We start from the raw sequence: 113,930 nt of genomic DNA on the forward strand, positions 1-113,930 counted from the left end.
TCGGGCGCACGCCATACGGTCGCGTCGCGCGCCCTACGACGTCGTCGTCCGCGCCGCCTTCAGCAGCGAGTCCCAGTCCGGCAGCTTCACCACACCCCGCCCCACCGAGGCCCCCAGTTCCGCCTCCGCCCGCTCGATCGCCCGCCATCCGGTCCACTCGACCGGCCGCAGCCCCGCCGCGCGCAGTAGCGCGAGCGGATCGTCCGGCACCGCTCGGTGTGCGAGGACGGGTGCGTCCTCGAGCAGCGAGGTCACCGTCTCCTTGGCGCACGGCCGGTTCGTTCCGATCACCCCGGTCGGCCCTCGCTTGATCCACCCCGCCACATACTCGCCCGGCGCCACCGCTCCCGAGCGCAGTACCCGTCCGGCCAGGTGCGGCACCGTGCCGCTGTCCTCGTCGAACGGCAGCCCTTCCAGCGGCACCCCGCGGTACCCCACCGAACGGAGCACCAACTGGGCCTCGACGTCCTCGTACTGCCCGGTCCCGGTCACCCCGCCGTGCCCGTCCGGCGCGGTCCGCTCGAAGCGCACGGCACCCACGCGGCCTTCGTGGGCGAGGAACTCGACCGGCCGCAGGAAGAACCGCGGCCGAATCCGCCGGGAGGCTCCCTGCGGTGGCCGTGCGGCCCAGTCCCGCAGGACGTCCACGTTGCGCCGCTGTGCGGCGGGCAGCCCCGACGGATCGAGATACGCCGGGTCCAGCGCCAGCTCCCGCTCGTCCACGAACACGTCCGTGCCCGGGAGCGCGCCCAGCTCTCGCAGCTCCTTGGTGGTGAAGCGGGCCTGCGAGGGGCCGCGCCGGCCCACCATGTGGATCTCGGTCACCCGGCTGTCCGCAAGCGCGGAGAGGGCCTCCTGGGGCATGTCGGTGGGGCTCAGCTCGGCCGCGCCGCGGGCCAGCATCCGGGTCACGTCCACGGCGACGTTCCCGACGCCGATCACCACGGCGGCCCGCACGTCCCGGACGAAGCCGTCGGCCACGTTGTCGGGGTGCGCGCTGTACCAGGAGACGAACTCCGTCGCCGACCAGCTGCCGGGCAGGTCCTCGCCCGGGATGCCGAGCCGGCGGTCGGTGGCGGCGCCCACGCAGTAGACCACCGCGTGGTACAGCTCCAGGAGCCGGTCCGGGGCCAGTCCGCCGGCTCCCACCGCGACTCCGCCCAGGAACCGCACCCGTTCGTGTTCCAGGACGGTGCGGAGGTTGTTCTGCAGGGACTTGATCTTCTCGTGGTCCGGGGCGACGCCGTAGCGCACGAGGCCGTACGGGCACGGCAGTCGGTCGAACACGTCGACGCGGACCGCCGGGTCCTGTTGGACGAGACCCTGCGCGGTGTAGACCCCACTGGGGCCCGAGCCGACCACGGCTACCTGCAGCACTGCGGAACTCCTTGCTCGAGGAGATCGCGGATGCTTCCAGCATTGCACCGTGGGAGGTGGTGGGGGAGCGTCCGAGTGGGTGAGGCTGCGCGGAGCCGCACATTTTTCCGCGCCCCGCCCGCGCGCCCCGCCCGCGCGCCCCGCCCGCGCGCCCCTCATCCACGCGGACGGGTCGAAAGCACGCCCCTCCCTCCCTGCGCAAGCGCTGAGAACCCACGCCCCACCCTTACGCCCCGACGCGAGAAACGGCCGAAACCCGCACCACGCCCACCCGTCGGCGACCGGGATCTACACCATGTCGCGCATCCGGTTGATCTCCGCCGTCTGCTGGGCGATCACATCGTCCGCCATTTCCTCGATCCGGATGTTGTTGCCCTGGGCCTTCACGTCCGCCGCCATGGTGAGCGCGCCCTCGTGGTGGGTGATCATCAGCTTCAGGAACAGTTGGTCGAAGGCCTTCCCCTTCGCCGCGCGTAGTTGCTTCAGTTGCGCCTCCGTCGCCATTCCGGGCATTCCGGAGGTCCCGGCGTGATCGTGGTCCGAGGGCTTGTCGTTTTCAGCCTCCTTGCCACCGCTGGTCTTCAGCCAGCCCTTCATCGTGGCGATCTCGGGTCCCTGCGCCGCGGCGATCCGTTCGGCGAGCCGTTTCACCCCGCTCGCCTCCGCCCGCTGCGGAACGAGTTCGGTCATCTCCAGGGCCTGGGTGTGGTGGGCGATCATCATGCGCGCGTAGGCGACATCCGCCGTGTTCGGCGAGTCGTCGTCCTTGCGCTGCTTCGCGGCCTCCTCCGCGGAGAGCGTCTCGGCCGCCTCGCCCGGCTTGCCGGGGGCGATCACCGAGGGTCCCGCCGCCCGCGCGGAACCGATCTCACCATCAGATCCGGAGTCGCATCCCACCAGCGATAACAGGCCGGCGGTCAGCGACGCCGCGACCGCAACTTTCATTACGAGTGCGTTGCCGCCTTTTGATCTGTACATGGAACAGACGATACTGCGGAGATCCATGCACCGTTCAAGTACGAACGGCGACAAGGGAGGATGCAGTGACCCTGTTAAGCACCAGCCGAACCCGGCGCAGACGTCTGGGAGTTGCGACGGCCGCGGCCGGACTTCTGGCCGCGCTGCTCACGGCCGGCCCCGCGGTGGCGACCCCCGACCCGGGAGACTCGCCGGCCGCACCCGACCGCGTCTCGAAGAGCGAGGCGGCCGACATCAAGGCGGCCATCGACAGCGGTGAGATACCCGGCAAGGACGAGATCGTCCACTCCGCCAACATCGAGCACCTGGCCAACGTCCCCAAGGACGCGCTCCCCGGCACCAACTCGGACCTGGCGTTCCAGGGCAAGTTCGCCTTCGCCGGCAACTACGACGGCTTCCGCATCTTCGACATCAGTAACCCGAAGAAGCCGAAGACCGTCGCGCAGGTGCTGTGCCCCGGATCGCAGAACGACATCTCCGTCTCCGGCGACCTGCTCTTCCTGTCCACGGACTCCTCGCGCAGCGACAACTCCTGTGCCAGCACCACCCAGCCGGCCACGGAGAAGTCCTCGTGGGAGGGCATGAAGATCTTCGACATCAGCGACATGAAGAACCCGAAGTACGTCGCCGCCGTCGAGACGGCCTGCGGCTCGCACACCAACACCCTGGTGCCGGAGCGCAAGAACGTCTACATCTACGTGTCCTCGTACTCGCCGAGCGCGTCGTTCCCGGACTGCCAGCCCCCGCACGACGGTATCTCGGTCATCAAGGTGCCCCGCAAGGCACCCGAGAAGGCCAAGATCGTGAACTTCCCGGTGCTCTTCCCCGGTGAGGGTCCCGACGGCGGCGGCAACCCCGGTTCGCCCACCAACCCGGGTGTCTCCAAGACCACCGGCTGCCACGACATCACCGTGCTCCCGGAGAAGGAGCTGGCGGCGGGCGCCTGCATGGGCGACGGCATCCTGTTCTCCATCAAGGACCCGGAGAACCCGAAGGTCATCGACCAGGTCCAGGACAACGTCAACTTCGCGTTCTGGCACTCGGCGACCTTCAACCAGAAGGCCAACAAGGTCATCTTCACCGACGAGTTGGGCGGCGGCGGCGCGGCCACCTGCAACGCGGCGATCGGCCCCAACCGCGGCGCCGACGGCATCTACGACATCGTTGGCAAGGGCGACAAGCGCAAGCTGGTCTTCCGCAGCTACTACAAGATCCCGCGGCACCAGGCGGACACCGAGAACTGCGTCGCCCACAACGGCTCGCTGATCCCGGTCAAGGGCAAGGACCTCATGGTCCAGGCCTGGTACCAGGGCGGCATCTCCGTCTGGGACTTCACCAACTCCGCCAAGCCGAAGGAGGTCGCGTACTTCGAGCGCGGTCCCCTCAGCACCGACGCGCTCACGGGCGGCGGTTCCTGGTCGGCGTACTACTACAACGGCTACATCTACTCGAACGACATGGTCAAGGGCTTTGACGTCCTGAAGATCAGCGACCGGCTGACGGACCCGGCGAAGAAGGTCCGTCTGAAGGAGCTGAACGTCCAGACGCAGCCGGACTACTTCGACTGAGCCGTCGGGCCGTTCGTGCCACCCGTCTGTCCGCGCGCGGGAACCGTCTGCCCGCGCGCGGGAACGGCCGAATCCAGTGCCCCGGGCGCCGATTCCAGTGCCCCGGGCGCCGGTTCCAGTGCTCCGGGCGCCGGTCTCTGGCCCCCGGGTACCGGTTCTTGGCCACCGGGTACCGGTTCCTGGCCACCGGGTACCGGTCCCCGCGCCGGAACCGGCGGCTTCTGCGCCGGCACGGGAACCGCCGGCTTCTGCTCCCGAACCCCCGGCGGGCCGGGGGCAGTCGTCGCTCGGCTCTCCGTGGCGAAGAAGCGCGACAGGTCAGCGATGCACGCCGCTCCGCCGGGCCCTTCGGTGCCCGGCGGGGTCCCCTGTGCACCGTCGAGCCGGTAGCGCCGGAACAGTTCACCGCGCAGCGTCGACAGCGGCATGGGCACTCCCGGCACCAGGGCCGCGTACACGGCGCCCATCAGCAGGGCACGCAACATGGGATAGTCGGTGTCGGCGTCCGCCGACCCGTACCGGGCGACGGTGTCCCGCAGCAGTTCGGCCAGCCGCTGCTGCTCGGGGCACCGCACGAGACCCTCGCCTTGCAGTATTCCCGCCATGTGGGTGCGCATCAGCACCGGATGATCCCGAGTCAGGCCCAGGATCGCGTCGATGGCCCGCGCCATCCGCTCCCGGCCGTCCTCCGTGCCCGGCTCGCGCTCCAGTGCCTCCTCCAGCGTGCGGTGCATCAGCCGGTGCACCGCGGACTGCACCAACTGCCGCTTGCCGGGGAAGTAGTAGGAGACCAGCCCGCGGGCCGAACCCGCGCGGTCCGCTATGTCTCCGAGCGTCGTGGCCTCGTAGCCGCGCTCGCTCACCAACTCGACCGCGGCCTGCAGCAGCCGTTCCCGCGATCGTCGGCGCAACTCTTCATTGACCGAGGCGCTGCGCGGGGACATGCTGTAACTCCTGCGTTGACTGGCTGCCAGCCAACTATACTCAGCACGTCCGGGCCCGCCCCTGTGGGTCGGCTTTGGGCTGCCGTCCGCTCCGGGCGACGCGGGGGATCGCCCGGAGCGGCGTGCGGCCCGAGTTGACACGCCGTCGCGACCAGGGGTTTCTGGTCGATGACTCGACGTCGGGTTGCGACCGGGATGCCAGGGTTCTCACCCGCTGTCAGCAGGCTGTGAATCGCATTCGGACGGTGGGCGGCGCCTTCAGGCCACCATCGCCAGGACCGGTCGCAGGCCGTCGGGCCGCTCGGCCGCCGGCAGATGATCCACGAAGTGCACCCCGCAGCCCAGCGCCGCCGCCCCGCCGTCCGCCTCCCGGCTGTCGCCGACCATCAGCACGTCCTGCGGGGCCACCCCGAGACCGGCGCAGGCGATCTCGAAGAGCCGCGGGTCCGGCTTCTGGACGCCGTGCTCGTACGACAGGACGTACGCGCTCACATACGGGTCCAGGCCGTGCTCACGGAAGACGGGCCGCAGGTCCCAGCCGATGTTGCTCACCACACCGATCGCCACCCCGCGATCCCGCAGGCCGTCGAGCACCTCGGCCGCGTCGGGGTAGGGCTGCCAGGCCGCGGGAGTCTTGTGACGGGCGTACAGGGTGTCGTGCAGCGCCGGATCGGGCAGGGCCACCTGCCGCGAGAGCCCCGTGTACGCGGCCCGGTGCGACTCGGCGCTCTCGTCCCGGATCCGCCACAGCGCGGCCAGGTCCTCGGGCAGCGGACGGGACGGGAAGGCACCGCCCGGGAGCGCCCCGGCCGTCTCCAACTCCTGTGCCGACCTGATCAACTCGTCTTCCGCCAGCTCGACGTCCGCCTCGTTGAGCGCGGCTCGCAGCCAGGACTCGGTGGACTCGACGCGGAAGAGGGTTCCGGAGAAATCGAAGAGTACGCCTTTGATCGCCATGGGCAGATCCTTCGGCGTTCCGGCTCCCCGGGTCAAGGAGGCGCTCAGGCAGGACCGTTGGCCGGGCCGGCGGGACCCGCGGAACCAGGCCCGGCGGTGCCTGGTCCGGCGCCTGGCCCCGCGGCGGAACCGCCGAACGGTCCGGGCGAGCGTCGGCCGAGTTCCGTGCCCCATTTCCTGTACGAAAGCACAGCCAGCACCACCACGAGTCCCCCGAGCAGCCAGCCGCCCACGACGTCCGAAAGCCAGTGGACGCCCAGCCACACCCTGGTCAGTCCGACACCGACCACGGAGACGACGGCCAGCACGAGACCCGCGCGCCAGAGCGTTCGCCGGGCGAACGGGCGCAGCACCCACAGCAGAAGGCCGCTGACGACCGCCGCCGTCATCGCGTGGCCCGACGGGAAGGCCGCGTAGTGGGCGGAGTCCACCGGGTCGGGCCAGACCGGCCGGGCCCGGTCGACCGCGGCCTTGAGGCCCTGTTGCAGCAAGGTGCCCAGGGCCACGGTGACCACCACCCACAGTGCCTGCCACCACAGGGCGTGGCGCCACACCATCCAGACGACGGTGACCGCGCCCAACGCACGCATGGTGACGGGGTCCCACACCCAGTCCGTGAGGATGCGACTGGTCCGGGTGAGGCCGTACTCCTCGACGGCCCAGCGGTGGGTGGTGCGCGCGATGTCGCCGTCCAGGGTCATGAGTGGTGCCCAGGAGGCGACGACCAGGACCAGGAGGAGGGTGGAGAGCGCGGCCAGGGCGAGCGCTGCGCGGAGGGCCTTTCGCGCCGCGTGACGGTCGGAGGAGGTCGTCGGCGGGGAGTGCATGAAGTGATCCTCGCCGACACCCGGGGCCTGATGCCAACATCGCAGGCGGCGGACCGGATCACTCCGGCCAGGTCACGCGGTCCGGATCGCTCGGGTGGGGTCACGCGGTCCGGATCGCTCCGGCCGGCTCACGCGATCCGGAGCGATCCCGCCGGGGCACTCGGCCGGGATCGTTCCGGCCGGGGCACTCAGGCCGGACCTGTGCGGGGTCTGGGCCGGGACCGGGCGGGGCGGACGCCCCGGGTCCGGTGCCCGGGGCGATCCGAAGGACTCCGCCTGTCGGGGCACTAGCCCAGCGCGCGCAGCGCCGGTACGAACGTCACGAGCAGCGGTACGACCGGTACCAGCGCCGCGGCCGCGGTCAACCGCAGCTTGCGCGCCGCCGTGAGCCGGTCCGGCGGCGTCAGCAGCCGGTTCACCCGCTGTGGCACATGGGTCTGCGGGGTCGGACAGGGCCCGAACACCCCGCGGTCCTCGTTGAGTTCCACCAGCGCCAGGGCGATGGTCAGCCGGCCGAAGCGGCGCGAGGCGACGTCGTCGGCGGCGAGTTCGACCAGCCGGTGCATCTCGTCGCGGAACGCGGCGAACACCGGCACCTGCGGAAAGCCGCCCGCCAACGCCGCCGAGCAGTGCAACAGCCAGTCGTGCCGGGCCTGTGCGTGTCCCTTCTCGTGGGCCAGCACGGCGTCCAACTGCTTGCCCTTGAGCCGGCGCAACGCGGCGGTGGTGACGACCAGTTGGGGCGCCTTGCCGGCGGCTCCGGGCAGCCACCAGGCGTCGGGACGGTCGCTTTCCAGAACCACCAGCCGGTTGCGACGGCGCTCCTCGCCGGGCAACAGCGGGGCGCGGACGAGCAGGTCGGCGCGGCTGCGCTTGCGGCGGGCGCGGGCCCGGACGATCTCACGCGTCAGCATGGCCGCGGTCCACAGGCCGCCGCAGGCCAGCGCCACGGCGGTCGTCGCCGCCCAGGGCCCGGACGCGCCCAGGGCGTAGGCGTCCACCACGGAGTTCGGCGCCGGGGCGAAGACCTGGCCGCGCACGGCCTGCCAGGCGGCGGAGGCACTGAGGGTCATCGACAGCGCACAGCACAGCAGGACGGCCGCCACGACACACTGCCACGCCCACAGCGCGACCACCGGTTCCCGGTCCAACCAGTCGGCCCGGGCGAGTAACCGCGGGGCGACGACGGCGACCAGGGCGCCGAGCAGCAACAGTGCCGCGGGGACCATCATGGGCGCAGCCTATGAGCGGGGGGCCGTTGAGGGTATGGCCACACGCGGCAAGTGACGTAGACCACGGTTTCGTACAGCCGGGCCGGCGTGCGGTCTCACACCGCGAGCAGCATCGCGAGCATCCCGATGCCCATCGACAGCCGGCACGCCCGTGCCACTTCGGGCCGGTCCGCCCAGCCGCCCTCGATTCCGCTGCCCTCGATTCCGCTGCCCTGGGTTCCGCCGCTCTGGGTTCCGCTGCTGTTCGTTCCTCTCCGGTGCGGCCCGCCGACCGGTCCGGCCACGGCCGTCTCCAGCGGCAGCAGCCGGACACCGGACCAGATGACGTATCCGGCGAAGTAGAGCAGGAGCGCTCCGGTGAGCAGCGGGCTCCCGGGGGACACCGGCGGCGTCCCGGACGCCGTGGCGTGCGCGGCGTGCGCCGTGGCCGGAGCCGCTGCCATCGCCCACGCCATGTAGACCATGGCGAGGGCGCCGATCAGATGATGCAGATGGTGCGCTCCAGTACGCGCCGCCCACAGCGCCCGCACGCCGGCCCCGCCGAACACCACCACGCACCCGAGCCACGCCCAACGCGGCGGCGTCACCACCACGGCCGGGAGCGCCATCGCGGCCATCCCGAACCCCATGAGCGCCTCACCGCCCGCGCTCCGTCGCTGTTCCTCCACGCGGCTGCGCATCCGCAGCAGACAGTACGCCCCGGTCGCCGCGCACAGCGCCACGAGCAACCAGCCCGCCGCAGCCGATCCGTGCACCGAGCACCTCCCCGGTCGGCCGGTGTCGGACATCCGGGGAGGAGATGCCCATGAACGGTGACACACATGCGGGCGCAAGGATGCGCGCGGGCGCGCAGGGGGCGCGGGTGCCGGGAGTGCGGCCCGCGGGTGCCGGGAACGCGGCCCGACGCGTCGGGCCGACGCGGCCGCCCCCGGCTGTCGCCCCGAGCCGACGGCTCAGGCAGATGTTTCACGAGTAAAATACATGCTAACGTTCACGCCATGCCCTCGCTTCCCCTCGCCGGAGTTCTGCGTGTCGGCCGTCCCTCCGACATCTGGTTCAAGCCCGCGCTGAGCGTCGTCGTGGCGGTCGCCGTCCCGAATCTGACGCTGCTGGCGCTCGGGCGGCTGGATCTGGCGCTGTACACCATGGCCGGATCGCTGTGCGCGCTGTACGGCCACCACCTCCCGTACGCCGCCCGCGCCCGCACCCTGACCGGAGTCGTGCTCGGCATGCTCGGTGGCCTGGCGGTGGGCCTGGTGACCGCCTCGCTGACGTCCTCCGGTGTGGTGCTGGTGACGGTCGGGGCACTGCTGGCCGCCGTCCAGAAGACGCTCTGCGACGTCGCCAGGACCGGGCCGCCCGCCCATGTGATCTTCAGCTTCGTCAGCTCGGCCGCGCTGTTCATGCCCCAGACGCTCGACCAGGTCCCCGGGCACCTCGCGCTGGCCGCGGTCGCGGGGGCCTGGGGGTGGGCCGTGGCCATGGCACCCGGCCTGCTCCGCCCGCACGGCCCGGAGCGCCGGGCGACCGCACGGGCGCTGAACGCCACCGCCGCGTACGCCGAGGCGGCCTCGGCAGCCGCGCGGGCCGAAGCGGAACCGGATGCCCGTCACCGGGCCCGCGTCGCCGCGGCCGCCGCCATCCACGCCGCCTGGCAGTCGCTGCACGCCGCCGGCGTCCGCTCCGCGCCTCGGCGGGCTCTCGAACGGCTCGTCGTCCGGGCCGAGACGGCCTTCGCCGCGCAGGACGCCACGGACTCCGGACAACTGCGCGCCTGGGCCCGCGCCGTGCTCGGCACCGGGCCGGTCCCGCACCCCGGCGATCTCGCTGACGATCCGCCCACCCGGGGTGCCCGGGAGGCCGTGGACGAATACGGATCGCCGGTCGCACGGGATGCCGGGATGTCGGTCGCAAGGCGTGCCGGGGTGTCCGTCGCGCTCCGTGTCCCGGTGGCGGTCGTGCTCCGCGCCCGACGCCTCGTACGGCAGACGCTCACGCCCCTGCTTCCCGTCGCCCTGCGCACGGCGCTCGGTTGTGCGCTCGCCGGGTATGCCTCGCTGGGGCTCGGTGTCGGCCGTCCGTACTGGGCGTTGGTGACCGCGGCCTCCCTCTACCAGGCGAACCTCACCCTCACCTGGAGCCGGGGCGTGCAGCGCATGGTCGGCAACCTCGTCGGGGTGCTGTTCTTCGCCGCAGTCGCCCCGCTCGCCCATCTCGGGCCGGTCGCCATGGTGCTGTGCTGCCTCGTCCTCAACTTCGCCACCGAGGCGCTGATCGCCCGCAACTACTGGCTCGGCAGTATCTGTGTGACCCCGATGGCGCTGCTGATCACCGAGTTCCCGGGGTTCCAGCAGCCCGGCGAGCTGATGACCGATCGGGTCGTGGACACCCTCGTCGGCGTGTCCGTCGGGTTCGTGGCGGCGATCGCCGTCACCAACCGCCGGGCCGGCGACCGGGTCGAGCAGGCGCTCGCGGCCACCGAGCGTGCCCAAGCGGACGCCGTACGCCTCGTGGCCCGGGAAGGGGCCGACGCACGGGTGGACCCGGGCGCCCTGGAGTCCGCCCGCCAGGCCCTGGCCGCCACGCTCGTCGAACTGCGCGTCACCGTCGACGCGGCGGCGGGGGAGTGGTGGCAGCGCGCCCTGCCGCACGAGCGGGTGGTCCGCGCCGAGCGCGACGGACACCGTACGCTCGCGGCGACGGTACGACGACAGGAATCGCACTCCTTGGAGGGCGCGCAAGCATGACGGCAGCGAACGGGCGGGCGGCGACGGGGGATTCGAGGGCCGACCGGCCTGCGACCGGGGGCACGCCGCCCGGGGCCACTGCGACTGAGGCGCCTATGACCGGGGCCCCGGCCGGGGCCCCCACGGTGGCTGGAGCGACTTCCGGAGCACGGGGAGGGCCGGGCGGCGGCGACACTGTGGCCGTCGTCGTACGGCAGTGGAAGGCCGTGCACCCCGGCATCGACACCGCGCCCATGGAGATCATCGGGCGCGTCAACCGCTGTGCCGCGCTGTTGCAGCAGGCCGAGGACGCGCCGCTGCGCCGGGCCGGGCTCACCCGGCCCGAGTTCGACGTCCTGGCCACCCTGCGCCGCACCGGCCACGAACTGACCCCCGGTGAACTCGCCCGGGAGACCTTCTCCTCCGGCGCGGCCGTCACCAAGCGCCTCAAGCAGCTGACCGAGCGGGAACTGGTCGAGCGCCGGGCCGACACGCGGGACCGCCGCGTCGCCCATGTACGGCTGACCGACGCGGGCCGCGACCTCGTCGACGCGATTCTTCCGGAGCAACTCTCCTACGAGACGGACGTGCTGTCCGGTCTGGACGGCGACCGGCAAAGCGAACTGGGCCTTCTGCTGGGCGAGTTGCTGGGGCAGTTGGAGGGACGGCTGCGGCTTCCGCGCGCATGAGGTGACGGCCGATCAACTCGGCGTAAACGACTCGGGCCGAAACTCCGCGTCTCCAGGGGAACTTGACGTTCAAGACAGCGAGGCGAACAGCGGGCACGCCCGGCGCTGCGTGCCCGCGGGTCACGCCGCGGAAGCCTTGCCCGTCATCCCTCGTGTTCCGCCAAGTAGACGCCGAAGACCGCGCCCTGTGGATCGCGCAGCACCGAGATCCGCGGGCCGTCCGGGACCGACGTCGGCTCGACGAGGATCCACGCGCCCGCGCCGGAGGCGATACGGGCGATCGCGTCGACGTCCTCGACGGCGAAGTACGGCAGCCAGTGCGGCAGGGTGCCGAGCGGGAAGCGGTCGCCCATCTCCATCATTCCGCCGAAGTCGGCGCCGTCCACGCCCCACTGGGTGTACTGCGGCGAGGCGTTGACGCTCCAGCCGAAGACCTGTTGGTAGAACGCCGTGGCCTGTTGTGTGTCGCGCGTCAGCAGTTCCACCCAGCCGAGCGCACCCGGTGCGTTGAGCAGGTCCGCGCCGCCGAAGGCCCGTGCCTGCCAGAGCTGGAAGCCCGCGCCGCCGGGGTCCGCGGCCATCGCGAAACGCCCCAGGTCGAAGACGTCCGTGGGCTCCAGCACGATGCTGCCACCGGCCTTCCGCACGGCCTCACAGGTGGCTTCCGCGTCCGCCGCGGCGAACGTCACGTGCCAGGCGACCGGCATGGCCTCGTCCTCCATCAGCGGGGTGAGCCCGGCCACCGCTGCGTCACCGAGGCGGGCCAGGGTGTAACCGCCCGCCTCCTGCCGTGGATCCGTTTCCGGCCGCCAGCCGAAGAGTTCGGTGTAGAAGCGTTTGGCGGCCTCGATGTCGTTCGTGCCCAACTCGGTCCAGCAGGGGCCACCGGGCACCGGCTTGTCGAACTTCATGGCGATCCTCACGACAGGGTGCTCACCCTTGAACGCTAAGCCCGGGAACGGCTCCCGGCCACCGCTGCGGGGGCGTACCCTCGCCGTATACCGCACCGCATGGCGGCTCCTCCGCGTCTCCCCCTCGCACGTCCCGTATCTCTTCATGGCCGCGCGCCCCGCGGCGGTCCGGAGGTCTGCCATGCCGAAAGTGCGTCCCTTCCACCGCGACGACCGCGACCAGCTCACCGATCTGGTCAACGACCACGTCTGCGCCGTGGTCCCCGGGGTCTCGGTCTCCGTGAACACCGTGCTCAGCCAACTGGCCCGGCAGCCCGACGAGTTCATCACCGATCCATGGGTCGCCGACCGGGTCACCCTCGTCGCCGAGCAGCGCCGGTACGTCGTGGCCGCCGCACATCTGCTGCGCTACCGCGCGGACGCCGAGGTCGGCGGTGACTTCCGCGACGCGGGCGAGATCAACTGGTTCGTCTGCCGTCCGCCCGCGTCCTACTGGCCGGACTCCGAACCGGCCGCCGACCTGCTGATGGTCGCGTGCCTGGCACAGCTCGCCCGCTGGAACGTCCGCGTCCGTCTCGCCGACGGGGCGCTCCCCGCGCCGGGCGTGTACGGGGTGCCCCGGCCGTGGCCGCACATCCGGGCCGCTTACGAACGCGCCGGCTTCCGGCACACCGGCCCGACGGAGGTGCTGCTGATCGCGCGGGTGGCCGACCTGCCGGCACCCGCGCGGCCACCGGGCGTCACCGTCGACCGCACCCTCGGCGAATGCGGCACCCGCCTGACCGCCCACTCCGGCGGCCGGCCCCTGGGCTTCGTCGAACTGGACACCTCTCCGGGACGCCCGGAACGCCGGCCCGGGGCAGCAGGTCTGGCCGACATCGGCAACCTCCACGTCGAGCCGGGCACGGACGGCTCCGCCGCCCTGCTCCTGGCCGAGGCCGCCCGCTGGCTACGGCTGTCCGGGGTCGACCGGGTCCTCGCGTACGAGACCGCGCCGGAGGACGTCGAACGCCTGACGGCGGCGGGCTTCGAGGAACTGACACGGACGGACCGGGGCTGGGTGCACGAGGCGGTGTGACGGCGCCGCTTCCGCCCCCCAGGACGGCAAGCGGCACACCCGGCAAGGCAGCCAAGCGGCCGAACGAACGGCCTCACGGCCGGTCACGCAGGCAAGCGGCCGAACTGACCTCACGGCCGGTCACGCGGCCAGGCAGCCGAACGAACGGCCTGACGCCCGGCAAGGCAGCCAAGCGGCCGAACGAACGGCCTCACGGCCGGTCACGCAGGCAAGCGGCCGAACTGACCTCACGGCCGGTCACGCGGCCAGGCAGCCGAACGAACGGCCTGACGCCCGGCAAGGCAGCCAAGCGGCCGAACGAACGGCCTCACGCCGGCCAGGCGGCCAGGTGGCCTGCGAGCGGCCTCACGCCGGTCACGCGGCCAGGCGGCCGGCGAACGGCCTCACGGCCGGTAGCGCAGGGGATGGTCCGCCGGTACCTCCACCATCACGATCTCCGTGCCGTCCGGATCCTCCAGCCACATCTCGATCAGCCCCCACGGCTCCCGCACCGGGGGTCGCCGCACCGCCACCCCGGCCGCCTCCAGTTCCGCGTACGCCGCCGTGACGTCCGCGACCTGCATCCACAGCTTCAGCGCGGGCGACGGCGGGGTCGTGGAGCGCCCGGCGACCTCCAGGAAACCGCCGCCGAGGAAGTAGACCGTCCCGCGTTCGGGGCCCGTGCCGAATTCCCGGTAGACGGGCAGTCCCAGCCGTCGGCCGTAGAAGTCGCGGGATCGTTCCGGGTCCGTGGGACGCAGCAGGGTCCTGCTGCTCAGTACGTGCACCATGCACCCGGAGCCTAGTGGGCGATAGCCTCTGCGGTGCTCAGCCGTGCCCCAGATCGACGTGCCCGGATGGACGTGCCCCAGATCGAAAGAGACCGCGCCATGGACACCGCAGCCACCGGAGTGACCTACCGTGATGCCACCGACGCCGACGTGGCCGCTCTGGTCGCGTTGATCGAGTCGGCCTACCGGGGGGACACCAGCCGCGTCGGCTGGACCACCGAGGCCGACATCCTCCAGGGGCAGCGGACCGACCCCGAGGGCGTGCTCGAGGTCATCAAGGCGCCGGAGTCCCGGCTGCTGACCGTGGAGAAGGACGGCACGGTCGTCGCCTGCTGTCAGCTCGAACACCGCGGCACCCACGCCTACTTCGGCATGTTCGCGGTGAGCCCGGCGCTCCAGGGCGCGGGCCTGGGCAAGGTGATCATCGCGGAGGCGGAACGCCGAGCCCGCGAGGAGTGGGGCGTGACGGAGATGCACATGACCGTGATCTCCGTCCGCGACGACCTGATCGCCTGGTACGAGCGGCGCGGCTACCGTCGTACGGGAGAGATGACGCCCTTCCCGTACGGCGACGAGCGCTTCGGTATCCCCCAGCGCGACGACCTGCAGTTCGAGCTGCTGACCAAGACGCTCACCGAGACGGAGCCGGCTAGGCCGTGAAGCGCCCCGTCCGCTTGATCTCCGGGTAGTCGGTGGTCGCCCCGTCCAGTTCCAGGGCACGCACCAGCCGCAGATGGTCCTGGGTGTTCACCACCCAGCCGATGATCCGCAGATCCGCCTTGCGGGCGTGCTCGACGATCTCCAGGGTCAGCCGGCGGATGTTGAGCACCAGCGTGCCGGCGCCGACCGCGGTGGCGCGTTCCACCACGTCGGTGCCGTAGCGGCTGGCCACCAGCGCGGTGCGCACACCGGGGACGAGGCGGGCGATCTCGGCGATCGCCTCGTCGTGGAAGGAGAGCACCTCGACCCGACCCAGCAGATCGCGGCGGTGCATGACCTCGGCGAGCGCCCGGGCCGCCGCCACGTCCTTGATCTCGGCCTGCAGTGGCGCGGTGACGGCGTCCAGGACCTCCTCGAAGACGGGGATCCGCTCGCCGTGCCCCGCGTCCAGCGTGCGCAGCTCGGCGAGGGTCTTCTCGGCGATGGGACCCCTGCCGTCGGTCGTACGGTCCACGTCGGCGTCGTGCATGACGACGAGGGCGCCGTCCTTGCTCAGGTGCAGATCGAGTTCGATGACGTCCAGCCCCGCCTTCTGGGCGGCGACGAAGGAACGAAGAGTGTTCTCGGGCTCGATGCCCATGACTCCGCGGTGACCGATGGTGACGAAGTTCAAGGCTGACTCGCTTCCGTCGACGGCGGCTCGGTCCGCGAGGGAGATCCGCCCTGCTCGATCGCGGCCAGGGGGAGGACGGGCTTCCACGCGGCAGGGCGCAGCCTAATCGCCCGCGTCCCTGATGCACCCTTTCGTACACGGGGGACACGGGGGCCCGGGGGAGCAGTGCCGTGGGGGAACAGGGGAGCGGGCCGTTCCGCCGACCGATCCGCTCACCCCTGGGTGGGCGAGTCTCTCCGAGGTTGACGGGTCCCCGGCCCTGCTGCGCCTTGGCAGATATTGTCGCTGAAACGGTGTACGACAGGAAAAATAGCGGTAACAGGGCGGGTTGGGCAGGACGACTTTCGGAGTGGCCCACTTGTCCTGGAGATCGCCTCATGCATACGGTGTCCTTACGCGAGGTTCTCCCGTGGAGGATGGGTCATGACGGAAATTCTTGTGCAGGTGGGCGCGGAGGGTCAGGTTCCTTCGCCGGTCAGGGTGGTGGAGCACCCGGCATGGCCCGTGCTCAAGAACGCCGTGGAGCAGATCCGGCCGTGGCAGTCCAAGGACGGCTCCATCGACTTCGAGTCGGAGGGTGCCCCGGACCCTGCCGACGCCGAGCTCGCGGTACGCACCGTCATCGACTCCGTCGAGCGGCTCGCCCCGCTGCTGCCGCACGACGCGGCCTACCACAAGGCGCTGGTAGCGGACCTCGGCCGCTGGGCCGACGACGGCTTCAAGGTGCCCGACTTCCTGGACTCGCTGCTGGCGTTCCAGCCCGCCGCGAACCGCCGGGACGGCCTCCAGCACCTGGTCGTCTTCCCGATGTACACACAGAACGGCAACCCCGACCGCAACCTCGAGGCGGTCGTCGTCCGCATGGTGTGGCCGGCCTGGCTGGCCGAGCTGGAGCGCACCCGCTACGACAACCCGCTGTTCTGCGGCATCACCTTCGAGGACTTCACCTCCGGCTACGACACCAACTCGGCCGTCCTCTTCCCGGAGACCATCGCCGTGCGCGAGGCCCCCGAGCGGTTCAGCTGGGGCGGCATCTTCTGCGACCGCGAGGCGGCCCGCTTCCGCCGGGTCACCGAGGCCGCGGTGGACATCCTCGGTCTGGAACTGCCCGACGACATCCGCGCGATGGTCGGCGACCAGAACCGGTGCCAGCAGGCGTTCGTGCTCTGGGACATGGTCCACGACCGCACCCACAGCCACGGCGACCTGCCCTTCGACCCGTTCATGATCAAGCAGCGCCAGCCGTTCTGGATGTACGGCCTGGAGGAGCTGCGCTGCGACCTCACCGCCTTCAAGGAGGCCGTGAAGCTGGAGGCCGACGGCTTCCCGCAGGGCCGCGACGTGCAGTACGCCATCCTTTTCGACCGGATGTTCCGCTTCCCCGTCACCGGCGAACGGGTCCGCAACTACGACGGCCTCGGCGGCCAGCTGCTGTTCGCCTACCTCCACCGGCACGACGTGGTGCGCTGGACCGACAACACGCTGCACATCGACTGGCAGCGCGCCCCGCAGATCACCAACCAGCTCTGCGCCGAGATCGAGAAGCTCTACCGGGACGGCATCGACCGCCCCAAGCTGGTCCACTGGTTCAAGGCCTACGAGCTGGTCTCGGCCTACCTGGCCCCGCATCCGGGCTCCTGCTGGGCCAAGGGCCCGGACGCCCTCGACCTCTCCCTGCCGCCACGAAAACTCGTCGATGAGGTGCTTCCGGACGAGTTTCCGCTCAGCATGTTCTATGAGGCGCTCGCGAAGAAACTGAAGGGTGTGATCGCCTCCACCAAGGGGATCACCGCGCAGAGCGCCGAGCGGGCAGCCGCGTGAGCGCCCGCCGCCTCCAGGGGCGAACGAGCAATGAGCGGGAGGCGAGGACAATGGCCAACGGCAACGGGGCACTCAACGGTGCGGTGATCGCGGTGGCGGGGGCCGGCGGCCCCGCGGGCAGGGCGACACTGCTGAGGCTCGCCGAGGCGGGCGCTACCGTCGTCGGGGCGGACAACGACCCCGAGCGGCTCTCGGAGGCCGTGGACGCGGCCCGCTACGCACACGGCGGCGCCACCGTCGTGGGGGACACGGTGGACCTGCTCGACCTGAAGTCCACCCGCGACTGGGCCACCCATGTCGAGAAGGACTTCGGACGCGTCGACGGGCTCGTGCACCTCGTGGGGGGCTGGCGCGGCAGCGAGACCTTCACCAGGACGAGCCTGGACGACTGGGACCTCCTCGAGCTGCTGCTCGTCCGCACCGTGCAGCACACCTCCCTCGCCTTCCACGAGGCGCTGCAGCGCAGCGAACGCGGCCGCTACGTCCTGATCAGCGCGGCCGGCGCCAGCAAGCCCACCGCGGGCAACGCCGCCTATGCCGCCGCCAAGGCCGCCGCCGAGGCCTGGACCCTCGCCATGGCCGACTTCTTCCGCAAGGCCGGGGGAGCCGAGGGGCCCTCCTCGGCGGCTGCCATCCTGGTCGTGAAGGCGCTGGTGCACGACGCGATGCGCGCGGAGCGCCCCAACGCGAAGTTCGCGGGCTTCACCGACGTCAAGGAGCTGGCCGAGGCCATCGCCGAGGTGTGGGAGCGGCCCGCCGCCGAAGTGAACGGACAACGTCTGTGGCTGACCGAGAAGCCGTGAACCCGCCGAAGACCGACGCCCGGCGCCACCACGACCCGGAGATCCGGGGCTTCGCCAGCGACAACTACGCGGGGGCCCATCCGGAGGTGCTCGCCGCGCTGGCCGTCGCCAACGGCGGGCACCAGGTCGCGTACGGCGAGGACGACTACACGGAGAACCTCCAGCGGATCGTTCGCAGCCACTTCGGCGCCACCGCCGAGGCGTTCCCGGTCTTCAACGGCACCGGCGCCAACGTCGTCGCGCTGCAGGCGCTCACCGACCGCTGGGGCGCGGTGATCTGCGCCGAGAGCGCGCACATCAACGTGGACGAGTGCGGGGCGCCCGAACGCGTCGGAGGCCTGAAACTGCTCACCGTGCCCACGCCGGACGGCAAGCTCACCCCCGAGCTGATCGACCGCCAGGCCTACGGCTGGGACGACGAGCACCGCGCGATGCCGCAGGTCGTCTCGATCACGCAGAACACCGAACTCGGCACCGTCTACACGCCCGACGAGATCCGCGCCATCTGCGACCACGCCCACGCGCACGGCATGAAGGTGCATCTGGACGGCGCCCGGATAGCCAACGCGGCCGCCTCTCTCGACGTCCCGATGCGGACCTTCACCAACGCGGTCGGCGTCGACGTCCTCTCCCTGGGCGGCACCAAGAACGGCGCCCTGTTCGGCGAGGCGGTCGTGGTCATCAACCAGGACGCCGTCAGACACATGAAGCACCTGCGCAAGCTGTCGATGCAGCTCGCCTCCAAGATGCGCTTCGTGTCGGTGCAGTTGGAGGCCTTGCTGGCCAAGGACCTGTGGTTGCGCAACGCCCGCCACGCCAACGAGATGGCCCAGCGCCTCGCCGAAGGGGTCCGCTCGGTGCACGGCGTGGAGATCCTCCACCCCGTGCAGGCCAACGCCGTCTTCGCCCGTCTCCCGCACGACGTGAGCGAACGCCTGCAGAAGCGCCACCGCTTCTACTTCTGGGACGAGGCGGCCGGCGACGTCCGCTGGATGTGCTCCTTCGACACCACCGAGGACGACGTGGACGGTTTCCTGGCGGCACTCAAGGAGGAGATGGCACGCTAGCGCTGATCGCATAGGTATACGGCGGGTCGAAAATGCATTGACTTTCGATTGGCCGTATACCTATGTTTCTACGGGTATGCAGCTGACCCAGGAAAACCCTGACCTGTCCGCCTACTTGGCCGCTGACGAGGCGATCGATCACCATCACCCGCTGGTTCGGGAAGTAGCTGGAAGGCTCGCGAGCGGGGTGACGGACTCGTATGAATATGCGCGCGCGGCATTCGAGTTCGTGCGCGACACCATTCCGCACTCTCGGGACTCCGGCGACCCGCGCGTCACGTGGCGCGCCTCCGACGTCCTGGAACAGGGCACCGGCATCTGCTACGCCAAGGCCCACGCGCTGGCCGCGCTCCTGCGCGCGGAGGACATCCCGACCGCGCTCTGCTACCAGAAGTTCGAGGTGGTGCACGGCCTGGTCGCGGTGCGGTTCAACGGCGCCTGGCACCGGCAGGACCCCCGGGGCAACAAGCCCGGTGTGGACGCCCAGTTCTCCCTCGATGGTGAACGGCTGGCCTTCGCGCCGGATCCGAAGTCCAATGAGTTGGACTATCCAGTGCTGTATGCTGAACCTCACCCGGTCGTTCTCAGCGCGCTCAAGGCCGCCCCCGACCGGTCGTACCTCTGGCAGACGCTCCCCACCGCACTCTGAGGCACCACCGCACTCCGAGGCAGAAGACGAGGCGGACGATGACCCTCACGCTCACCGTGTCCGACGACGTGCGGGCCCTCGCGCCCGGGTTCACCCATGTCACCGTCGAGGCGCACGGCCTCGTCAACGGGCCCGGCGGCGAGGGGACTTCGGCGCTGCTGGACGAGGCGGTACGCCGTCTCGCGGAACGCCTCGACGGCCGCCCGCCGCACGAGGACCCGCACATGGCGGCCTGGCGCGACGTCTACTCGGCCTTCGGGGCCAAGCCCTCCCGGACCCGCAACTCGGCCGAGGCACTGGCCAGGCGAGCCCTGACGGACGCCGGACTGCCCCGGATCAACCTGCTGGTCGACCTGTACAACGCGATCAGCGTCGCCCATCTGATCCCGGTCGGCGGCGAGGATCTGAACCGCATCCAGGGCGGGATGCGGCTGGTGCGGGCCACCGGCGACGAGGACTTCGTGACCGTCGCCGCCGGCGAGGAGGTCGTGGAACACCCCGACACGGGCGAGGTCGTCTGGTGTGACGATCTGGGCGTGACATGCCGCCGCTGGAACTGGCGCCAGGGCCCGCGCACCCGGCTCACCGAGGAGTCGACGTCGGCGGTCTTCCTGCTGGAGAGCCTGCCTCCGATGCCGGAGGGTGACGTGGCGGCGGCGGCCGCCGAACTCGTCGGACTGCTGGAGAAGTTCAGCCCCGGGGCGCGGATCACCGTCCACGCGCCCCGGTCCGTCTGACGGCGTAGGCACCTGTGGAGCGGCCCCGGGGGCGGGTCCGAGGGGTCAGTGCGCCTCGGACGCACGCACCTCTTCCGGAGTGGGTGCCGTGCCACCGAGATGGGCGGGCATCCACCAGGTGTCGTCCGGGCCCTTGGGACGCACGGGGTAGGCGCGCTGCGCCGCTTCGAGGAGTTCCTGCACCCGCTCGCGCAGCCGCCGTGTGATCGCCCCCGCGTACTGGTCGCGCGGGGCATCGATCGCCTCGCCGACCCGGATGGTGATCGGGGTGTGGCTGCGCTTGAAGTTGCGCGGATGGCCCTTGGTCCACAGCCGCTGCGTGCCCCACACCGCCATGGGCACGATCGGCACCCCGGCTTCCTGGGCCAGCCGCGCCGCACCCGACTTGAAACTCTTCAGGGTGAACGACTGGGAGATGGTCGCCTCGGGGAAGACCCCCACGATCTCGCCGCATCTCAGCGACTCCAGGGCGTGCTGGTACGCCGCCTCGCCCTGCTTGCGGTCCACGGGAATGTGCTTCATCCCGCGCATCAACGGGCCGGAGATCCGGTGCCGGAACACCGACTCCTTCGCCATGAAACGCACCAGGCGCTTCTGCGGGAGCGCGGCCAGCCCGTTGAAGACGAAGTCCAGGTAGCTCACGTGATTGCTCACCAGCACCGCACCACCCGAGCGCGGAATGTTCTCCGAGCCCTTGCAGTCGATCTTCAGGTCCCAGGCTTTGAACAAGGTCAGGGCGAGACCGACGACGGGACGGTAGACAAGCTCAGCCATGGACGGGGTTGGCCCTTCTCTCTGCCTGGGAAGGGGTCTCCCGGCGGTAAGTTACGCAGTCGTAGGTTTACGGCTTGCGCAGATCGTGCCCCAAGAACGGACGAGTCGCCAGTCCTGGTGCCCGTGCAGCGCGAGATACTCGTCACGTTGCGGATCCATCATCCCGGGTTTCATCCCGGTCGGCCAGGAGCCGGGCGCTGCCGGTCATGAGCACCGCGCTCGCCACTACAGTCGTCAAGGCCGCCCCGAACGCGGCCCTCTGCCCATCGATGTCCATGAATCAAGCATTCCGCAATGGGCAGGATGGAACGGGCACCCAGGGGTCGAGTCGGGAATCTCCGCGGCGTCGTTAACGCTTGAGCGGGTGAAAATCCCCCGCTCGGGCGAAGCCGAGTGGGGCCGGAGCAGGAGGTGTGTGTGCGCGGGCGGGACGGCGGAGTGCGGCTCGGCGCGGCCGAATTGGGCGAGGGGCTCGGCGAGCGGGCCACACTGCTGCAGTTCTCCAGCGCCTTCTGCGCCCCCTGTCGGGCGACGCGCAGGGTCCTCACGGAAGTGACCGGAATGGTTCCCGGAGTCGTGCACGTGGAACTCGACGCCGAGGCCCATCTGGACCTCGTCCGCCGGCTCGACATCCTCAGGACACCGACGGTGCTGGTCCTCGACGCGGACGGCCGCGTCGTACGACGCGCTACGGGCCAGCCGCGCAAGGCCGATGTGATAGCCGTTCTGGGGGATTTGGTATGAGCAGGTGTCAGACGACGTCCACGGCAGGTGCCGTCGCGACGGCCACGCCCGACCTCGGCACCCGGCAACTCGCCTCCCCCGGCCTCTTCCGCTCCGTCTTCCGGCAGCACGCCGCCGGAGTCGCCGTGATCACCGCCCAGGGGTCCGTCCCGGTGGGCTTCACCGCCACCTCCCTCAGCTCGGTCTCCGCCGAGCCCCCGATGGTCTCCTTCGGCATCGGCACCGGCGCCTCCAGCTGGCCGGTGATCTCCGAGGCCGGCCACGTCGGCGTCCACATACTCGGTGAGCACCAGCAGGAGCTGGCGGCCACCTTCGCGCGCAGCGGCGCCGACCGCTTCGGTGCGCCCACGCGCTGGTTCCAGGGCCCCGAGGGCGTCCCCGTGCTCGACGGCGTCCTCGCCTGGCTGGTCTGCCGGGTCGTGGCCCGGGTTCCGGCCGGGGACCACCGGATCGTGCTGGCCGAGGTCGTGCGCGGTGAGCTGTCCGGCACCGGCCGGCCCCTCCTTTACCACCAGGGACGCTTCAACGCCCTGCGCGACTGAGCGCGCCGGCCGGTTACACAGCGTTGCCAACGTCACAGTTCAAAGCGCTTGCTCAGCGGGCATCTAGCGGGTGTACTGGCGAGTAATATTTCGTTCGGAGCGCGGGCGGTCCCGACGGGGATCGGTGGCCAGGGGCGCCTATGCTGCCTGCAACAGGCAGCTTGAGAAATGACGATTGCAGTAGGAGAGCCGGCGTGAGCTTGAGGATCGTTGTCACTGTTAAGTACGTGCCCGACGCCACTGGCGACCGGCACTTCGCCGATGACCTGACCGTCGACCGGGACGACGTGGACGGTCTGCTCTCGGAGCTCGACGAGTACGCCGTCGAGCAGGCCCTGCAGATCGCCGAGGAGGCCGACGACGCGGAGATCACCGTGCTCACCGTCGGTCCCGAGGACGCCAAGGACGCGCTCCGCAAGGCCCTTTCCATGGGCGCCGACAAGGCGGTCCACGTCGAGGACGACGACCTGCACGGCACCGACGCCATCGGCACCTCGCTGGTGCTCGCCAAGGCGATCGAGAAGGCCGGCTACGACCTGGTGATCTCCGGCATGGCCTCCACCGACGGCACCATGGGCGTCGTGCCCGCGCTGCTCGCCGAGCGCCTCGGTGTTCCGCAGGTCACGCTGCTGTCCGAGGTCTCCGTCGAGGACGGCGTGGTGAAGGGCCGCCGCGACGGCGACACCGCCTCGGAGCAGCTGGAGGCCTCCCTGCCGGCGGTCGTGTCCGTCACCGACCAGTCCGGCGAGGCGCGTTACCCGTCCTTCAAGGGCATCATGGCCGCCAAGAAGAAGCCGGTTGAGTCCTGGGACCTGTCCGACCTGGACCTCGAGGCCGAGGAGGTCGGTCTGGAGGGCGCCTACACGACCGTCGACGCGGCCGCCGAGCGCCCGGCGCGCACGGCGGGCACGATCGTCAAGGACGAGGGCGAGGGCGGCAAGCAGCTCGCCGAGTTCCTCGCGGGCCAGAAGTTCATCTGAGGCCCGACTCGCGGGCCGGACATCCGCTGACACGCGGCCGACGGCCCGGCTCGCTCACCGCCCCGCACACTTCGCAAGCAGGAGAGAAGAAGTCCCATGGCTGAAGTTCTCGTCTACGTCGACCACGTGGACGGCGCCGTCCGCAAGCCCACCCTGGAGCTGCTGACCCTGGCCCGCCGCATCGGCGAGCCGGTCGCCGTCGCCCTCGGCGCGGGCGCGGAGAACACCGCCGCCGCGCTCGCCGAGCACGGTGCCGTGAAGGTCCTCACGCACGATGCGTCCGAGTACGCCGACTACCTGGTCGTACCGAAGGTGGACGCGCTGCAGGCCGCCTACGAGGCCGTTTCGCCGTCCGCCGTGCTCGTCCCCTCGTCCGCGGAGGGCAAGGAGATCGCGGCCCGGCTCGCGGTCCGGATCGGCTCCGGCATCATCACCGACGCCGTCGACCTGGAGGCCGGTGACGAGGGCCCGGTGGCCACGCAGTCGGTGTTCGCCGCGTCCTTCACCACCAAGTCCCGCATCACCAAGGGCACTCCGGTCATCACGGTCAAGCCCAACAGCGCCGCCGTGGAGGCCGCCCCGGCCGACGGCGCGGTAGAGGCCCTGAACGTGACCTTCTCCGAGAAGGCCACCGGCACCAAGGTCACGGGCCGTACGCCGCGTGAGTCGACGGGCCGTCCGGAGCTGACGGAGGCCGCGATCGTGGTCTCCGGCGGCCGGGGCGTCAACGGCGCCGAGAACTTCGCGATCATCGAGGCGCTCGCCGACAGCCTGGGTGCGGCCGTGGGGGCCTCGCGCGCCGCGGTGGACGCGGGCTGGTACCCGCACACCAACCAGGTCGGCCAGACCGGCAAGTCCGTCTCCCCGCAGCTGTACATCGCCTCCGGTATCTCCGGCGCCATCCAGCACCGGGCCGGTATGCAGACCTCGAAGACGATCGTGGCGATCAACAAGGACGCCGAGGCCCCGATCTTCGACCTGGTCGACTACGGCGTCGTCGGCGACCTGTTCGACGTCGTCCCCCAGCTGACCGAAGAGGTCAAGGCCCGCAAGGGCTGAACCGCACCGCTCCGGTGAGTCGAGCCGGATGGGCGAGGCCCCTGTGACCGTCGCGGTCACAGGGGCCTCACTCGTCGACCGGTACGTTCACCCCAGGGTCAGCGTCGCCTGCACCGGCAGATGGTCACTGGGGAACTGCCCGTCCCTCGAAAAGGTGTCGATCCATGCCCGGTGCGCCTTCACCCCCGGCGTCGCCAGGATCCAGTCGATCCGCTTGCCGTCCGGCACCAGCGGCTTGTAGCCGTGGAAGGTGCCGAACAGTTCGCCCCGCTCCTCAGCCGCGTCCCACACATCCACCAGCCCCAGGTCCAGCATCTCGTCGTACACCGAGTTCCTGTGCGCCGGGACGTTGAAGTCGCCGGTCACCACCACCGGTAAAGAGCGGTCGAACTCCGCCATCCGCTCGCCGATCAGCCTCACGGACCGCTTGCGCGCGTACTGACTCACGTTGTCCAGATGGGTGTTGAGGACGTAGAACTCCTGTCCCTCGACCTGCAGATCGCGGAAGTGGACCCAGGTCACCATGCGCAGCCAGTCGGCGCCCCAGGTATTGGAGGCGATCGTGTACGGCGTGTCCGAGAGCCAGAAGTGGTCGAACTCGATGGGGGCCATCCGCCGTGTGTCGTAGATGACCGCCATGAACTCGTCCTTGCTGCCACCGCCGCGTCCGGTGCCGATCCAGTCGTAGTGCGGTCCGAGGTCGGCCTCGATGTCGCGCAGTTGCTGGTACAGGACCTCCTGAGCACCGATGACGTGAGGCTGCGCCGCGCGCAGCAGTTCGCGCATCACCGGGCGGCGTACAGGCCAGCTGTGGGTGCCCGTGTCGCTCGCGAAACGCACGTTGAACGTCATCACATCGAGCCGGCCGCCGCGGCCACGGCTTCCCCGCTCGGCGATGGTGGCGGGCGCCGGGGCCTCGGTGGTCGCCGTGGACTCCTGCGCGCCGAAGAAGGGCACGGTGACCGCGGCTATGGCCGCGGTCTTCAGTCCTTGGCGGCGCGTCACTGCGGTGGGGTGGTGCGGCACACGTTCTCCTGTCTCTCTGGAGTCAGGATGGACGGTGAACACCGTGGTGCGGAAGAGCGACTCGAGACAGGAGTGAGGCACGAGCGTGACCGTGGCGTTACCGGAAGGGGGGTGTTGACCAGCGAGAAGACGGCCGGATAGCTTCACGATGCGGACTTACTATTCCGCAAACAGGAAAACGAAGGGTGTGGGATGGGCCGGCAGGAGAAGGTGACGACCAGCCTCGCGGACGGCGTGACCAGGGAAATCAGCGCCTCACTCGCCTCCGTCGACGCGGAGCTGGAGCGCTGCTACCCCGGCGACCCCGGCACCCGCCAGCCGGTGCACACCGTGTACGTACCCGGCGACGCCTTCGCCGCGAACACCCTCCAGTCCTGGGGTGATCAAGCTCTCACCGCACTCGACCGGCACGCCCCGGACGCCGCCGCGTTCGCCGCCGTACTCGGACTCGCCGACGGCCTCGCCGAACCGGTCCACGACCGGGTGCGCGCCAAGCTCGAGCGCGAACCGGTCGAGGATCTGCGGGTCGACTTCGAGGACGGCTACGGAGTGCGCCCCGACGCCGAGGAGGACCAGACCGCCGCGCGAGCGGCCAGGCTGATCGCGGAGGCGTACGCCGCCGGCACCGCGGCCCCGTACATGGGCATCCGGATGAAGTGCATGGAGGCGCCCGTACGCGACCGGGGCATCCGCACCCTCGACATCTTCCTCACCGGTCTGATGGCGGCCGGCGGACTGCCCGACGGGCTCGTCCTCACCCTGCCCAAGGTGACCTATCCGCAGCAGGTCACCGCACTGGTGCGGCTGCTGGAGGAGTTCGAGAAGGCGCACGGTCTGCCGGCCGGGCGGATCGGGTTCGAGATCCAGATCGAGACCAGCCAGGCCATCCTCGCCACCGACGGCACCGCCACCGTCGCCCGGATGATCCAGGCCGCCGAGGGCCGCGCCACCGGACTGCACTACGGCACGTTCGACTACAGCGCCTGTCTCGGCGTCTCCGCCGCCCACCAGGCTCCCGACCACCCGGCCGCCGACCACGCCAAGGCGATCATGCAGGTCGCGGCGGCGGGCACCGGCGTACGCCTCTCCGACGGCTCCACCAACGTCCTGCCGGTCGGTCCCACCGAACAGGTTCACGCCGCCTGGCGACTTCACCACGGCCTCGTCCGGCGCGCCCTGGCCCGCGCCTATTACCAGGGCTGGGACATGCACCCCGGCCACCTCCCGACCCGCTACGCCGCCGTGTTCGCCTTCTACCGCGAAGGCTTCGAACAGGCCGCGGCCCGCCTCGCCCGGTATGTGAGCCGGGCGGGCGGCGACGTACTGGACGAGCCCGCCACCGCCCGGGCACTCTCCGGCTATCTGCTGCGCGGCCTGGACTGCGGCGCCCTCGACGTCGCCGAGGTCGCCCGGCTGACCGGCCTGACCAGGAGGGACCTGGAGGACTTCGCGATGCCGCGCCGCCCGGCGGACCGGACGGACCGTACCGCCCCGGCGGACCGGACGGACCGTACCGCCCCGGCCACATAGCGGCTCCGTAGCGGCTTGCCGGCCGCGTTCGGACCTGCTGTAACTCCAGGACCTGCTGGGGTCGCAGGACCGGCTGGGCCCGCGGGACCTTCTTCACCTGCGGACCCTCCGGCGCGGAGTGCCCGTGCCAGCCATCGGTGACTTGGCTGAAATTGATCTATGTGCCGGACGTGAAGAGTGCTAACACGGCGGCAATGCTCAGTCCGCAGGCGGGAGTTCGCCCGAACCCCGGGTGATCAGCCGGGTGGGCAGTTCGATCCGCTCCGGGGTGTGCGGGGCGCCGTCCAGCTGACGGAACAGTCGCTCGGCGGCCGTACGGCCGAGCTGTGCCGCGTCCTGGGCGACCACCGTGACGCCGGGCTGGAGGAGGTCGGCGAGCTCGAAGTCGTCGAATCCGACGAGGGCGACCGGGCGGTGGTGTTCGGCGAGGACCCGGACCACGGTGACCGTCACCCGGTTGTTGCCCGCGAAGACCGCCGTGACCGGGGCGGGACCGGAGAGCATCGCCTCCGCGGCGAGCCGCACCCGCTCGGGGTCGGTGACGCCGAGTGACATCCAGGAGTCCTCCACCGGGATGCCCGCGTCCGCCATGGCGGTCCGGTAGCCGCGCAGCCTCTCGGCCGCGGTGTGGATGCGGGGCATGTCGCCGATGAAGCCGATCCGGCGGTGGCCGTGGGCGATGAGGTGGGCGACGCCGTCGCGGGCGCCGCCGAAGCTGTCCGACAGCACGACGTCGGCGTCGATCCTTCCGGCCGGGCGGTCCACGAAAACCGTGGCGACGCCCGCCTTTATCTCGGGTTCCAGATAGCGGTGGTCGTCCCCGGCCGGGATGACCACCAGCCCGTCCACCCGACGCGCGCACAGGGCCAGCACCAGCTCCTGCTCGCGGTCCGGGTCCTCGGCGCTGGAACCGTTGATCAGCAGCGCGCCATGCGCGCGGGCGATCTCCTCGACCGCACGGCTGAGCGGGCCGTAGAACGGGTCGGCGAGGTCCTCCAGGACGAGTCCGATACTGGCCGTGCGGCCCTTGCGCAGCACGCGGGCGCTGTCGTTGCGGCGGAAGCCCAGCGCCTCGATCGCCTCCTGCACCCGGCGTTCGGTGTCCGGGGTGACCCCCGGCTCGCCGTTGACTACGCGGGAGACCGTCTTGAGTCCGACACCCGCACGCGCGGCGACGTCCTTCATGGTCGGACGATTGCCGTAGCGCTTCTCGGTTCGGCGTGCGGTCTCGGCCACGATTTCCTGCCCCGTCCTGTCCTGTCGGCTGCCCTGTCGGCCGCGCGGTGTTTGGTCGGTCCTGAAGTGGTGTATTTCGAAGTGGCGTCGAGCATAGAGCCTGGACAACGTTGTCAGATGCAGGAGAAACTGTCCACGCAATCTCCGGCCCGGTACTCGCGGACGTGTGGCGCTGCCCGTTCGGGCGTTCCGACGGCCCGTACGAGCAGGTGGTGCCGCCCGTATGGGAGGGTGGCTGCCGCCCGCTGCCGCGGCCGGGGATCCGGGGGGCCGCCCTCTCGGAAAGACACGTACCGGGAGAAACTGACACAGATGCACACCGACCTCGTGGCCGCGCTCGACATCGGCGGCACCAAGATCGCCGGAGCGCTGGTGGACGGCGATGGCCGGATCCTGCTGCGCGCCCAACGGGCGACACCCGCGCAGGAGGACGGCGACACCGTGATGCGGGCCGTGGAGGAGGTGCTCGGTGAGCTGACCGTGTCGCCGCTGTGGGGCCGGGCCGGCGCCGTGGGAATCGGCAGCGCGGGTCCGGTGGACGCCTCGTCGGGCACCGTCAGCCCGGTCAACGTGCCCGGCTGGCGGGACTTCCCGCTCGTCGAGGGGGTCAGGGCGGCGACCGGAGGGCTGCCGGTGGAGCTGATCGGCGACGGGGTGGCCATCACCGCCGCCGAACACTGGCAGGGGGCCGCGCGGGGGCACGACAACGCGCTGTGCATGGTGGTGTCGACCGGGGTCGGTGGTGGGCTGGTCCTCGGCGGTCGGCTGCACGCCGGGCCCACCGGGAACGCCGGCCACATCGGCCACATCTGCGTGGAACTCGACGGCGACCCCTGCCCCTGCGGATCACGCGGCTGCGTCGAACGCATCGCCAGCGGGCCGAACATCGCGCGACGCGCGGTGGAACAGGGCTGGCTGCCCGGACCGGACGGCGACACGTCCGCCGCGGCGGTGGCCGCTGCGGCGCGGGACGGCGATCCGGTGGCGGTGGCGTCCTTCGCGCGCGCGGCGAAGGCCCTGGCGGCCGGGATAGCGGCGACGGCCACGCTCGTCGAGATCGACATCGCGGTGATCGGCGGGGGAGTGGCGAAGGCCGGGGACGTGCTGTTCGCTCCCCTTCGGGCGGCGCTGCGGGACTACGCGACCTTGTCGTTCGTGCGGCGGCTGAGCGTGGTGCCCGCGGTGATGGGCACGGACGCGGGGTTGGTCGGGGCCGCCGCGGCGGCGCTGGAGGGTGTGCGGGAAGCCGTACCACTGCCGGCGGAGGCATAGGGAGCGCACGAGCGCGGCGGGTGGGGTTTCGACCGCCCGCCGCCTGTGCCCGTCGGTCTGGCGCCTGTTCCCGTCGTCGGCTCGTCGGCTGTTGCCGTCGCCGTTGGCTCGTCGCCCGTTCCCGTCGGGCTCGGGGCGCCTTGTGTGCGGGCCGGTGGCGGGGTGGCCGGCCGACCATTCGTCACACGCCATCCCAAGCACGACCATGTGTCGATGTGACCTGAGTCACCAATTTCGGCGTGACTCTTCGGGCGCCGCGCAGTTGAACGAGGCATGAAGAAGCGAAGCATGCTTGCCCTTGCGTCCCTCGCCACCGGATTCGTCGTCGCGGCGGTGACCCCCTCGCACGCCGCCCATGGCGAAACCCTGCCGAAGGCGGACGCCAAGGACTCCCTCAGCGCCCTGGACCGCACCCTCGGCAGCGCCGAGAGCCTCCCCGACGTCCCCGACGCGGACGACGCCCTCGGACAGCGCGGCTGACCGGAGCGACCCTCTCCCCGGCGCCGGTGCCCCAGTGGCACCGGCGCCGTCGTGTCCGGGCCCGGCCCCCCGTAGGGCTCGGACGTCACAAGGCGACCTCATCAGGCGTGCGTTTCCATGGCACTGTGGAACGGGCAAGCCTCAGGGGGTCCAACAGCAGAGGGGGAACCGTGATCGTCTGGATCAACGGTGCGTTCGGTGCGGGGAAGACCACCACCGCACGGGAACTGATCGACCTGATCCCGAACAGCACGCTCTTCGACCCCGAGGTCATCGACGCCCAGCTGGCACACCTGCTGCCGGCCAAGCGCCTGGCCGAGGTGGGCGACTTCCAGGACCTGCCCATCTGGCGGCGGCTGGTCGTCGACACCGCGGCCGCACTGCTCGCGGAGCTCGGTGGGGTGGTGGTGGTCCCCATGACCCTGCTGCGCCAGGAGCACCGCGACGAGATCTTCGGCGGGCTCGCCGCCCGTCGCGTCCCCGTCCGGCACGTCCTCCTCGCCCCGGCCGAAACGATACTGCGCCAACGCATCGCCGACCGGCACATACCCGACGACCTCCCTGACGGGGAGATACGCATACGGCAGTGGTGCTACGACCAGATCGAGCCCTACCGGTCGGCGCTGGCCTCCTGGCTCACCGTCGACGCCCACCCGGTCGACACCGGCGCCCTCACCCCGTACGAGGCCGCCGAGCGCATCGCCGAGGCCGTCCGCACCGGTGAGGCGCCCGTCTGCGACATCGTGCAGACGCCCGAGCCCACCGCGGAGACCGTCGCCTCCGGAGTGCTCCTCTTCGACGAGCACGACCGCGTCCTGCTCGTCGACCCCACCTACAAGCCCGGCTGGGAGTTCCCGGGAGGCGTCGTGGAACCCGGTGAGGCCCCGGCGCGCGCCGGAATCCGCGAGGTGGCCGAGGAGACCGGACTCACCCTCGACGAGGTGCCGCGCCTCCTCGTCGTCGACTGGGAACCGCCCACCCCGCCCCGCTACGGGGGCCTGCGCTTCCTCTACGACGGCGGCCGACTGGACGCGGCCACGGCCGGGAGTCTGCTGCTGCCGGGGCCCGAGCTCCGCGGCTGGCGCTTCGTGTCCGAGGAGGAGGCCGCATCGCTGCTGCCCCCGGTCCGCTACGAACGTCTGCGCTGGGCCCTGCGCGCCCGCGAACGTGGTGCCGCACTCTATCTGGAGGCAGGCGTTCCGATCGGCTGAGGTCCCTGTTCGCGGATGTCCGCGTCCGTGGCGTCCGTGGGCGTCCGCGGCTGACCTCAGCCCCTCGCGTAGTTGCGCAGGAACAGGGCCTCCGCGAAGGCGAGTCGCTCCAGTTCCTGCGGTGACACGCTCTCGTTGACCGCGTGGATCTGCGCCTCGGGCTCACTCAGGCCGATCAGCAGGATCGCCGCCTGGGGGTAGAGGGAGGCGAGGGTGTTGCACAGCGGGATCGAGCCGCCCTGGCCCGCGTACTGCATCTGCTCGCCCGGGTACGCGACCGCCATCGCCTCGGCCATCGCCGTGTACGCCGGGCTGGTGGTGTCGGCGCGGAAGGCCTGGCCCTGACCGATGTGCTCGAAGCTCACCCGGGCACCCCACGGCGTGTGCGCCTCCAGATGCGCCTGGAGCAGCTTCGTCGCCTCCTGGGCGTCCGTCCCCGGCGGAACCCGCAGGCTGATCAGCGCCCGGGCGCTCGCCTGCACGGACGGGGTCGCGCCGACCACCGGCGGGCAGTCGATGCCGAGGACGGTGACGGCGGGCCGCGCCCAGATCCGGTCGGCGACCGTACCGGAGCCGATCAGCCGCACACCGTCGAGCACCTTGGCGTCCTGACGGAACCGTTCCTCGTCGTACTGCAGCCCGTCCCACGTCGTGTCGGCGGTGAGCCCGTCGACCGTCGTCGAACCGTCCTCCGCGCGCAGCGAGTCCAGTACGCGGATCAGCGCGGCGAGCGCGTCGGGTGCCGCCCCGCCGAACTGGCCGGAGTGCAGATTGCCCTCAAGGGTGTCCAGGCGGACCCGCAGCAAGGTCATACCGCGGAGCGCGGTGGTGACCGTCGGCACCCCAATCCGGAAGTTCCCCGCGTCACCGATGACGACGGCGTCCGCCGCGAGCAGTTCGGGATGCTCCTCCGCGTACCGCTCCAGACCACCCGTGCCCTGCTCCTCGGAACCCTCCACGATCACCTTGACGTTGACGGGCACCCCGCCGTTCGCCTTGAGCGCGCGCAACGCGAGCAGATGCAGCAGCACACCGCCCTTGCAGTCCGCGGCACCGCGCCCGTACCAGCGTCCGTCGCGCTCCGTCAGCAGGAACGGCGGTGTCACCCAGGCGGTTTCGTCCAGCGGCGGCTGCACGTCGTAGTGCGCGTACAGCAGGACGGTCCTGGCGCCCTCGGGCCCCGGCAGGAGCCCGTACACCGACTGCGTACCGTCCGGGGTGTCGAGCAACGCCACGTCCTCGAAGCCCTCGGCGCGCAGTGCGTCGGCCACCCAGTTCGCGGCTGACTCGCTCTCGCTCTTCGGGTACTGGTCGAAGTCCGCCACCGACTTGAAGGCCACCAGCTCGGTGAGCTCCGCCTTGGCCCGGGGCAGCAGCGAGGCGACCGTCTCGGCGACCGGATGCGACGACATGGGCAGGCACGCTCCTCGTGGGTCGGACGCCAGGTGGCCCGGCAGGGATGTCCGGTGCACCTCATGCGCCTGTGCGGTTGCGGGTGCTGTACGGACGCGGGTGATCGCACGTACGCTGCCGATCCTCCCACAACTGACCACGGCGAACGCCGCCGTAGGATGCGGGAGGAAGGTCCGGCAGGCGGCTTGATCGGGAGCAGCGAACCATCGTGAGCAGCGAGAACTCTTCGGGCGAGCGGGTCCAGCGGGTCTGGGACGTTGTCGTGGTCGGCGCGGGACCCGCGGGCGCCTCGGCGGCCTACGCGGCGGCGGTCGCGGGACGGAGCGTCCTGCTCGTCGAGAAGGCGGAGCTGCCCCGGTACAAGACCTGCGGCGGAGGCATCATCGGGCCCTCGCGTGACGCGCTGCCGCCCGGTTTCGAACTGCCCCTGCGGGACCGCGTGCACGCGGTCACCTTCTCGCTGGACGGCCGCTTCTCCCGCACCCGTCGCTCCAGGCAGATGCTGTTCGGGCTGATCAACCGGCCCGAGTTCGACCAGCAACTGGTCGAGCACGCGCAAAAGGCCGGCGCCGAGCTGCGCACGGGAGTCACGGTCTCGCGGGTCGAACAGCACGGGTCCGCCGTGCCGGACCGGCGCACGGTCGCCGTCGTACTGCAGGGCGGCGAGACGCTGCTGGCCCGGGCGGTCGTCGGCGCGGACGGCAGCGCCAGCCGCATAGGGGCACATGTCGGGGTGAAACTCGATCAGGTGGACCTCGGGCTGGAGGCGGAGATCCCGGTCCCGGAGACCGTCGCGGAGGACTGGGCGGGGCGGGTTCTCCTCGACTGGGGCCCGATGCCCGGGAGTTATGGCTGGGTGTTTCCCAAGGGGGACACCCTGACGGTCGGGGTGATCTCGGCGCGTGGCGAAGGCGCCGCGACCAAGCGGTACTTGGAGGACTTCATCGGCCGGCTCGGCCTCGCCGGCTTCGAACCGAGCATCTCGTCCGGGCACTTGACGCGCTGCCGCGCCGAGGACTCGCCGTTGTCGCGCGGGCGGGTGCTGGTGTGCGGGGACGCGGCCGGGCTGCTGGAGCCGTGGACCCGTGAGGGCATCTCGTTCGCGCTGCGCTCGGGGCGCCTCGCGGGGGAGTGGGCGGTACGGATCGCCGAGGCGCACGACGCCGTGGACACCCGTCGGCAGGCACTGAACTACGCTTTCGCGATCAAAGCGGGGCTGGGCGTCGAGATGAGCGTCGGCAAGCGGCTGCTCACGGTCTTCGAACGCCGTCCCGGCCTGTTCCACGCGGCCCTCACCGGCTTCCGGCCGGCCTGGAAGGCGTTCATGGACATCACCCGTGGCTCGACCTCGCTGGGCGAGATCGTCCGCACCCACCCCATCGCCCAGCGCGCCCTGACCGCGCTCGACCGCTGACGGCGCGGGGGCTCACCGGTTGACGGTGATCCGGAAGACGGGGTGCTTGTGTGCGGCCGCGAGCAGTTCCTCGTCGGTGGAGTCGGCGTTGACGTCCCCGAAGAAGCGGCCCACTTCCCAGCCCCACTTCTTGAGGTAGGTACGCAGGATCGCCGGCTTCTCGGCGTCGGGCAGCTCGACCGCCGTGAACTCCCGTGTCCTGCGCCCCACTTGGAGCCGTCCGCCGCCCGCGGCCCGCATGTTGCGCACCCAGTCGGAGTGGCCGCGGGCCGAGACGAGGTAGGGGCCGTCCTCGTACGGGAGCGGGTTCACGGGGACCCGGCGCCACTCGCCGCTCTTACGGCCGCGGACGGAGAGTTCCGCGTGGCCGAGGATGCTGACGCCGCGGCGGGCGAGCCAACCGACGAACCGGTTCATGCCTGCCTCGAAACCGCCGGGCTTGATGTAGTGCTGCTGAGCCATCGTGACCCCCTATGAGCTGACCTACATTTCGAGAGCACTGCTCTCGCTTGAGAGCAGTGTGCACGACATCGGTGCTCCGGAGCAAGAGCAGCGCTCTCTATTCGGTGCGCCGCTCTCTTCGCGGTGCGACGCTCTCTTTTGTGTGCACCGCTCCGGAATCGTGGCACACTCGCTCGCATGAACACGGCACGAGGAGCCCGGGCCCGCGCCCGTATCGAAGTGACCGCGGCCATCAAGGACGCGGCGCGCAGACAGCTGGCCGCCGAGGGCGCCGCGAAGCTGTCGCTGCGCGCCGTGGCCCGTGAACTGGGCATGGTCTCCTCCGCCGTGTACCGCTACTTCCCCAGCCGCGACGACCTGCTGACCGCGCTCATCGTCGACGCGTACGACTCGTTGGGGGAGGCCGCGGAAGCGGCACACGCCGAGGTGGCGGACGCGGAACACGCCCACCGCTGGGGTGTCGTGTGCGAGGCGGTGCGGACGTGGGCGCTGGCGCATCCGCACGAGTACGCGCTCATCTACGGAACGCCCGTCCCCGGCTACACCGCGCCGAAGAGCACCGTGCCGGCCGCGTCCCGGGTCGCCCTGCTCCTCATCGCCGTGGTCCGCGACGCCTACCACGGGCCGGGTGTGGCCCGTCCGACGCTCCCGGCCGAGCTGCAGGCCGAGGCCCGGCGGATGGCCGCCGACCTCGCCCCCGATCTGCCGCCCGAGACGGTCGCGGCGCTGGTCGCCGCGTGGGCTCAGCTGTTCGGGCTGGTGAGCTTCGAGGTGTTCGGGCATTTCAGGGGGGTGGTCGAGGACCGCGAGGCGTTCTTCCGCCACGCGGTGGGGAACCTGGCGCACGGCGTGGGGCTGGTGTACCCGAAGAGCGCGGGGCGCGGGACCGGCCGCTGACGTTCGAGTGCCGGGCTCGCGGTGCCGCGTGAGTACTACGCGGGGAGTACGCCCGATCGCCACACCCGGCGGACGTCCGCACCGCGACCCGGCCTCTAGCGTGGCTGTCATGAAGGAGCAGCGTGGGTGCGGCGAGCCGTCGGAGTGGTCACCGCACGGGCCGGGCTGGTGGCGGGACGGGCCGGGCTCCTGGCCGCACGGGCCGGGCTGGTGGCGGGACGGGCCGGGCTCCTCGCCGCACGGGCCGGGCTGGTGGCGAGGGGACGGCGGAGGGTGGCCCTGGCGGTCCACGGCCGTGATCACCGCTGTGGTGGTCATCGGGTCGGCCTTCGCCTCCCGGGAACAGAAGGGCGAGCGCGTACAGCTCGACGGACTCGGCGTCGCCCTGTTGCTCCTGGGCTGCGCCCTACTGCTCTGGCGGAAGCGGCACCCGGTCGTCGTGGTCTTCGGCACGGCCGGCACGGTGCTGGTCTACGTTGGGGCCGGATACGTGTACGGCCCCGTCTTCGTCACCGTCGCCGTCGGCTGCTTCAGCGCGGTACTGGCCGGGCACCGCCGGGCCGCCTGGAGCGCCCTCGGAATGCTGTGGGCGGGACATCTGCTCGTCGCGCACTGGCTCTACCACCGGCTGCCGCCGTCCGGGGACGACGCCGCGCCGTGGGCGCAGGAGATCGCCGTCGCCACGTGGATGGTGGCGCTCGTCTCCGTCTCGGAGCTGGCCCGGGTGCGCCGTGAGCAGTGGGCCCGGGACCGCGCCGCGCGGGCACAGGCCGCCCGGCGACGCGCCGACGAGGAACGACTGCGCATCGCCCGCGAACTCCACGACGTCCTCGCGCACAGCATCTCCGTGATCAATGTCCAGGCGGGCGTGGGCCTCGCCCTCCTCGACTCCGACCCGGAGCAGGCCCGTACCGCTCTCACCACCATCAAGGCGGCCAGCAAGGAAGCGCTCGGCGAGGTCCGCCAAGTGCTCGGCACGCTCCGCACGCCGGGCGACGCGCCGCGCGCGCCCGCGCCCGGACTCGACCGTCTGCCGGAGCTGGTGGCGCAGGCGGCGGACGCGGGACTCACCGTCGAGACATTGGGGGAGTGCCCCGAGCTCCCGCCGGGCGCGGATCTCGCCGCCTTCCGCATCGTCCAGGAGGCGCTGACCAACGTCATACGGCACTCCGGTGCGCGTCGTGCTCGCGTCCTGATCGACCGCGTGCCGGGCGCACTCCGGCTCCGTATCGACGACGACGGACCGGCGACCGGCGCGGACGCGGGCGGCAGCGGCAACGGTCTGGCGGGGATGCGGGAGCGGGCGGCCGCGCTGGGCGGCACCATCGAGGCGGGCCCACGTGAGGACGGGGGCTTCCGGGTGCTGGCCGAATTGCCGATCGAGGAGGAGCGGTGATCCGTGTAATGCTCGCCGACGACCAGTCGCTGGTGCGCGCCGGGTTCAGGGCCCTGCTCGACGCGCAGCCGGACATCGAGGTGGCGGGCGAGGCGGCCGACGGCGAGGAGGCGCTGCGCCGGGTGCGTCAGCTGCGGCCGGACGTGGTCCTCATGGACATCCGCATGCCACTGCTCGACGGCCTCGCAGCGACCCGCCGCATCACCGGCGACGCTGGGTTGCAGGACGTCAAGGTCGTCATGCTGACCACCTTCGAGCTCGACGAGTACGTCTTCGAGGCGATCCGTTCCGGCGCCTCCGGATTCCTCGTGAAGGACACCGAACCGGAGGAACTGCTGCGCGCGGTGCGGGCGGTGGTGCAGGGTGACGCCCTGCTCTCACCGGGGGTGACACGCCGGCTGATCGCCGAGTTCGCGGCCCGTTCCAAGGAACCCGCTGCGGCGGACGCTCTCGCCCGGCTCACCGAACGGGAACGGGAGGTGATGGCGCTGGTCGGCATCGGCCTGACCAACGAGGAGATCGCCCGCCGTCTGGTCGTCAGCCCGCTCACCGCCAAGACCCACGTCAGTCGCACCATGGTGAAGCTGGGCGCCCGCGACCGGGCCCAACTGGTCGTCCTGGCCTATGAGTCGGGGCTGGTACGGCCGGGCTGGCTGGGCTGACGGGCGGCTTGGGCCTCGCTGGGGCTGAGGGCTCGGTCGGGCGGGCGGCTCCCTTCGGCGGGCGGTTCGGCCGGGAGGAGGCTCGGGGCGGGATCAGTTCCAGGTGACCGCGGACTTCTCCCGCCACAGCGTGGCCAGCGACTCGTCCCCGGTGACGCTCGGGAACGGCCCGCGATTCCACAACGCCAGGTACAACCGCTCGGCGGAGCCCGTCAGCTCGCAGTCGGCGTCCGCCGTCGCGGCCCGCTCCGTCACGGGCGGTTCGGCAGACAGCCGCACCGTCCACACCACACCCGCGTCCTCCGCGCGTATCCGCAGGACGCGGGGCTCGTCGGTCCGCAGTCGGCTCTTCGCCCGGGCGTGGAAGCCGCTCAGCAGCTCGTCGATGCCATCGACCGCGAACTCCTCGGCGATCGCGGTCGGCGTGCCGCCGCGCGCGGACTCCGCGTCGATGCGGTGGATCGTGGTCTCGTGCGCCTGGCGCCGGGCCCAGAAGGCGAGCGGCGACGGCGCCGGCAGGAAACTCCAGCACTCCACGTCGGCCGGGGCGTGGGCGAGCGTGTCGACGAGTTGCCGGTGCCCGCCCCGGAACCAGTCCAGCAAGTCCGCGCCGTCCAGCTCGGTGAGCCCGCCGTCCGGGTGGAAGGAAGTGTGCCCCTCGGCGACGAACGCGGCGGCCCACCGGTGCACCATCGTCGTGTGCCGCAGCAGATCACGCACCCGCCACCCGGGGCAGGTGGGCACGGGAGCCCCAGTACCGCTGTCCTCGGCCGCCCCGGCCAGCAGCCGGCCCTCACTCTCGAGGGTCTTGATGTGGTCCGAAATCTCCATGGCAGGAGTCTGCCGGACAGAGTGTTTGTGCGAACAGGTCGGTTCTCACCTTGCCACCCGGGGGCCCACCGCAGACGCGGCTGTCCGGGGTGCCCGCTGCCCCGCGCAGTCACACCGTGACCACAAAAACCCCCACCTCCTCGAACCGCCGCACCACGTCCTCGTCCACCGCGGTGTCCGTGACCAGGGTGTCCACCGCGTCCGCGGCGCAGATACGGGCGAAGGCGCGCCGGCCCAGTTTGCTCGAGTCGGCCGCGACCACCACCCTTTCGGCGCGCTCGCACAGCAGACGGTTGATCGCGGCCTCCGCCTCGTCGTGCGCGGCGGCGCCCTGTGCCGGGTCGAAACCGACCACGCCCAGTACGGCCACGTCGATGGTGATCTGGGCGAGTACACCGTCCGCGAGCGGCCCGATGAGCTCGTACGACTGCGGCCGGGCGACCCCGCCGGTCACCACGATCTTGAACTGGGGGCGCACGGCCAGTTCGTTGGCGATGTTGAGCGCGTTCGTCACGATGGTCAACGCCGGTGCTCCAGTGGTGAGTTCGGGTCGCGTCGCGAGGGCCCGGGCCACCTCTGTGGTCGTGGTGCCGCCGGTCAGTCCGACCGCCTCACCCGGCGCGATCAGTGACGCCACGGCCTCGGCGATGCGCTGCTTCTCGGAGGCGCGGCGGGCCGTCTTGTAGCGCAGGGGGAGCTCGTAGGACACACCGTGCACCACCGCGCCGCCCCGGGTGCGCACCAGCATCTGCTGCTCGGCCAGCCGGTCGAAGTCGCGGCGGATCGTCGCGGCCGACACCGCCAGCTCCGCCGCCGCCTCCTCGACGTCCAGCCGACCCCGTTCGACGAGCATTTCCAGCAGCGTCTGCCAGCGGGCGTCGCGTGACATCCGCGATCTCCGTTCCTCGATCTTGCCGCGACCCTAGCGCACGCCCCGAGGCGTGGCGCTTCGTCGAAGAGTCCGCTTCCATGCTCGCTGTATGCTTGGTCCTGCTTGAAATACCGATTTATCTTGCACGAACAAGCATGCTCGGGGACGTTTGTGGGGAGAGTGCTCGCATGAGTCATGTCGAGGACGAGCTGACCAGTCAGCCGGAGTGCTGGACACGCGCCGCCGCATGGGCGCCGCGGCACGCCGCCGCGCTGCCGACTCCGGGGGAGCGGGTCGCGGTGGTGGGCTGCGGCACCTCCTACTTCATGGGGCAGGCGATAGCCGCCCTGCGCGAGGGAGCCGGGCACGGCGAGACGGACGCCTTCCCCGCCTCCGAATTCCCCCACGGCCGGCCGTACGACAGCGTCCTCGCCCTCAGCCGCTCCGGCACCACCACCGAGGTGCTGGAACTCCTCGGCCGGCTGCGCGGAACGGTACGGACGACCGCGATCACCGCGGATCCGGGGACGCCGGTGATGCGGGCCGCCGACGACGTCGTCGTCCTGGACTTCGCGGACGAACGGTCCGTTGTGCAGACCCGGTTCGCGACCACCGCGCTCACCCTGCTCCGGGCCCACCTCGGCTTGCACACCGACGCCGTCGTCGCCGACGCCCGCACCGCGCTGCGCACCCCGCTGCCCGACGCGCTCGTCGACTGCACCCAGTTCACGTTCCTGGGCCGCGGCTGGAGCGTCGGGCTGGCGAACGAGGCCGGACTGAAACTGCGCGAAGCCGCACTCGCCTGGTCCGAGGCCTACCCGGCGATGGAGTACCGGCACGGCCCCATCAGCGTCACGACGTCGGGCACCGCGACCTGGATGCTCGGAGAGGCACCCGATGGCCTTGCCCAACAGGTGCGCGGCACCGGCGCGTTGTGGGTACCGGGCGGCCTGGACCCGCTCGCCGAACTCGTCCGCGTCCACCGGCTCGCCGTCGCGGTCGCCGGCCGGCGCGGGCTGGACCCCGACCGGCCGCGCCATCTCACCCGCTCGGTGGTCCTCGCCCCGGCCGTCGACTGACGGCCGGGGAGGAGGAACCCTCAACGACCCGCCCTCGCCACTGGAGGACTTGTGCCCATCGCAGCAACCGGAGCCCTGGTCGCCGAAGCCGCCGAGGCGGGTGCGGCGGTCGCGGCCTTCAACGTCATCACGCTGGAGCACGTCGAGGCGGTCATCGCGGGCGCCGAATCCGTGGACGCCCCCGTCATCCTGCAGATCAGCGAGAACGCGGTGAAGTACCGCTACGGACGGCTGCTTCCGCTCGCCCGCGCCACCACCGCGGCCGCCGAACGGGCCTCCGTGCCCGTGGGATGCCACCTCGACCACGTCCAGAGCGACGAACTGCTGCGCCGGGCCGCGGACGCGGGATTCAGCTCCGTGATGTACGACGCGGCCCGGCTGCCGTATGCGGACAACGTTGCCGCCACCCGGGCAGCCGTCGCCTGGGCGCACCGCCAAGGGCTGTGGATCGAGGCCGAGTTGGGAGAGATCGGGGGCAAGTACGGCCGGCCCCCGTTGGACGCGCACGCGCCCGGTGCCCGGACCGACCCGGCCGAGGCGCGCGCCTTCGTCGCCGAGTCCGGCGTGGACGCCCTCGCGGTCGCGATCGGCAGCTCCCACGCGATGACCACCCGTACCGCCACCGTCGACCACGACCGGCTCGAGCGTCTGTCCGCCGTCCTCGACGTGCCCCTCGTGCTGCACGGCTCGTCAGGGCTGCCGGACGACGAACTGTCGGCGGCCGTCGCGGGCGGAATCTCCAAGGTCAACATCGGCACGGCCCTGAACATCGCGATGACCGGCGCGATACGGAAGTACCTGGACACCCATCCGAAGGCGGTCGACTCGCGCGCGTACCTCAGTGTGGGACGGGAGGCGATGGCGGAGGCGGTGGCGCGACTGATCAAGGTCGTGCGGGGCGGGGTGGGCTGAGCCTGCCGGGGCGGGCCGGGGCAGCCGGCCGTGTCCGTGCGGGGCCGGGGGTGGGCCGGCTGTGTCCGTGCGGGGCGGGGGCGGAGTGGGGCGGCTGAGCAGGACCCGCCGTACCCGAGGCTGCGGACGGCCCCGCTGGTAACTTCTCCCCATGCGCGACACGGAGATCCATCTGGGTGAGCCGCCCGTCGTCGCCAACATCGGGGTCGGGGTGCACGGCGTCGCGAGCCGCACCGATGTCTTCCGGCTGCCCGAACTCTGGCAGTTGCACCTCTACCAGTACGAGGCCGAGCTCACCGTGGACGGCACGGTGCACGCCCTGCGTCCCGGTCGGATCAGCCTCGTACCGCCGGGCACCACCGTCCACTACCGCTACCGGGGCCGATCCCAGCACCTCTACGCACATCTGCGCATCACCACCGCCGGACCCTCGCGCACCCTGCCCGTGGTCCAGGACGCCGGGCACGAACTCCCGTGGCTCACCGGTCAGTTCCTCCGGGCGATCGCCGCCGCGCCCGGAGCCCCGGAGCGCACCCGCGCGGAAATCTGGACGGTGCTGTGGCGGATCACGGACCTGGCGCCCGCGGTCGGCCGGCGGGGGCCGCATCCGGCCGTCACCAGCGCGATCGCGCACATCGAGGCACACCTCGCCGCGCCGCTCACCGTGCCCGGGGTGGCACGCGTCGCCGGCGTCTCGCACAACCACCTGACCAGGCTCTTCCGCCAGGAGACGGGGGGCACGGTGGTGGCCTGGATCCGCCGCCGCAGAATGGAGCGCGCCGGGCATCTGCTGCGCGCGTCGACGCTCTCCATCCCCGCGGTCGCCGCGTCGGTCGGCATCCCCGATCTCCAGGCCTTCAACAAGGCCTGCCGCCGTGAACTGGGCGCCTCACCGCGCGCCTTGCGAAGCACCTTCCCTGACGGCGTCCCGGCCGCCTCTGACGGCGTCCCGGCCGCCCCTGACGGCACCCGGGGCGTCAGGTCCTGACCGCCTTCAGAACCACGAACTTCGCGTCACTCGCGACGAGTTCACTGTTGCCGAAGAGCCGCCGCAGCTTCACGTGGTAGCCGAGATGCCGGTTGCCGATCACCCACAGCTCGCCGCCCCGTCGCAGCGCACGCCGCGCCCCGGTGAACATCCGCCAGGCCGTGGCGTCGGTCGTCGCCTGGTGCGAGTGGAACGGCGGGTTGTTGAGCACGAGGTCGACGCTGCCCGCCGGCATCCCGGTCAGTCCGTCGCCGACCCGGAACTCGGCCTTGCCCTCGATGTCGCCGGAGTTGGCCCGGTAGGTGGCCTCGGCCGACGCGACCGCCTGGTACGACTCGTCCGTGAACAGCACCTCGGCCCCTGGACTGGCCAGCGCCGCCGCCGTTCCGACGATTCCGTTACCGCACCCGAGATCGACGATCCGGGAGCCGTCCCGTCCGCCGGGCAGGTGCCGCAGGAAGAAGCGGGTGCCGATGTCGAGGCGGTCCGCACAGAAGACGCCCGCGTGATTGACCACCGTACGGCCCGACATGGGGCCGATACCGTCGGGGAGGGCGTAGCTGTACGGCCATGGGTCGGCGCCCGCCTCTCCTGCCTCGGGCGTGCAGAAGATCAGCCGGGCCTTCTGCTCGGCGAGTGAGGTCCGGGTCGGTCCGAGGATCCTCTCGAACAGCGTCAGCGTCGAGGTGTGGATCTCCTTGACCATCCCGGTGCCGACGATCACCGTTCCCTCGTGCACGGCGGGCGCCAGCCGGTGCAGTTGGTCCTCCAGGAGCGCCAGGCTCTTCGGCACCCTGACCAGCAGCGTGTCGACGCGCTGGGGCGGGGTGTCCCGGGTGGTGAGCAGCCGTACGGCGGCGGGGTCGACGCCGGCCCGCGCGAGGTTCGCGCGCGTCGCCTCACGGCCCAGGAACGAGTCGCTGATCTGCGTGGGCCGCCGGGCCGCCAGCGCCGTGACCAGCGCACCCCAGCGGTCGCCCAGCACCACGACCTCTCCCGCGGGCTCAGGTCCGATGTGCCGCAGCAGATAGGCGTCGGCGGCGTCCCAGGCACGCAGCCGGTCGCGCGGATCCTCGGGGAAACGGGTGAGTGCGTACTCGCCCCAAGCGGTCGTCAGAGGGTCGTTCATCGTGCGCCCAGGCTAACCGAGCGCCGCCCCAGCCTTGCCGGTCCGTCCGGCGGGCCAACCCCGGTCCCGGCCTGTCCTGGCCACGGCCTGTCCTGGCCACGGCCTGTCCTGGCCACGGCCTGTCCTGGCCACGGCCTGTCCTGGCCACGGCCTGTCCTGGCCACGGCCTGTCCTGGCCACGGCCTGTCCTGGCCACGGCCCGTCCTGGCCACGGCCCGTCCTGGCCACGGCCCGTCCTGGCCACGGCCTGTCCCGGCCACGGCCTGTCCCGGCCACGGCCCGTCCTGGCCACGGCCCGTCCTGGCCACGGCCCGTCCTGGCCACGGCCCGTCCTGGCCACGGCCCGTCCTGGCCACGGCCTGTCCTGGCCACGGCCTGTCCCGGCCACGGCCTGTCCTGGCCACGGCCTGTCCTGGCCACGGCCCGTCCTGGCCACGGCCTGTCCTGGCCACGGCCCGTCCCGGCCACAGCCCGTCCCGGCCCCGCCCCGGTCCGTCCGGCCGGCCGGTCACGGATGATGGATCCCATGGACGCCGAGCTGTTCCCGCGGAGCCGCGAGGAGATCGCGCCGGGCGCGGTCCATGTGCCGGACTGGCTGGACCCCGGACGGCAGCGGAGCCTCCTCGAAGCGTGCCGGTCCTGGGCGCGCCCGCCCGCCGGGCTGCGTACGGTGCGCACGCTCGGTGGCGGCACGATGACCGCCCGACAGGTCTGTCTCGGCCGGCACTGGGCTCCCTACGGGTACGCCCGTACGGCCACCGACGGTGACGGAGCGCCGGTGAAACCGTTCCCGGAGTGGCTCGGCGAGCTGGGGCGCGGTGCGGTGGCCGATGTCTGCGCCGGCGGAGGTGACGTCCTCGGGCCGGGTGTCACGTCGATTCCGACGTACGACGTCGCCCTGATCAACTTCTATGATGCGGAAGCCCGCATGGGCATGCACCGCGACAGCGACGAGAAGTCCGACGCCCCCGTGGTGTCGCTCAGCCTCGGTGACAGCTGTGTCTTCCGCTTCGGGAACACCGAGACGCGGACGCGCCCGTACACGGACGTGGAGCTGCGCAGCGGTGATCTGTTCGTGTTCGGCGGTGCTTCGCGGTTCGCGTACCACGGGGTGCCCCGGGTTCATCCGGGCACCGGGCCACCGGAGTTGGGGCTGACGGGGCGGCTCAACATCACATTGCGTGTGAGCGGTCTGTAGCGGGAGGAGCGGACCGATCATGGGAGACTCGCCCTCATGACCGGCAATGCGGACCCCCGGAGGGCGGGGGAAGGGACCACACGGGCACGGCTGGACCGCGGGCGCGGAGCGCTCGGCCCGGCCCTGGAACTCGTGCACACCGGACGCGCCCCGACCCGTGCCGTGCTCACCGCCGAACTGGGCGTCACCCGGGCCACGGCCGGGGCGGTGGCCGCGGAGCTGGAGGCGCTCGGGCTGATCCGGGTCGACGCCCGGCCGGGCATCGCCTCCGGTGCGCAGGGCCGGCCCTCGCACCGGCTCGCGGTGGCGGAGGACGGGCCGGTGGCCCTGGCCGCGCAGGTCCACGCCGACGGCTTCCGGGCCGCGCTGGTCGGGCTCGGCGGCCGGATCGTGGCGACCGCGCCGGGCTGCGAGACGGTCGACGCGGACCCGGCCAAGGTGCTCGGTTCCGTGGTCGAGGCAGGAGCGGAGCTGTTGCGCCAGACAGGGCGGCGGTGCGTCGGCGCCGGGCTCGCGGTGCCGTCCGCGGTCGCCGAACCGGACGGCCTGGCTCTCAACCCGCTCCACCTCGCCTGGCCCGCGGGTTCCCCGGTACGGCAGATCTTCGCCGAGCGGGTCCGCGAGGCTGGTCTCGAGGGGCCGGTGTTCGCCGGGAACGACGTCAACCTCGCCGCGCTCGCCGAACACCGGCACGGGGCCGGCCGCGGCTCCCGGGACCTGTTGTGCGTGGCCACCGGGCACCGGGGCGTCGGCGGTGCACTCGTGCTCGACGGGCGGCTGCACACGGGGAGTTCGGGGCTCGCCCTGGAGGTCGGCCACCTCACGGTCACCCCCGAGGGCCGCCCGTGCCACTGCGGCAGCCGGGGCTGCCTGGACGTCGAGGCGGATCCCCTCGCGTTCCTCACCGCGGCGGGCCGCGACCCGGGCCCGGAGATCTCCCTGCTCCAGCAGGCCAACGACCTGATCCGCGGTCACTACGCGGACCCGGACGTCCGCACGGCGGCCGAGACGCTGATCGACCGTCTCGGTCTCGGCCTGGCGGGTCTGGTCAACATCCTGAACCCGGACCGCATCATCCTCGGCGGACTCCACCGCACCCTGCTTGACGCCGACCCGGAACGCCTCCGGGCCGTCGTCGCGGACCGCAGCCTGTGGGGCCAGAGCGGCGGCGTGCCGATCCTCGCCTGCAGCCTCGACCACAACAGCCTGGTCGGCGCCGCCGAGTTGGCCTGGCAACCGGTCCTGGACGACCCGCTGGCCGCCCTGCTCTGAGGTCTGCCGGAGGGCGCCGGGCGTCGCGTACTCCCGCCGTGGTACGCGCACTGTCGCTTGCCGTACGACGACGCGGACCCCTCCCCGGAGCGAGTCTCGAAGCATCTCGACAACGCCATCCGAGCGCTTCGAAGGAGATGAGTCCGAGATGCAGACACTCGCGAACTGGGACGGCGGACCCGGACCGTGGATCCTGTTCCTCCCGCTGGTCTGGGCGGCCGTGGTGATCGGCGTCGTGACCCTGCTGCGCCGCACCGTGTGGCGCGGGCGCGGCGGGCCGTGGCGTGCCATGGACCACCGTCCGCGGGGCGACTCACCGATCGCCGTCCTCGGCCGCCGCTTCGCCTCCGGCGAGATCGACGAGGACGAGTACTGGCGAAGGCTGTCCGTCCTGGACGAGCAGTTCGGCCAGTTCGAACAGTTCGGCCCGTTCGGTCAGTCGGGTCGTACAGGGAAGGGGTGAGCCGTCTGACCACCATGACCCCGACCACCCCTCGCCCCGCCGCCGGCACGGGGCCTCCGGCTCCGGAACGTCGACGCTCACCCGGTCAGCGGACCGCCGCCGACCGGGCGGGGGCATGCCCGGGCCCGCGTCCGTCGGCGAGCTCCGCCGGGGCGAACGGCTCCGCCGACCGCGTACGGCCGGGCAGTTGGGCCAGGACGTGCGGTGGGCAGAGCGACATCGCCGGGGCCGACGCCGGCAGGGTGAACCACACCACCTTGCCGGTGTCACCCTGCGGACGCGCCCCCCAGCTCTCGCTCACCGCGGCGACGAGGGCGAGGCCCCGACCGCAGGTGGCGAAGGGGTCCGCGTCCTGCACCTCGGGAAGCCGGGGGTCGTGGTCGTGGACGGAGACCGTGAGCCGGCCCAGCAGCAGCTCGATCTCCACCGTGCACGTCTTGTCGGGCTGGGCGTGCCGGTGCACGTTGGTCAGCAGCTCGGTCACGCCGAGCGCGGCCCGGTCTATCAAGGGATCCAGATGCCAGTAGCGCAACTGCGCAGATACGATTCTGCGGACCTGACCGATCCGCGACGGCAGGGCTTGGAGCTCCACCGTGCAATGCCTGCTCGGCTGGCTGATCACGGCTGCGACTCCCCGAATTGGGTTCCGGAAGAAGACGAGAACGGCTGCGGCGGGAGGGCGGCGGTGCGAAGCCGACCCGCCGCCGACCGCTGCTGTGCTGCGGCTGCGTCCTACGGCCGCCTGTTGTCATGTCCGACGGTCCGCTGCGCAGCGTCATCGCCGGTGCACCGAGAGTGATGTGAGACCAGCGTGACGGAAGGGGTGAGGCTGTGCAACTCGCGTTTGGTCAGCCGCGTCGGCCGGCCGCCTTGCGGACCGCCTCGATGAACCGGCGCGCGGCCGGCGGCCCGGGCTGGCCGGGGGCGGGGTCGTTCTCACCGAGGGTCAGTGAGTAACGCGTGCCGTTGAGGTCCGCCAGCGCGCGGTCGTCCGAGAACCAGGGCTTCGACGCCCGTACCGCCTGCACCGGCGCGCTGTCGATCTCGCTGCCGTAACTGGTGAGCAACTGCACTCTGCCCTCGCTGATCCGGACCTGCCCGGCCCGGGTGAGCGAACGCAGCCTCTTGCCGATCCGCACGCCCTTGGCCGTGAACTCCGGCTCCGCCATGATGGCCCGCCCCCTCGTGCGTCCATGTCCGGTCGTGATCTCAGTGTGTACCCCCGTGCGGTGCAGTCTGCCTGGCCCCGGCGCGGAGCACCAGTGCGTGAGGCGGTCGCACCCAGGTCATCCGGTGCACTGACGCGAATGCGCCCCCGGACCGTGGTGCTCCGTGCGCCAGGCGTGCCTTTGAGCGCCTCAAAGAAGTGTTTATGCAGGTGAGAAGCGTGCGGAAGCTGTCTATGATCGGGGCGTCAGGCCGCGTCCCAACCGGCGACGGCACAGCGCGAAGAGGAGCCCGCCGTGAGCATCCCCCGAACGGCGCACACCGGCGCGAGGCCCGAGGGCGCCGACAGTACGGAAGGCACCGGTGGTACCGCTGGGACCGGCGGTACCGAGGGCGCCGGGGGTACCGGGAGTGGCGAAAGCGCCGAAATCGTCGAAGGCACCGAAAGCCCGGGGAGCGCAGGCGGAGCCGGGTTTACCGGGCACAGGAGCACCGGCAGCGGCACCGCCCCGGCCCGCGCCGGACGGACCCTCGACGTCGACCACAGCGACGCGGCATACCGGGACTGGCTGAAGGAAGCGGTCCGCAAGGTGCAGGCCGAGGCCGGCCGGTCGGCCGACACGCATCTGCTGCGCTTCCCGCTGCCCGAGGAATGGGACATCGACCTCTACCTCAAGGACGAGTCGACCCATCCCACCGGCAGCCTCAAGCACCGGCTGGCCCGCTCACTGTTCCTGTACGGGCTGTGCAACGGCTGGATCCGCCCCGGACGCCCGGTGATCGAGGCGTCCAGCGGCTCGACGGCCGTCTCCGAGGCGTACTTCGCGGGCCTGATCGGGGTGCCGTTCGTCGCCGTCATGCCCCGCACGACGAGCGCCGAGAAGTGCCGGCTCATCGAGTTCCACGGCGGCCGGTGCCACTTCGTCGACGACTCGCGCCGGATGTACGAGGAGGCGGCGGCCCTCGCGGAGCGGACCGGCGGCCACTACATGGACCAGTTCACCTACGCGGAACGAGCCACGGACTGGCGCGGCAACAACAACATCGCCGAGTCCATCTTCCGCCAGCTGCGGCTGGAGCGGTTCCCCGAGCCGGCGTGGATCGTGGCGACGGCCGGCACCGGGGGCACCTCGGCGACCCTCGCCCGCTATGTGCACTACATGCAGTACGACACCCGGATCTGTGTCGCCGACCCCGACAACTCATGTTTCTTCGAGGGCTGGACGACCGGGAGCCCGGACGTCGAATGCGAACGGGGTTCCCGTATCGAGGGCATCGGACGGCCCCGGATGGAACCCAGCTTCGTGACGGGGGCCATCGACCGGATGATGAAGGTTCCGGACGCGGCGAGCGTCGCCGCCGTACGGGCGCTGGAACGGGCCATCGGGCGCAGGGCCGGAGGTTCCACCGGGACGGGACTGTGGGGCGCGCTGAAGATCGTCGCGGAGATGCTTGCCGCGGGCCGGGCGGGCAGTGTGGTGACCCTGTTGTGCGACCCCGGGGAACGGTATCTGGACAAGTACTACTCGGATGCCTGGCTGGCCGGTCAGGGGCTGGACATCGAGCCCTGTGCGGCGGTCATCAATACGTTGCTCGAGACGGGGGTGTGGTCCGAATGAACCCCCGGTGCGGTGTGTGACATCCCGTCAAACTCCTGTGGCGGCCCGGGCGTTGTCGCTGTCCTCGAAATCGTCGCGGTCGTCGGGGGCCTCCGGTTCACCCACCACCAGCAGCCGACGCAGATGCTCGGAGCTCTGCGCGCGAGCCGCGGCGGGCAGGCCCGAGTCGGTGACCCAGGTGTCGACCTGCGCCAGCGTCGCGAACGAACTCAGGCCGACAGTGCCCCACTTGGTGTGGTCGGCGACGACCACCACGCGCCGCGCGGACTGCACCAGCCGCCGGTTGGTCTCCGCCTCCGCGAGGTTCGGCGTCGACAGCCCGGCCTCGACCGATATGCCGTGCACACCGAGGAAGAGCATGTCGAAGTGGAGCGCCCCGATCGCCTGGTCGGCCACAGGCCCCACCAGTGAGTCCGAGGGCGTGCGTACGCCACCGGTGAGTACGACGGTCGCCGCCCCCTGCCGCTGCCCCGAGGTGCGCTGCGCGGCGTGGAAGACATCGGCGACGCGCACGGAATTGGTCACCACGGTCAGGTCCGGCACCTCGAGCAGCTGGTGCGCCAGCGCGTATGTCGTCGTACCGCCCGACAGCGCGATCGCCGTGCCCGGGGAGACCAGCTCCGCGGCGGCCCGGGCGATGTCCTCCTTGGCGGTCAGCTCCAGACCCGACTTGGCCTCGAAGCCCGGCTCGTGCGTGCTCGCCTCTACGACCGGGACCGCGCCACCGTGCACCTTCTCGACCACGCCCTGGCGTGCCAGCGCGTCGAGGTCGCGGCGGACCGTCATGTCGGAGACGCCGAGCTTCCTGGTGAGCTCGTTCACCCGGACCCCGCCGCGGCGCCGGACCTCATCGAGGATCAGGGCGCGCCGCTGTTCGGCGAGGAGGTTCTGATTCTCACTCACGCCCGCTCCGGTCCCTTCGACTCGCCGACACATCCTCCGAACCTCCTCCGACGTGGAGGTTCTCCGGCGCCCGTGGCCGTGAGGACGTCCCATATTCGCATGCGAGACACCGGATCGCGCCACTGTCCGGGGCGGCCCCCTACCCAGCCGCAGCCGATGTCATGCGTCACTTCCGCCAGGATCGGGGAGATTCCGTGACGAAGGGTGCGCACCGGGTTCCGATCCGTGATCCTTGAACTTGTACATGACATGCCTGACTCGGGGGACGGCAGAGATGACAGAAGCGGCGCGGCCCGCCAGCACGGCACGGCCGGACTCCTCGCCCCAGGGCGCCGAGACGGCCCTGGAACTACTGGTCCACGGCGTCGGCGGGACGACACCGGAGAAGATGCTGGACGATCCGCGTACGGTCCGGATCACCGGTGACGAGACGGCGGCCGTCTTCCGACGCATCGACGACGCGGACGCGGAACGGCGACCGCGGGACTACCGCGGCAAACCGGTGCCGGAAGCCTACGTCTGGTGCAATCTCACCTCCGGCAACGGAGCCCGTGCGCTGTGGCTGCTGCTGCTCCCCTTCATGGTGGTCAACCTGGCGCACTGGATGCGCCCCGCCGGGCGCGGCCGACTGCGGACCATACGCCTGTACGGGCTGATCGTGCGGCTGACCGGGCTGACCCTGACCGTGCTGCTGGTGGCCGCCGCCTGCGAGGTCGCGCTCGACCTCGCCGCCTGGCAGTGCGCCGGTTCGTCCGGCTGTGCCACCGACCACTCATGGCTGGGGTTCCTCTCGCCGCACGTCACCCGCGACGGCTGGTGGACCCAGCCGGGGCGGCGGCTCGCCCTCGCCTCCGCGGTCCCCGCGGCGCTCGTCGTCCTGCTGTGGTACCTGGCACACCGCACCTGGAACGCCTACGAGTCACAGCCGCCGCTGCCGCGCCGCCCCGAGACCCCGGACGACGCCGACCGCACCGCGCTCGGGCGCCCGGGCTTCTGGTACGGGCGCAGACTGGTCGCCCGGCTGCGGGCCGCGCACACCGCCGCCGGTTTCCTCACGATCGCAGCGGTGGTCGGCACCCCGGCCGGCCGCTTCGACCGCGAGGAGGGCGGGCCGGCGATCCTCGACGTCCTCGGCGGTCTCATCGAGGCGGGGCTCGCGGTGGGCGCCGTGCTCGTCGTGTGGGTGGTGTGCTGCCGGGGCCGCAGCGAGCACCGTGTCGACGAGATCCTCGACCGGGACCTGATCCGCCGGCTCCCCGCGGCCTCGGTCGCCCTGTTCGCACTCACCGCCGTCTACGCGGGCTGGTCCCGCCCCGGCTGGCGGTCCGGGAACCGGCTGCCGGGCGACGCCGCCTTCGGCGGGATCGTCCTCGTGCAGGGTCTGCTGGTGATCGCGCTCGGCGTGGTCGCCCATCTCCTCTTCCGCTCCCGGCCCGAGTCCCGTACGGCGATGCGCGGCCTCGCCGGGCCCGCCGTCGCGATGCTGGCCTGCGCGCTGGGCGGGGTGATGTCCGGCGGGGTCGCACAGCGCGTCGCCGACTGGCTGGACGGCCGCTCCGGCTCGATCGCGGGCCCACCGGTCCTGCTCACCTGGCAGGCCTCGGTGATCCCGCCGCTGCTGGTCGTCCTGCTGATCCTGCTCGCCTGGCTGTCCTGGCGGACGTGGCGGCGGCGCCGGGCCGAGCTGGACCTGGTGGAAAGCGAGTACGGCCTCGACCGGCCGACCGCCCCCCGAGGCGGCGAGGGGGCGACGGGCGACGGCGACGGGCATGAGCCGGGCGGCGATGCGGCCCGGGTGCCGGGGGAGCCGGCCGAGGGGGAGGGGTGGATGCGCAGCGACCCGGACGGGGGTGAGCGGGAGCGCAGGGATGTGGCCCGCACCCGGCGGATCGCCGGGGCACGGGCGACCGCCAGGCTCACCGACGAGGCGCCGCTCGTCATCGGCATCGTGTCCGCCGTGACCCTGCTGCTCGGCGCGGGCGCCCTCATCGGTGCCCTCACCACCCGCCAGGTGCCGGCCGAGGCCGCGCGCGATTCCTACGACGTCGTCGAGGGCGCCGCCGAGGCCGCCCAGGCGCTCGGGTCCTGGCTGATCGGCCTCGGCTTCATCCTCTTCGTCACCTGGGGACGCCGCGCCTACAAGGACGCCTCCGCGCGCCGAACCATCGGCATCCTCTGGGACGTCGGCACCTTCTGGCCGCGCGCCGCACACCCCTTCGCGCCCCCCTGTTACGCCGAGCGCGCCGTTCCCGACCTGGCCTGGCGCATGGCCACCTGGACCCGAGCCACCGGCGGGCGGCTCGTCATCTCCGGGCACTCCCAGGGCAGTGTCCTCGCCGCCGCCGCGGCCTGGCAGCTGCGCCCGGAGGTGCGGCGGCGGGTCGCGCTGCTCACCTACGGCTCACCCCTGGAGCGGCTCTACGGACGCTGGTTCCCCGCGCACTTCGGGTCCGACTCGCTCAGCTGCCTGCACCGCGAGGTCGACTGCTGGCGCAACCTGTACCGCCTCACCGACCCCATCGGCGGTCCCGTCCGGCTCACCGGCGCATGCGGTCCGCAGGTCGACCGAGCCGCCCTGCGGGACCCGCTCGCCTACGGCCGCACCCCGAGCCACCCGCTCCCCGCACCGATCCTCGGCCACAGCGACTACCAGGCGGACCCCGCCTTCGCCGACGAACGGGAGCACCTGCTGACCAGACTGCGCCCGGAAGTGCCGGACCCGCGCCCCGAGCACACGCCACCGAAAGCCCCCGGCGACGCCAACACCCCCGGCCCAGTGCCCGACGCACCGGGTGCGGTGCCCGGCGCTCCTGGCCCGGTTCCCGGGGGCCCCGGTGCTCCCGGACCGGTTCCCGGCGCTCCCGGCCCAGTGCCCGACGCCCCCGGCCCAGTGCCCAACGCCCGTGCTTCTCAGGGCAGTTCGGGCAAGTCCTCGGCATAGAGCAGGGTGAGGTCGTCCGTGCTCGGTTCGGCGAGCTGGGCGACCCGGCCCGCGTGCCGCTCCACCATCGCCTCGAACGTCTGCCGCGCCGTGCGGCCGTTGCCGAACGCGGGGCCCTTCGGGATCGCGCCGAAGTACTTCAGCAGGGCCTGCGCCGCCCCCGGCGCCAGCCGGTACTCGTGCTCCTCGGCCTGCTGCTCCACGATCCGCAGCAGTTCCTCGGGCAGGTAGTCGCTGAAGGTGATGGTCCGTGAGAACCGGGAGGCCACACCCGGGTTGACCGACAGGAAACGCTCCATCTCCTCGGTGTAGCCCGCGACGATCACCACGACCGCCTCCCGGTGGTCCTCCATCAGCTTCACCAGCGTGTCGATCGCCTCCCGGCCGAAGTCACGCCCGGAGTCCTCCGGCGAGAGCGCGTACGCCTCGTCGATGAAGAGCACCCCGCCACGCGCCCGGTCGAACGCCTCCTGCGTTCGGATCGCCGTGGAACCGATGTGCTCGCCGACCAGGTCGACCCGGGACACCTCGACCAGGTGCCCCTTCTCCAGGACGCCGAGCGAGGCGAGGATCTCGCCGTAGAGCCGCGCCACCGTCGTCTTGCCGGTGCCCGGGGAACCCGTGAACACCAGGTGGCGCCGTACGGACGCCGCCTTGAGACCCGCCTGCTGCCGGCGCCGGCCCACCTCGATCATGTCGGTCAGTGCGCGCACCTCCCGCTTGACGCTGTCCAGGCCCACCAGCGCGTCCAGCTCACCGAGGACGGCCGTCGAGGCACGCGCGACCGGCTCCGGTTGCGGTTCGGGCACGGCCGTCCGCTCCGGCTCGGTGACGCGCTGGCCGGGGATCGCCCCCAGCAGTCCCGGTGACCCACTCGCCGTCGTCTGCGCGGCGGTCTCCCGCGCCGGAGCGCCCGCCGGACCGGAGGTGCGCAGCCCCGCGCTCTCGTCGCTGGTGCAGTCCTCCACGAGCGGCCCCGTGCCGCCGTCCCCGCCGCCGTCGGCGAACTCGTAACCCCCGCGCGCGCAGCGCTCCGTACGGCACTTGCGCATGGTCGTACGGCAGCCGTCGATGACATGGAAGCCGTAGCCCGCACTGCCCGTCACCCGGCAGCCGCTGAAGCTGCCGCGCCCGCCGGCGGAGACGTAGAAACCGGCCTCGGCCGGGGAGGTGACCGTGCACCGCTCGATGGTGGGGTCGGCGCCCTTGGTGACGATCACCCCGGTCTGGACGTCGTCGACCGTGCACCCGGAGAGTGTGCCGCCGCTGCCGTGGTCGCGGAACCAGGCGCCCGTCGCCGCGTCCCGGATCCGGCAGTCGTCGAGCTGCGCCGTGGCGCCGTCGCTCACCGACACGGCGGTGTTGCGCACCTGCGTGAGGTCGCTGTCGACGACATCTGCGCGGGAGCCGCGGTCCAGTACGAACAGCGCGTCCGGCACGTCGCGCACCCGGCAGGAGTCGAGGACCGCGGTGGCGCCGTCGCTCACCCACACCGCGGGGTAGTCACCCGTGCTCTCGTGGATCTCGCACTGGTTGGCGTCCACACGCGTGCCCGGGTCCCACACGGACAGGCCGTTGCGCCCGAACCGGCTCACCGTGGAACGCGTCAGGGTGAGCACCGAACGCGATCTGAGATCGACGGCGTTCTCCGGGATGTCGTGGATACGGCAGTCGGCGAGCGTGAGCACCGCGTCCGTGTCCAGTGTGACGCCGTCCGCCGTCGTACGGTGCACATCGCAGTCGGTGAGGTGTGCCGTGGCCCGGGTGGTGATCTGCACCCCGGAGCCCTTGACCTCGTACACCTCGCAACCGATCGCCTCCAGCGCGGAGTTGTCCCCGGTCGCGGACAAGCCCGAGCCGGAGGTGTGGTGCACCCGGCAGCGCTCGAGCCGGGGATGCGCGCCCCCGCGCACCGCCACGCCCGCCTGGCCCGCCGCGACGACCTCGCACTCCTCGAACACCCCGCCCCCGCCGTCGACCACGGCGATGCCGATACCGCCGGGGTTGTCGACGGTGCAGCGCCGCACGGTCGGCCGCGCGCCGCCGCGCACCTCGATCCCGGCGGCGGACCTGGTGACGATCCGGATGTCCGTCAGTTCCGGAGCGCCCTCTTCCACGAGCAGCGCGGGCGCCGCCGAGTCCTGACCCTCCACCAGAAGGTCCTGCACCACCGCCGAGGCCCGCACGGTGAGCGGCACGCCGTCGGCCGGCGCGATGCGTACGGAGCCGGGGGAGCCCTCGGGTCCGCGGAGGGTCACCGCCCGCTGAACTACGAGGTTCTCGCGGTACGTACCGGGGGCAACGGTGAGGACGTCTCCGTCGCCCGCCGCCTCCAGGGCCGCGGCCAGCGAGCCGTACTCACCCGTGCGGCGCCGCCACCGCGAGGTGCCGGTGTGTGTCACCTGGACCGTGCCCTGTGCCATGGCGCTGCTGTGCCCCCACCTCGTTGTACGCGGATCCTCGCGGCATGCGCGAAAGGTAGCCGAACAGTTCGGCTGGTCCACCGTAGCGTGCGCGGAGATGGGGAGTTGACCCGAGCCGACAGGCTGTTCAGCTGCCCGTGCCCGTCCTGCCCCAGTCGGGTCCGGCCTGCTCCCACGCGCGGTCCCAGCGGGCGTACCGCCTGCGTATCAGCCGCCATACGATCAACCGCCGACTCGCCTCGACCAGTCCGGCGGACGCCAGCATCACACCGAAACCGGCCAGCACGGCATGGGTCGTCGCCGTGGCACTGTCCAGCGGGCGGCTGACGATGCCGCCCTGATCGTCCGTCCATATCGTGAACCGGTCACCGGGCCGGGGGTCCTTCAGGGGGGCCAGCACCGTGCCGTGCCGTCGTATGCCGTCCGGGCCCGTCCAGTTGGCCGTCACCCTGCTCTGGGCGTCCCGGACGGAAGATGACTCGGGGTCGGGGTCCAGACCGACGCGGGTGTGCTGCTTCACCACCGTGGCCGTCGCCTCGTGGCGGACGCGGTGCTGCTCCCGTACCGACCGCTGCAGAGCGTCCTGGGCCAGGCTTCCGCAGAGTGCGCCGATCAGTGGCGCGGCGACCAGGATGAGCACGGCGGCGGCCAGCGCGACCCACGCCTCGACGAGGTCGGTCGTACGGCGCAGCGGGTTGTGCCGCCAGCGCCAGAGTCCGCCGATTGCCCGCACCCCTTGGAACCCCCTTCCCCGACCGTCATAACCCCGAACGGCACCGCCCACGCCCGGACCGGCGGAAGAGAGAGCCATATCACCCGCTCTCACGGGCCTCACCCGGACGTCTTACGCGATCTGAACGTGTGTGCCCTTGTTCCGGGTTCCCCGTCGGTGGGGACTATTCGAGGATCCTCAGCGGATCGCCGATCCGCAGGGTGCCGGTCGACTCGGGAATCAGGTTCTGGCCGAAGACGAGGCTGTTGCCGAAGCGCCGGAAGCGGCCCAGGGTGCGCAGCGGTTCCCGGCCGCGGTCGCCGGTGCCCTGGTCGGTGGTGGTGACGACGCAGCGCGCGCACGCCTTGGGCACCCGGAAGGCGATGTCGCCGATGGCGATCCGGGACCAGGAGTCCTCCGCCCAGGGCTCGGTGCCGGACACCACGACGTTGGGCCGGAAACGGTTCATGGGCAGCGGGCCCTCGTCGGCGTTGTCACCCCGGGCGATCAGGGTGTTGAGGGCGTCCAGCGAGGCGACGGTGGTGAGCAGCAGCGGATAGCCGTCGGCGAAGCTCACGGTCTCGTCCGGGCGGGCGTACTCGGGGTCGACCGCACGGCTCGTGGCCGGGTCGTGCATATGGACGAGATGGACGTCCTCGCCCAGGTACGCGCTGCACCAGGCGTGCGCGGCGGGGTCGGCGGCCAGGGCCATCACCTTGTCGCCGAAGATGTCCACCGTGACCGTGCCGGCCCGCTCGGGTTCCGGGCAGCGGATGTCCGCCGGTTCCCGGCCGGGCGCGGACAGCCGCACGCCGCCGCCGGGCAGCAGCTCGGCGGCGGCGCGCGCCAGACTCGGTTGCTGGCGCTGGGTGACGACCCTGCCGGAGGCGTCGATCAGTACCCAGCGCCGGTCTCCGGCCAGCCCCCAGGGCTCCACGACGGCCTCCCGGGGCGCCTGGCCCCGGAACGCCTTGACCGGATGGACGTGTATCGAGTGCAGTTCCGCGTTCCCCATGACGTCATCGTGCCAGGTGACAGCGGATTCCCGGGCGGATTATCGACCGGGTCGGCGGATCAGTAACCGCGGTACTGCTGGCCGTTGTACTGGTCCTGCTGGTACGGAGCCGGGGCGGGCCTCGGTGTGGCCGGGCGCATCGCCTCGTAACCCGTGGTGCCCAGCGGGCGCGGTTGCTGCGGCTGCGGTGTGCCCGGGTAGCCGCGCGGTCCCGCGGGCTGCTGCGGGATGTACGGCGCGGCCTGCTGCAGCGGGGCCGGCTGCTGGGCCTGCGGGTAGCCGTAGGACGGGGCCTGGTAGGACGGCCCGGCCGGCAGGGCGGGCAGCGCCGACGGCAACGCGGGCAGGTAGCTGCCCGGCGTGGACGGGCTGCTGCCCGAGTCGTAAGCGGCGGGCACCCGGATCGGAGCGATCTGGGGCGTTCCCCGCTCGGCTACGAGACGGTCGTAGATCGGGGTGTCCGAGAAGGACGAGGCGGAGTAGTAGCCGCCGCCATAGGTGGAGCGGGGGGGAGTCATGGCACATAAGTTAAGCCCACGATGTGCCGGTTGGGGAGTCCGATAAGAGGGTTGTTTTCCGTGTCGGCTCGGGTCTGGGTTCCCTAATCAGAGCGAACTTGGCAAAAAGGGGCGGCGGCGATGGTTCCTTTTGTATAAAGGCCGAGTTCCGAGGTGGTTACCGGCGAGTTGGGTGACGCCCTTGACGAACGCGGCCATGGGCGTGGCGCGCGCGAGGGAATAGGTTGACGGAGAACCACTGAGCGGACTGCCGCGACACGTCGGTCGGAGACACCCCAGGGGGCGGACATGACAATGTCTAAAGGTTCGAATGTTCAGGTGCCGACAGCCGGACTTCGCGTCGAATTGGGGTGGCGTTCCGGCCCGGGAGTGCCCGACGCCGATGCCTCGGCGCTCCTGCTGGTCTCCGGAAAGGTGCGGAGCGACGGGGATTTCATCTTCTACAACCAGCCCGAGCACTCCTCCGGGGCGGTGCGGCACGAGGGCAAGCGGAACTCCGGCGGCCAGGTGACCGACACGCTCTTCATCGACCTCCCGCGCGTGGAGCCCGCCATCGAGACGGTGGTGGTGGCCGCCTCCGCCGACGGCGGCTCCTTCGGGCAGGTGCCCGGTCTGCACGTCCGCGTGCTGAACGGAACCCAGGAGATCGCGCGTTTCGACAGCACGGACGCCACCGTCGAAACCGCTTTCGTGCTCGGAGAGTTCTACCGCCGCCAGGGCGCCTGGAAATTCCGGGCCGTCGGACAGGGGTACGGCAGCGGCCTGGAGGGGCTGGCGACGGACTACGGCATCACGGTCGACGAACCTCAGCACACGGCGCCGTCCGCGGCCGGCGGGGTGACCGCGCCCCCGTCCCCGCAGCCCTCCGCCCCCGTCGGCGCACCCCCTCCGCCGACGCCCACCCTCCCCGCGACGGCTCCGCCCCCCGTCTCCCCGCCCGTCACCGTTTCCCCGCCGACGCCGCCGCACACTCCGCCGCAGCCCGCGGCCCCCGTGCGCCTCACCAAAGTCACCCTCACCAAGGAAGCCCCCTCGGTCTCGCTGACCAAGCAGGGCGGCACCTCGGGAGCCATGCGCGTCAACCTCAACTGGCAGGTGCGCAAACAGTTCTCCGGCTGGGGCAGCAAGCGCGGCCGGGCCGTCGCCATGCACTCCGACCTCGACCTCGACCTGTGCGCGCTGTTCGAACTCTCCGACGGTCAGAAGGGTGTCGTACAGGCGCTCGGCAACGCCTTCGGTGCCCTGCACCAGCCCCCGTTCATCCATCTCGACGGTGACGACCGCACCGGGGCCGTGGACAGCGGGGAGAACCTCACGATCAACCTCGACCACCAGTGGGCCTTCCGGCGCATCCTCATCTTCGTGACCATCTACGAGGGCGCCCGCTCCTTCGCCGACCTGCACGCCACGGTGACCCTCCAGCCGCTGCACGGCGCACCGGTGGAGTTCTCCCTCGACGAGTGCACGGTCCCCTCCACCGTGTGCGCGCTGGCCCTCATCACCAACACCGGCAACGACCTCATCGTGCAGCGCGAGGCCCGCTATCTCGTCCCCGAACGAGGCGTCAGTCCGCAGCGCACCGTCGACTACGCCTACGGGTGGGGCATGAACTGGACACCCGGCCGGAAGTGACCCGGGCCGAAGGTGACCTCTGCTCCGTCCGGAGGTGCCCTCGGCCGGAGCCCGCCGGAGCCGACCGGCGTCTTTCAGCGCTGCTCGGGCGCGGCTTCCGGCGGTGCGCCGGGGCGTGCGTACGTACGCCCCTTCCACGCGGAACCGCGCCCCCGGTAGTGCTGCACCGCGGAGTCGACCGTCATGAGGAGGTAGAGGAGCGCGGTGAACGGCAACAGCGGGGCGAACCGTACGGGCTGGCGGTAGTAGCGCAGCATCGGCACGTACGTCGCCGTCATCACCAGCCAGGCGAGCCCTCCCGCCGCAGCCGTGACCGCGCTGCCCGCGACCGCACCGACGAGGAGCGCCACCGGTGGCACGAGATAGACGAGGGCCAGGCCCAGCACCGTGCCCGTCAACAGCAGGGGGTTGTGCCGCAGTTGTGCGTACGCGCTGCGGGAGACCATCCGCCACAGGTCGTGCAGCCGCGGGTACGGCCGCATGCTGTCGACCCGGTCGGCGAGCCCCAGCCAGAGGTGGCCACCGGTCCGCTTGACCGCCTTCGCCAGTGCCACGTCGTCGATGACGGCGTGCCGGATCACGTCCGGGACCCCGGCCCGCTCGGCGGCCCCGGTACGCAGCAGCACACAACCGCCCGCGGCGGCGGCCGTGCGCGAGCCCCGCACGGCGATCCACCGGAACGGGTACAACTGCGCGAAGAAGTACACGAAGGCCGGCACGACGAGCCGCTCCCACAGTGTCTCCACGCGCAGCCGCGCCATCTGCGACACCAGGTCGTAGCCCCCCGAGCGGGCGGCGGCCACCAACTCCCGCAGACTGTCCGGCCCGTGCGCGATGTCCGCGTCCGTCAGCAGCAGGTATTCGGGAGTACGCGCGCGTGCCAGGTCCATTCCCCGGCGCACCGCCCAGAGCTTGCCCGCCCAGCCCGCGGGCGGCTCCCCGGGGGAGGTGACGGTCAGCGGCAGCCCGCCGTGCCGTTCGGCCAGTGCACGGGCCACTTCCCCGGTGCCGTCCGAACTGCCGTCGTCGACAAGGAAGATCTCAGCCGGGCCCGGATAGTCCTGCGCAAGCAGCGACGGCAGACTCGCGGGCAGCACGGCGGCCTCGTCCCGGGCCGGTACGACGACACAGACGGACGGCCACACCTCCGGCTCCCGGCGCGGTGGCAACCGCAGATCCGTACGCCAGAAGAAGCCCTGACCCATCAGCAGCCACAGCCAGGCGGCCAGCGATCCGACGGCGGTCCACGCAACGGCGTTCACCTGCCGCAGTCTGCCCCACGGAGCCGGTCCGCCGAACCCGATCGGGTATGGTGCCCGGGTGAAGATCGCGCTCATGGACACCGGTATCGGACTGCTGGCGGCCGCCACCGCGGTCCGGAGACTGCGTCCCGACGCCGATCTCGTCCTCTCCTCCGACCCCGACGGAATGCCCTGGGGACCGCGTACCCCGGAGGACATCAGGGCCCGTTCCCTCGTCGTCGCCGAAGCCGCCGCCGCGCACCGTCCCGACGCCCTCATCGTCGCCTGCAACACCGCGACGGTGCACGCCCTGCCCGTCCTGCGCGAGCGTTTCGAACCGGAGCTGCCGGTCATCGGAACCGTCCCGGCGATCAAGCCGGCCGCCGCGGGCGGCGGACCCGTCGCCATCTGGGCCACCCCCGCCACCACCGGGAGCCCCTACCAGCGCGGCCTCATCCGCGACTTCGCCGACGGTGTGGCGGTCACCGAGGTGCCGTGTCCCGGACTCGCCGAGGCCGTCCAGTACGCCGACGAGGCGGCCATCACCCTCGCCGTCGCCGCCGCGGCCGAACTCACCGCGCCGGACGTACGGGCCGTCGTGCTGGGCTGCACCCATTACGAGCTCGTCGCCGAGCGCATCCGAACGGCCGTGCAGCAGCCCGGCCTGCCCCCGCTCGTCCTGCACGGCTCGGCCGGTGCGGTGGCCGCCCAGGCGCTGCGCCGGATCGGCGAGCAGCCCGCTCCGGACGCGCCCGCCGGGGGCACGCTCACCGTGATCCTCAGCGGACGCGAGGAGCAGCTTCCGACCGTGGCGCTCAGGTATGAGGAAGGCCGGCTGCTGCGGGCCGTCAGCCCCGCGCGCTGACGGTCCGTCGGACCCCCCGGCCCCCCGGGGGGCATCGGATGACACGTCCGTGCGTCGGGCCCTTGGCCGGAGTTCTTCGGCCCCGCGTTCCCAAGGGCCGTACGGAGCAGTAGCGCTCCGCGACTGCGTGCCCGCTTTCGGGAACCTGAGTACTCTCGATGGCATGAGGGACCACCCCTACGGCGACGACGACACATCGGACGCCCCGCATCCCGACATCTGGACAGGTCGCGCGACCAACCGCCTGCAGTGGCTGCTGGCCCTGGTGGGCGTCGCCTGCCTCGCCCTCGGCATCGAACTGGCGGTCGACCCCAGCTGGCCCTCGGGCGGGGCACCGCTCGTCATGGCCGTCGTCGGGTGCATCGCCGCCGGGCTCCTGGTGATGTTCGGAACGCTCGCGTTCGTGCACGTAGCGGTGAAGGTCGACAAGGAGTGCCTGGAGATCCGCTGCGGCCACATGGGTCTGCCGCGCCGCCGCATCCCCCTCTCCCACGTGGTGGGCGCAGACTTCGCGCCCACCGTCACCCCGCACCAGTGGGGCGGCTGGGGATACCGCTGGCGGCCGGGCAAGGGCACCGCCGTCGTCGTACGGCGCGGTGAGGCCCTGGTGCTGCAGCTGTGGGACGGGCACACCTTCACGATCACGGTGGACGACGCGGAGGCCGCGGTGCGCGTCATCCGCGACCGGCTGCGCCCGGGCGCCCCCAACGCCGCGCACTGATCACAGCCTCAAGGCGCCGGCCCCTTCGGTACGGGCCCCTCCGGCAACGAGCCCTCCGCCGCCGCGGCACCCTGCGTTCCCTCTACCGCCAGGGGCCGCGATGTGGCGATCCCGGCGAGCAGCCCCGCACCCGCCGTCACCGCGGTGAAGCTGAGCGCGTTGCCGACGGAGGCGATCGCCGCCAGCGCAGCCAGGGCCGCGCCCGCGCTGAGAGCGACCGGAGTCGGACGCGGGGTGCGCCACAGCGTGTAGAGCAGCCAGCAGAACACCGCCGCGAGCAGCACCACCCCCACGACACCCTGTTCCGCCGCCTGCTGGAGGGGCGCGGAGTGCGGTTTGCCGTCCGTGTCCGGGAACAGTGACTGCGCCACGGTGGGGCTGAGCTCCTCGAACCGCCCCGGCCCCACCCCCAGCGCCGGATCGTCCCGGACCAGCCGCAGCGCGTCCTGCCACAGCGGCACCTGCTCGGGCCCCAGCTGGGCCTCGAGGGAGTCCGACAGGCCGTCCGGCAGGACGTTCGCGGCGAGCGCCCACGGCACACCCGTCACCACGGCGGTGGCGAGCGCCAGCCCGGTCAGGCCGAGGCCACGCCGGTGCATCCGGGCCGCGGCGAGCGAGCACAGCAGGATCACGGTGCAGGCCGCGAAACCGGCGGTCGAACCGAGCAGCAGCGCGGCCGCCGCGATCCCGGCGGCCAGCAGACGCAGCGCGAACCGCAGCGCGGGCGCGTTCGCGCTCCAGGCCGCACAGCAGGCCGCCCCCGCCGATATCGCCAGCAGCGCGGCGGTGGCACCGGTCTGGCCCAGTGGCCAGCCGAACTCGGGAACCGGCGTGGTGTGCGGTGCGGCCGCCGCGAGACCGACCCCGGCCAGAGCCCCGACGAAAGGAGCGGCGACCGGCAGCAGTGCCCCCGATATCCGCCCCGACGCATAACCCGCGCCCACCGCCAGCACCGCGAGGAGCAGCCCCTCCGGTCGTCCGCCGCGTGCCCCGGCGACGATCAGCGCCCAGACCGCGCAGGCCCCGAGCACGATCGCGCCCGTCGCGTCCGACACATTGCGTCTCTCCGACTCCTCGGCCGGACCGGCCGCAGAAGCCATCCCCGTGGACCCCACCCGTCGCCCCCCGACCCGTGACGGACCCGGACCACCCTGGCCGGATCCGGCCGCACGGCAGCGGCTGGGGCACACCGTAACGTCTGATGCGCCGGTTTGTGGATGAGTTGCGCAGGAACCATGCGGTGGGGGCGGGTGCCGGCCCGGCGGCGGGAGAACGCCGGACGGGCCGTGGCCCGGGGCCGAACTGTCGGCCCCGAGGACACCCGCCGTACACTCCGTGGGTGACCGTCACCGCAACCACCGTGGACGAGCCGGAGCGGCTCGAACCCCAGTCGAAGACAGATTCCCGCTGGATACAGCGGGTCCGCAGACTTGTTCCGGCCGCCACCGCCGCCTCCGCGGGCGTACTGCTGTACGTGAGTTTTCCGCCACGCACCCTGTGGTGGCTGGCCCTGCCCGCCTTCGCGGTCTTCGGCTGGACCCTGCGGGGGCGGAGCTGGAAGGCGGGCCTGGGTCTCGGCTACCTCTTCGGCCTGGGCTTCCTGCTTCCGCTGCTCGTCTGGACCGGTGTCGAGGTCGGACCGGTGCCCTGGCTGGCGCTCGTGGTGATCGAGGCGGTCTTCGTGGCACTGGTCGGCGCGGGCGTCGCCGCGGTGTCCCGGCTGCCCGCCTGGCCCCTGTGGGCCGCCGCCCTGTGGACCGCGGGCGAGGCCGCACGCGCGCGTGCCCCGTTCGGCGGCTTCCCCTGGGGCAAGATCGCGTTCGGGCAGGCGGACGGGATCTTCCTGCCGCTCGCCGCGCTGGGCGGCACCCCGGTCCTCGGGTTCGCGGTGGTGCTGTGCGGTTTCGGGCTCTGCGAGGTGGGGCGCCTCGGCATCGAGCTGCGCCGCTCCCAGGCCGTACGACGCGGCGCCGCGGCGGCGGCCGTGCTCACGGTGACCGTGCCCGTCGTCGGGGCGTTCGCCGCGACGCCCCTGGTCAGCGACAAGGCCGAGGACGGCTACGCGACCGTGGCGGCGATCCAGGGCAATGTGCCCCGGGCGGGTCTGGACTTCAACGCACAGCGCCGGGCCGTCCTCGACTACCACGCGCGGGAGACCGAGCGGCTGGCGGCCGAGGTCAGGGCCGGCAAGGTGGCGAAGCCCGACTTCGTGCTGTGGCCGGAGAACTCCTCCGACATCGACCCCTTCACCAATCCCGACGCCCGCGCCGTGATCAACCGCGCGGCCCGCGCGATCGGCGCGCCGATCTCGGTGGGCGGTGTCGTGGGGAAGGACGGCAAGCTCTACAACGAGCAGATCCTGTGGGATCCCGAGAGCGGCCCCGGCCAGACCTACGACAAGCGCCAGATCCAGCCGTTCGGCGAGTTCCTCCCGCTGCGCTCGATGATCGGGGCCATCAACCCGGCCTGGACGGAGATGGCGCGCCAGGACTTCACCCGGGGCACCAAGCCGGGTGTGTTCAGCATGGACGGCGCCAAGGTCGGCCTCGCCACCTGCTACGAGGCCGCCTTCGACTGGGCCGTGCGGGACACCGTCACCGGCGGCGCCCAGATGATCTCCGTGCCCAGCAACAACGCGACCTTCGACCGCAGCGAGATGACCTACCAGCAGCTCGCCATGTCCCGCATCCGCGCCGTCGAACACAGCCGCACGGTCACCGTCCCGGTGACCAGCGGGGTCAGCGCCATGATCATGCCGGACGGCAGGATCACCCAGCGGACCGGCATGTTCGTCGCGGACTCCCTCGTCCAGAAGGTGCCCCTGCGCTCCTCGCAGACCCCCGCAACCCGTATGGGCACCCTGCCCGAGGCGGCGTTGGTGCTGCTCGCGGCCGCCGGCCTCGGCTGGGCGGTGTCATCGGCCGTACGGACGCGGCGCACGGCCGGCGAGTCCGCCTGACTCACCGCCGACTCACCGCTGACCCGACCGCCGACTCACCGCTCGCCTGGCCGACTCCGAGCGGTGACGCGGCCCGGTTCGGGTGATCTCCGCCCGCTTCCGCCGGGCGGACAGGTGAGGGCCGTTAGGGTCGGCGCATGGCTACTCCTGACTTCATCCGTACGATCCGGGCCACCGCGGGCCACCAGTTGCTCTGGCTCCCCGGAGTCACCGCCATCGTCTTCGACGACGAGGGCAGAGTGCTCCTCGGGCGCCGGTCCGACACCGGCAGGTGGTCCGTGATCGGCGGCATCCCGGAGCCTGGGGAGCAGCCCGCGGTCTGCGCCGTACGGGAGGTGTACGAGGAGACCGCCGTACGGTGCGTCGCCGAACGCGTCGTGCTCGTGCAGGCGCTGGCGCCGGTGACGTACGAGAACGGCGACGTGTGCCAGTACATGGACATCACCTTCCGCTGCCGGGCCGTCGGCGGTGAGGCCCGGGTCAACGACGACGAGTCCCTCGAAGTGGGTTGGTTCGAGGTCGACGCGCTGCCCGAACTGCACGAGTTCGGGCTGTTCCGGATCAAGCAGGCCCTGTCCGACGCGCCCGCCTGGTTCGAACCGGCGGGCTGACGCCGACCCACGCCGACCTGGGAGAAGTGCGAAGCCCGCTCCGGCCTAGGGCGGCCGGGGCGGGCGGAGACAAACTGGTGGCATTCCGAGGTGCTCCGACAACTGGTGGCATTCCGAGGTGGCTCCACATCGGCGGCCGGGTCGCTCCGCTGCCGGCCTCGGCGGCGGCCGTGCCGGTCACGTTCCTGGTCACTCGGGCGATCATGGTGTCCAGGGAGCGGCAGGTGGCCGAGTCGCGGGGGTGAGCGGGCCCCTCGTCGGCGCCCGGGATCGTTAGCGGTGCGGTGGACGGGAAACCCGTAGGAACCCGAGTCCCGTAGTAGGGACCCGAGTCCCGTAGTACGGAGTTCCTCATGAGTCACGACCAGCAGCGCGGGCGGCGCGACGGGGCGGGGGCGGTCGCTCTCGACCAAGGGGTGACCACGGTGTTCACCTGGCAGGTCGAGCCGGGCAGGGAAGAGGACTTCCAGCGCTGGGCGCAGAGCGGGGTGGACCTCGCCGCGGACTTCCCCGGGCACCAGGGCGTGACCTGGCTGCGCCCGCAGGGCCGCGGCGGGGTGTACCACGGCGTGCTGCGCTTCGAGAGCCCGGAACGGATGCAGGAGTGGCTGGAACACCCCGAACGGATTGAGTGGATCGAGCGGGCCGACGGGATCGCCACGGAGATCACCGAGCACCGGCAGCAGACCACAGGGATGGAGACCTGGTTCCAGCTGCCGGGGACCCAGGTCAAGGCCCCGCCACGGTGGAAGATGACGCTGGTGACCGCACTCGGCGCCTACCCGGTGGCGCTGCTCATCAATGTGCTCCTCGTGCCCTACGCGCAGCCGCTTCCGGTATGGCTGCGCGCGGCCCTGTTCCCGCTCCTCGTCGCGCCCGTACTGACCTACGCGATCATGCCGTGGCTCAGCCGGCTGTTCCGCCGGTGGCTGTACTCGGACGTGCCCGGCCGAAGCCCCCGGTCCGGCACTCCCGGAGGCCGTCGCGCAGGCGGAACAGTCCGCGCCGGGCGTGGCTCTTGACCGTGCACCTCACCATGTACAGGGCACGGGTCCTGACGCTCGCTCCTACGCTTCCGGGCGCTCCCGGCCGAGTCCCCTCGCCCGTTTGAAGCGGGCCAGGCCTTCGGTGAGATCGACGACCGGCTCCGGGTACCGCGCCGCACCGCCACGTGCCGAGCCGGCGAGCTTCCACGGTTCGTGCACGGCGGGCCCGTCGATGCCGGCGAGTTCGGGCACCCAGCGCCGCACGTAGGCGCCGTCCGGGTCGTAGCGCCTGGCCTGACGCACGGGGCTGAGCACCCGGTTGGGCCGGGTGTCCGTGCCCGTTCCGGCCACCCACTGCCAGTTGAGCTGGTTGTTGGCGACATCGCCGTCCACCAGCAGATCCATGAAGTGCCGGGCGCCCAGACGCCAGTCGACGTACAGCGTCTTGGTGAGGAAACTCGCCGCCAGCAGGCGTCCGCGGTTGTGCATCCAGCCCTCCTGCCGCAGCTGCCGCATCGCCGCGTCGATCACCGGCACGCCGGTGCGGCCCTCCCGCCACGCGTCGATCTCCTCGCGCGCCTGATCCGGCTGCCGCCAGCGGTCGTGCTTGGTGCGGTAGTCCGCCCTGGCCGCGTCGGGCCGGGCGGCCAGCACCTGGTGGTGGAAGTCCCGCCAGACGAGCTGCCGTACGAACGCACCGGCGCCCGGTCCGCCCGCGTCGCGCACCCGGTGCGCGAGTTCGACGGGGGAGAGCGTGCCGAAGTGCAGGTGCGGGGAGAGCCGGGAGGTGGCGTCGGCCGACAGGTCGTCGCGCCCGTCCTCGTATCCGCCGAGCCCGTCGCGCAGCCAGGCCGCGAGCCGCTTCCGCGCCGCGCCCTCACCGCCCTCGGCCAGCCCCGGCGAGACCCCCGGCACATCCGTGCGGGACGGCAGCGGCTCGGAACCCACACCGTCCGGGACCGGCACCCTCCGTGGCGCTTCCAGAACCTCCCGCAACGGCAGGCCCGACCAGCGGCGGTGGTACGGAGTGAAGACGGCGAAGTGGTCCGAGGACGCCGGGGCGACCGCGCCGGGTGCGAGGGCGTTGATCACCGAGTCGTGGACGTGCAGCCGGCATCCCACGGACTCCAGCGCGGCGCGCAGCCGCTCCTCGCGCCGCCGGGCGTAGCCGCTCACCCCGCCCGCCACGTGCAGCTCCGCGGCGCCCGTCTCCGCCACCACCTTGCCGACCTGCTCGACGACGTCACCGGAGCGCACGACCAGCCGGCCGCCGCGCCCCCGCAGCCCCGCGTCGAGATCCCCGAGGCAGTCGGCGAGGAACGCCCTCCGGTTGGGCGCCGCCTCGGGCATCCCGCAGTCCCGCACGAACAGCGGCACCACCGCGTCCGCGCAGGCCAGCGCCGCCCGCAGCGGCGGATGGTCGTGCAGACGCAGGTCGGAGGTGAACAGGACGACCGCTGCACGCATGACGAGGCTCCCGGACGCGATGACGTACGACACCCGGTGCTTCCGCTCCGGCGGCCCCGGCGGATGCGCCCCGGGCCGAAACGGTCAGGATCGAAGAAGCCGCAGGCCCATGCCCCGCCCTAGCGTGGGAGGAGCCGGCGGAGAGCCGCCGGCCTTGTCGGCGCTTCGAGGAGTACGCCATGACCGCAGGCTGCAAGACGATCATCTTCCCGGTGAAGGACGTCGACCGCGCGAAGGAGGTGTTCACCGCCCTGCTGGGCGTGGCACCCGAGGTGGACCAGCCCTACTACGTGGGCTTCAAGGCCGCGGGCCAGGACGTCGGCCTCGACCCCAACGGACACGACAAGGGGATGACCGGCCCCGTCGCCTACTGGCACGTCGACGACATCGGGGAGAGGCTCTCCGCACTGCACGCCGCCGGCGCGGAGACCGTGCAGGACGTGCGGGACGTCGGGGGCGGCCGGCTGATCGCCACCGTCAGGGACGCGGACGGCAACGTCGTGGGCCTGCTGCAGGATCCTTCCTAGTGCCCCGACAGGCAACGTTCGCCCCGTCGCGACGCCCGGCACTCCCCCAAGCTCTTCGAGCAGGGGGTACCCCCAGAGCACGCTCCCCCAAGCTCTCGACTTCTCCCCCCATTCTCGGCTGCGCTCGAGCGGGGGGGGACCCCCATGAGGAGGGGGGACCCCCGTGAGGCCGCTCCTTGACGGGCAAACGTTGCCTGCCGGCGCACCAGGCGGGCCGAACCTCGGCGCGCGGCAGTCGGCCCGGGTCCCGCGGTAGCGCGGGACCGCATACAGCGGTCAGTGGTACGACAACCGGGCCCTGCCGGCGATGAACTGGTTCGGTCACCGCGGTGAGGCAAGGGGTGGGGCCGTCCGACCGGGGACGGCCCCACCCTTCGCTCACCCGTTCCAGAACGGCTCCCGCAACTTGAACTTCTGCAGCTTCCCCGTCGCCGTGCGCGGTAGCGACTCGACGAAGTCGACCCGCTTCGGGCACTTGAAGCCCGCGAGCCGCGAACGGCAGTGCGCGGTCAGCTCCTCGGCGGTGAGCCCTGACGCGTCCGCCACGACAAGAGCGGTCACCAGCTCCCCCCACTTCTCGTCCGGGATGCCGATGACCGCCACCTCGCGCACCGCGGGGTGCGAGGTGATGACGTCCTCCACCTCGATGGAGGAGACGTTCTCGCCGCCGGAGATGATGACGTCCTTCTTGCGGTCGGAGATGACCAGGTAGCCCTCGTCGTCGACGTGTCCGCCGTCGCCGGTGTGGAACCAGCCGCCCTCCTGTGCCTCGGCGGTCTCCTCCGGTTGCTCCCAGTAGCCGTCCAGGTTGTGGTTGGAGGCGGTGAGCACCTCGCCCTCCGCGTCGGTCGTCACCCGGACCCCCAGGGCGGGCACGCCCGCGCGGCCGAGCTTGCGCGCGCGCTCGCTCCCGCTCAGGTCGTCCCACTCGGCACGGGACCGGTTCACCGTGACCAGCGGGGAGGTCTCGGTGAGACCGTAGATCTGGATGAACTCCCAGCCCAGTTCGCCCATCACACGCTCGATGGTGCGGGTGGGCGGGGGAGCGCCCGCGCAGACGATCCGCACCCGGTCGCGCCCCGGGATCCCGCCGTCCCAGTCGGCCGCCGCGTCGAGGACGGCGTTCAGCACGGCGGGCGCGGCACACATCAGCGTCACGCCGTGATCGCGCACCCGGCGCAGGATCTCGGCGCCGTCGATCTGCCGCAGCACGATGTGCCGGCCGCCCACGCCCGTCACGCCGAACGGCATGCCCCAGCCGTTGGCGTGGAACATCGGCAGGGTGTGCAGATACACGTCACGGTCGCTGATCGTGGTGTGCAGGCCGAACACCGTCGCGTTGAGCCACAGATTGCGGTGGGTGAGCTGGACTCCCTTGGGGCGGGCGGTCGTTCCGGACGTGTAGTTGATGCTCGCGGTCGCGCCCTCGTCCGGTGCGGTCCACGGCTCGGGGGCGGTGTCGTGCAGATAGAGCTCCTCGTCCCCCGTCCCGCCACCGAGCACGAACTTGTGTTTGACGTGCAGGGTGTCCAGCACGCCGGCGCACGCGGGATCCGCGTACACGACCGACGCGCCGGAGTGCCGGACGATGTAGTCGATCTCCGGCGGGGTGAGCCGGAAGTTGACCGGCACCAGCACCCGGCCCCACCCGGAGACACCGAAGAACGAGGTCAGCAGCCGCGCCGAGTTCTGCGAGACGATCGCGACCCGGCCGCCCACGGGTACCCCGAGTCGGTCCAGCCGGGCGGCCTGCGCCCGGGCGAGCGCGGCCATGTCCCGGTAGGTGAGGCTTCCGAGGCCGGGGGCGGGCTGGTCGGGTTCGTCGACCACGGCCACGCGGTCCGGGTAGACCTGCTCGGCGCGGTCGAGAAAGTCACGGACGGTCAGCGGGTAGAACATGGCGGCTCCAAAGGCGGGCTGCGAGGCGGTTCAACCGAACCTGAGCATGCCTGCTCCCCGTAGCACCCGCCCGAAACGGGCGCGTCTGAATTGGACGCGCCGGAACCGGACGCGTCGGAACCGGACGCGTCGGAACCGGATACCCGCGGGACGGATGAGCCCGGAGGGAATGCATGCGAAACGGATGCGCACGAAACGGGTGCGTCCTCCCAGAGGGGTGCGCCCGGAACGGACACGTCCGAAACGGATACGCCCTGAACGAATGCGCGAATGGTGGGTCCGGAACGGAAGCGTCCGAAACGGACGCGCCCGAGAGGTCCCTGCTCCGCTTCCTCCGCCGGGCCGGCCGCTCGCCCGGACGGTGCCCCCATCAGCCGGCTCGCCCCCAGGTGCCGACCCCGCACGCCGGCGCGCACTCTTCATACGGCCCGACTTTCCGGTAGGGGGCCGAGCCTGAAATAGTTGCCCACGATCTTCGACGTCCGCGGGCTCCCTGTGACGGGGACAACCCGGGACACAACTCAATGGGGTATTCGGTGCTGGAACTCGTACTGGAACTGGACGGACAGACCTGGACGCTCGACGCGTACAAGGTCCATACCGTCGGGCGTGATCCGCAGGGCGACATCGTGATCGACGACGCCAGGGTCTCCTGGCGGCACGCCACGATCAGCTGGGCCGGACACGGTTGGGTCATCGAGGACCAGCGCAGCACCAACGGCACGTTCGTGGAGGGCCGGAGGATCCACCACATCGAGATCGGTCCCGGCTCGGCCGTGCACCTCGGCAGCGCGACCGACGGCCCGTGCCTGAACGTCTCGGGCGGCGCCGACGCGGGGACCCCGCTGTGGGGTGGGGGGAACCCGAGCGGGTACTGAGCACCGTACGTCGCACAGACCTTGCGGCATCGGAGGACCACACCATGGACCGGACGCCACCCCTGCGCCTCATCCCCGTCGGCGGACGTGGCCCCGAGGACGTGGTGACCGACGCCTCGGGGCGGGTGTTCACCGGGTTGGCGGACGGGCGGATCCTCCGTCTGGAGGGCGTCACCGACCCGGCGGGCCCGCGCATCGAGACCGTCGCCGACACCCGCGGGCGGCCCCTGGGCCTCCAGCCGCTGCCCGACGGGGCGTTGCTGGTGTGCGACGCGGAGCGCGGGCTCCTGCGGTGCGAGACCGACGGGACGGTACGGGTGCTCGCCGACACGGTGGCCGGGGCCCGGCTGCGGTTCTGCAGCAATGTCGTCACCGCCGACGACACCACCGTCTACTTCACCGTCTCCAGCCGTCGCTACGGCCTCGAACACTGGCAGGGCGACCTGCTGGAGCACACCGGCACCGGCATGCTGCTGCGGCTGCGGCCGGGCGGTGAACCCGAAGTGCTCCTGGACGGGCTGCAGTTCGCCAACGGTGTCGCCCTGGCCGCCGACCAGTCCTTCCTCGTCGTGGCGGAGACCGGCGCCCGCCGGCTCGTCCGCCACGGGCTCACGGGCGACGCCGAACCGCGCGGCACGTTCGCCGACGACCTGCCGGGCTACCCCGACAACCTCTGGCGCGACCCCGACGGCCTGATCTGGGTGGCCCTGGCGGGCCCGCGCGTACCCGTCCTCGACGTGCTGCACCGGCGTGGCCCCGCACTGCGCCGTGCCGCCGGGCGTGCCGCGACCCGGCTGCCGTTCCGGCCGGTGCGGGACGCCTGGGTCATGGCGTTCGACGACGACGGGCGGATCGTGCACGACGTGCGTCACCGCCGTGCGCCGTACCGGATGTCCACCAGCGTCTGCCCGGTCGACGGGCAGCTGGTGCTGGGCAGTGTGTGGGAGCCGAGCCTCGCGGTGTTCGCGTCCCCGGCGGCTCGGTGACGGGTTAGCCTGGCCCATCCCCGCGATCAGGAGAGGCGCATGACAGGCCCGCAGCCCGAGACCGAGATGGTGGACGAACCCACCGATCCGGACGTCGATCTGCGGGTCCCCGCCGAGCGGCAGCGGTCGTGGCGGACGCTCGCACCGGTCGTCGCGGTGGTCTCCGCAGGCGGCGGGCTCGGGGCCGCGGCCCGGTACGGGGCCTCGCTGATCGGGCCCGTGGAGACGGGCGGGTTCCCGTGGACGACCTTCTGGGTCAATGTGACCGGCTGCCTGGTCATCGGCGTCTTCATGGTCGTGGTCAACGAGGTGTGGGCCGCGCATCCGCTGGTACGGCCCTTCTTCGGCACCGGGGTCCTCGGCGGCTACACGACCTTCTCCACGTACGCCGTCGACATCCAGCACCTGGTGGACGAAGGCCACCCGCGCACCGGGCTCGCGTATCTCGCCGCGACGCTCGTGGCCGCGCTCCTCGCGGTCTGGGTCGCGGTGACGGTGACGCGCCGGGCCCTGATCGGCAAACCGGGTCGAAGCGGCGAAACGGGTGAAATCTCCGCGCTGGAAGGTAAGAGGCCGTTGTGAACTGGCTGCTCGTGATCGTCGGCGGGATGGTCGGTGCGCCGCTGCGCTACCTCACCGACCGCGCCGTTCAGCTCAGGCATGACACGGCCTTCCCCTGGGGCACCCTCGCGGTCAACGTCGCCGGTTGTCTCGTCCTCGGGCTGCTGGCCGGCGCGGCCTCGGCCGGGGCCGCCTCCGCTCACCTGCAATTCCTCCTCGGTACGGGACTGTGCGGGGCTCTGACCACGTACTCCACGTTCTCCTACGAGACCCTGCGGCTGGCCGAGGACGGGGCGGGCTTCTACGCCGTCGCCAATGTGATCGCGAGCGTCGCCGCCGGGCTGGGCGCGGCATTTGTGGGGGTTTCTTTCGCCGAGGCCCTGTGGGGCTAGAGTGCGGCCGGTGTAAGGCGTCCACGCCGCTGTCGTGACCCCCAGCGAGAACTGGAAACCATGAGCGCGATCTCCGTCGGTCAGGCCGTCGTCCTCGGAGCCGTCGAAGGGGTGACCGAATTCCTCCCGGTCTCCTCCACCGGCCATCTCAAGATCGCCGAAGGGCTGATGGGCATCCCCGTCGACGACGACGCCGTCATCGGGTTCTCGGCCGTGATCCAGGTCGGCGCCATCGCCGCGGTGCTCGTCTACTTCCGCAAGGACATCGCCCGGATCGTTTCCGCGTGGCTGCGCGGGCTCACCGACCGCGAGGAGCGCTACCACCACGACTACAAGTTCGCCTGGTGGGTGATCTGGGCGACCATCCCGATCGTCGCCGTCGGTCTCCTGGCGAAGCCGCTGATCGAGGGGCCGCTCGCCTCGCTGTGGGTCGTCGCCGCCTCGCTGATCGCCGGCAGCGGGGTGATGTGGGCGGCCGACCGGCTGGGCAGGCACAAGCGCGGCGAGGACGACACCTCCTTCAAGGACGCCATGCTGGTGGGCAGCTCGCAGATCCTCGCCCTGCTCTTCCCGGGCTTCTCGCGCTCCGGCGCCACGATGTCGACGGCCCTGATGCTGGACCTCGACCGGGTCGCGGCCACCCGGCTCTCGTTCTTCCTCGGGATTCCCGCGCTCACGGGGGCGGGGCTGTACGAGCTGAAGGACGCGCTCGGTACCGGTGCGGGAGCCGCGCCGCTCGTGGCGGGAACGGTCGTTGCCTTCGGGGTCGCCTACGCCTCCATCGCGTGGCTGCTGAAGTTCGTGGCGAAGCACTCGTTCAACGCGTTCGTCGTCTACCGGGTTGTCGTGGGACTGCTGTTGTTCGCTCTGCTCGGTACAGGGGTCCTGGGCTGAGGGGCGACGTCACCCGATCGGGGGGCGGCGTCCGCCGGTCGAGGGGTGACACCCGCCGCCGGAACGAGGGGTCGCACCCGCCGCCGGCCGGGGGACGGCGCCCCGCCAACCCTTGACAGTCACCCGCCGTTCCCCCGAGGATCACCACCGTGAACCTGTCAGACAGCCAGACAGGTGGGTCGGTGCCCCGGCGCGTCAGCGCCATGGAAGCGGTTCTCACCCACCTTCGCGGCGCCATCGAGCGCGGCGACTACGCCATCGGTGACAAGCTGCCCTCCGAGGCGGAGCTGTGCCGTCGTCTCGAGGTCAGCCGGCCCGTGCTGCGCGAGGCGCTGCGGGCCCTGCAGGTCATGGGCCTGACCGTGTCCCGAACCGGCAAGGGCACCTTCGTCGTCGCCGGCAGCGTCGAGGAGCCCACCTTCGGCGACTACTCGGCGAGCGACCTGCTCGAGGTCCGCCGGCACATCGAGATCCCCGTGGCCGGGTACGCGGCGGCCCGCCGCACCTCGGAGAACCTCGACCACCTGGTCCATCTACTGGACCGGATGGAGCACGAGACCGACACCACGGCGTGGGTCGCCATGGACACGCTGTTCCACCTCGGTGTCGCCGAGGCCTCCCAGAACCCGGTCTTCCGCCGGGTCATCGAGGAGATCCGCGACGCGCTGGCACGCCAGTCGGCCTTCCTCAACGAACTCGGCGGACGCCGCGAGCAGTCCAACCGCGAGCACCGCGAGATCGTCGAGGCCCTCATGGACGGCAGCGAAACCGACGCGGTGGAGGCCATGGCCCACCACCTCGACCGTGTCGAGACCACCCTCACCTCCATCGTGCGCGAGCGCACGGCCCCACCCCCGGAAGGCGAACCACAGGCGTGAGCAAGCAATCCCCCCAGATAGACGCCATACCGAACGGGACAACGACCTCCCCCCACGTCGATGCCGGAGACGCCGGCTACAGCAAGTCCCTGAAGTCCCGCCATGTGAACATGATCGCCATCGGTGGCGCGATCGGCACCGGGCTGTTCCTCGGCGCCGGCGGGCGCCTCGCCGACGCCGGCCCCTCCCTCTTCATCGCCTACGCGGTCTGCGGCGTCTTCGCCTTCCTCGTCGTGCGCGCACTCGGCGAACTCGTCCTGTACCGCCCGTCGTCCGGCGCCTTCGTGTCGTACGCCCGTGAGTTCCTCGGGGAGAAGGGCGCCTACACCGCGGGCTGGATGTACTTCCTCAACTGGGCCACCACCGGTATCGCCGACATCACCGCCGTGGCCACCTACACCCACTACTGGGGCATGTTCTCCGACATCCCGCAGTGGGTGATCGCGCTCATCGCGCTCGCCGTCGTCCTCACGGTGAACCTGATCTCCGTGAAGATCTTCGGTGAGCTGGAGTTCTGGTTCGCCATCATCAAGGTCGGCGCGCTCGTCGTCTTCATGCTGATCGGCATCTTCCTGCTCGTCACCCAGCAGCCCGTCGACGGCCATGCCCCCGGCCCGGCCCTGATCACCGACAACGGCGGTCTGTTCCCCAGCGGCCTGCTGCCGATGCTGCTGATCGTGCAGGGTGTCGTCTTCGCCTACGCCTCCGTCGAACTGGTCGGCGTTGCGGCGGGCGAGACCGAGAACCCCGAGAAGATCCTGCCCAAGGCGATCAACTCCATCATGTGGCGGGTCGGACTGTTCTACGTCGGCTCGGTAGTCCTGCTGTCGATGCTGCTGCCCTGGTCCTCGTACAAGGCGGGCGAGAGTCCCTTCGTCACCGTGCTGTCCAACATCGGCGTCCCGGCGGCCGGCGGGATCATGAACCTGGTCGTGCTCACCGCGGCCATGTCCTCCCTCAACTCCGGCCTGTACTCCACCGGCCGCATCCTGCGCTCCATGGCGATGTCCGGCTCCGCACCCAGGTTCACCTCGGTGATGAGCCGCAGTCAGGTCCCGTACGGCGGGATCCTGCTCACCAGCGGCATCTGCGTCCTCGGCGTCGGTCTCAACTTCGTCGTACCCGCCGAGGCATTCGAGATCGTGCTCAACTTCGCCGCGATCGGCATCCTCGCCACCTGGGGCATGATCATGCTCTGCCACCTGCTGTTCTGGCGGAAGACGCAGGCCGGTGAACTGAACCGTCCGAGCTACCGGCTGCCCGGCTCGCCCTGGACCGAGATCGTCACCCTGGTCTTCCTGGCCTCCGTCCTGGTGCTGATGTACGCCGACGGGGGAGCGGGCCGCACGACCGTGCTGTGTCTGCCGCTGATCGTGGGCGCGCTGGTGGCCGGCTGGTACGCGATCCGCGGCCGGGTCGCCGCGGTTAGCAGGAACGTTTCCTCTGTCGGTGGTTCCTCTTCCGGCGGCTCCTCCTCCGGTGGTTCGGCCACCGGCGGCTCCTCCTCCGGGGCGGACGCGTGAGCCAGCTGGTCTGCGGGATCGCCGAGGCACCCGCCGTACGCGAACCGCTGCACGCGCCCGTCGCCCATCTCGTGCGCGGCGGGGTCATCGAGGGCATCCACTACGGCTCGGTGGTCGTACTCGCCCCGGACGGCGGCGTCGAGCTGCAGATCGGTGACGTCGAGGCCGCCTTCTACCCCCGTTCGGCGCTCAAGCCCGTGCAGGCCGTCGCCCTGCTGCGGGCCGGGCTGCCGCTCGACGGCGAGCTGCTCGCACTGACCGCCGCCAGCCACTCCGGCGAGGAGCGGCACCTGGACGGCGCCCGGCGGATCCTCGAACTCGCCGGTCTCGGCGAGAGCGATCTGCGCAACGCGCCGGACCTGCCCTACGACCCCGCCGTCCGGGACGCCTGGGTACGCGAGGGGCGGCAGCCGTCCCGGATCGCGCAGAACTGCTCAGGCAAGCACGCGGCCATGCTCTACACCTCCCGGCTGAACGGCTGGTCCCTGGAGAACTACCTCGACCCCGCGCATCCCCTCCAGCAGGCGATCGCGGAGATCGTGGAGGACCTCACCGGGCAGGCGATCGCCCGGACGACGGTGGACGGCTGCGGGGCGCCCCTGTTCTCCGTCTCCCTGCACGGGCTCGCGCGCGCCGCGGCCCGGATCACCACCGCGGCACCCGGCACGCCCGAGGCACTCGTCGCCGACGCGATGCGCGAGCACCCCGAGATGGTCTCCGGCGCCGGACGCGACGTCGCCGCGTTGATGCGGTCCGTGCCCGGGCTGATGGCCAAGGACGGCTTCGAGGGCGTCCAGGTCGCGGCCCTCCCGGACGGACGGGCCATCGCCGTGAAGATCGCGGACGGCGCCAACCGGGCCCGGGTGCCCGTGACCGCCGCGGCGCTCGCCCGCTGCGGGGTCGACCCGGCGGCGCTCGCCGAGTTCGCGGAGGTGCCGCTGCTGGGCGGTTCCACGGTGGTGGGCAGTGTCCGTCCGGCCCGGGAGCTCCTCACGGACGCGCTCGCGCGGACCACACCGTACGGGACGCACGCCTGACCCCCAGGGCTGTTCGACGACATCTCAACCCGGCCGCCGAGCCGTGCACTCGGCGGCACCTACCGAAGGAAGAGCCGAAACCCTCATGACCGCCGCAGCCCACCGCAGCGAACACGACCTGCTCGGACACCGCGACGTACCCGCCGACGCGTACTGGGGAGTCCACACCCTGCGCGCCACGGAGAACTTCCCCATCACCGGGACGCCGATCTCCGCCTACCCCCACCTCATCGACGCCCTCGCCGCCGTCAAGGAGGCCGCCGCCCGCGCCAACGAGGAACTCGGCCTGCTCGCACCCGAGAAGGCGGCGGCGATCGCCCAGGCCTGCCGGGAGATCCGCGACGGCAGGCTGCACGACCAGTTCGTCGTGGACGTCATCCAGGGCGGGGCCGGGACCTCGACCAACATGAACGCCAACGAGGTCGTGGCGAACCGGGCCCTGGAGCTGCTCGGCCATGCCAAGGGCGACTACGAGCACCTGCACCCCAACGAGGACGTCAACCTCGGCCAGTCCACCAACGACGTCTATCCGACCGCCGTCAACATCGCCACGATCATCGCCGTACGGGGTCTGCTCGACGCCATGGCCGTGCTCCAGGAGGCCTTCGCCGCCAAGGCGGTGGAGTTCCGGGACGTGCTCAAGATGGGGCGTACACAACTGCAGGACGCGGTGCCCATGACCCTGGGTCAGGAGTTCTCGGCGTACGCGGTGATGCTGGAGGAGGACCGCAGCCGGCTCGCCGAGGCGGTGCTGCTGATCCACGAGATCAACCTGGGCGCCACCGCGATCGGCACCGCCCTCAACGCGCCCGCCGGATACGCGGAGTCGGCCCGCCGCCATCTCGCGGACATCACCGGACTGCCGCTGGTCACCGCGGCCAACCTGGTCGAAGCCACCCAGGACTGCGGGGCGTTCGTGCATCTGTCCGGGGTGCTGAAGCGGATCGCGGTCAAGCTCTCCAAGAGCTGCAACGACCTGCGTCTGCTGTCCTCCGGTCCGCGCGCCGGGCTGAACGAGATCAACCTGCCGCCGGTACAGGCCGGTTCGTCGATCATGCCGGGCAAGGTCAACCCGGTCATCCCCGAAGTCGTCAACCAGGTCGCCTTCGAGGTGATCGGCAACGACGTCACCATCACCATGGCCGCCGAGGCCGGACAGCTTCAGCTCAACGCCTTCGAACCGATCATCCTGCACTCCCTCTCGGAGAGCATCACCCACCTGCGCGCCGCATGCCTCACCCTCGCCGAGCGCTGTGTCGCTGGCATCACGGCCAACGCGGACGAACTGCGGGCCGCCGTGGAGAACTCCATCGGCCTGGTCACCGCACTGAACCCGCACATCGGGTACACGGCCGCGACGGACATCGCCAAGGAGGCGCTCAGCAGCGGCCGGGGCGTCGCCGAACTCGTCCTGGAGAAAGGTTTGTTGCCGGCCGACCGGCTGGAACAGCTGCTGCGTCCCGAGGTGCTCGCGGGAAGCACCGACTCGCAGCCGTCCCGTCTCAGCCCCTCCGGAGCCTGAGTCGCGGACATCGCATGTGTTACCGCAGGCGCGTTCGGGCCCGTCGAGGTGCTGCCCGCCGTGGCCTGCGTCGGCGCCTTCCGCTCCACCGAACTCACCCGGTTGCGGGCCTGGTCGGCCTTGTCCTGGATGGTGCAGCGGATCCCGCGACAGCTCATGAAGACCGTGCTGGACCGCGTCAGAGGAGATCCAGCAACTCCACGAGGGTCACGACGGAAGGCACATCCGAAGTGGCCGAGTCCCGACAGACCGCACGCCCCGCGCATCCGAGTGCGATCGCGGCGTCGACCAGGCTCGGATCGTCGTCGACGAACAGGCATTGCGCGGGCGCGAGATCCAGGGCGGCGCTGGCGTGGTGGTACATGCGCGGGTCCGGCTTTCTGCAGCCGAGCACGGGGAGATCGCATACGCCTCGAAGAACTCCCCGATCCCCAGCGCCGTGTGCCCATCGGGCAGTCCCGCCCAGGCGTCCGAGACCACCGCCATCCGCACGCCCCGAAGGCTTCAGTTCCCGCAGGGTTTCCATGACGTCCGGGTAGAGCTCCAAAATCGTGGTCGCGGGGACGTCGCGGCCCAGGTCGGCGAGGAACTGCGGCGTCGGATCCAATCCGACATGGCGGAGCATCACCCGGTGGTAGTCGTCGTAGTCGGGCGTCGAGGACGAGGCGGCGAAGAAGCTATCGCCCGCGGCGATGGCCGCCGCAAACTGTTCCGGCGTGATCGAGGGGTGGTGGGCGAGGACGGTCTCCTCGAAGTCCACCCGGGGGTTCCACCGGCCGCCGATCGGCCGGATCAGCACGCCGCCCGAGTCGAAGAGAACAGCGCGGAGATCCTCGGAAGTGGATGGTCGTGTCGTCACCCACCCAGTCTGGCGAGCAAACACTCCGCTGGTCGACCGCTTCCACCATCAGACACCGGCAACCACACCCGGCTCAGTCCGACCGACATTGCGGCCCGCTGATCACCTGGCACGATCCTCTACACCGACACGATCGGCGGGGCCCGCTCCGACGTCTGCGAGTCCTTACGGCAAGGACCTGGTGACCGGTTCCAGACCGGAACGCAGTGGGTGGTGGGCTGACCACAAAGATCCACCTCGCAGCTGATGGCCGCTGTCGGCCCCTGGCCTTCCACCTCACCGCCGGGCAGGCCGGTGACGCGCCCGCCTCCCGCGAGGTGATGAGTCGCCTGCGTGTTCCGCGCCGACGCGGACGGCCCCGCACCAGGCTGGACGCCGTCCTGGCCGACAAAGCCAACCGCTTGAAGCAGTGGCGCGGCACCACCCGCTACGAGAAGACCGCGACCGTTTACCTGGTCGGACTCCACGTAGCGGGCATCTTCCTGTGGCCTGCCCGGTGATCCGACCAAGGCGCCTAGTAGCTGTCGTAGCTGGGCTTACCGTTCGGCCGGTACACGCCGACGATCGTGCCGCCCTTCGTCGTCGAGACGCTGACCGGTTCCAGCGCAGTGGGGATCGCTCCGTTGGCGAACAGCCGCTTGCCGGTGCCGATGATCACCGGATGGATGGTCAGCCGGTACTCGTCTACGAGGCCGTGCTGCATGAGTGTCTGGGCGAGGTCGCCACTGCCCACGACGTTGATGTTGCCGCCGTCGGACGCTTTCAGCTTGCGTACGGCATCGACGATGTCGCCCTCCAGCAGCGTGGAGTTCTGCCACTCGACGGATGTCAGGGTCCGAGACGCCACGTACTTGTGCATGCTGTTCATCCGATCGGTGAACGGGTTGCCGGGATCCGCGGTCGGCCAGTACGACGCGAAGATCTCGTAGGTCTTGCGGCCGAGCAGCATCGCGTCGGAGAACTCGTACCAACCAGCGATGGCCGTGCCGACCTCGTCGTCGGCCACCGGCTTCTGCCAGCCGCCGTGCTCGAAGCCGCTCTCAGCGTCCTCGTCCGGACCGCCCGGTGCCTGCATGACGCCGTCCAGCGTCAGGAACGTGCAAACGATGATCTTGCGCATGGTGCGCTCCCTTCGTCGACGGGTAGACCGCACAACCGCCGGAAACTCATCGGCGGACTTCAGCGGCGCAGCACAGCTCTAGTAGGACTCCGTGAGGTTCGGGGCTGTTGCCGTCGGCCTTGCCGACCGGCAGCCCGGCCCGCGGCACCGAGCTGCGGGAACTGGTCCGGCGGGGCACTGGGCCACCTGCCGCGAGATCACTATCGTCGCAGGTCAGTGCGACCTCACGGAGTCCTACTAGTGCCCCGACAGGCAACGTTCGCCCCGTCGCGACGCCCGGCACTCCCCCAAGCTCTTCGAGCAGGGGGACCCCCACTCGCCGCACCGGTCGAAAGCCCAAGTACATCCAGTACGAGAGCTTCCGGCGGCACGCCGAGAGCACGCACCGGACGCCGCTGATTGACGGGCAAACGTTGCCTGCCGGGCCACTAGGGAGGCGAGGAACCGTGACCGCGAAAGCCGGCGAGAAGGCCCAGAAGACAGGCGGCTTCGCGACGGTCGACAGGGCCCCCGGAGCAAGCGGCGGCCAGCCGGGCGGTGAGATGAGAGATCGAGTACCTGCGGCATCGATTGAGGCCCGGATGTGCCCGCCGTCGGCTTGGGCATGAGCGGACAAGAGGTCCTCCGGGCCGGTGTGGTGGTCGCCTGACCGCTCGCTTGTGACGGACGGCCGTCCGGAGGATCGGCACCCAAGGGCGGCGGAACCTCAGTCCGCCGCCCCATCGCCTGTGCGGCCTTCATGCCGGCCGCGTACCGATCCGCGTACTCCTGACCCCGGCAGCCGCAAGATCGCGTACGTGATCTTGTCGGTGGCGGCCCGCAGCACCGCGGCTGATCAGCTGGTGAAACAGGGCCTGCTGCCCAGCCACACCGGCCGCGGCAGCGCCCCGGCCGGTGCGGATCAGGACTGGCTCCGGCCTGCGCCCGCGAGCCTGTTCACTTGAGGGAATCGCTTCGAGCCGACTCCTGCGGCTGCTGGTGCCACTCGTTCCAGAGGTCCGCAAGCTCGCCAAGTGCGTTGTGGGCGCGGCCGAGTTCCCAGAACAGGTAGAGGCCGGCTCCGGCGAAGGGGATCCACTGACCCCAGGAGAAGAGGAGAACCGGCATGGACAGCAAGCCGACCAGGACGAGGAATTTGACGACGATCTCGGCCATGTACGTCTGTTTGCGTTCGACGATGACATGCTCTCCGTGGCCGTGGATCCACCGCAGGCGTGATGTCATGACTGCCTCCTTGCGCTCTTGGTGGGCATCATGCCGTCCGCTCTGTGCGTGCCAGTGCGCGATGGGGGCGGATCAGGCATCGACGCGGGCAACGCGGCAGGTGCGACTACGGCGGATCCCATGCCGAAATGACCCTTCCCGTCAAACGACTGTGCAGTGTGGTTGCACCGGGTCCGAAGGCGGCGGGTTCGACGGGAGAATGGGGATCATGGGTTCGTCCTTCACCTTCCAGCCGGTGCTGGAGCGTATCGCCGCCGAGATCGAGAAGTCCCCCGGGCGCGGTCGGCCCGCCGACTACATCCCGGCGCTCGCCGCCCGCGACCCGCGCCGCTTCGGCATGGCCGTCGCGGAACCGGACGGGACCGTGTACGGGGTGGGGGACTGGCGGCAGCCGTTCTCCGCGCAGTCCATCACCAAGGCCTTCACACTCGCCCTCACCCTGGCCCGCGAAGCAGACCAGCTCTGGGAACACGTCGGCCGCGAACCATCGGGGAACCCCTTCAACTCCCTGGTGCAGCTGGAGTACGAGAACGGCATCCCGCGCAATCCCTTCATCAACGCGGGTGCCCTCGTCGTCACCGACCGCCTGCACAGCCACACCGGTGACGCGGTCGGCACCCTGCTGGACTTCCTGCGTGCCGAAAGCGGCAACCCCGGCATCACCCCCCACGAGGACGTCGCCGCCTCCGAGGCCGCCCACGGCGACCGCAACGCCGCACTCGCCCACTTCATGGCCTCCTACGGCAACATCGGCAATCCGGTGCCGGTGCTGCTGGAGCAGTACTTCCGGCAGTGTTCCATCGAGGCGTCCTGCGCCGATCTCGCCCTCGCCGGCACTTTCCTGGCCCGGCACGGCATCCGCGCCGACGGCAGCCGGCTGCTCACCCGCAGCCAGGCCAAACAGGTCAACGCGGTGATGCTGACCTGCGGGACCTACGACGCGGCGGGCGAGTTCGCCTACCGGGTGGGCCTGCCCGGCAAGAGCGGGGTCGGCGGCGGCATCGTCGCCGTCGTGCCCGGGCGCTGCACCCTGTGCGTGTGGAGCCCGGGACTCGACGAGCGCGGCAACTCGGTGGCGGGGGTCGCGGCCCTGGACCGCTTCACCACGCTGACCGGGTTGTCGGTCTTCTGAGCGGGCCCGTCCACCAACGGAAAGACGGCGGTCACCTCCCGGCCCCCGCCCCGAGAGAACCGTGTCGCCTCCCGGCCACCCGGCATTGACACGATTCCCGAGTGTTGGCCATGGGTTTCTCCGTCGATCTCCGCCGTTGTCAGTTGCTCGGGCTGGCCGGGTCCGCAGTCCTCGCGGCGGGAGGTGAGACGGCCGGAGCGCTGCCGGTCCGGGAACTCATGACCCCCTCCTCCGGACGCGGCGCACTGGGCCTGGTCGGCGTCTACTTCGGCGTGGTGCTCCTGATCGCCGCCTGGGCGCTGCTCGGACGGCTCATCAACGGCCCCCGACCGCCCGCGCCGCGTGCCCTGCTGGTGGTCCTCGGCCTGTGGGCGGCCCCGCTGCTGCTCGCACCGCCGCTGTTCAGCCGGGACGTGTACAGCTACCTCGCACAGGGCGCCATGGTCGACGCCCAGGTGGACGTCTACACACACGGCCCGGCCGTCCTCGGCGGACCGCTCGCGGACGAGGTGGCCCCCGTCTGGCAGAACACCGCGGCCCCTTACGGCCCGGTCTTCCTCTCCGTGGCCTCCGCGCTGTCCCACGTCACCAGCGCCGAACTGCCCGCCGGACTGATCGGGATGCGCCTGGTCGCGCTGGCCGGGGTGGCGCTGATGGCCGCCGCACTGCTGCGCCTCGCCCGGCACAGCTCAGTCGATCCGGCCGCGGCGCTGTGGCTCGGTGCGCTCAACCCGCTGGTGCTGCTGCACCTGGTCGCCGGCGCACACAACGACGCCCTCATGCTCGGCCTGCTGGGCGCCGGACTGGTCGCCGCACGCGGGCGCCGCCCCCTCCTCGGCGCCGTGCTGGTCACGCTCGCCGCCCTGGTCAAGGCGCCCGCCGCACTGGGCCTCCTGGCGGTGATCGCGATGCGGGCCCGCGGCCGGCGCGGTCTGCCGAAGGCGGTCCTGACGACCTCCGGCGCCGCGCTCGCCACGACGGTCGCCGCCACCGCCGTCGCCGGCACCGGGTACGGCTGGCTGGGCGCGCTCGACACCCCCGTGTCCCCGCACAACTGGTCGCTCACCAGCGTCCTCGGCCGGGCCACCGGAGCCCTGCTCAGCGAAGCGGGCAGCGACCTCGCACCGCTGGCGATCCCCCTCTGGCACGGTGCCGGTCTGGTCGCCACGGCCGCCGTCGTCCTCTTCATATGGATACGGCTGCGGCCCGCCCCCGTCTACGCGCTCGGCCTCAGCCTGGCCGCGGTGGCCGTCCTCGGCCCGGCGATCCGGCCCTGGTACGCGCTGTGGGGACTGTTCCTCATCGCCGCAGCCGCACCCAGCAGCTCCGTACGGCACCGGGTGGCCGCCGTCAGCGGGGTGCTGGCGCTCGCGGTCCTGCCCAGCGGCAGCCCGCCGGACGCGGAACAACTCGCGCTCGCCACCTCCGGCGGAGTGCTCGCACTCGTCGTGCTCTGGCAGGCCCACCAGGCCGGGCACGGGCCGCTGTTCGCCCGGGCGGAACGGGAGCGGACGGCGTGAAGCCCACCCTTCCAAGCACCCGACGCGGGCGGGTGCTCCTCGTGCTGGGCCTGGCCGCGTGCGTCGCGCTCTTCAACGCGACCGTGCCGCTGCTGCGGGACTGGTTCGACCTGCGGGTCTACTACGGGACGGTCGACGCCTGGGTGCACCACGGCGGCGGCATCTACGACTACCGGGTGCCCGGGACGACGTACGGCTTCACCTATCCGCCGTTCGCCGCCGTCCTCATGCTGCCGATGGCGCTGGTCGGGCTGCACACCGCGATCGCGGTCGCGCTGCTACTGAACATCGCCGCCGCGCTGGCCGTCGTCGCTGTCCTCGCCGGGCCGCTGCTGCGCCGGTACGGCTGGTTCGGCCTCTGTGTGGCCGCCTGTCTGCTCGCGCTGCTGGAACCGGTCCGGGACACCTTCAGCTTCGGACAGGTCAATCTGCTGCTGCTGGCGCTCGTCCTCGCCGACGCGCGACTGCTGTCGACCGGACGGGACCGCTGGGCGGGAGTGGGCATCGGGCTGGCCGCGGCGGTCAAGCTCACACCGGTGCTCTTCATCGGACTGCTGCTGCTCGCCCGGCGCCCGCGCGCCGCCGTGACGGCGACGGCCGTGGCGGCGGGCGCCACCGGACTCGCCGCCCTCGTCGCGCCGGACGCCTCCCGCTTCTACTGGACCGAGGCCCTGTGGGACACCGGCCGCATCGGACGGCTCGCCTATGTGTCGAACCAGTCGCTCCAGGGCGTCCTGGCCCGGCTCGCCGAACCCGCCCAACCGAGCCGTGCCGTCTGGGCGTTGGCGGTGCTGGTGGTCCTCGGCGTGTGGGCGTGGCGGGTGTCGCGGGCGGCGGCGGCCGACGACCTGATGGCCGCGTTCGCCCTCACCGGCGCCACCGCCTGTCTGATCAGCCCGATCACCTGGGTGCACCACCTGGTGTGGCTGCTGCCGTCACTCGCGGTGCTGGTGGACACCGGGATCCGGGAGGGCCGCCGCGGACTGCTCCGCGGCACGGCGGCGGTGTACGTGGTGCTGTGCAGCAGTTTCGTCTGGCTGTGGTTCGACGACTCCTCGGGCGTCGACGGATTCCTCGGCAGCAACACGTACGTGTGGATCACCCTCGGTCTGCTGGTGGCACTGCCGGTACGGAAGGCGCCGGAAGGAGGTGTGCCGGTGGCGCGGACGGAGCAGACGAAGGTGGTGGCGGAGTAGCCGAGCGGCCCCGTTCCGCGGAGCCTTCACCGGCGCCCCCAGTACCGCACCGCCGCGCTGGGGGCGTCGGCGAAGTCGTCACGGTGAGCGCTCCGTTCCCGAGGTCGGTGGCCCGCACAGCACGACGGACTTTCATCCGCCCGTGCGGGCCAGTGCCTCCAGCGGGCCGACCAGGACGTCGGAGAAAGCGAGTTCGGCGGCTCCGACGAGCACCGCGTCGTCGCCGAGTTCCCCGACACGCAGCCGCAGGTGCTCGCGGGAGGCAGCGAGTGCCTGGCTGTTGATGCGGCTTCGGATCTGGGCGGCCGAGCCGAGGAACACCTCGCGGAGGGTGCCACCGAATATCACGGCCCGTGGATTGAACACGTTGACCAGCGTGGCGACGCCGATGCCCAGCCAGTCGCCGACATCGTGCAGGGCGGCACGGGCACTGATGTCACCCCGGTCGGCCGCCTCGACCACGGCGCGCACGGCCTCCCGGCCGGTGGCCGACGGATCGCGCCGCGCGGCCTCCAGCAGCGCGCGTTCGCCGGCCTCGGACTCCAGGCAGCCGCGCGCCCCGCATCCGCAGGTCCTGCCGCCTCGCGGGTTGACGACCATGTGCCCGATCTCGCCGCCGTATCCGCCGTCCCCGCCCAGCAGTTGACCGTCGACGATGACGCCGCCGCCGATCCCGATGTCGCCGTGCAGATACACGAGGTCCTGACAGCCGGTTCCGGCGCCCCGCAGATGCTCCGCGAGAGCGCCGAGGTTGGCCTCGTTCTCGACCGCGACGGTCAGGCCCAGTCCCAGCCTCCGGGTGAGGAGCTCGCCGAACTCCTCGTCCTCCCAGCCGATATGGGCGGCGGAGCGGACCAGGCCGTCGGGTCGCCGCACCAGGCCGCGCACCGCGGCACCCACGCCGACGCAGAAGGTGCTCTCGGGTGCCGTGTCCACCATCTGCCGGGCGAAGCCGGCGAGGACCCCGGCCACTTCACCCGCGTCGAATCCACCGTGCGGCCAGGGTGTCTCCCGCCGGTCGAGGAAGACCCCGCCGAGACCTATCCGCGCGGCGGCCAGCCGGTCCACGCCGACGTCGAAGGCGAGAACGTACACCCGGTCCGACTCGGGCCGCACGACGAGGGACGGCCGGCCGGCCCTGCCGGTGTCCCCGGGGAGTTCCTCACGGACCAGTCCGGCCGAGGCCAACTCGCTGACCAGGCCCAGGATGGTGCTGCGGTTGAGGCCCATGCGGTCGGCCAGGACCGCTCGTGAGGTGGAGCCACCGATGTGCACATGTCGCAGCAGTGTGCCGAGATTGTGCCGGCGGATCTCCTCCTGAGAGGGACCGGCTTTCATGGTGCTCAGACCTCATCGTTGTACGGCCCGGCGACGGGACAGCGCATCCACGCCTGCGGCCACCAGCAGAACCGAACCCGTGACAGCGTACTTGACCCCCGAGCTGTAGCCCATCAGACCCATGCCGTTCTGAATCACCGCGACCACCATGCCGCCGAGTACGGCGTCCACGACTCTGCCCCGCCCGCCGAACAGACTGGTTCCGCCGATCACCGCGGCGCCGACGGCCAGCAGCAGCACATTGCTGCCGCCGGTGTTGGGGTCGACCGAGTTGCCCCGGGACGCGGCGATGATCCCGCCGACCGCGGCCAGGGACGAGCAGATGACGAACGCGGAGATACGGATTGCGGCCACGTTGATACCGGCCCGCCGTGCCGCCTCCGCGTTGCCGCCCACCGCGTAGATGTGCAGCCCGAACGAGGTGCGCTGGAGCACGAAGGTACCGGCGACCAGCAGGACGCCGATGACCGGTACCACGATCGGCACGCCCTTGAGCGAGTCGACGATGATGTTGCGGCTGCGCTCCTGGTTGAGCAGGTGGACGGCGAACGAGCCGAGCACGGCCATGGCGCCGATCCGCACCGCCAGCAGGGAGAGCGGAGCGGTGGACAGTCCGCGCCTGCGGCGGTTGCGGTCCTGCCGTAGCTGTATCGCGGCGTAGGCCGCGACGCTGACCGCGAGCAGCACCCAACCCAGCGCGGGGGAGAGGTTGTCGTTGGCGACGGCCAGGATCGTCTGGTCCCGGATGGAGATGTTGGTGCCCTCCTTCAGCAGCATCAGGACGATGCCCTGGAATCCGAGGAAGGCGGCCAGGGTGACCACGAAGGAGGGGATGCCGACCTTCGCCACCAGCAGTCCGAGCACCAGACCGATGACCGTGCCGGTGACGATCGCCGCGGCGACCGCCCCGTACCAGGGCCACCCGTGGTCGGTGAGCAGGATGGCCAGGACGGCGGCGCAGACCCCGCTGGCGTAACCGGCGGACAGGTCGATCTCACCGAGGAGGAGGACGAAGACCAGTCCCATGGCGATGGCGATGCTGCCGGCGCCCTGCGTGAGCAGGTTGGCGAAGTTCAGCTCGGACAGGAACACCGGACGCAGCGCGGCGAAGAACGCGCACAGGACGATCAGGCCGAGCACGGCCGGCAGGGCGCCCAACTCGCCGCCCCGTACCCGTTCCACATAGGTACGGGCGGCCGAGCGCAGACTCGCGGCACCGGCGGTGCCGCTCTTCGCGGGGCCGGAACCGCGCGGCTTCTCCGGCTTCTCGGGCTGGTCGGGCTTCTCGGGGACGACGGCGGCGCTCATGCGGTGGCTCCGTTGGTGTGGGCGAGGCCGAGATCCCCGCTGCGGCCTGAGGTGATCAGTTCGACGATCTGGGAGTGCGTCACGTCCGAGGCCTTGACCTCGGCGGCCATCCGGCCCAGGTAGAGGGCGGCGATCCGGTCGGACACCGCGAAGACGTCGTTCATGTTGTGCGAGATCAGGACCACGGCGAGGCCGTTGTCGGCCAGCCGCCGGACCAGTTCGAGGACCTGTGCGGTCTGGGCGACGCCGAGTGCGGCGGTCGGCTCGTCCAGGATGACCACCTTGCTGTTCCACAGCACGGCCTTGGCGATGGCCACGGTCTGCCGCTGACCACCGGACAGGCTGGAGACCTGCTGACGGATCGACTTGACGGTGCGCACCGACAGCCCTTCGAGGGTCTTGGCGGCCATCTCCTCCATCGTCGCGTCGTCGAGGACCAGTCCGCTGCGCTTCTCCCGGCCCAGGAACATGTTCTGGACGATGTCGAGGTTGTCGCAGAGCGCAAGGTCCTGGTAGACGATCTCGACGCCCATGGCGGCGGCGTCACGCGGGCTGTGCACGTGGACCCGCTCACCCTCGAACCAGTACTCGCCGCCGTCGATCGGGTGGATCCCGCCGATGCACTTGACGAGGGTGGACTTACCGGCACCGTTGTCGCCGACGAGGGCCGTCACCTCCCCCGGGTGGACGGTGAAGGACACGTCGTGCAGCACCTGCACGGGCCCGAAACTCTTGTCGATCCCGCGCAGTTGGAGGATCGGGGTGGCTGTCATGGAAGACGGCTCCTTACGGTCGTGAGTTCGCGGGCCCCGGGGAGTCGTGTGTCCCGGGGCCCGCGATCGGGCCGGTGGACCGGCGGATGGGAGTCCGGTGCGCACCGGCCGATCAGGAGGCTGGGGAGGCTAGTTGATGCCGGCCTTGGCGCACAGGTCGGCGAACTTGCCCGCGCACAGCTCTTCCTTGGTGACGAATCCGTCGGCCACGACGTCCTTGACGTTGTCCTTGTAGATGGCCACCGGGGTCTCCAGCACGGAGGCCACATCGCGGTTGCCCTCGGGGTCGTGGACGGTCGCGTTCGTCTCGCCCTTCTCACCCTTGGCGAGCGAGATGGCCAGCTTGGCGGTGGCGTCCGCCTCCTTCTTGACCGCCTTGTAGACCGTCATGCACTGGTCGCCCGCCAGGATGTTCTGCAGGCCCTGCACGGTGGCGTCCTGACCGGTGACCGGGACCTCGCCGTTGCGGTTCTGCTTGCGCAGGACGGCGATGGCCGCGTTGCCGAGACCGTCGTTGGCGGCGAGCACCCCGCCGATCTTCGGCTCGCTGGTGAGCATCTGCTCGAAGATGGTGCCGGCCTGGGCGTTGTCCCAGTCGGGGACGGACTGGTCCGGACCCTTGACGTATTCGCCCGACTTGTACTTCGGGTCGAGGACCCCGTTGTAGCCCTTGGCGAAGAGGGTGGCGTTGTTGTCGGTCGGAGAGCCGTTGAGCGTAGCGACGATGGGCTTCTTGGCCTTCATGTCACTCAGGCACTTGCTGAGGCCCTCGCCCTGCAGCTTGCCGACCGCGGTGTTGTCGAAGCTCACGTAGTACTGGGCGGAGCCGCCGAGGGTGAGGCGGTCGTAGTCGATCGTGGCGACGCCCTGCGACTTGGCCTTGTCCAGGACGGCCTTGCCGGTGCCGCTGTCCAGGTTCACGATCACCAGGACGTTCACCCCACTGGTGATCATCTGGTCGGCGATGGTCTGGAACTGCTGCTTGTCGCCCTGCGCGTTCTGGATGTCGTACTCGACACCCGCCGCCTTGAACGCCTCGGAGAGGTACTTGCGGTCCGCCGTCTCCCAGCGTGCCGACGACTTGCTGTCCGGGAGGATCACGCCGATCTTCGGCTTCGCGTCCGAGCCGGAGCCGGTCCCGCTGCTGCTCGACGAGGAGTCGCCGCAGGCGCTGAGCGAGCTGACCAGTGCTATCGCGGTGGCGGTGAGGAGGAGTCCCTTGCGCATGGGCAGGGTCCTTTCTGGGGTTACGGCCGGACGTCCGGACGCACGAGGGTGTTGAGGGAGGCGAAGAAGTGCGCTCTTGGTGGAATTGCCGGTTCTCGGGTGATCCGCCCGGCTGAATGTTGTGAGCGGGAACTTACGATGCCCTCACGCCCGTGCGCCAGAGGTGTGGCGCGAGAATTTGTTATCCGCGATAACAATCAGGTGACGCCGCCGAAACATGGCCGCACCCGCTCCATGACCTCCGTCGGAAGGCGGGGTTGAGCATGGGGACGGGCGCGGCGGCTGGAGGCGGCGGCGCACGAACGGTCCGCGCCGCCGCGCGGCCGGCCGACGGGGCCGACCTGGCAGCCGTCACCCGCGCCGGCGCCGTAGTGGAGGAGGAGCAGAGCGGGCGGCGCGGGGATCAGTCGCGCGTGGGACGCGGGCCCTTCCAGCCGCGCAGCGCCATGCCCGTCGCTCCCGCGCCCAGGGCCGCCGCACCCGCGATGGCACCCGCCTCCGGCCAGCCGGGGGCCTTGTTCCCGGAGGGCAGGGCGGCGGCGGGGCGTGCGGTCGGCCCGGGCCGTGCCACCGTCGACCGCGGCTCCAGGGAACCCACCGCACGCACCCGGCCCGCGGCCTCGAACCCCCAGTCGAGGAGAGCGCGGGCCTCCTCGTACACCGCGAAACCGCCGCCTGTCTGCGGGTTGAGCACCGTGACGATCAGCGTGCGCCCGTCACGGCGTGCCGCGGCGATCAGCGTGTTGCCCGCGCCGGACGTGTAGCCGTTCTTGACTCCGACGATCCCGGGGTAGGGCTTCACCCCGTCGGCGCCGGTCAGCAGCCGGTTGGTGTTCTGGATCTGGTACGACCGCCCCTTGGCGGGGAACATGGCGGCGGGCTTGGCGCAGTACCGGGCGAAGTCCGCGTTGCGCAGCCCGGCCCGGCCGAAGAGGGCCAGGTCGTACGCCGACGACACCTGCCCCGGCGCGTCGAAGCCGTCCGGCGAGACCACCCTGGTGTCCAGGGCGCCCAGTTGCCGCGCCTTCCGCTGCATCTCGGCGGCCGTGGTGCGCCAACCGCCGTGCATCGCGGCCAGTACCCGTACGGCGTCGTTGCCGGAGTTGAGGAAGACCCCGTGCCAGAGGTCGGCCGCCGAGTAGGTGTGGTTCGCGGTGACACCGACGAGGCTGCTGCCCGCCTCCACGCCCGCGAGGTCCGACTCCCTGACGGTGTGCCGGACGTTCCCGGGCAGGACCGGCAGCACGGTCAGGGCGAACAGTGCCTTGAGGGTGCTGGCGGGCGGCAGCCTGCGGTGTGCGTCGTGCGCGGCGAGCACAACACCGCTGTCGACGTCGGCGACCAGCCACGACAGCGCGGAGACCTCGTCGGGCAGCGCGGGCGCGCCGGGACCGCGCCGCACCTGCGTGCCGGCCCCGTACAGCGGTGAGGCCGTGCGGCTCGGTGGGGCAGGGTCCTCGGCGACGGCCAAACCCTGCGCCGGCGCGGTCGGCACGCCGATCGCCCACAGAGCAGCGCAGGCGATGGCGAGGCGGGACGAGAATCCGATGGTCATGGCGCAAACGTAGGAACGTGGACGCAGGATGCCGGTGCGTCAGGGCGGCTGCGCGGCCGGATGGAGGGGGCGAGGCACCCGGATGACCGACATCGCGAGGCTTGGGCGAAGGGCGATGGTCACAGGGCGGTGGGTCCGGGGCGGTGGTTCCGGGGCGGTGGTTCCGGGGCCTTGGGGGCCAGGGCGGTGGGTCCACGGCCAGGGCCTCACCGCGGCGGCCAAGGCGGTCGGTCCGGGGCGGTGGATTCGGGGGCGGTGGATCGAGGGCGCGGATCCCCGGGGACGGATCCAGGGCCGGATCAGGGGGCACTAGCCGGTGGGCAGAGTCGGTTGGACCTGCCGGAGGAACGTCGCGTTGTCCGGGGTTTGCCGCATCTTGTCCAGTACGGCGTCGACGGTCGACTGGGCGTCGCGGGACCGCAGGGCCCGCCGTAGTCCGCGGGTGACCGCCAACTCGTCGGCGGCAAGAAGGAGTTCCTCCCGTCGGGTGCCGGACGGGGTGATGTCGACGGCCGGGAAGACCCGCTTCTCCGCAAGAGCCCGGTCCAGGCGCAACTCCATGTTGCCGGTGCTCTTCAGCTCCTCGAAGTAGAAGTCGTCGGCGCGGGAACCGGTCTCCACCAGGGCCGTGGCCAGGATGGTGAGCGAACCGGCCTCCTCGGTCAGGCGCGCCGCACCGAAGAACCGCTTGGGCCCCTGCAGCGCGGCGGCGTCGACACCGCCCGTGAGGGTGCGGCCGCCCGAAGACGCGGCGTTGTTGTACGCGCGGCACAGCCGGGTGAGCGAGTCCAGCAGGACCACGACGTCCCTGCCCTGTTCGACCAGCCGTTTGGCGCGCTCCACGGCCAGCTCGGCGAGCGCGATGTGCTGTTTGGGTGATCGGTCGAAGGTCGACGCCAGCACCTCTCCCCGTACGGAGCGGCGCATGTCGGTGACCTCCTCGGGCCGCTCGTCCACCAGGACGACCATGAGGTGGCACTCGGGGTGGTTGCCTGCGACGGCGGCGGCGAGCTGCTGCAACAGAACCGTCTTGCCGGTCTTGGGCGGAGCCACGATCAGCCCGCGCTGACCCTTGCCGATCGGGGCCATCAGATCGATGAGGCGGGTGGTGAGGCCGCCGGCGGAATGCTCCAGACGCAGCCGGTCGCGCGGATGGAGCGGGGTGAGGTCGCGGAAGTGGGGGCGACGGCGCGACTCTTCGGGCGCGCGGCCGTTCACCAGCTCGACCTCGCCGAGGGCGCGCTGCCTGCCGCGTCCGGTCCGCACCCCCTCGACGGTGTCGCCCTGGCGCAGACCGTACTGGCGGATGAGCGCGGCGGGCACCGGGATGTCGTCGGGGGTGGGCAGGAAGCTGTTCGGACGCAGGTGTCCCTGGCCGCCGGACGCGATGTCGAGGACACCGGCCGCCCTGGACCGGGCCGGGGACTGCTGGGTGACTGTGGGGTGTTCGAGTGCGGTGGTCAACTGGGGTCCTTTCAAGGATGCGCGGAGCCGCGGATGCGGGGCTGTGCGGATTCGCGGATGCACGGAGACATGCAGAGGTGTGGGAACGGCCCGGCGCAGGCGGTGCGATCACGCCTCGCTCGGCGGAAGCGGCATCCGGCGTCTCGCCCGACGGCTGTCGGTGACGGCCCTCGAGGACGGCTGTCATCGGCCGTGTCGAGAAGAGATGGCGCTGAGAAGCTGGTTCGCCGGTCGCTCAGGACGGGCGTTTCAGCGAGTGAAGGGTGTGAAGTGAATCAGCACGGTCGCCCGGGAAGTTGGAGCGAACAAGCGTGCGGAGCCAAGTCTAGCACGGGGTGCCGTCTTCGCTGGCGGAGCGTCTTGCCGGGGCAGGCTGCCACCTTCAGGGCGTCGCGAGCAGACCGTACAAGAGGGGGATCCGTGGTGACGTCTTCGGCAGACGCCACCATCCGGACGGTGTCCGGTCCATCTCGGGCCAACGCGGCCACGGCAGCTCATCGCTTTCCCGTAGTCGCGCGATCCGCAGGCCGGCGCCGACCAGGGCGTTGACGACCTCGCCGAGGCCGTGCGTCCACTCGTAGGACTCGATGGCGCCCTGAACCGGCGGGCCGTCGGTGTAGGTGCGCGTCACGGTCCGGCGGATCGCGTCCCGGCCGCCCAAGTAGTCGTGGCGCAGCAGCAGTTCCGAACCCTCACCGACGGCGGGCTCGGGCCCCAGCGAGGTGAGCAGTGGATGGAACTCGACGATGTACAGGCGCCCGCCCGGACGGAGCAGACCGGCGACCGTGGCCGCCCAGCGGTCCAGGTCGGGCAGGTAGACCAGAGCGCCCTTGCCGGTGTAGACGACGTCGAACCGCCGCCCCTCCAGCGCGGTCGGCGCGTCGTAGACATTGGCCCGTACGTACTCCACGTCGGCGCCCGCCCGCTCCGCGATCGCCCGTGCGGCGGCCACCGACGCCTCGGAGATGTCGAGACCGACGGTTCGGGCGCCGCGCTCGGCGAAGGCGATCGTGTCCGAGCCGAGGTGGCACTGGAGGTGGAGCACATCGCGTCCGGTCAGGTCGCCGAGGTCCTCCCACTCGAAGGGGGCGAACCAGCGGGACGGGTCGGGCGGCTCGTCCACACCGTAGAACCGGCTCGCCGCGTGAACGGGGGTACGGGCGTCCCAGTTCGCCTGGTTCACCCGCATCATCCGCTCGTGCTCGTCCGTCAAGGGCACGTGCTCCTCGTGCATGGGCCCATCCAACCAGCAACTGGCGCGAACGCACGACCCCTTGATTCACCTCATGTTCAACTGCGCACGGCGTGCCGACATCGACCTGTCGCGGGTGACCGTGCCGGCGTGGCCATGGGCCCGGCCCTCGTCAGCGGCCCAGGTCGAACACCCCGTAGCCGAAACCGGATGCCGTGATCGTGCCGTCGGCGATACGGACTCCGGTGGTCTCCAGCGGCCGGGTGGCGTGAGTCGCGCCGTACGGGCAACTCGCCGCGTTCCGCTGGGGGTTGACGACCACGAGGTACCGGCCTCCGCGCAGGTACACGAACGGGTACCCGGAGTTCAGCACTTCCACCGAGCCGCCGGGGCCCAGCTCCGGTGTGCCGGTGCGGAGCGCGACGAGGCGGCGTACCAGATGCAGCAGCGAGGTCTCGTCGGCGCGCTGGGCCGCGACGGTCGGGCGGTCCGGGGACGGGTCGACGGGGAGGTAGGGCTCGTCGGAGGTGCTGAAGCCGGCGTTCTTGGTGTCGTCCCACTGCATCGGGGTGCGGGAGCCGGCGCGGTTGTAACGGGGGCCGAGCACGCTGCCCTCCCTGTCGGGCAGGTCGGGGATGTAACGCATACCGATCTCGTCGCCGTAGTAGACGGCCGGCAAGGTGGGCCAGGTCAACTGGAAGACGAAGGCCGCGGGGAGCTGCTCGGCGGTACGGGGGCCGCAGTTGAGCCGCGAGAAGTCGTGGTTGGCGGTGGGCAGCGAGATGAAACCGCTGCTGCCGAGGGCGGTCGACGCCCGCTGCCAGGCCTCGACGAAGGGGAGCGGCGAGCCCTTGCCCTCCGCGTCGAAGAAACAGTCGAGCGGGTCCCAGGCCTCGTCGACCGTGCCGGACCGGTTGCTCCACAGCGAGCGCAGGGCGAGCCCGTTGGAGGGGCCGCCGAAATGGAGGAAGAAGTCGGTGTGGAAGCCCGCGGGAACGGCGACCTCGGGGTCGCCCCACTCCGACAACAGCACCACCTCCGGATGCGCGCCGTCCAGCCAGTGGCGCAGTTCCCTCCAGATCCCGGCCGTCTCCGACTTTTCCGGATCGTCCTTGACCAGCGAGGACGCCATGTCCACGCGGAAACCGGCGACGCCGAGGCGCAGCCAGTGGTCCATGATCGTGCGCAGCGCCCGACGGTTGGCGCGCGGGCCCTCCGCGTCCACCGGCTGCCGCCAGGGCTCGGCCGGGTCCGGACGGGCGTAGCCGAAGTTGAGCGCGGGCTGGAAGGCGAAGAAGTTCGGCAGGTACGAGCCCGGGCGCGGCCCCGGCGACTCGACGAACCCCGCGGGGCGCCCCTCGGGCGCCCAGATGTAGCGGTGGTCGTCCGGGTCGTGCGCTGCGGCGGTGAACCACGGGTGCGCGTCCGAGGTGTGCCCGGCGACCAGGTCGAGCAGCACGCGGATACCGCGCCGCCCGGCCTCGTCGACCAGCTTCGCCAGGTCGTCGTCGGTGCCGTAGCGGGGGGCGATCGTGAGGTAGTCGGCGATGTCGTAGCCCGCGTCACGGAACGGGGAGACGAAGCACGGGTTGATCCAGACGGTGTTCACACCGAGCCACGACAGATGGTCCAGGTGTTCGGTGATGCCGTTGAAATCGCCGATGCCGTCACCGTCGGAGTCGGCGAACGACTGCGGGTAGATCTGGTAGAAGACGGCGTCGGCTAGCCAGGCGGGTGCGGGGCGGAACGAGGTCATGGGGCGGCGCGGCCTTTCCTTGAGCCGTTTTCCGTGCTGCTGGTCCATGCGCGGTCGGGGACCTCTTTCGAGCCTGACACCGCCTGTCCCGTCCCGGTAGTCCGCCTCCCGGCAGCAGGACGGTATGACTATGCTGATCAACGATGTTCTCCCCGCAAGGCCCCACGCTTCGCGAGCTCGCGGTCCAGGCGCTGTCATCCGTCGAGCGCGGCTACGACCTGCTCGCGCCCAAGTTCGACCACACCCCGTTCCGTACGCCGGACACCCTGCTGGACGCGGTCGCGCGGGTCCTGCGGGAGCTCGGGCCCTTCGGTACCGGACTCGATCTTTGCTGCGGTACCGGGGCCGGGGTGGGGGTGCTGCGGCAGGTGTGCGCGGAGCCGATCGCCGGGGTGGACATCAGCGCGGGAATGCTCGCTGTCGCACGGGAGCGCGAGGGGGCGGATGTGCACTGGGTGCGCGCCGACGCCCGCGCCCTGCCCTTCGGGCCGGTGTTCGACCTGGCGGTGAGCTTCGGGGCCTTCGGGCACTTCCTCCCGCATGAGCTGCCGGGGCTCTTCGGCCAAGTGCACGCCGTGCTGCGGCCGGGCGGCCGGTTCGTCTTCCCGGTCGTGGCACCCGCCCGGCCCGGCTCGCCGGGGTACTGGGCACTGCTCGCCTTCGACACCGCGATGCGGGTGCGCAACGCGGTGTGGCGGCCGCCGTTCGTCATGTACTACCGCACGTTCCGGCTCGCCGATGTGCGAGAGGAACTGGAGCGTGCGGGCTTCACGGTGGAACTGGGCGCGCTGCCGGACTTCGGCCGCAGGCCGGACGGGAGCCCGCGCTGCCGGGTGGTCGTGGCCACGCGCCGGACCGGGGCCGGGCCTTCGCGCTGAGCCCGGCCCCGCCCACGGCACGCCGCCCGGCACATGGGGACGTTCCCCTGACGCATGGCGTTCCCTGGCACGTGGCTTCCCCTGACATGTCGCGTTTCCTGACATGTGTGGCGTCGCCCGACACACATGGCGCGTCGAAACGACCCATGGCGTGTCGCCCGACGCACGGCGCGTCGCCCGACCCATGGCACGTCGTCTGACATGCGGCATTGTCCCGCCGGTGCCAGACTTGGGTGAGGTTCGATCGTCTGCTCGATTCGGTATGTGGTCGTCCGAGGGAGTTGCGCCATGCCGATGCTCGTGATTCAGGGTTCGTTCCATGTGAAGGGCAGTCAGCCCGACGGAGACACCGTCCACTTCGCCGCGGACAACCGGGACGAGTGGACACTCGTCGGCGGCCGCAACCCCGTCCAGATCACCACCGCCGGCCGTGCCAAACTGCGGCTGGAGGGCATGGACGCGCTGGAGACCCACTACGGCGGCGTCCACCAGCCCCTGCCCCACGGTCACGCCGCCGCGGCGGAGTTGCTCGACTGGCTCGGCTTCACCGATGTGCGGCGCGAACCGGACGAGACCGTCACCGGCGCGACGCCCTCGAGCCGGCGCGGCTTCGTCCTCACCCGCGGCGCCGACGTCCACGGCCGCTGTGTGGCACTGGTCGGCCGGGGCAACCCGCCCGGCGCCAGCGGTACGGAGATCCCCGTGGACGTGTCCCTGCTCCGGCAGACCGCCAACCACCACCTCGTCGCCGAGGGACTGGCCTTTCCCACCTTCTACCGCGGACTGTTCCGGGACCTGCGCGAAGAGCTGGCCGGCGCCGCACGGAAGGCCCAGGACGACGGCAAGGGAGTGTGGGCCGACGACGTGACCATGACGGGGGTGAAGCTCACCGGGCTGCCCTCCATCACCGACGACTCCGTCATCCTGCCCAAGCTGTTCAGAAGGCTCGTGGACTACTTCAAGGTCGGCAACATGCCGGTCTCCTGCTTCCCCGCCTACCTGGCCGGCAAGGGGGACCCGTTCACCGTCCTCCCCACCGGAGAACGCCACGTGGGCCTGCACCACGTCGTCGAGGTCACGAACAGCAGCACGGTCAGGATGACCCAGCCCGCCGTGGACCTCCTCTTCGACGAGGCGTGAGAGCCGGACCCCGGGCCGGACTGAATGAACCGGCCGGGGTGCGGCTGAACCGATCGGTGCGGCCGGGCCGGCCGGGGTGCGGCTGAACCGATCGGTGCGGCCGGGCCGGCTGGGGTGCGGCCGAACCGAGTGGGTGCGCCGATCCGGCCGGGTCGCGGCCGAACCGATCGGTGCGACTGATCCGGCCGGGTGCGACTGATCCGGCCGGACACGCCGTACCGATTCACCGTGCGCTGTTCCGCGGCTCAGAGCACGCCGTACAGCGCGTCGATGAGCGCCATCTTCCGCGGGTCGTCGGCGATGTGCGGGCCCATGTGGTTCATGACGTAGCCGAGTGAGAGCCCCGCCTCCGGGTCGGCGAGACCGCACGAGCCACCGAAACCGTCGTGTCCGAAGGCCCGCGGATTGGGCCCGTACGACTTGTTCGGCCCGCTCAGCCACAACCCCAGCGCCACCTCCGTCTCGGCCTCGAAACCGGCGCCGAGCACCAGGTCGCGGCAGGCGCCCTGCCCTTCCCGCGCCCGCTCGGCGGCCTCGGGCGAGAGGATCCGCCGCCCGCCGTACATGCCGCGCTGCGCGAACACCCCGTACAGCGCGGCGACCGCCCGGGCCGTGCCGTGGCCGTTGGCCGCCGGCAACTCGGCCGCCCGCCACAGCGCGGTGTTCGCCTCCTCCGCGCCGACCACCGGGTTGGTCAGCGCGGCGATCGCCACCGGCGCCAACTGACTGAATATCGCGGCCTGTTCACTGCTCGCCACGGCCGGCGGATGCACCATCTCGGCGACCCGGCCCGCCTCCTGCTCCGGCAGCCCGATGGTGAAGTCGATGCCGAGCGGTCCGGTCACCTCCCGCTCCAGGAACACCGAAGGCAGCACGCCCGACACCCGCCGCACCAGCTCACCGACCAGGAACCCGTACGTCAGAGCGTGGTAGCCGGACCGGGTGCCCGGCTCCCACCAGGGTTCGGTAGCCGCGAGCCGCTTGGTGGTCAGCTCCCAGTCGTAGAGTTGCTCCAGCGAAAGCGGCTCGCGCAGTCCGGCCAGTCCTGCGCGGTGCGAGAGCAGATGCCGGACGAGGACCGACTCCTTGCCCGCGGCGGCGAACTCCGGCCAGTACCGGGCCACCGGAGCGTCCAGGTCCAGCAGCCCCCGGTCGGCCAGGATGTGCACGCACAGTGCGGCCGGGCCCTTCGTGGTCGACCAGACGTTCACCAGGGTGTCCCGCTCCCACGGACGGGTCCGGGCCGCGTCAGCCCAACCGCCCCACAGGTCCACCACCGTCTCACCGTTCTGCACCACACAGACGGCCGCGCCCAGTTCCCCGCGCTCGCGGAAGTTCTCCTCCAAGGCGGCCCGCACCGCCTCGAATCGCGGGTCGCATTGGCCGTGCACGAGGGGTGCTTGCGGTGCGTGCTGGGACATGGGGTGCCTCCGTCGTCCGCCGGTGAGGACCCGAACATACCGACTGGTCGGACAGGGGGAAAGGTGTGCGGCGAGACTCGGCGGAGGGCCGGCCGCCGCCGTCGGCGCCGCCGCCGGGCTGCTCACGAGGGTCACAGACGTTCGCGCAGCCAGCGGACCTTCGCCGCCTCCTGGTACGGGCCGCCTCCCTCGTGGTCGTTGAAGTCGTAGACCTCGATCGACTTGTCCTCGCCCGCATAGGCGTTGAAGGCCGCGAAGACCGTGGACGGCGGGCACGTCTGGTCCTCCAGCGCCGCCGAGAACAGCGCGGGAGCCCGGCCCCGTGCCGCGAAGTGGACGCCGTCGAAGTACGCGAGCGTGCGCATCACCTCCTCGGTGCGACCGCGGTGGGTCTTGAGGTAGTTGCCGATCTCCCGGTACGGGTCGCGGTCCGTCAGCGTCGTCGCCCGCGGGAAGTCGCACAGGAAGGGCACGTCCGGGGCGATCGCGGCCAGGTCCGGGACCAGTCCGCCCACCGCGACGGTGATCCCGCCGCCCTGACTGGTCCCGATCGCGGCGGTGCGTGAGGCGTCGGTCAGCGGGTGGGCGCGGGCCGCCTCGACCGCGCGGACGGCGTCCGTGTACAGCCGCCGGTAGTAGTAGTTCTCCGGGGCCTCCACGCCGCGGGTCATGAAACCGGGGTAGGCGGGACCGCTGCCCGCCGGATCCGGGGTGTCGCCGGGGGACCAGCCGCTGCCCTGTCCGCGGGTGTCCATCACGAAGTGGGCGCGGCCCGTCGACGCCCACAGCAGATGCGTGTGGGGCAGGCCCCGTCCGCCGCCGTAGCCGATGAACTCCACGACCAGCGGCACCGGTTCGGTGACGCCCGCGGGCAGGACCAGCCATCCCCTGACCGGATGACCGCCGAACCCGGCGAAGGTCACGTCCTGGACCTCGACCGTCGCCAGGCCGGTGTCGACCGGTTCGAACGTGGGGGCCAGGTCGTGTGCGCGGGCCTCCTTCAGCGTCTTGGCCCAGAAGGCGTCGAAGTCCTCGGGCTGGGCGGAGGTGCTGCGGTAGGTGCGGAGCTCGTCGACGGGCAGGTCGAACTGGGCCATGGGGCCGCCTTCCTCGGTGGTCGGGGTGCGGACGATCACGCCGTGTGGATCACACCGTATGTGGGGTGCGGGGGTGGTGGGTGGGTGATTTCCCGCCTGTTGCGCCCGGGCGGAGGCCACCCAGAACCGCAGCGCCGCCCCCGTGAAACCGCCCCACGCCCTCTTGGCCCCGAACGAGGAGAGACCCATGGCCAAACGAGGAGAGACCCATGGCCAAGGGAGGTTCCCGATGAACACCCGCCCCACCGGGAATACCCGCCCGCCCCGCCTCGGCTCATCCGATGGTGGCCTCATCCGGTCACAGGCGAGGAGAGCGAGGAAGCGCAGATGCCCAAGGCGTACGTCTTCACCCGGTACGGCGGTCCGGAGGCCGAGGCTTTCGTCGATCAGCCACTCCCCAGCCCCGGCCCGGGGCAGCTCCTCGTCGCGGTGCGCGCGGCGGGCGTCAACCCCGTCGACTTCAAGCAGCGCACCGGCTACGTCCGCCCCGGGGAGAGCGGGCGCGAACTGCCCGCCGTGTTCGGCAACGAGGTCGCCGGTGTCGTCGAGCGGATCGGCCCGGACGTGACCGGGTTCGCCGTCGGAGACGAGGTGTTCGGCAACCCGGTGGCCGGGGGATACGCCGAGTACGCGCTGCTGCCCGTCGCGGTGACCGCGCACAAGCCGGAGGCGATCTCCTTCACGGACGCGGCGGCCCTGCCAGTCGCGGCGGCGACCGCGTACGACGGTGTCCGCCAGCTGGACCTGCCGGCCGGCGCCACGCTCGTGGTCACCGGCGCGGGCGGCGGCGTCGGCGTGGCGGCGGTGCAGATCGCGCGGGCCGCCGGGCTGAAGGTCGTCGGCGTGGCGAGTGCGGGCAAGAAGGGGTTCGTCGAGTCGCTCGGCGCGGTGCACGTTCCCTCGGGCCCGGACTTCGTGGCCGGCGTACGGGCCGCGGCGCCGCACGGGGTAGATGCCGTCTACGACCTCATCGGCGGTGAAGTCCTCGAAGCCGCCGCCGAGTTGCTCGACGACGGGACGAAGCTGATCACCGCGGGCGGCAAGGACATCGTGGCGGGGCTCGGCGGAGCGCCCGTCGCCCGGGCCCGCACGGCGGCGGTCCTCGACGAGGTGGCGAAGCTCGTCGTCGACGGTTCGCTGAACCCCTTGGTGACCCGTACCTTCCCGCTCGAGAAGGCGGGCGACGCGCTGCGGGTGGTCGAGGACGGTCACGCCCAGGGCAAGATCGTCATCGTGGTCGGTGCGTGAACGACCGCGTGCGGGGCCGGCGCCCTCGACAACCACGCCCCGGCCTCGCTCACCGGCGGCACGCCGTGAGATGGCCTTCCCGCACACCGCCGCCTGGAACACCGCCGCCATCCGGCTCTCGAAGTCCCCGCCTTCCGGCCGCGCCGCACGACCGCCTCCCGGCGGAACGGGTGCCGGAGCGGCTGGTGGACGAGGAGGCCGGGGGCGTGCCGTGAGCCTTTCTGCCGAGCGGCCGCGGCGGGGCGTGCGGTAGTGTGTCGCCCCGCCCACCGGGCCGAACCGGACCGGGTGGCGATGGACCACGAAGGACAGCGGCGGACCGCGACGGATCGCCACGGACGAAGGAGGTGAGACCCATTACCGCTGTGTCGGCTCGGGCGTTCTCACCTCACGGCCACCGGGACTGGTAACCCGGGTGGCCACAGGGGCGCCCCACATGCCCCGAAAGGCTCTCATGTCCCTCACGCACACCACTGTCGTCAACCTGCTCCGCTCGGCGGGCTGTGTCTTCGCCGAGGACGAGGCGGAGCTCGTCCTCGCCACCGCCCGCACCCCGGACGAACTCGCCTCCATGGTCGAGCGCCGCACCGCCGGACTGCCCCTCGAACTCGTCCTGGGCTGGGCCGAGTTCCGCGGGCTGCGGATCGCCGTGGAGCCGGGGGTGTTCGTGCCGCGGCGCCGCACGGAGTTCCTCGTCGAGCAGGCGCTCGCCCTGGCGCCCGACGCACGGGTCGTGGTGGACCTGTGCTGCGGCTCCGGAGCGGTGGGCGCCGCGCTTGCCGGCGTGCTGGACGGCGTCGAACTGCACGCCGCCGACATCGAACCCGCCGCCGTGCGCTGCGCCCGCCGCAATGTGGCGGCCGTCGGCGGCCGGGTCCACCAGGGCGACCTCTTCACCGCCCTGCCCCCGGCGTTGCGCGGCCGGGTGGACGTACTCGCCGCCAACGTGCCGTACGTCCCCACCGGCGAGGTGGCCCTGCTGCCCGCGGAGGCCCGCGACCACGAGCCGCTGGTGGCCCTCGACGGTGGCTCCGACGGCCTCGATGTGCTGCGCCGGGTGGCCGCCGAAGCACCCCGGTGGCTGACTCCCGGCGGTCTGCTGCTGGTGGAGACCAGCGAAGGCCAGGCGGACCCGGCGACCGAGATCCTCGCCGGCAGCGGCCTGCTCCCGAAACTCGCCGTCTCGGAGGAGCTGTACGCGACCGTCGTGATCGGGGTCCGCCCCTGAGAGCCCCTGCCTCCGAGGCTTTGTGCAACTAGTTGCATAAACGGGGCGGTGTCGTTTACAACAAAGGCAGACGACACCGCGCCCGGAGGCCCGCATGAGCCGTTACCCCCATCTCCTCAGCCCGCTCGACCTGGGCTTCACCACCCTCAGCAACCGCGTCCTCATGGGCTCCATGCACACCGGACTGGAGGAGGCCGAGCGCGGGTTCGAGCGGATGGCGGAGTTCTACGCCGCCCGGGCACGCGGGGGAGTGGGCCTGATCGTCACCGGCGGCATCGCGCCCAACGAGGCCGGACGCCCGTACGAGGGCGGTGCCAAGCTGACCACGGAGGCGGAAGCCGCGCGGCACACCCTCGTCACCGAGGCCGTGCACCGCGCGGGCGGGAAGATCGCGCTGCAGATCCTGCACTGCGGGCGGTACGCCTACCACCCCGGCCTGGTCGCGCCGAGCGCGCTGCAGGCACCCATCAGCCCCCATGTGCCGCACGCGCTCACCGACGCCGAGGTCGAGCGGACCGTCGACGACTACGCGCGCACCGCCAGGCTCGCCCGGCAGGCCGGCTACGACGGCGTCGAGATCATGGGCTCCGAGGGCTATCTGATCAACGAGTTCATCGCCGCCGGTACCAACCACCGCACCGACCGCTGGGGCGGCTCGTACGAGAACCGGATGCGCTTCCCCGTGGAGATCGTCCGCCGGGTGCGCGAGGCGGTCGGCGAGGACTTCATCGTCGTCTACCGGCTGTCGATGCTCGACCTGGTGCCCGGCGGCTCGTCGCTCGACGAGGTCATCACGCTCGCCAAGGCCGTGGAGGCCGCCGGGGCGACCATCATCAACACCGGCATCGGCTGGCACGAGGCCCGCATCCCCACCATCGCGACCTCTGTGCCGCGCGGCGCGTACACCTGGGTGACGAAGCGGCTCATGGGCGAGGTGTCCGTCCCGCTGGTGACCACCAACCGCATCAACACCCCGGAGTTGGCGGAGGAGTTGATCGCCGAGGGGCACGCGGACATGGTGTCCCTGGCCCGTCCGATGCTCGCCGACGCCGACTTCGTCGCCAAGGCCGAAGCGGGGCGGCCGGAGACGATCAACACCTGCATAGGCTGCAACCAGGCCTGCCTCGACCACACCTTCAGCGGAAAGATCACCTCCTGCCTGGTCAATCCGCGGGCCTGCCACGAGACCGAACTGGTCCTGTCACCGACCCGGCTGCGCAAGCGCGTCGCCGTGGTCGGCGCCGGACCCGCCGGACTCGCCTGTGCGGTCACCGCCGCCGAACGCGGCCACCACGTCACCCTCTACGACGCCGCACCCGAGATCGGCGGCCAGCTCAACGTCGCCCGAAAGGTCCCCGGCAAGCAGGAGTTCGACGAGACGCTGCGCTACTTCCGCAATCAGCTCCAACTGCACGGGGTGGACATCAAGTTGGGAACACGGGTGAGTGCGGACGGGCTCGGTGAATACGACGAGATCGTGCTCGCCACCGGCGTCGGACCACGTAACCCCGACATCCCCGGCGTCGAACACCCCCGCGTCCTCGGCTACCTGGACGTCCTGCGCGACGGCGCCCCGGTCGGTGACCGGGTGGCGGTCCTCGGCGCGGGCGGCATCGGCTTCGACGTCGCGGCGTACCTCACCGACGGCGGCGACCGGATCAGCGAGGACCCGGCCGCGTACTTCCGGCAGTGGGGCGTCGACACGGACTACCGCGCCCCCGGCGGCCTCACCGCACCCGAGCGGCCCGCGGCGCCGCGCACCGTCCACCTCCTGCAGCGCAAGACCTCCAAGGTCGGCGCCGGACTCGGCAAGACCACCGGCTGGATCCACCGCACCGAACTGGCACACCGTGGCGTCACCATGATCCCCGGCGTCCAGTACGACCGTATAGACGACGCCGGGCTGCACATCACCGTGGACGGGCGGAGCCAGGTCCTCCAGGTCGACACCATCGTGCTGTGCACGGGTCAGGAGCCGCACCGGGATCTCTACGACGAACTGGCCGCCGCAGGGCGCACGGCACACCTCATCGGTGGCGCGGACGTCGCCGCCGAACTGGACGCCAAGCGCGCCATCAAGCAGGGCACCGAGCTGGCTGCGATGCTCTGAGAGCCCGCGGGGGCCTGCCTAGGATGACCTCATGTCCCTCCCGCACGCGATCCTCACCGCCCTGCTCGAGAAGCCGTCGTCGGGGCTGGAGCTGACCCGCCGCTTCGACAGGTCCATCGGCTACTTCTGGTCGGCGACGCACCAGCAGATCTACCGCGAGCTCGGCAGACTGGAACGGGAGGCACACATCCGGGCGCTGCCCGCCGAGCAGCCGGCCCGGGGGCAGAAGAAGGTGTACGAGGTCCTGCCCGCGGGCCGCGCGGAACTCACCCGCTGGACGGCCGAGTCGCAGGACCCCAAGCCGCTGCGTGACGCGCTGCTCCTGCGGCTGCGCGCCGCGGCCGTGGTCGGCACGGCGGGCATCGAGTCCGATCTGCGCCGCCATCTCACTTTGCACCAGCGGCAGTTGGCGGAGTACGAGGAGATCCAGCGGCGTGACTTCCAGCCCGGCAAGGACACGCCGCAGGACCGCCTGCACCATCTGATCCTGCGCGCGGGCATCGACCTCGAGACGTTCTGGACACAGTGGCTGACCCGGGCGCTTCAGGAGTTGGAGGAACTGCCCGCGCAGTGAGCGGGCCTCGTGGTGGCCGTCAGAGCCGCTTGCGGTCGGCGCGGCGGCGCAGATGCCAGACCGTACCGGCGATGCTCGCGGCCACCAGCGCACCGCCCGCACCGTAGGTGAGGGCGCGGTAGTCCTTGCTGGCGCCGCCGACGCCGCCCATGACGCCGCGCGAGGGCGAGGGCGAGGACGTCCCGGAGACCGTCGGGTTGGAGAACGGGTTCACGGTGATCGACTGGGTACCGGCCGTGGTGCCGTTCCGGCAGACCACGACCACGGTGTAGGTGCCGGCGGGGACCCCGGTGAAGGCGGCGGTCTGTGTGGTGGCGCCCTGGGACAAAGCCGCCTGCCGGGGCCGGCTGTCCTGGCCCGCGGCGAGCAGTGAGGCCGTGCCGCCCGCCGAGGTGCAACTGGTGGTGCTGACCCGGACCGTGGTCCCACTCGTGTTCACGTTGATCTGGGAACCCCATGCGACGGCCGCCGGGGTGGCCATGACCAGAGGCAGTGCGGCGGCGGCCACGGTCAGCGCGGAGCGGACGGATATCGGAGTGGTACGCATGTGTCTGCCCTCCGGCGGCACGGTTGGCGGTGGGTCCGCCGCCGAGCTCGGGAAGCCCGTGCTGCCTCGCATCGAGCCAACGCTCACTCGCCCGCCGCCGCATGCGGGCCACCTCCGTGCAGGTGAACACGTTCCCGCGTCCGGGCGACAACGCGCGTGTCAGCGGGTCGTCGCCGACGGCTCCGGGAGTACCCGCCCCACGTGCCGTCGGGGCGCGGTTCCCCATCGCATGTGCACGCTGGGCGCGCCGCCCTCCGCCCGCCGCCCTCCGCCGTGACGCCGGTCGGGCGCCGAGGGGAGCCGGCCGTCCGGGCCGCCGTCCGGGTTGCGGGACACCGGCGGAAGCCGCGCATCAAGCCTCGTACGGCCCCCCAGTAGTGGACGCCGACACCGCACCGCACCAGATTGAGGTGAATGATCGCCAATGTCCCCCCACGAGAGGCTCCATGACCGTGCGTGTCCAGATGCTGAAGCTCGCCGTCGCCGGCGGCGTCCTGCTGATACCCGCCCTGGCACCACCCGGCGCGGCGGCTCACGAAGGAACCGTCCGCGCCGCGGATCTGCTGGCCAGGGTAAGGAGCTGTACGCCCCTGTCGCAGGGCCGCTACCGCAGTGACGTCGGCGCCCCCGCGGACATACCCGTCTGCGGAACCCGAGGGGTCGTCTTCTGGAAGGCCGACATGGACATCGACTGTGACGGGCGACCCGGCGCGCGCTGCAACGAGGACACCGACCCGTCCTTCACCCCCACCACCGCCTACCAGCAGTCCGACGGGCGGCACCTGAACGCGGAGCGGCTGCCGTTCGTCGTCGTCCCCGGTGTGAGCGGCATCTGGAACTACCGGGACCACGGCATCAGGGGCGGGACGGTGGCCGCCGTCATATACGGCGACCAGGTGCGGTACGCGGTGGTGGGCGACGTCGGCCCCACCGGCATCATCGGCGAGGCCTCCTACGCCACCGCCCGCGCCCTCGGTATCAACCCCGACCCGCGCCGCGGCGGCACTCCCTCCGGCGTCACCTACCTGCTCTTCAAGGACTCCCGGGCACGCCCTATAGAGGACCATGAGGTGGCCGTGGCGGAGGGGGAGCGGCTGGCGAGAGCGTTCCTTCGGCGGAGCTGACGCGCTTTCTGCGCAGGAGTCCGTGCGGACCGCGGTGCCGGACCGCGGTGCCGGACCGCGAGTGGCGGATCGCGAGGGCGGACCGCGGGTGCCTGGCCGCGGGGTGCGGCCCGGCACCCGCGGCCCGGCCGCCGATGCGTTCCGTTCTTCGTGGTGGGGTGCGGGCACCGCGTGACCTACGCGATTCGCCCCGCGTTCGCGAAGGTCGTTCTTGGCTGAGCGCCACGCCCCTCAGGGCGCGCTCTCGATCTCACACCTTCCGGTAGGAGTAGGCCTCCGACGCCGCGGCCTCCACGGTCTCCAGGTCCGCGCCCGCCGACGCCGTGACCACGGCCGCCACGGCGCCCTCCACGAACGGTGCGTCCACCAGCCGGGTGCGGTCGGGCAGTTCGTCGCCCTCGGCGAGCAGTGCCTTGACCGTGAGGACGGCGCTGCCCAGGTCGGTGAGGACGGCGACACCGGCGCCGCGGTCCACCGAGGCGGCCGCCGCCGAGATCAGTTCGGCGCTGGTGCCGAGCCCGCCGTCCTCGGTGCCGCCCGCGGGCGCGACCGGAGCGGTCGGGCCGCCGCCCGCCAGCCCGGTCGCCAGCTCGGCCACGGCCGCGGCCACCGCGGCGCTGTGCGAGACGAGCACGACGCCCACTCGCTGCTCGCCGGCGTCACTCATCGGCCACCTCCGCGAGTGCCGCGATCAGCAGGGCGGAGGAGGTCGCCCCCGGATCCTGGTGACCGATGCTGCGCTCGCCCAGATAGCTCGCCCGGCCCTTGCGGGCCTGCAGCGGTGTCGTGGCCAGCGCGCCCTCCTCGGCCGCCGAACGCGCCGCCGCGAAGGACTCGGCGAGCGCGTCCACGGCGGGCACCAGTGCGTCGACCATCGTCTTGTCGCCCGGTGTCGCACCCCCGAGAGTCATCACCGCGTCCACCCCCGCCCGCAGTGCCTCGGCCAGTTGCTCCGGACTGACCTCCGTGGCGTCCCCCAGCGCCTTGCCCGTACGCCGCAGCAAGGTCCCGTAGAGCGGGCCCGACGCCCCGCCCACCGTGGAGATCAACTGGCGTCCGGCGAGGGTGAGGACGGCGCCCGGGGTGCCGGGAGTCTCCTTCTCCAGCGCGGCGGTCACCGCCTTGAACCCGCGGTGCAGATTGGTGCCGTGATCGGCGTCGCCGATCGGTGAGTCCAGCGCGGTGAGCCGGTCCGCCTCACGGTCGACGGATGCGGCGGACGTCGTCATCCAACGGCGGAAGAACTCGGCGTCGAGCACGGAATCTCCTTGCCTGGTAGGAATGTTGACCGTCTCTCACATGCCCCAGCGCAGCCCGGGCGTGCGGACCGGTGCGTCGTAGAGCCGCAGCAGGTCCTCGTCGATCTGACAGAGCGTCACGGACGCGCCCGCCATGTCGAGCGAGGTGACGTAGTTGCCGACCAGCGTGCGGGCCACCGCCACACCGCGCTCGGCCAGCACCCGGTGCACCTCCGCGTTGAACCCGTACAGCTCCAGCAACGGCGTCCCGCCCATCCCGTTGACCAGAAGCAACACCGGGTTCCGGGGATTGAGGTCTTCCAGGATCGCGTTCACCGCGAAGTCCGCGATCTCGCCCGCGGTCATCATCGGGCGCCGCTCCCGGCCCGGTTCGCCGTGGATGCCGATGCCCAGTTCCAGTTCTCCGGGCGGCAGATCGAAGGTGGGGGCGCCCTTGGCGGGTGTGGTGCAGGCGCTCAGCGCCACACCGAAGGTGCGGGAGTTCTCGTTGACCTGCCGGGCCAGCGCCTCCACACGCTCCAGCGGCAGCCCCTCCTCGGCCGCCGCGCCCGCGATCTTCTCCACGAAGAGGGTGGCGCCCGTGCCGCGCCGGCCGGCGGTGTAGAGGCTGTCGGTGACGGCCACGTCGTCGTTGACCAGTACCTTCGCGATCTGGATTCCCTCGTCCTCGGCGAGTTCCGCCGCCATGTCGAAGTTCAGTACGTCACCGGTGTAGTTCTTCACGATGAAGAGCACGCCCGCACCGCTGTTCACGGCCGCCGCCGCCCGCAGCATCTGGTCCGGCACGGGAGAGGTGAACACCTCACCGGGGCATGCCGCCGACAGCATCCCGGCGCCGACGAATCCGCCGTGCAGCGGTTCGTGCCCGGAGCCGCCGCCCGAGACGAGACCCACCTTCCCGCTCACCGGCGCGTCCCGCCGAACGACCACCCGGTTGTCCACATCCACGGTCAGTTCGGGATGGGCCGCCGCCATTCCCCGCAGTGCGTCCGCGACCACGGTCTCCGCGACGTTGATCAGCATTTTCATAGCTGTCTCCTAGGGATCTTGCCAGTCGGGCCTCTGAGCTGTCTTTTCGCTGGTCGGACACGGTGGCTTCAATTGTTGATCTTGGCGGTCCGTAGCGGTCGGAAACGGGTTTCGGCGATACCGGTGCCGACTCGATGCTGACTTCGGTGACGGTGTGTCAGGTGCCTGGCGGTTGTTGTGCGCGTCTGGGACGGAGCGGAGCCCTGATATCGCCAGTATCGACCTTGCGCCAGCAACCGTCACGCGCGCGGAGGGGCTCCGCGTGCTCTCCGTCTTCGTAGGGCTGCTCTGCGTCGTGCGGAGCACCGCAAGGGCGCCGCTGGACAGCGCGACGGACATCCGGGCATCCCCTGGACAGGACGCACCACCGTCACCGGCGGATCGTCCTCGGATGACGGCGAGGGAAGCGGGGGCCCCACACAGCGGCCTTCCTGCCGGTCGGGGCGGGGCATCCGGATGACCGCGGTCCCTCCGGCCAGATCCGCCCCATGCTTTCAGTATCCCGAGCCACGGCCCGCCGGTGCTCAGGCTTCGATTGCATGCGCTCAGGGTTCGTCGTCACACGGCAAGGTCTGCGCAGGCTGAGGTGCACGCCTGAACACCGGGAGCGGGACTGGCCGCGCGGTGTCGCTGCAGGGCCGCCGCAGCCGGACTGAGCCGGCAGCAGGAAGGCCTCGGGCCTCAGCGGCGCAGGGTGGTCTCCCGCTCCAGATGCGACAGCTTCGCCGGATTGCGCACGGCGTAGAGCCCGGAGACGAGGCCGTCGTCGATGCGCGGCGCGATGACGGTGTCGATCTCGCCGTGCAGCCGGACGTCTGGTCGCCCTGATCAACGCGGCCACACGGATGAACGTGCTCGTGCACAACCCGGGGGCTCGTACGAGCCCGGCATGTTCGCCAGGACATCGAGCTGACCCGCTGGTGAAACGCGGCCCGTCCTGCTCATGGGCTCGCTCGGTGCCGCGGGCGTACCGCGTCACAGGCTCGTCAGCACCTGCGGGGACAAGGTCTTGATCATGGTGTTGGTCCAGCGCATCTGGCGCAGTGTCTGTGGATGACAGGCGGCGGAGAGACTGAGCAGCCGGCCGTCCTTCCGCGCCTGGGCGAGCTGAGCCAGCATTTCCCAGTGCAGTGAGTTCTCCGTGGCCATGAGGTGCAGCTCGCGCAGGTCCCGCAGGAGCAGCAGACCGGGAGGCGGGCGGTGGCCGGCCGTCTCCCCTGCCGGCTCCTCCGCCACCACCCCCGCCGGCTCCACCGAGTCCTCCGCGGCCTGCCTCCTCGGCGTCGGCGGCGCGAAGCCTCCCTCGGACGTGGCATCGGGCGGGGCGCCGAGGTGTACACCGTGGTCCGCCGCGGTGTCGGCCAGGCGCCGGACGTGTTCCCGCGACCAGCCGGCGAGGTCGGTGGCGACATGATGGATCTCGTGCTCGGAGCGGTGGCGCTCCGAGACGTCCAGGAGTTCCTCGGCCAGGTTCCGCTCACCCTGGTGCAAGGTCCGCAGAGCCAGGTCTATGCCGTTCACGCGGTGCCTCCCCTTGTGCTCCCGGCGGCCCTTGTGCTCCCATGGCCCGCCGCCGGCCTCGACCCCGTCCTTGGCCACGTCCTTGGCCCCGGCCCCGTACGACGTTTCGGGGACGGTTCGACGGTTGACGCCTCGTCGGAATCCCTGGGTTGGACACGGCGCGCCCCGGATACCCGGGCGTGATGGTACGGACGACGAAACGGCTTGGCGGACACGGCGGTGCCGTTGCCGCGGGCCACGAGGACGAAGCCGCGCGGGCCGGAGCCGGGCCTGACGAGCAGGTGGAACGACGGGCGCCGGACGAGCCCGGCCAGCTGCCCGGGCGGTCCTGGGCAGCGGCGTTGAAAGGCACACTCAAGGAATTCAAGGACGACGAACTGACCGACCGGGCCGCGGCGCTGACCTACTACGGGATCTTGTCGGTGTTCCCGGCGCTGCTGGTGCTCGTCTCGCTGCTCGGGGTCGCCGGTCAGTCGGCGACGCAACAGGTGCTGGACAACATCCAGAACCTCGCCCCGGGCTCTGCGCGAGACGTCATCGGCAACGCGGTGCGGCAGCTGCGGGGGAACGCCGGCACCGGCTCGGCCATGGCCGTCGTCGGCCTGCTGCTGGCGGTGTGGTCGGCGTCCGGCTACGTCGCGGCGTTCATCCGCACCTCGAACGCCGTCTACGACATCCCGGAAGGCCGCCCGGTGTGGAAGGTGCTGCCGGTCCGCGTCGGGGTGACGGTCGTGCTGATGGTCCTCGCCGTGATCAGCGCGCTGATCGTCGTGTTCACCGGCGGTCTGGCCAGGCAGGCCGGCGCCGCTCTGGGCATCGGCGACGCCGCACTGACGGCGTGGTCGATCGCGAAGTGGCCGGTGCTCGTGGTCCTGGTCACGCTCATGATCGCGATCCTTTACTGGGCGGCACCGAACGCCAAGGTGCGCAGCTTCCGCTGGATCACGCCCGGCAGTTTCCTGGCACTGGTGATCTGGATGATTGCCTCGGCCGGTTTTGCGTTCTACGTGGCGAACTTCGCCTCGTACAACAAGACTTACGGGACCCTCGCCGGTGTCATCGTCTTTCTGGTGTGGTTGTGGATCACGAATCTGGCGATCCTGCTCGGCCTGGAGTTCGACGCCGAGACGGCTCGTCAGCGCGCTGTCGCCGGCGGTCACCCGGATGACGAGGAGCCGTACGTGCAGCCGCGCGACACCCGCAAGTGGGACGAGGAGGACCGCCGCCGCCTCGATTCCTGATGGGGCGGGGCCCTGGCCGTGGCGCCATGGGTCCTTCCCCAGGTCCCGGGCACGGAGCCCGGCTCGGCCACGGTGGTGTCCGAGCCGGGCCTCGAGGGAAAGTCGCTGGTCATGAGAAGAGTGGTGGATCTGCGCGAGATGGATCGCCGGCTGGCCAGGCGGGCGATCTCGTGGAACGCGCCGTGGACGCGACGCGTGCTGCCTGCGGTGGAGGAGGCAGCCGAGCACACCAAGCTGTGGTGCGCCGCGGCCGTCGTCATGGCGGCCGCCGGAGGATGGCGCGGCCGTGTGGCCGCCGCGGTGGGGACGGGCGCCATGACGGTGGCGCAGGTGCTGTCCAACGCGGTCGCCAAGCAGCTCTGCAGCAGACATCGTCCGCCGGAGGACTGGGTCCCGCCGGAAGACTTGGATGACCGCCCGGACAGCTCCTCCTTTCCCTCGGGGCACACGGCCGCCGCCTGCGCCTTCACCGGAGCGGTGGCATCGGTGTGGCCGGCCGCCGGGGCCGCTTGTGCGGTGCCCGCGGTGATGGTGGCCGTGGAGCGGGTGCACAGTGGCGCGCACTATCCCACCGACGTGGCCGCCGGCTGCGCCATCGGTCTCGCCGCGGCCACCCTGGTCCGGGCCGCACCACGGCTGCTGTGGCGACACGCGTTCTGACGGG

Annotated in this window: 103 protein-coding genes and 4 pseudogenes; 59 read left to right on the forward strand and 48 right to left on the reverse strand. The window is 71.5% G+C overall.

The window, feature by feature from the left end; translation table 11 throughout:
• Positions 1-33: 33 nt before the first annotated feature.
• Both EF387_RS20665 and EF387_RS20670 read right to left on the reverse strand, forming a co-directional pair.
• The gene (locus EF387_RS20665; RefSeq protein WP_128378079.1) at positions 34-1,377 is read right to left on the reverse strand and encodes an FAD-dependent oxidoreductase; all 1,344 of its coding nucleotides are present in this window, start codon (positions 1,375-1,377) and stop codon (positions 34-36) included.
• A 288-nt stretch (positions 1,378-1,665) separates the two neighbouring features.
• Positions 1,666-2,355, reverse strand: coding sequence for a DUF305 domain-containing protein (locus tag EF387_RS20670; protein WP_128378080.1), 690 nt, complete (start codon positions 2,353-2,355; stop codon positions 1,666-1,668).
• Positions 2,356-2,420: 65 nt separating this feature from the next.
• Between EF387_RS20670 and EF387_RS20675 the strand changes: the two genes are divergently transcribed.
• Positions 2,421-3,923: an LVIVD repeat-containing protein gene (locus EF387_RS20675; RefSeq protein ID WP_128378081.1), complete on the forward strand. Its 1,503-nt coding sequence runs from the start codon at positions 2,421-2,423 to the stop codon at positions 3,921-3,923.
• A 293-nt stretch (positions 3,924-4,216) separates the two neighbouring features.
• Here EF387_RS20675 and EF387_RS20680 read toward each other — a convergent pair.
• From EF387_RS20680 to EF387_RS20700, 5 genes and pseudogenes are all read right to left on the reverse strand, one after another.
• Positions 4,217-4,867: pseudogene (locus EF387_RS20680) on the reverse strand (TetR/AcrR family transcriptional regulator); the annotation flags it as partial.
• Positions 4,868-5,125: 258 nt separating this feature from the next.
• On the reverse strand, positions 5,126-5,818 hold the full coding sequence (locus EF387_RS20685) for an HAD family hydrolase (protein WP_128378283.1): 693 nt from the start codon (positions 5,816-5,818) through the stop codon (positions 5,126-5,128).
• A gap of 50 nt (positions 5,819-5,868) precedes the next feature.
• A complete protein-coding gene (locus tag EF387_RS20690; RefSeq protein ID WP_128378082.1) occupies positions 5,869-6,651 on the reverse strand; it encodes a phosphatase PAP2 family protein in 783 nt (260 codons plus the stop codon).
• A gap of 287 nt (positions 6,652-6,938) precedes the next feature.
• Complete coding sequence (locus EF387_RS20695) at positions 6,939-7,883, reverse strand: M56 family metallopeptidase (RefSeq protein WP_128378083.1); 945 nt, start codon at positions 7,881-7,883, stop codon at positions 6,939-6,941.
• A gap of 95 nt (positions 7,884-7,978) precedes the next feature.
• Positions 7,979-8,638 (reverse strand): DUF5134 domain-containing protein, encoded by a 660-nt coding sequence (locus tag EF387_RS20700; RefSeq protein WP_202918328.1) that lies wholly within the window; start codon positions 8,636-8,638, stop codon positions 7,979-7,981.
• A 243-nt stretch (positions 8,639-8,881) separates the two neighbouring features.
• Between EF387_RS20700 and EF387_RS20705 the strand changes: the two genes are divergently transcribed.
• Together EF387_RS20705 and EF387_RS20710 are read left to right on the forward strand one after the other, a co-directional pair.
• A complete protein-coding gene (locus EF387_RS20705; RefSeq protein WP_128378085.1) occupies positions 8,882-10,630 on the forward strand; it encodes an FUSC family protein in 1,749 nt (582 codons plus the stop codon).
• Entirely contained in the window at positions 10,627-11,298 is a 672-nt protein-coding gene (locus EF387_RS20710; protein WP_128378086.1) for a MarR family winged helix-turn-helix transcriptional regulator, read from the forward strand. Before EF387_RS20705 ends, EF387_RS20710 begins: the two co-directional genes overlap by 4 nt.
• A 143-nt stretch (positions 11,299-11,441) precedes the next feature.
• Here the strand turns inward: EF387_RS20710 and EF387_RS20715 are convergent, their stop codons facing one another.
• A complete protein-coding gene (locus EF387_RS20715) occupies positions 11,442-12,209 on the reverse strand; it encodes a VOC family protein (protein WP_128378087.1) in 768 nt (255 codons plus the stop codon).
• A gap of 181 nt (positions 12,210-12,390) precedes the next feature.
• Between EF387_RS20715 and EF387_RS20720 the strand changes: the two genes are divergently transcribed.
• Positions 12,391-13,287: an N-acetyltransferase gene (locus EF387_RS20720; RefSeq protein ID WP_128378088.1), complete on the forward strand. Its 897-nt coding sequence runs from the start codon at positions 12,391-12,393 to the stop codon at positions 13,285-13,287.
• A 383-nt stretch (positions 13,288-13,670) separates the two neighbouring features.
• On the opposite strand, the gene EF387_RS20725 is transcribed toward EF387_RS20720, so the two are convergent.
• Entirely contained in the window at positions 13,671-14,057 is a 387-nt protein-coding gene (locus EF387_RS20725; protein WP_128378089.1) for a VOC family protein, read from the reverse strand.
• Positions 14,058-14,156: 99 nt separating this feature from the next.
• Between EF387_RS20725 and EF387_RS20730 the strand changes: the two genes are divergently transcribed.
• Entirely contained in the window at positions 14,157-14,717 is a 561-nt protein-coding gene (locus EF387_RS20730) for a GNAT family N-acetyltransferase (protein ID WP_128378090.1), read from the forward strand.
• Here EF387_RS20730 and EF387_RS20735 read toward each other — a convergent pair.
• Positions 14,707-15,390: a glycerophosphodiester phosphodiesterase gene (locus EF387_RS20735; protein ID WP_128378091.1), complete on the reverse strand. Its 684-nt coding sequence runs from the start codon at positions 15,388-15,390 to the stop codon at positions 14,707-14,709. The two genes, EF387_RS20730 and EF387_RS20735, sit on opposite strands and share 11 nt — an antisense overlap.
• Before the next feature lie 423 nt (positions 15,391-15,813).
• Between EF387_RS20735 and EF387_RS20740 the strand changes: the two genes are divergently transcribed.
• The 5 genes from EF387_RS20740 to EF387_RS20760 all read left to right on the forward strand — a co-directional run bounded on the left by EF387_RS20740 (position 15,814) and on the right by EF387_RS20760 (position 20,467).
• A complete protein-coding gene (locus EF387_RS20740) occupies positions 15,814-17,211 on the forward strand; it encodes a DUF6421 family protein (protein ID WP_128378092.1) in 1,398 nt (465 codons plus the stop codon).
• A 50-nt stretch (positions 17,212-17,261) separates the two neighbouring features.
• Positions 17,262-18,014, forward strand: coding sequence for an SDR family NAD(P)-dependent oxidoreductase (locus EF387_RS20745; protein ID WP_128378093.1), 753 nt, complete (start codon positions 17,262-17,264; stop codon positions 18,012-18,014).
• On the forward strand, positions 18,011-19,081 hold the full coding sequence (locus EF387_RS20750; RefSeq protein WP_128378284.1) for a threonine aldolase family protein: 1,071 nt from the start codon (positions 18,011-18,013) through the stop codon (positions 19,079-19,081). Before EF387_RS20745 ends, EF387_RS20750 begins: the two co-directional genes overlap by 4 nt.
• Positions 19,082-19,157: 76 nt before the next feature.
• The gene (locus EF387_RS20755; RefSeq protein WP_128378094.1) at positions 19,158-19,730 is read left to right on the forward strand and encodes a transglutaminase domain-containing protein; all 573 of its coding nucleotides are present in this window, start codon (positions 19,158-19,160) and stop codon (positions 19,728-19,730) included.
• A 38-nt stretch (positions 19,731-19,768) separates the two neighbouring features.
• On the forward strand, positions 19,769-20,467 hold the full coding sequence (locus tag EF387_RS20760; protein ID WP_128378095.1) for a B3/B4 domain-containing protein: 699 nt from the start codon (positions 19,769-19,771) through the stop codon (positions 20,465-20,467).
• A 45-nt stretch (positions 20,468-20,512) separates the two neighbouring features.
• Here the strand turns inward: EF387_RS20760 and EF387_RS20765 are convergent, their stop codons facing one another.
• A complete protein-coding gene (locus EF387_RS20765; protein ID WP_128378096.1) occupies positions 20,513-21,241 on the reverse strand; it encodes a lysophospholipid acyltransferase family protein in 729 nt (242 codons plus the stop codon).
• 411 nt (positions 21,242-21,652) lie between these two features.
• Here EF387_RS20765 and EF387_RS20770 point away from each other — a divergent pair, with 411 nt between their 5' ends.
• The 4 genes from EF387_RS20770 to EF387_RS20785 all read left to right on the forward strand — a co-directional run bounded on the left by EF387_RS20770 (position 21,653) and on the right by EF387_RS20785 (position 24,566).
• Complete coding sequence (locus EF387_RS20770; RefSeq protein ID WP_202918341.1) at positions 21,653-21,985, forward strand: TlpA family protein disulfide reductase; 333 nt, start codon at positions 21,653-21,655, stop codon at positions 21,983-21,985.
• Positions 21,982-22,527: a flavin reductase family protein gene (locus EF387_RS20775; RefSeq protein ID WP_128378098.1), complete on the forward strand. Its 546-nt coding sequence runs from the start codon at positions 21,982-21,984 to the stop codon at positions 22,525-22,527. Before EF387_RS20770 ends, EF387_RS20775 begins: the two co-directional genes overlap by 4 nt.
• A 194-nt stretch (positions 22,528-22,721) precedes the next feature.
• The gene (locus EF387_RS20780; RefSeq protein ID WP_128378099.1) at positions 22,722-23,507 is read left to right on the forward strand and encodes an electron transfer flavoprotein subunit beta/FixA family protein; all 786 of its coding nucleotides are present in this window, start codon (positions 22,722-22,724) and stop codon (positions 23,505-23,507) included.
• Between the two features lie 96 nt (positions 23,508-23,603).
• Positions 23,604-24,566, forward strand: coding sequence for an electron transfer flavoprotein subunit alpha/FixB family protein (locus EF387_RS20785; protein WP_128378100.1), 963 nt, complete (start codon positions 23,604-23,606; stop codon positions 24,564-24,566).
• Positions 24,567-24,653: 87 nt separating this feature from the next.
• Here the strand turns inward: EF387_RS20785 and EF387_RS20790 are convergent, their stop codons facing one another.
• Positions 24,654-25,592, reverse strand: coding sequence for an endonuclease/exonuclease/phosphatase family protein (locus tag EF387_RS20790; protein WP_202918329.1), 939 nt, complete (start codon positions 25,590-25,592; stop codon positions 24,654-24,656).
• Positions 25,593-25,784: 192 nt separating this feature from the next.
• Between EF387_RS20790 and EF387_RS20795 the strand changes: the two genes are divergently transcribed.
• Positions 25,785-27,122, forward strand: a complete 1,338-nt coding sequence (locus EF387_RS20795; protein ID WP_128378101.1) for a DUF6986 family protein — start codon at positions 25,785-25,787, stop codon at positions 27,120-27,122.
• 198 nt (positions 27,123-27,320) lie between these two features.
• Here the strand turns inward: EF387_RS20795 and EF387_RS20800 are convergent, their stop codons facing one another.
• The gene (locus EF387_RS20800) at positions 27,321-28,358 is read right to left on the reverse strand and encodes a LacI family DNA-binding transcriptional regulator (protein ID WP_128378102.1); all 1,038 of its coding nucleotides are present in this window, start codon (positions 28,356-28,358) and stop codon (positions 27,321-27,323) included.
• Between the two features lie 312 nt (positions 28,359-28,670).
• On the opposite strand from EF387_RS20800, the gene EF387_RS20805 reads away from it, so the two are divergent.
• From EF387_RS20805 to EF387_RS20815, 3 genes are all read left to right on the forward strand, one after another.
• On the forward strand, positions 28,671-29,630 hold the full coding sequence (locus EF387_RS20805; protein ID WP_128378103.1) for an ROK family protein: 960 nt from the start codon (positions 28,671-28,673) through the stop codon (positions 29,628-29,630).
• 273 nt (positions 29,631-29,903) lie between these two features.
• On the forward strand, positions 29,904-30,110 hold the full coding sequence (locus EF387_RS20810; RefSeq protein WP_128378104.1) for a hypothetical protein: 207 nt from the start codon (positions 29,904-29,906) through the stop codon (positions 30,108-30,110).
• A gap of 170 nt (positions 30,111-30,280) precedes the next feature.
• Positions 30,281-31,321: an NUDIX hydrolase gene (locus tag EF387_RS20815; protein WP_128378105.1), complete on the forward strand. Its 1,041-nt coding sequence runs from the start codon at positions 30,281-30,283 to the stop codon at positions 31,319-31,321.
• 56 nt (positions 31,322-31,377) lie between these two features.
• Here EF387_RS20815 and EF387_RS20820 read toward each other — a convergent pair whose 3' ends face one another.
• Positions 31,378-32,733: a dipeptidase gene (locus EF387_RS20820; protein ID WP_128378106.1), complete on the reverse strand. Its 1,356-nt coding sequence runs from the start codon at positions 32,731-32,733 to the stop codon at positions 31,378-31,380.
• Positions 32,734-32,942: 209 nt separating this feature from the next.
• Here EF387_RS20820 and EF387_RS20825 point away from each other — a divergent pair, with 209 nt between their 5' ends.
• Complete coding sequence (locus tag EF387_RS20825; protein ID WP_128378107.1) at positions 32,943-34,148, forward strand: geranylgeranyl reductase family protein; 1,206 nt, start codon at positions 32,943-32,945, stop codon at positions 34,146-34,148.
• A 12-nt stretch (positions 34,149-34,160) separates the two neighbouring features.
• On the opposite strand, the gene EF387_RS20830 is transcribed toward EF387_RS20825, so the two are convergent.
• Positions 34,161-34,610: a nitroreductase family deazaflavin-dependent oxidoreductase gene (locus tag EF387_RS20830; RefSeq protein ID WP_128378108.1), complete on the reverse strand. Its 450-nt coding sequence runs from the start codon at positions 34,608-34,610 to the stop codon at positions 34,161-34,163.
• A 177-nt stretch (positions 34,611-34,787) separates the two neighbouring features.
• Between EF387_RS20830 and EF387_RS20835 the strand changes: the two genes are divergently transcribed.
• The 3 genes from EF387_RS20835 to EF387_RS20845 all read left to right on the forward strand — a co-directional run bounded on the left by EF387_RS20835 (position 34,788) and on the right by EF387_RS20845 (position 37,565).
• Positions 34,788-35,507: a TetR/AcrR family transcriptional regulator gene (locus EF387_RS20835; RefSeq protein ID WP_128378109.1), complete on the forward strand. Its 720-nt coding sequence runs from the start codon at positions 34,788-34,790 to the stop codon at positions 35,505-35,507.
• Positions 35,508-35,607: 100 nt separating this feature from the next.
• The gene (locus EF387_RS20840; RefSeq protein ID WP_420802601.1) at positions 35,608-36,903 is read left to right on the forward strand and encodes a sensor histidine kinase; all 1,296 of its coding nucleotides are present in this window, start codon (positions 35,608-35,610) and stop codon (positions 36,901-36,903) included.
• Positions 36,900-37,565, forward strand: a complete 666-nt coding sequence (locus EF387_RS20845; protein ID WP_128378111.1) for a response regulator transcription factor — start codon at positions 36,900-36,902, stop codon at positions 37,563-37,565. The genes EF387_RS20840 and EF387_RS20845 overlap by 4 nt, the downstream gene beginning before the upstream one ends.
• A 93-nt stretch (positions 37,566-37,658) precedes the next feature.
• Here the strand turns inward: EF387_RS20845 and EF387_RS20850 are convergent, their stop codons facing one another.
• Together EF387_RS20850 and EF387_RS20855 are read right to left on the reverse strand one after the other, a co-directional pair.
• A complete protein-coding gene (locus EF387_RS20850; RefSeq protein WP_128378112.1) occupies positions 37,659-38,396 on the reverse strand; it encodes a maleylpyruvate isomerase family mycothiol-dependent enzyme in 738 nt (245 codons plus the stop codon).
• 109 nt (positions 38,397-38,505) lie between these two features.
• A complete protein-coding gene (locus EF387_RS20855; RefSeq protein WP_128378113.1) occupies positions 38,506-39,285 on the reverse strand; it encodes a DeoR/GlpR family DNA-binding transcription regulator in 780 nt (259 codons plus the stop codon).
• Positions 39,286-39,455: 170 nt separating this feature from the next.
• On the opposite strand from EF387_RS20855, the gene EF387_RS20860 reads away from it, so the two are divergent.
• From EF387_RS20860 to EF387_RS20870, 3 genes are all read left to right on the forward strand, one after another.
• Positions 39,456-40,346 carry an SIS domain-containing protein gene (locus EF387_RS20860; protein WP_128378114.1) on the forward strand — a complete coding sequence of 297 codons (891 nt, stop codon included), beginning with the start codon at positions 39,456-39,458 and terminating at the stop codon, positions 40,344-40,346.
• Positions 40,347-40,397: 51 nt separating this feature from the next.
• Positions 40,398-41,258: a class II fructose-bisphosphate aldolase gene (locus tag EF387_RS20865; RefSeq protein ID WP_128378115.1), complete on the forward strand. Its 861-nt coding sequence runs from the start codon at positions 40,398-40,400 to the stop codon at positions 41,256-41,258.
• Positions 41,259-41,409: 151 nt separating this feature from the next.
• Positions 41,410-42,246 (forward strand): AraC family transcriptional regulator, encoded by an 837-nt coding sequence (locus EF387_RS20870; RefSeq protein ID WP_128378116.1) that lies wholly within the window; start codon positions 41,410-41,412, stop codon positions 42,244-42,246.
• Here EF387_RS20870 and EF387_RS20875 read toward each other — a convergent pair.
• The gene (locus EF387_RS20875) at positions 42,236-43,375 is read right to left on the reverse strand and encodes a methyltransferase (protein ID WP_202918330.1); all 1,140 of its coding nucleotides are present in this window, start codon (positions 43,373-43,375) and stop codon (positions 42,236-42,238) included. The genes EF387_RS20870 and EF387_RS20875 overlap by 11 nt on opposite strands.
• Positions 43,376-43,901: 526 nt before the next feature.
• Here EF387_RS20875 and EF387_RS20880 point away from each other — a divergent pair.
• The 3 genes from EF387_RS20880 (at position 43,902) to EF387_RS20890 (ending at position 46,308) form a co-directional block, all read left to right on the forward strand.
• Complete coding sequence (locus tag EF387_RS20880) at positions 43,902-44,573, forward strand: alpha-ketoglutarate-dependent dioxygenase AlkB family protein (protein ID WP_128378117.1); 672 nt, start codon at positions 43,902-43,904, stop codon at positions 44,571-44,573.
• A gap of 36 nt (positions 44,574-44,609) precedes the next feature.
• The gene (locus EF387_RS20885; RefSeq protein ID WP_128378118.1) at positions 44,610-45,845 is read left to right on the forward strand and encodes an ROK family protein; all 1,236 of its coding nucleotides are present in this window, start codon (positions 44,610-44,612) and stop codon (positions 45,843-45,845) included.
• 148 nt (positions 45,846-45,993) lie between these two features.
• Complete coding sequence (locus EF387_RS20890; protein ID WP_128378119.1) at positions 45,994-46,308, forward strand: SHOCT domain-containing protein; 315 nt, start codon at positions 45,994-45,996, stop codon at positions 46,306-46,308.
• 85 nt (positions 46,309-46,393) lie between these two features.
• On the opposite strand, the gene EF387_RS20895 is transcribed toward EF387_RS20890, so the two are convergent.
• Both EF387_RS20895 and EF387_RS20900 read right to left on the reverse strand, forming a co-directional pair.
• Positions 46,394-46,930 carry an ATP-binding protein gene (locus tag EF387_RS20895; RefSeq protein WP_128378120.1) on the reverse strand — a complete coding sequence of 179 codons (537 nt, stop codon included), beginning with the start codon at positions 46,928-46,930 and terminating at the stop codon, positions 46,394-46,396.
• 226 nt (positions 46,931-47,156) lie between these two features.
• Positions 47,157-47,477 carry a hypothetical protein gene (locus EF387_RS20900; protein ID WP_128378121.1) on the reverse strand — a complete coding sequence of 107 codons (321 nt, stop codon included), beginning with the start codon at positions 47,475-47,477 and terminating at the stop codon, positions 47,157-47,159.
• Between the two features lie 426 nt (positions 47,478-47,903).
• Between EF387_RS20900 and EF387_RS20905 the strand changes: the two genes are divergently transcribed.
• A complete protein-coding gene (locus EF387_RS20905; RefSeq protein WP_128378287.1) occupies positions 47,904-49,094 on the forward strand; it encodes a PLP-dependent cysteine synthase family protein in 1,191 nt (396 codons plus the stop codon).
• Between the two features lie 27 nt (positions 49,095-49,121).
• On the opposite strand, the gene EF387_RS20910 is transcribed toward EF387_RS20905, so the two are convergent.
• Complete coding sequence (locus tag EF387_RS20910) at positions 49,122-49,997, reverse strand: DeoR/GlpR family DNA-binding transcription regulator (protein ID WP_128378122.1); 876 nt, start codon at positions 49,995-49,997, stop codon at positions 49,122-49,124.
• 274 nt (positions 49,998-50,271) lie between these two features.
• Between EF387_RS20910 and EF387_RS20915 the strand changes: the two genes are divergently transcribed.
• A complete protein-coding gene (locus EF387_RS20915) occupies positions 50,272-52,938 on the forward strand; it encodes a hypothetical protein (protein ID WP_420802602.1) in 2,667 nt (888 codons plus the stop codon).
• Here EF387_RS20915 and EF387_RS20920 read toward each other — a convergent pair.
• The 4 genes from EF387_RS20920 to EF387_RS20935 all read right to left on the reverse strand — a co-directional run bounded on the left by EF387_RS20920 (position 52,908) and on the right by EF387_RS20935 (position 57,606).
• The gene (locus tag EF387_RS20920; RefSeq protein WP_162467176.1) at positions 52,908-55,361 is read right to left on the reverse strand and encodes a right-handed parallel beta-helix repeat-containing protein; all 2,454 of its coding nucleotides are present in this window, start codon (positions 55,359-55,361) and stop codon (positions 52,908-52,910) included. The genes EF387_RS20915 and EF387_RS20920 overlap by 31 nt on opposite strands.
• A 127-nt stretch (positions 55,362-55,488) precedes the next feature.
• A complete protein-coding gene (locus EF387_RS20925) occupies positions 55,489-56,094 on the reverse strand; it encodes an Rv1733c family protein (protein ID WP_128378124.1) in 606 nt (201 codons plus the stop codon).
• A 163-nt stretch (positions 56,095-56,257) separates the two neighbouring features.
• Complete coding sequence (locus EF387_RS20930) at positions 56,258-57,088, reverse strand: MOSC domain-containing protein (protein WP_128378125.1); 831 nt, start codon at positions 57,086-57,088, stop codon at positions 56,258-56,260.
• A 59-nt stretch (positions 57,089-57,147) separates the two neighbouring features.
• Positions 57,148-57,606: a DUF6643 family protein gene (locus EF387_RS20935; protein WP_128378126.1), complete on the reverse strand. Its 459-nt coding sequence runs from the start codon at positions 57,604-57,606 to the stop codon at positions 57,148-57,150.
• Between the two features lie 294 nt (positions 57,607-57,900).
• Between EF387_RS20935 and EF387_RS20940 the strand changes: the two genes are divergently transcribed.
• Complete coding sequence (locus tag EF387_RS20940; protein ID WP_128378288.1) at positions 57,901-59,238, forward strand: TerD family protein; 1,338 nt, start codon at positions 57,901-57,903, stop codon at positions 59,236-59,238.
• A 74-nt stretch (positions 59,239-59,312) separates the two neighbouring features.
• On the opposite strand, the gene EF387_RS20945 is transcribed toward EF387_RS20940, so the two are convergent.
• Positions 59,313-60,443 carry a glycosyltransferase gene (locus tag EF387_RS20945; protein ID WP_420802606.1) on the reverse strand — a complete coding sequence of 377 codons (1,131 nt, stop codon included), beginning with the start codon at positions 60,441-60,443 and terminating at the stop codon, positions 59,313-59,315.
• Positions 60,444-60,558: 115 nt separating this feature from the next.
• Here EF387_RS20945 and EF387_RS20950 point away from each other — a divergent pair, with 115 nt between their 5' ends.
• Positions 60,559-61,344, forward strand: a complete 786-nt coding sequence (locus EF387_RS20950; protein WP_128378128.1) for a glutamate racemase — start codon at positions 60,559-60,561, stop codon at positions 61,342-61,344.
• Between the two features lie 163 nt (positions 61,345-61,507).
• On the forward strand, positions 61,508-62,065 hold the full coding sequence (locus tag EF387_RS20955; RefSeq protein WP_128378129.1) for a hypothetical protein: 558 nt from the start codon (positions 61,508-61,510) through the stop codon (positions 62,063-62,065).
• Positions 62,066-62,073: 8 nt separating this feature from the next.
• On the opposite strand, the gene EF387_RS20960 is transcribed toward EF387_RS20955, so the two are convergent.
• The gene (locus tag EF387_RS20960) at positions 62,074-63,165 is read right to left on the reverse strand and encodes an O-antigen ligase family protein (protein ID WP_128378130.1); all 1,092 of its coding nucleotides are present in this window, start codon (positions 63,163-63,165) and stop codon (positions 62,074-62,076) included.
• A gap of 239 nt (positions 63,166-63,404) precedes the next feature.
• Between EF387_RS20960 and lnt the strand changes: the two genes are divergently transcribed.
• From lnt to EF387_RS20975, 3 genes are all read left to right on the forward strand, one after another.
• Positions 63,405-65,024 (forward strand): apolipoprotein N-acyltransferase, encoded by a 1,620-nt coding sequence (lnt, locus tag EF387_RS20965; RefSeq protein WP_128378131.1) that lies wholly within the window; start codon positions 63,405-63,407, stop codon positions 65,022-65,024.
• A gap of 137 nt (positions 65,025-65,161) precedes the next feature.
• Positions 65,162-65,635, forward strand: coding sequence for an NUDIX hydrolase (locus EF387_RS20970; protein ID WP_128378132.1), 474 nt, complete (start codon positions 65,162-65,164; stop codon positions 65,633-65,635).
• Positions 65,636-65,988: 353 nt separating this feature from the next.
• Complete coding sequence (locus EF387_RS20975) at positions 65,989-66,657, forward strand: antibiotic biosynthesis monooxygenase (RefSeq protein WP_128378133.1); 669 nt, start codon at positions 65,989-65,991, stop codon at positions 66,655-66,657.
• 45 nt (positions 66,658-66,702) lie between these two features.
• Here EF387_RS20975 and EF387_RS20980 read toward each other — a convergent pair whose 3' ends face one another.
• Positions 66,703-68,088: a cryptochrome/photolyase family protein gene (locus EF387_RS20980; protein ID WP_128378134.1), complete on the reverse strand. Its 1,386-nt coding sequence runs from the start codon at positions 68,086-68,088 to the stop codon at positions 66,703-66,705.
• A 179-nt stretch (positions 68,089-68,267) separates the two neighbouring features.
• On the opposite strand from EF387_RS20980, the gene EF387_RS20985 reads away from it, so the two are divergent.
• Complete coding sequence (locus tag EF387_RS20985) at positions 68,268-68,615, forward strand: VOC family protein (RefSeq protein WP_128378135.1); 348 nt, start codon at positions 68,268-68,270, stop codon at positions 68,613-68,615.
• Positions 68,616-68,993: 378 nt separating this feature from the next.
• Here the strand turns inward: EF387_RS20985 and EF387_RS20990 are convergent, their stop codons facing one another.
• Entirely contained in the window at positions 68,994-70,514 is a 1,521-nt protein-coding gene (locus EF387_RS20990) for an AMP-binding protein (protein WP_128378136.1), read from the reverse strand.
• Positions 70,515-71,038: 524 nt separating this feature from the next.
• On the opposite strand from EF387_RS20990, the pseudogene EF387_RS20995 reads away from it, so the two are divergent.
• From EF387_RS20995 to aspA, 9 genes and pseudogenes are all read left to right on the forward strand, one after another.
• Positions 71,039-71,350, forward strand: a pseudogene (locus tag EF387_RS20995) (FHA domain-containing protein); the annotation flags it as partial.
• An 86-nt stretch (positions 71,351-71,436) separates the two neighbouring features.
• Positions 71,437-72,378, forward strand: coding sequence for an SMP-30/gluconolactonase/LRE family protein (locus EF387_RS21000; protein ID WP_128378138.1), 942 nt, complete (start codon positions 71,437-71,439; stop codon positions 72,376-72,378).
• A gap of 39 nt (positions 72,379-72,417) precedes the next feature.
• Positions 72,418-72,960: a fluoride efflux transporter CrcB gene (gene crcB, locus EF387_RS21005; RefSeq protein ID WP_128378139.1), complete on the forward strand. Its 543-nt coding sequence runs from the start codon at positions 72,418-72,420 to the stop codon at positions 72,958-72,960.
• Entirely contained in the window at positions 72,957-73,331 is a 375-nt protein-coding gene (gene crcB / locus EF387_RS21010; RefSeq protein ID WP_128378140.1) for a fluoride efflux transporter CrcB, read from the forward strand. Before crcB (EF387_RS21005) ends, crcB (EF387_RS21010) begins: the two co-directional genes overlap by 4 nt.
• Before the next feature lie 60 nt (positions 73,332-73,391).
• Positions 73,392-74,225, forward strand: coding sequence for an undecaprenyl-diphosphate phosphatase (locus tag EF387_RS21015; RefSeq protein ID WP_128378141.1), 834 nt, complete (start codon positions 73,392-73,394; stop codon positions 74,223-74,225).
• Between the two features lie 203 nt (positions 74,226-74,428).
• Positions 74,429-75,103 (forward strand): FadR/GntR family transcriptional regulator, encoded by a 675-nt coding sequence (locus tag EF387_RS21020; protein WP_128378289.1) that lies wholly within the window; start codon positions 74,429-74,431, stop codon positions 75,101-75,103.
• Positions 75,100-76,626 (forward strand): amino acid permease, encoded by a 1,527-nt coding sequence (locus tag EF387_RS21025; RefSeq protein WP_238431612.1) that lies wholly within the window; start codon positions 75,100-75,102, stop codon positions 76,624-76,626. The genes EF387_RS21020 and EF387_RS21025 overlap by 4 nt, the downstream gene beginning before the upstream one ends.
• The gene (locus tag EF387_RS21030; RefSeq protein ID WP_128378142.1) at positions 76,623-77,663 is read left to right on the forward strand and encodes an asparaginase; all 1,041 of its coding nucleotides are present in this window, start codon (positions 76,623-76,625) and stop codon (positions 77,661-77,663) included. The genes EF387_RS21025 and EF387_RS21030 overlap by 4 nt, the downstream gene beginning before the upstream one ends.
• An 85-nt stretch (positions 77,664-77,748) precedes the next feature.
• On the forward strand, positions 77,749-79,185 hold the full coding sequence (aspA, locus tag EF387_RS21035; RefSeq protein WP_128378143.1) for an aspartate ammonia-lyase: 1,437 nt from the start codon (positions 77,749-77,751) through the stop codon (positions 79,183-79,185).
• 178 nt (positions 79,186-79,363) lie between these two features.
• Here the strand turns inward: aspA and EF387_RS21040 are convergent, their stop codons facing one another.
• On the reverse strand, positions 79,364-80,044 hold the full coding sequence (locus EF387_RS21040; RefSeq protein WP_238431613.1) for an HAD family hydrolase: 681 nt from the start codon (positions 80,042-80,044) through the stop codon (positions 79,364-79,366).
• Positions 80,045-80,256: 212 nt separating this feature from the next.
• On the opposite strand from EF387_RS21040, the pseudogene EF387_RS50050 reads away from it, so the two are divergent.
• A pseudogene (locus EF387_RS50050) lies at positions 80,257-80,544 on the forward strand (hypothetical protein); the annotation flags it as partial.
• Positions 80,545-80,558: 14 nt separating this feature from the next.
• Here the strand turns inward: EF387_RS50050 and EF387_RS21050 are convergent.
• Together EF387_RS21050 and EF387_RS21055 are read right to left on the reverse strand one after the other, a co-directional pair.
• Positions 80,559-81,164: a dihydrofolate reductase family protein gene (locus EF387_RS21050; protein ID WP_162467177.1), complete on the reverse strand. Its 606-nt coding sequence runs from the start codon at positions 81,162-81,164 to the stop codon at positions 80,559-80,561.
• A gap of 936 nt (positions 81,165-82,100) precedes the next feature.
• Positions 82,101-82,388, reverse strand: a complete 288-nt coding sequence (locus EF387_RS21055; RefSeq protein WP_128378146.1) for a hypothetical protein — start codon at positions 82,386-82,388, stop codon at positions 82,101-82,103.
• A gap of 199 nt (positions 82,389-82,587) precedes the next feature.
• Here EF387_RS21055 and EF387_RS21060 point away from each other — a divergent pair, with 199 nt between their 5' ends.
• The 3 genes from EF387_RS21060 (at position 82,588) to EF387_RS21070 (ending at position 86,236) form a co-directional block, all read left to right on the forward strand.
• Positions 82,588-83,520, forward strand: coding sequence for a glutaminase (locus EF387_RS21060; protein ID WP_162467178.1), 933 nt, complete (start codon positions 82,588-82,590; stop codon positions 83,518-83,520).
• Between the two features lie 110 nt (positions 83,521-83,630).
• Positions 83,631-85,040, forward strand: coding sequence for a polyprenol phosphomannose-dependent alpha 1,6 mannosyltransferase MptB (gene mptB / locus EF387_RS21065; protein WP_128378290.1), 1,410 nt, complete (start codon positions 83,631-83,633; stop codon positions 85,038-85,040).
• The gene (locus tag EF387_RS21070) at positions 85,037-86,236 is read left to right on the forward strand and encodes a glycosyltransferase 87 family protein (protein ID WP_128378148.1); all 1,200 of its coding nucleotides are present in this window, start codon (positions 85,037-85,039) and stop codon (positions 86,234-86,236) included. Before mptB ends, EF387_RS21070 begins: the two co-directional genes overlap by 4 nt.
• A gap of 132 nt (positions 86,237-86,368) precedes the next feature.
• Here the strand turns inward: EF387_RS21070 and EF387_RS21075 are convergent, their stop codons facing one another.
• The 8 genes from EF387_RS21075 to EF387_RS21110 form a co-directional block, all read right to left on the reverse strand.
• Positions 86,369-87,574: an ROK family transcriptional regulator gene (locus EF387_RS21075; RefSeq protein ID WP_128378149.1), complete on the reverse strand. Its 1,206-nt coding sequence runs from the start codon at positions 87,572-87,574 to the stop codon at positions 86,369-86,371.
• Between the two features lie 12 nt (positions 87,575-87,586).
• Positions 87,587-88,882: a sugar ABC transporter permease gene (locus EF387_RS21080; RefSeq protein ID WP_128378150.1), complete on the reverse strand. Its 1,296-nt coding sequence runs from the start codon at positions 88,880-88,882 to the stop codon at positions 87,587-87,589.
• Complete coding sequence (locus EF387_RS21085; protein WP_128378151.1) at positions 88,879-89,655, reverse strand: ATP-binding cassette domain-containing protein; 777 nt, start codon at positions 89,653-89,655, stop codon at positions 88,879-88,881. Before EF387_RS21085 ends, EF387_RS21080 begins: the two co-directional genes overlap by 4 nt.
• A 129-nt stretch (positions 89,656-89,784) precedes the next feature.
• The gene (locus tag EF387_RS21090) at positions 89,785-90,882 is read right to left on the reverse strand and encodes a sugar ABC transporter substrate-binding protein (protein WP_128378152.1); all 1,098 of its coding nucleotides are present in this window, start codon (positions 90,880-90,882) and stop codon (positions 89,785-89,787) included.
• Positions 90,883-91,285: 403 nt separating this feature from the next.
• Positions 91,286-92,437, reverse strand: a complete 1,152-nt coding sequence (locus EF387_RS21095) for a D-alanyl-D-alanine carboxypeptidase family protein (RefSeq protein ID WP_128378153.1) — start codon at positions 92,435-92,437, stop codon at positions 91,286-91,288.
• A gap of 309 nt (positions 92,438-92,746) precedes the next feature.
• Positions 92,747-93,952, reverse strand: coding sequence for a transcription termination factor Rho (gene rho, locus EF387_RS21100; RefSeq protein ID WP_162467184.1), 1,206 nt, complete (start codon positions 93,950-93,952; stop codon positions 92,747-92,749).
• A gap of 331 nt (positions 93,953-94,283) precedes the next feature.
• On the reverse strand, positions 94,284-95,093 hold the full coding sequence (locus tag EF387_RS21105; protein ID WP_128378291.1) for a class I SAM-dependent methyltransferase: 810 nt from the start codon (positions 95,091-95,093) through the stop codon (positions 94,284-94,286).
• A gap of 172 nt (positions 95,094-95,265) precedes the next feature.
• Entirely contained in the window at positions 95,266-96,849 is a 1,584-nt protein-coding gene (locus tag EF387_RS21110) for an alpha-amylase family glycosyl hydrolase (protein WP_128378292.1), read from the reverse strand.
• A 143-nt stretch (positions 96,850-96,992) separates the two neighbouring features.
• Between EF387_RS21110 and EF387_RS21115 the strand changes: the two genes are divergently transcribed.
• Positions 96,993-97,727: a class I SAM-dependent DNA methyltransferase gene (locus EF387_RS21115; protein ID WP_128378155.1), complete on the forward strand. Its 735-nt coding sequence runs from the start codon at positions 96,993-96,995 to the stop codon at positions 97,725-97,727.
• 288 nt (positions 97,728-98,015) lie between these two features.
• Positions 98,016-98,867: a thermonuclease family protein gene (locus EF387_RS21120; RefSeq protein WP_128378156.1), complete on the forward strand. Its 852-nt coding sequence runs from the start codon at positions 98,016-98,018 to the stop codon at positions 98,865-98,867.
• Between the two features lie 245 nt (positions 98,868-99,112).
• On the opposite strand, the gene EF387_RS21125 is transcribed toward EF387_RS21120, so the two are convergent.
• Positions 99,113-100,288: a serine hydrolase domain-containing protein gene (locus EF387_RS21125; RefSeq protein ID WP_128378157.1), complete on the reverse strand. Its 1,176-nt coding sequence runs from the start codon at positions 100,286-100,288 to the stop codon at positions 99,113-99,115.
• 131 nt (positions 100,289-100,419) lie between these two features.
• Entirely contained in the window at positions 100,420-101,385 is a 966-nt protein-coding gene (locus tag EF387_RS21130; protein WP_128378293.1) for an acetylxylan esterase, read from the reverse strand.
• Positions 101,386-101,712: 327 nt separating this feature from the next.
• Here EF387_RS21130 and EF387_RS21135 point away from each other — a divergent pair, with 327 nt between their 5' ends.
• The 4 genes from EF387_RS21135 to EF387_RS21150 all read left to right on the forward strand — a co-directional run bounded on the left by EF387_RS21135 (position 101,713) and on the right by EF387_RS21150 (position 106,545).
• A complete protein-coding gene (locus EF387_RS21135; RefSeq protein WP_128378158.1) occupies positions 101,713-102,633 on the forward strand; it encodes an NADP-dependent oxidoreductase in 921 nt (306 codons plus the stop codon).
• 436 nt (positions 102,634-103,069) lie between these two features.
• Positions 103,070-103,861, forward strand: coding sequence for a putative protein N(5)-glutamine methyltransferase (locus tag EF387_RS21140; protein ID WP_202918333.1), 792 nt, complete (start codon positions 103,070-103,072; stop codon positions 103,859-103,861).
• A gap of 94 nt (positions 103,862-103,955) precedes the next feature.
• The gene (locus EF387_RS21145; RefSeq protein ID WP_128378159.1) at positions 103,956-105,971 is read left to right on the forward strand and encodes an NADPH-dependent 2,4-dienoyl-CoA reductase; all 2,016 of its coding nucleotides are present in this window, start codon (positions 103,956-103,958) and stop codon (positions 105,969-105,971) included.
• Positions 105,972-106,002: 31 nt separating this feature from the next.
• The gene (locus EF387_RS21150; protein ID WP_128378160.1) at positions 106,003-106,545 is read left to right on the forward strand and encodes a PadR family transcriptional regulator; all 543 of its coding nucleotides are present in this window, start codon (positions 106,003-106,005) and stop codon (positions 106,543-106,545) included.
• A 19-nt stretch (positions 106,546-106,564) separates the two neighbouring features.
• Here the strand turns inward: EF387_RS21150 and EF387_RS46730 are convergent, their stop codons facing one another.
• On the reverse strand, positions 106,565-107,092 hold the full coding sequence (locus tag EF387_RS46730) for a hypothetical protein (protein WP_155589775.1): 528 nt from the start codon (positions 107,090-107,092) through the stop codon (positions 106,565-106,567).
• Between the two features lie 452 nt (positions 107,093-107,544).
• On the opposite strand from EF387_RS46730, the gene EF387_RS21160 reads away from it, so the two are divergent.
• Positions 107,545-108,216: a glycoside hydrolase family 75 protein gene (locus tag EF387_RS21160; RefSeq protein WP_238431627.1), complete on the forward strand. Its 672-nt coding sequence runs from the start codon at positions 107,545-107,547 to the stop codon at positions 108,214-108,216.
• Between the two features lie 250 nt (positions 108,217-108,466).
• Here EF387_RS21160 and EF387_RS21165 read toward each other — a convergent pair whose 3' ends face one another.
• The 5 genes and pseudogenes from EF387_RS21165 to EF387_RS21190 all read right to left on the reverse strand — a co-directional run bounded on the left by EF387_RS21165 (position 108,467) and on the right by EF387_RS21190 (position 112,025).
• Complete coding sequence (locus EF387_RS21165; protein WP_128378163.1) at positions 108,467-108,883, reverse strand: PTS-dependent dihydroxyacetone kinase phosphotransferase subunit DhaM; 417 nt, start codon at positions 108,881-108,883, stop codon at positions 108,467-108,469.
• Positions 108,876-109,475, reverse strand: a complete 600-nt coding sequence (gene dhaL, locus EF387_RS21170) for a dihydroxyacetone kinase subunit DhaL (protein WP_128378164.1) — start codon at positions 109,473-109,475, stop codon at positions 108,876-108,878. Before dhaL ends, EF387_RS21165 begins: the two co-directional genes overlap by 8 nt.
• 36 nt (positions 109,476-109,511) lie before the next feature.
• Complete coding sequence (dhaK, locus tag EF387_RS21175; RefSeq protein WP_128378165.1) at positions 109,512-110,504, reverse strand: dihydroxyacetone kinase subunit DhaK; 993 nt, start codon at positions 110,502-110,504, stop codon at positions 109,512-109,514.
• 681 nt (positions 110,505-111,185) lie between these two features.
• Positions 111,186-111,317, reverse strand: a pseudogene (locus EF387_RS48430) (RNA polymerase subunit sigma-24); the annotation flags it as partial.
• Between the two features lie 162 nt (positions 111,318-111,479).
• The gene (locus EF387_RS21190) at positions 111,480-112,025 is read right to left on the reverse strand and encodes a hypothetical protein (protein WP_128378166.1); all 546 of its coding nucleotides are present in this window, start codon (positions 112,023-112,025) and stop codon (positions 111,480-111,482) included.
• 182 nt (positions 112,026-112,207) lie between these two features.
• On the opposite strand from EF387_RS21190, the gene EF387_RS21195 reads away from it, so the two are divergent.
• Together EF387_RS21195 and EF387_RS21200 are read left to right on the forward strand one after the other, a co-directional pair.
• Positions 112,208-113,266, forward strand: a complete 1,059-nt coding sequence (locus EF387_RS21195) for a YihY/virulence factor BrkB family protein (protein ID WP_128378167.1) — start codon at positions 112,208-112,210, stop codon at positions 113,264-113,266.
• Between the two features lie 111 nt (positions 113,267-113,377).
• Positions 113,378-113,926 carry a phosphatase PAP2 family protein gene (locus EF387_RS21200; protein WP_128378168.1) on the forward strand — a complete coding sequence of 183 codons (549 nt, stop codon included), beginning with the start codon at positions 113,378-113,380 and terminating at the stop codon, positions 113,924-113,926.
• Positions 113,927-113,930 lie beyond the last annotated feature (4 nt).

Origin of the sequence: Streptomyces cavernae, from assembly GCF_004023625.1 — a bacterium.
GTDB classification, from domain to species: Bacteria; Actinomycetota; Actinomycetes; order Streptomycetales; family Streptomycetaceae; genus Streptomyces; species Streptomyces cavernae.

Coding starts and splice junctions, on each gene's coding strand:
- EF387_RS21135 (WP_128378158.1), top strand. CDS start 101,713: ATGCCCAAGGCGTACGTCTTCACCCGGTACGGCGGTCCGGAGGCCGAG.
- EF387_RS20855 (WP_128378113.1), bottom strand. CDS start 39,285: ATGTCACGCGACGCCCGCTGGCAGACGCTGCTGGAAATGCTCGTCGAA.
- EF387_RS21020 (WP_128378289.1), top strand. CDS start 74,429: ATGGAAGCGGTTCTCACCCACCTTCGCGGCGCCATCGAGCGCGGCGAC.
- EF387_RS20695 (WP_128378083.1), bottom strand. CDS start 7,883: ATGATGGTCCCCGCGGCACTGTTGCTGCTCGGCGCCCTGGTCGCCGTC.
- EF387_RS20690 (WP_128378082.1), bottom strand. CDS start 6,651: ATGCACTCCCCGCCGACGACCTCCTCCGACCGTCACGCGGCGCGAAAG.
- aspA (WP_128378143.1), top strand. CDS start 77,749: ATGACCGCCGCAGCCCACCGCAGCGAACACGACCTGCTCGGACACCGC.
- EF387_RS21090 (WP_128378152.1), bottom strand. CDS start 90,882: ATGCGCAAGGGACTCCTCCTCACCGCCACCGCGATAGCACTGGTCAGC.
- EF387_RS21130 (WP_128378293.1), bottom strand. CDS start 101,385: ATGGCCCAGTTCGACCTGCCCGTCGACGAGCTCCGCACCTACCGCAGC.
- EF387_RS20960 (WP_128378130.1), bottom strand. CDS start 63,165: ATGGCTTCTGCGGCCGGTCCGGCCGAGGAGTCGGAGAGACGCAATGTG.
- EF387_RS20670 (WP_128378080.1), bottom strand. CDS start 2,355: ATGTACAGATCAAAAGGCGGCAACGCACTCGTAATGAAAGTTGCGGTC.
- EF387_RS21120 (WP_128378156.1), top strand. CDS start 98,016: ATGCCGATGCTCGTGATTCAGGGTTCGTTCCATGTGAAGGGCAGTCAG.
- EF387_RS21140 (WP_202918333.1), top strand. CDS start 103,070: ATGCCCCGAAAGGCTCTCATGTCCCTCACGCACACCACTGTCGTCAAC.
- EF387_RS20935 (WP_128378126.1), bottom strand. CDS start 57,606: ATGACTCCCCCCCGCTCCACCTATGGCGGCGGCTACTACTCCGCCTCG.
- EF387_RS21085 (WP_128378151.1), bottom strand. CDS start 89,655: ATGACAGCCACCCCGATCCTCCAACTGCGCGGGATCGACAAGAGTTTC.
- EF387_RS20990 (WP_128378136.1), bottom strand. CDS start 70,514: ATGTTCTACCCGCTGACCGTCCGTGACTTTCTCGACCGCGCCGAGCAG.
- EF387_RS20795 (WP_128378101.1), top strand. CDS start 25,785: ATGGGCCGGCAGGAGAAGGTGACGACCAGCCTCGCGGACGGCGTGACC.
- EF387_RS20885 (WP_128378118.1), top strand. CDS start 44,610: ATGACCGGCAATGCGGACCCCCGGAGGGCGGGGGAAGGGACCACACGG.
- EF387_RS21015 (WP_128378141.1), top strand. CDS start 73,392: ATGAGCGCGATCTCCGTCGGTCAGGCCGTCGTCCTCGGAGCCGTCGAA.
- EF387_RS21075 (WP_128378149.1), bottom strand. CDS start 87,574: ATGAAAGCCGGTCCCTCTCAGGAGGAGATCCGCCGGCACAATCTCGGC.
- EF387_RS20870 (WP_128378116.1), top strand. CDS start 41,410: ATGCGCGACACGGAGATCCATCTGGGTGAGCCGCCCGTCGTCGCCAAC.
- crcB (WP_128378139.1), top strand. CDS start 72,418: ATGACAGGCCCGCAGCCCGAGACCGAGATGGTGGACGAACCCACCGAT.
- EF387_RS20705 (WP_128378085.1), top strand. CDS start 8,882: ATGCCCTCGCTTCCCCTCGCCGGAGTTCTGCGTGTCGGCCGTCCCTCC.
- EF387_RS20975 (WP_128378133.1), top strand. CDS start 65,989: ATGAGTCACGACCAGCAGCGCGGGCGGCGCGACGGGGCGGGGGCGGTC.
- EF387_RS21115 (WP_128378155.1), top strand. CDS start 96,993: ATGTTCTCCCCGCAAGGCCCCACGCTTCGCGAGCTCGCGGTCCAGGCG.
- EF387_RS20900 (WP_128378121.1), bottom strand. CDS start 47,477: ATGGCGGAGCCGGAGTTCACGGCCAAGGGCGTGCGGATCGGCAAGAGG.
- EF387_RS20830 (WP_128378108.1), bottom strand. CDS start 34,610: ATGGCTCAGCAGCACTACATCAAGCCCGGCGGTTTCGAGGCAGGCATG.
- EF387_RS20810 (WP_128378104.1), top strand. CDS start 29,904: ATGAAGAAGCGAAGCATGCTTGCCCTTGCGTCCCTCGCCACCGGATTC.
- EF387_RS20775 (WP_128378098.1), top strand. CDS start 21,982: ATGAGCAGGTGTCAGACGACGTCCACGGCAGGTGCCGTCGCGACGGCC.
- EF387_RS21060 (WP_162467178.1), top strand. CDS start 82,588: ATGGGGATCATGGGTTCGTCCTTCACCTTCCAGCCGGTGCTGGAGCGT.
- EF387_RS21050 (WP_162467177.1), bottom strand. CDS start 81,164: ATGCGCAAGATCATCGTTTGCACGTTCCTGACGCTGGACGGCGTCATG.
- EF387_RS21150 (WP_128378160.1), top strand. CDS start 106,003: ATGTCCCTCCCGCACGCGATCCTCACCGCCCTGCTCGAGAAGCCGTCG.
- EF387_RS20985 (WP_128378135.1), top strand. CDS start 68,268: ATGACCGCAGGCTGCAAGACGATCATCTTCCCGGTGAAGGACGTCGAC.
- EF387_RS20835 (WP_128378109.1), top strand. CDS start 34,788: ATGAACACGGCACGAGGAGCCCGGGCCCGCGCCCGTATCGAAGTGACC.
- EF387_RS20720 (WP_128378088.1), top strand. CDS start 12,391: ATGCCGAAAGTGCGTCCCTTCCACCGCGACGACCGCGACCAGCTCACC.
- EF387_RS20890 (WP_128378119.1), top strand. CDS start 45,994: ATGCAGACACTCGCGAACTGGGACGGCGGACCCGGACCGTGGATCCTG.
- EF387_RS20740 (WP_128378092.1), top strand. CDS start 15,814: ATGACGGAAATTCTTGTGCAGGTGGGCGCGGAGGGTCAGGTTCCTTCG.
- EF387_RS20860 (WP_128378114.1), top strand. CDS start 39,456: ATGAGTCATGTCGAGGACGAGCTGACCAGTCAGCCGGAGTGCTGGACA.
- EF387_RS20785 (WP_128378100.1), top strand. CDS start 23,604: ATGGCTGAAGTTCTCGTCTACGTCGACCACGTGGACGGCGCCGTCCGC.
- EF387_RS46730 (WP_155589775.1), bottom strand. CDS start 107,092: ATGCGTACCACTCCGATATCCGTCCGCTCCGCGCTGACCGTGGCCGCC.
- EF387_RS20765 (WP_128378096.1), bottom strand. CDS start 21,241: ATGGCTGAGCTTGTCTACCGTCCCGTCGTCGGTCTCGCCCTGACCTTG.
- EF387_RS21145 (WP_128378159.1), top strand. CDS start 103,956: ATGAGCCGTTACCCCCATCTCCTCAGCCCGCTCGACCTGGGCTTCACC.
- dhaK (WP_128378165.1), bottom strand. CDS start 110,504: ATGAAAATGCTGATCAACGTCGCGGAGACCGTGGTCGCGGACGCACTG.
- EF387_RS21165 (WP_128378163.1), bottom strand. CDS start 108,883: ATGAGTGACGCCGGCGAGCAGCGAGTGGGCGTCGTGCTCGTCTCGCAC.
- EF387_RS21105 (WP_128378291.1), bottom strand. CDS start 95,093: ATGATGCGGGTGAACCAGGCGAACTGGGACGCCCGTACCCCCGTTCAC.
- EF387_RS20760 (WP_128378095.1), top strand. CDS start 19,769: ATGACCCTCACGCTCACCGTGTCCGACGACGTGCGGGCCCTCGCGCCC.
- EF387_RS20970 (WP_128378132.1), top strand. CDS start 65,162: ATGGCTACTCCTGACTTCATCCGTACGATCCGGGCCACCGCGGGCCAC.
- EF387_RS20940 (WP_128378288.1), top strand. CDS start 57,901: ATGTCTAAAGGTTCGAATGTTCAGGTGCCGACAGCCGGACTTCGCGTC.
- EF387_RS20710 (WP_128378086.1), top strand. CDS start 10,627: ATGACGGCAGCGAACGGGCGGGCGGCGACGGGGGATTCGAGGGCCGAC.
- EF387_RS21200 (WP_128378168.1), top strand. CDS start 113,378: ATGAGAAGAGTGGTGGATCTGCGCGAGATGGATCGCCGGCTGGCCAGG.
- EF387_RS20875 (WP_202918330.1), bottom strand. CDS start 43,375: ATGAACGACCCTCTGACGACCGCTTGGGGCGAGTACGCACTCACCCGT.
- EF387_RS21055 (WP_128378146.1), bottom strand. CDS start 82,388: ATGACATCACGCCTGCGGTGGATCCACGGCCACGGAGAGCATGTCATC.
- EF387_RS20730 (WP_128378090.1), top strand. CDS start 14,157: ATGGACACCGCAGCCACCGGAGTGACCTACCGTGATGCCACCGACGCC.
- EF387_RS20880 (WP_128378117.1), top strand. CDS start 43,902: ATGGACGCCGAGCTGTTCCCGCGGAGCCGCGAGGAGATCGCGCCGGGC.
- EF387_RS21080 (WP_128378150.1), bottom strand. CDS start 88,882: ATGAGCGCCGCCGTCGTCCCCGAGAAGCCCGACCAGCCCGAGAAGCCG.
- EF387_RS20945 (WP_420802606.1), bottom strand. CDS start 60,443: ATGGGTCAGGGCTTCTTCTGGCGTACGGATCTGCGGTTGCCACCGCGC.
- EF387_RS20725 (WP_128378089.1), bottom strand. CDS start 14,057: ATGGTGCACGTACTGAGCAGCAGGACCCTGCTGCGTCCCACGGACCCG.
- EF387_RS21110 (WP_128378292.1), bottom strand. CDS start 96,849: ATGACCTCGTTCCGCCCCGCACCCGCCTGGCTAGCCGACGCCGTCTTC.
- EF387_RS20920 (WP_162467176.1), bottom strand. CDS start 55,361: ATGGCACAGGGCACGGTCCAGGTGACACACACCGGCACCTCGCGGTGG.
- EF387_RS20715 (WP_128378087.1), bottom strand. CDS start 12,209: ATGAAGTTCGACAAGCCGGTGCCCGGTGGCCCCTGCTGGACCGAGTTG.
- EF387_RS20820 (WP_128378106.1), bottom strand. CDS start 32,733: ATGTCGTCGCATCCGGTCGCCGAGACGGTCGCCTCGCTGCTGCCCCGG.
- EF387_RS21000 (WP_128378138.1), top strand. CDS start 71,437: ATGGACCGGACGCCACCCCTGCGCCTCATCCCCGTCGGCGGACGTGGC.
- EF387_RS20930 (WP_128378125.1), bottom strand. CDS start 57,088: ATGGGGAACGCGGAACTGCACTCGATACACGTCCATCCGGTCAAGGCG.
- EF387_RS20805 (WP_128378103.1), top strand. CDS start 28,671: ATGCACACCGACCTCGTGGCCGCGCTCGACATCGGCGGCACCAAGATC.
- EF387_RS21125 (WP_128378157.1), bottom strand. CDS start 100,288: ATGTCCCAGCACGCACCGCAAGCACCCCTCGTGCACGGCCAATGCGAC.
- EF387_RS21195 (WP_128378167.1), top strand. CDS start 112,208: ATGGTACGGACGACGAAACGGCTTGGCGGACACGGCGGTGCCGTTGCC.
- EF387_RS20850 (WP_128378112.1), bottom strand. CDS start 38,396: ATGGAGATTTCGGACCACATCAAGACCCTCGAGAGTGAGGGCCGGCTG.
- EF387_RS20755 (WP_128378094.1), top strand. CDS start 19,158: ATGCAGCTGACCCAGGAAAACCCTGACCTGTCCGCCTACTTGGCCGCT.
- EF387_RS21095 (WP_128378153.1), bottom strand. CDS start 92,437: ATGACCATCGGATTCTCGTCCCGCCTCGCCATCGCCTGCGCTGCTCTG.
- mptB (WP_128378290.1), top strand. CDS start 83,631: ATGGGTTTCTCCGTCGATCTCCGCCGTTGTCAGTTGCTCGGGCTGGCC.
- EF387_RS20955 (WP_128378129.1), top strand. CDS start 61,508: ATGAGGGACCACCCCTACGGCGACGACGACACATCGGACGCCCCGCAT.
- EF387_RS20980 (WP_128378134.1), bottom strand. CDS start 68,088: ATGCGTGCAGCGGTCGTCCTGTTCACCTCCGACCTGCGTCTGCACGAC.
- EF387_RS20915 (WP_420802602.1), top strand. CDS start 50,272: ATGACAGAAGCGGCGCGGCCCGCCAGCACGGCACGGCCGGACTCCTCG.
- EF387_RS20745 (WP_128378093.1), top strand. CDS start 17,262: ATGGCCAACGGCAACGGGGCACTCAACGGTGCGGTGATCGCGGTGGCG.